This is a genomic window from Scytonema sp. NUACC21 (genome assembly GCF_054684315.1).
Window position 1 is genome coordinate 1 of record NZ_BAAFZH010000096.1, and the last position, 115,343, is coordinate 115,343.

At 41.9% G+C, this 115,343-nt stretch carries 74 protein-coding genes, 7 pseudogenes and 1 other annotated feature; of the genes and pseudogenes, 31 read left to right on the plus strand and 50 right to left on the minus strand.

Annotation, left to right across the window (positions count from 1 at the left end; all coding sequences use genetic code 11):
* Positions 1-1,106 precede the first annotated feature (1,106 nt).
* Positions 1,107-1,826, minus strand: a complete 720-nt coding sequence (locus ACYRY3_RS28200; RefSeq protein WP_460204991.1) for a response regulator transcription factor — start codon at positions 1,824-1,826, stop codon at positions 1,107-1,109.
* Positions 1,827-2,517: 691 nt separating this feature from the next.
* Between ACYRY3_RS28200 and ACYRY3_RS28205 the strand changes: the two genes are divergently transcribed.
* Complete coding sequence (locus ACYRY3_RS28205) at positions 2,518-3,147, plus strand: CPP1-like family protein (RefSeq protein WP_460204993.1); 630 nt, start codon at positions 2,518-2,520, stop codon at positions 3,145-3,147.
* A gap of 50 nt (positions 3,148-3,197) precedes the next feature.
* On the opposite strand, the gene ACYRY3_RS28210 is transcribed toward ACYRY3_RS28205, so the two are convergent.
* The 12 genes from ACYRY3_RS28210 to pstS form a co-directional block, all read right to left on the minus strand.
* A complete protein-coding gene (locus tag ACYRY3_RS28210; protein WP_460204995.1) occupies positions 3,198-3,896 on the minus strand; it encodes an HAD family hydrolase in 699 nt (232 codons plus the stop codon).
* Between the two features lie 122 nt (positions 3,897-4,018).
* Complete coding sequence (gene hppD, locus ACYRY3_RS28215; protein WP_460204996.1) at positions 4,019-5,137, minus strand: 4-hydroxyphenylpyruvate dioxygenase; 1,119 nt, start codon at positions 5,135-5,137, stop codon at positions 4,019-4,021.
* A 145-nt stretch (positions 5,138-5,282) separates the two neighbouring features.
* Positions 5,283-5,987 (minus strand): SDR family oxidoreductase, encoded by a 705-nt coding sequence (locus ACYRY3_RS28220; protein ID WP_460204997.1) that lies wholly within the window; start codon positions 5,985-5,987, stop codon positions 5,283-5,285.
* 273 nt (positions 5,988-6,260) lie between these two features.
* The gene (locus tag ACYRY3_RS28225; protein ID WP_460204998.1) at positions 6,261-7,670 is read right to left on the minus strand and encodes an NYN domain-containing protein; all 1,410 of its coding nucleotides are present in this window, start codon (positions 7,668-7,670) and stop codon (positions 6,261-6,263) included.
* A gap of 164 nt (positions 7,671-7,834) precedes the next feature.
* Positions 7,835-8,617, minus strand: a complete 783-nt coding sequence (locus ACYRY3_RS28230) for a peptidylprolyl isomerase (protein ID WP_460204999.1) — start codon at positions 8,615-8,617, stop codon at positions 7,835-7,837.
* A gap of 308 nt (positions 8,618-8,925) precedes the next feature.
* A complete protein-coding gene (locus tag ACYRY3_RS28235; protein WP_460205001.1) occupies positions 8,926-12,375 on the minus strand; it encodes a glycerophosphodiester phosphodiesterase family protein in 3,450 nt (1,149 codons plus the stop codon).
* Between the two features lie 544 nt (positions 12,376-12,919).
* Positions 12,920-13,297, minus strand: a complete 378-nt coding sequence (locus ACYRY3_RS28240; RefSeq protein WP_460205002.1) for a hypothetical protein — start codon at positions 13,295-13,297, stop codon at positions 12,920-12,922.
* Positions 13,269-13,856, minus strand: a complete 588-nt coding sequence (locus ACYRY3_RS28245) for a Panacea domain-containing protein (protein ID WP_460205003.1) — start codon at positions 13,854-13,856, stop codon at positions 13,269-13,271. The genes ACYRY3_RS28240 and ACYRY3_RS28245 overlap by 29 nt, the downstream gene beginning before the upstream one ends.
* 592 nt (positions 13,857-14,448) lie before the next feature.
* On the minus strand, positions 14,449-15,228 hold the full coding sequence (gene pstB, locus ACYRY3_RS28250; protein WP_460205004.1) for a phosphate ABC transporter ATP-binding protein PstB: 780 nt from the start codon (positions 15,226-15,228) through the stop codon (positions 14,449-14,451).
* A gap of 48 nt (positions 15,229-15,276) precedes the next feature.
* Positions 15,277-16,155 carry a phosphate ABC transporter permease PstA gene (gene pstA, locus ACYRY3_RS28255; protein WP_460205005.1) on the minus strand — a complete coding sequence of 293 codons (879 nt, stop codon included), beginning with the start codon at positions 16,153-16,155 and terminating at the stop codon, positions 15,277-15,279.
* A 109-nt stretch (positions 16,156-16,264) separates the two neighbouring features.
* On the minus strand, positions 16,265-17,257 hold the full coding sequence (pstC, locus tag ACYRY3_RS28260; protein WP_460205006.1) for a phosphate ABC transporter permease subunit PstC: 993 nt from the start codon (positions 17,255-17,257) through the stop codon (positions 16,265-16,267).
* A gap of 241 nt (positions 17,258-17,498) precedes the next feature.
* Positions 17,499-18,539 (minus strand): phosphate ABC transporter substrate-binding protein PstS, encoded by a 1,041-nt coding sequence (pstS, locus tag ACYRY3_RS28265; protein ID WP_460205007.1) that lies wholly within the window; start codon positions 18,537-18,539, stop codon positions 17,499-17,501.
* Between the two features lie 382 nt (positions 18,540-18,921).
* Here pstS and ACYRY3_RS28270 point away from each other — a divergent pair, with 382 nt between their 5' ends.
* From ACYRY3_RS28270 to ACYRY3_RS28280, 3 genes and pseudogenes are all read left to right on the plus strand, one after another.
* The gene (locus tag ACYRY3_RS28270; RefSeq protein WP_460205008.1) at positions 18,922-19,857 is read left to right on the plus strand and encodes a hypothetical protein; all 936 of its coding nucleotides are present in this window, start codon (positions 18,922-18,924) and stop codon (positions 19,855-19,857) included.
* 19 nt (positions 19,858-19,876) lie between these two features.
* Positions 19,877-19,960 (plus strand): annotated as a pseudogene (locus ACYRY3_RS28275) (RNA-guided endonuclease InsQ/TnpB family protein); the annotation flags it as partial.
* A pseudogene (locus ACYRY3_RS28280) lies at positions 19,957-20,028 on the plus strand (photosystem II protein D1); the annotation flags it as partial. The pseudogenes ACYRY3_RS28275 and ACYRY3_RS28280, both read left to right, overlap by 4 nt.
* Positions 20,029-20,173: 145 nt before the next feature.
* On the opposite strand, the gene ACYRY3_RS28285 reads toward ACYRY3_RS28280, so the two are convergent.
* Positions 20,174-22,174: a protein kinase domain-containing protein gene (locus ACYRY3_RS28285; RefSeq protein ID WP_460205009.1), complete on the minus strand. Its 2,001-nt coding sequence runs from the start codon at positions 22,172-22,174 to the stop codon at positions 20,174-20,176.
* A gap of 155 nt (positions 22,175-22,329) precedes the next feature.
* Between ACYRY3_RS28285 and ACYRY3_RS28290 the strand changes: the two genes are divergently transcribed.
* From ACYRY3_RS28290 to ACYRY3_RS28310, 5 genes and pseudogenes are all read left to right on the plus strand, one after another.
* Positions 22,330-23,418, plus strand: a complete 1,089-nt coding sequence (locus ACYRY3_RS28290; protein WP_460205011.1) for an ABC transporter substrate-binding protein — start codon at positions 22,330-22,332, stop codon at positions 23,416-23,418.
* Between the two features lie 5 nt (positions 23,419-23,423).
* Positions 23,424-24,176 carry an ABC transporter ATP-binding protein gene (locus ACYRY3_RS28295; protein WP_460205012.1) on the plus strand — a complete coding sequence of 251 codons (753 nt, stop codon included), beginning with the start codon at positions 23,424-23,426 and terminating at the stop codon, positions 24,174-24,176.
* A 191-nt stretch (positions 24,177-24,367) separates the two neighbouring features.
* Positions 24,368-25,198, plus strand: a complete 831-nt coding sequence (locus ACYRY3_RS28300; RefSeq protein WP_460205013.1) for an ABC transporter permease — start codon at positions 24,368-24,370, stop codon at positions 25,196-25,198.
* 577 nt (positions 25,199-25,775) lie between these two features.
* Positions 25,776-26,519 (plus strand): hypothetical protein, encoded by a 744-nt coding sequence (locus tag ACYRY3_RS28305; RefSeq protein WP_460205014.1) that lies wholly within the window; start codon positions 25,776-25,778, stop codon positions 26,517-26,519.
* A 1,111-nt stretch (positions 26,520-27,630) separates the two neighbouring features.
* Positions 27,631-35,025, plus strand: a pseudogene (locus tag ACYRY3_RS28310) (CARDB domain-containing protein); the annotation flags it as partial.
* A 4,982-nt stretch (positions 35,026-40,007) separates the two neighbouring features.
* On the opposite strand, the pseudogene ACYRY3_RS28315 reads toward ACYRY3_RS28310, so the two are convergent.
* Positions 40,008-41,393, minus strand: a pseudogene (locus ACYRY3_RS28315) (Clp protease N-terminal domain-containing protein); the annotation flags it as partial.
* Positions 41,394-41,593: 200 nt separating this feature from the next.
* On the opposite strand from ACYRY3_RS28315, the gene ACYRY3_RS28320 reads away from it, so the two are divergent.
* The 3 genes from ACYRY3_RS28320 (at position 41,594) to ACYRY3_RS28330 (ending at position 44,450) form a co-directional block, all read left to right on the plus strand.
* The gene (locus ACYRY3_RS28320; RefSeq protein ID WP_460205015.1) at positions 41,594-42,322 is read left to right on the plus strand and encodes a Crp/Fnr family transcriptional regulator; all 729 of its coding nucleotides are present in this window, start codon (positions 41,594-41,596) and stop codon (positions 42,320-42,322) included.
* 254 nt (positions 42,323-42,576) lie between these two features.
* Positions 42,577-42,996, plus strand: coding sequence for a response regulator (locus ACYRY3_RS28325; protein WP_460205016.1), 420 nt, complete (start codon positions 42,577-42,579; stop codon positions 42,994-42,996).
* Positions 42,997-43,274: 278 nt separating this feature from the next.
* A complete protein-coding gene (locus ACYRY3_RS28330) occupies positions 43,275-44,450 on the plus strand; it encodes a helix-turn-helix domain-containing protein (protein ID WP_460205017.1) in 1,176 nt (391 codons plus the stop codon).
* Positions 44,451-45,609: 1,159 nt separating this feature from the next.
* Here ACYRY3_RS28330 and cas2 read toward each other — a convergent pair.
* The 4 genes from cas2 to ACYRY3_RS28350 form a co-directional block, all read right to left on the minus strand.
* Entirely contained in the window at positions 45,610-45,903 is a 294-nt protein-coding gene (gene cas2, locus ACYRY3_RS28335) for a CRISPR-associated endonuclease Cas2 (protein ID WP_460205018.1), read from the minus strand.
* Positions 45,904-45,910: 7 nt separating this feature from the next.
* The gene (gene cas1, locus ACYRY3_RS28340; protein ID WP_460205019.1) at positions 45,911-46,633 is read right to left on the minus strand and encodes a CRISPR-associated endonuclease Cas1; all 723 of its coding nucleotides are present in this window, start codon (positions 46,631-46,633) and stop codon (positions 45,911-45,913) included.
* A 110-nt stretch (positions 46,634-46,743) separates the two neighbouring features.
* Positions 46,744-47,148: a hypothetical protein gene (locus ACYRY3_RS28345; RefSeq protein ID WP_460205020.1), complete on the minus strand. Its 405-nt coding sequence runs from the start codon at positions 47,146-47,148 to the stop codon at positions 46,744-46,746.
* A 313-nt stretch (positions 47,149-47,461) separates the two neighbouring features.
* On the minus strand, positions 47,462-48,721 hold the full coding sequence (locus ACYRY3_RS28350; RefSeq protein ID WP_460205021.1) for a gamma-glutamyltransferase family protein: 1,260 nt from the start codon (positions 48,719-48,721) through the stop codon (positions 47,462-47,464).
* A gap of 393 nt (positions 48,722-49,114) precedes the next feature.
* On the opposite strand from ACYRY3_RS28350, the gene ACYRY3_RS28355 reads away from it, so the two are divergent.
* The 4 genes from ACYRY3_RS28355 to ACYRY3_RS28370 all read left to right on the plus strand — a co-directional run bounded on the left by ACYRY3_RS28355 (position 49,115) and on the right by ACYRY3_RS28370 (position 54,147).
* On the plus strand, positions 49,115-49,396 hold the full coding sequence (locus ACYRY3_RS28355; protein WP_460205022.1) for a hypothetical protein: 282 nt from the start codon (positions 49,115-49,117) through the stop codon (positions 49,394-49,396).
* Positions 49,397-49,982: 586 nt separating this feature from the next.
* On the plus strand, positions 49,983-52,406 hold the full coding sequence (locus ACYRY3_RS28360) for a two-partner secretion domain-containing protein (protein ID WP_460205023.1): 2,424 nt from the start codon (positions 49,983-49,985) through the stop codon (positions 52,404-52,406).
* A gap of 159 nt (positions 52,407-52,565) precedes the next feature.
* A complete protein-coding gene (locus tag ACYRY3_RS28365) occupies positions 52,566-52,736 on the plus strand; it encodes a hypothetical protein (RefSeq protein WP_460205024.1) in 171 nt (56 codons plus the stop codon).
* A gap of 412 nt (positions 52,737-53,148) precedes the next feature.
* Positions 53,149-54,147 (plus strand): tetratricopeptide repeat protein, encoded by a 999-nt coding sequence (locus tag ACYRY3_RS28370; RefSeq protein ID WP_460205025.1) that lies wholly within the window; start codon positions 53,149-53,151, stop codon positions 54,145-54,147.
* A gap of 19 nt (positions 54,148-54,166) precedes the next feature.
* Here the strand turns inward: ACYRY3_RS28370 and ACYRY3_RS28375 are convergent, their stop codons facing one another.
* Together ACYRY3_RS28375 and ACYRY3_RS28380 are read right to left on the minus strand one after the other, a co-directional pair.
* Positions 54,167-54,958 (minus strand): PhnD/SsuA/transferrin family substrate-binding protein, encoded by a 792-nt coding sequence (locus ACYRY3_RS28375; protein ID WP_460205026.1) that lies wholly within the window; start codon positions 54,956-54,958, stop codon positions 54,167-54,169.
* An 11-nt stretch (positions 54,959-54,969) separates the two neighbouring features.
* Entirely contained in the window at positions 54,970-55,251 is a 282-nt protein-coding gene (locus tag ACYRY3_RS28380; RefSeq protein ID WP_460205027.1) for a hypothetical protein, read from the minus strand.
* A 966-nt stretch (positions 55,252-56,217) separates the two neighbouring features.
* Here ACYRY3_RS28380 and ACYRY3_RS28385 point away from each other — a divergent pair.
* Positions 56,218-56,388 carry a hypothetical protein gene (locus tag ACYRY3_RS28385; RefSeq protein WP_460205028.1) on the plus strand — a complete coding sequence of 57 codons (171 nt, stop codon included), beginning with the start codon at positions 56,218-56,220 and terminating at the stop codon, positions 56,386-56,388.
* Here ACYRY3_RS28385 and ACYRY3_RS28390 read toward each other — a convergent pair.
* A complete protein-coding gene (locus ACYRY3_RS28390) occupies positions 56,374-57,486 on the minus strand; it encodes an ABC transporter ATP-binding protein (protein ID WP_460205129.1) in 1,113 nt (370 codons plus the stop codon). The genes ACYRY3_RS28385 and ACYRY3_RS28390 overlap by 15 nt on opposite strands.
* A gap of 84 nt (positions 57,487-57,570) precedes the next feature.
* Entirely contained in the window at positions 57,571-58,284 is a 714-nt protein-coding gene (locus tag ACYRY3_RS28395; RefSeq protein ID WP_460205029.1) for a GUN4 N-terminal ARM-like repeat domain-containing protein, read from the minus strand.
* Between the two features lie 419 nt (positions 58,285-58,703).
* Here ACYRY3_RS28395 and ACYRY3_RS28400 point away from each other — a divergent pair, with 419 nt between their 5' ends.
* From ACYRY3_RS28400 to ACYRY3_RS28410, 3 genes are all read left to right on the plus strand, one after another.
* A complete protein-coding gene (locus ACYRY3_RS28400; RefSeq protein ID WP_460205030.1) occupies positions 58,704-60,125 on the plus strand; it encodes an NADP-dependent isocitrate dehydrogenase in 1,422 nt (473 codons plus the stop codon).
* A 626-nt stretch (positions 60,126-60,751) separates the two neighbouring features.
* A complete protein-coding gene (locus ACYRY3_RS28405) occupies positions 60,752-64,501 on the plus strand; it encodes a WD40 domain-containing protein (protein WP_460205031.1) in 3,750 nt (1,249 codons plus the stop codon).
* A 107-nt stretch (positions 64,502-64,608) separates the two neighbouring features.
* Positions 64,609-65,118, plus strand: a complete 510-nt coding sequence (locus ACYRY3_RS28410) for a DUF6174 domain-containing protein (RefSeq protein WP_460205032.1) — start codon at positions 64,609-64,611, stop codon at positions 65,116-65,118.
* Positions 65,119-65,415: 297 nt separating this feature from the next.
* Here ACYRY3_RS28410 and ACYRY3_RS28415 read toward each other — a convergent pair whose 3' ends face one another.
* The 4 genes from ACYRY3_RS28415 to ACYRY3_RS28430 form a co-directional block, all read right to left on the minus strand.
* The gene (locus tag ACYRY3_RS28415) at positions 65,416-66,627 is read right to left on the minus strand and encodes an MFS transporter (RefSeq protein ID WP_460205033.1); all 1,212 of its coding nucleotides are present in this window, start codon (positions 66,625-66,627) and stop codon (positions 65,416-65,418) included.
* 658 nt (positions 66,628-67,285) lie between these two features.
* Positions 67,286-68,008, minus strand: coding sequence for a dienelactone hydrolase family protein (locus tag ACYRY3_RS28420; RefSeq protein ID WP_460205034.1), 723 nt, complete (start codon positions 68,006-68,008; stop codon positions 67,286-67,288).
* 66 nt (positions 68,009-68,074) lie between these two features.
* Positions 68,075-68,695, minus strand: a complete 621-nt coding sequence (locus tag ACYRY3_RS28425) for a TVP38/TMEM64 family protein (protein WP_460205035.1) — start codon at positions 68,693-68,695, stop codon at positions 68,075-68,077.
* 153 nt (positions 68,696-68,848) lie between these two features.
* Complete coding sequence (locus ACYRY3_RS28430; protein WP_460205036.1) at positions 68,849-71,113, minus strand: pyridoxal phosphate-dependent decarboxylase family protein; 2,265 nt, start codon at positions 71,111-71,113, stop codon at positions 68,849-68,851.
* Between the two features lie 268 nt (positions 71,114-71,381).
* Between ACYRY3_RS28430 and ACYRY3_RS28435 the strand changes: the two genes are divergently transcribed.
* Positions 71,382-71,747, plus strand: a complete 366-nt coding sequence (locus tag ACYRY3_RS28435; protein WP_460205130.1) for a DUF2237 family protein — start codon at positions 71,382-71,384, stop codon at positions 71,745-71,747.
* 77 nt (positions 71,748-71,824) lie between these two features.
* On the opposite strand, the gene ACYRY3_RS28440 is transcribed toward ACYRY3_RS28435, so the two are convergent.
* From ACYRY3_RS28440 to ACYRY3_RS28455, 4 genes are all read right to left on the minus strand, one after another.
* Entirely contained in the window at positions 71,825-72,481 is a 657-nt protein-coding gene (locus tag ACYRY3_RS28440; RefSeq protein WP_460205037.1) for a response regulator, read from the minus strand.
* A 79-nt stretch (positions 72,482-72,560) separates the two neighbouring features.
* On the minus strand, positions 72,561-72,920 hold the full coding sequence (locus ACYRY3_RS28445; protein WP_460205038.1) for a histidine kinase: 360 nt from the start codon (positions 72,918-72,920) through the stop codon (positions 72,561-72,563).
* A gap of 178 nt (positions 72,921-73,098) precedes the next feature.
* The gene (locus tag ACYRY3_RS28450; protein ID WP_460205039.1) at positions 73,099-74,106 is read right to left on the minus strand and encodes a sensor histidine kinase; all 1,008 of its coding nucleotides are present in this window, start codon (positions 74,104-74,106) and stop codon (positions 73,099-73,101) included.
* 83 nt (positions 74,107-74,189) lie between these two features.
* The gene (locus ACYRY3_RS28455) at positions 74,190-75,518 is read right to left on the minus strand and encodes a pentapeptide repeat-containing protein (RefSeq protein WP_460205040.1); all 1,329 of its coding nucleotides are present in this window, start codon (positions 75,516-75,518) and stop codon (positions 74,190-74,192) included.
* Between the two features lie 585 nt (positions 75,519-76,103).
* Between ACYRY3_RS28455 and ACYRY3_RS28460 the strand changes: the two genes are divergently transcribed.
* Positions 76,104-76,244 carry a GMC oxidoreductase gene (locus tag ACYRY3_RS28460; protein ID WP_460205041.1) on the plus strand — a complete coding sequence of 47 codons (141 nt, stop codon included), beginning with the start codon at positions 76,104-76,106 and terminating at the stop codon, positions 76,242-76,244.
* 190 nt (positions 76,245-76,434) lie between these two features.
* On the opposite strand, the gene ACYRY3_RS28465 is transcribed toward ACYRY3_RS28460, so the two are convergent.
* From ACYRY3_RS28465 to ACYRY3_RS28495, 7 genes and pseudogenes are all read right to left on the minus strand, one after another.
* The gene (locus ACYRY3_RS28465; protein ID WP_460205042.1) at positions 76,435-79,092 is read right to left on the minus strand and encodes a CHAT domain-containing protein; all 2,658 of its coding nucleotides are present in this window, start codon (positions 79,090-79,092) and stop codon (positions 76,435-76,437) included.
* 180 nt (positions 79,093-79,272) lie between these two features.
* Positions 79,273-80,385 (minus strand): annotated as a pseudogene (locus ACYRY3_RS28470) (hypothetical protein); the annotation flags it as partial.
* Positions 80,382-80,711 (minus strand): annotated as a pseudogene (locus ACYRY3_RS28475) (ATP-dependent metallopeptidase FtsH/Yme1/Tma family protein); the annotation flags it as partial. The pseudogenes ACYRY3_RS28470 and ACYRY3_RS28475, both read right to left, overlap by 4 nt.
* Before the next feature lie 116 nt (positions 80,712-80,827).
* Positions 80,828-81,646: an aminotransferase class IV gene (locus ACYRY3_RS28480; protein ID WP_460205131.1), complete on the minus strand. Its 819-nt coding sequence runs from the start codon at positions 81,644-81,646 to the stop codon at positions 80,828-80,830.
* A 41-nt stretch (positions 81,647-81,687) separates the two neighbouring features.
* On the minus strand, positions 81,688-82,476 hold the full coding sequence (locus ACYRY3_RS28485) for a hypothetical protein (protein WP_460205043.1): 789 nt from the start codon (positions 82,474-82,476) through the stop codon (positions 81,688-81,690).
* A 414-nt stretch (positions 82,477-82,890) separates the two neighbouring features.
* Positions 82,891-83,553 (minus strand): Uma2 family endonuclease, encoded by a 663-nt coding sequence (locus ACYRY3_RS28490; RefSeq protein WP_460205044.1) that lies wholly within the window; start codon positions 83,551-83,553, stop codon positions 82,891-82,893.
* 157 nt (positions 83,554-83,710) lie between these two features.
* Complete coding sequence (locus tag ACYRY3_RS28495; RefSeq protein ID WP_460205045.1) at positions 83,711-84,430, minus strand: hypothetical protein; 720 nt, start codon at positions 84,428-84,430, stop codon at positions 83,711-83,713.
* Positions 84,431-84,465: 35 nt separating this feature from the next.
* On the opposite strand from ACYRY3_RS28495, the gene ACYRY3_RS28500 reads away from it, so the two are divergent.
* From ACYRY3_RS28500 to ACYRY3_RS28515, 4 genes are all read left to right on the plus strand, one after another.
* On the plus strand, positions 84,466-86,667 hold the full coding sequence (locus ACYRY3_RS28500; protein ID WP_460205046.1) for a dynamin family protein: 2,202 nt from the start codon (positions 84,466-84,468) through the stop codon (positions 86,665-86,667).
* Between the two features lie 57 nt (positions 86,668-86,724).
* Positions 86,725-87,729, plus strand: coding sequence for a diguanylate cyclase regulator RdcB family protein (locus ACYRY3_RS28505; protein ID WP_460205047.1), 1,005 nt, complete (start codon positions 86,725-86,727; stop codon positions 87,727-87,729).
* A 139-nt stretch (positions 87,730-87,868) separates the two neighbouring features.
* Positions 87,869-88,876: a patatin-like phospholipase family protein gene (locus tag ACYRY3_RS28510; protein WP_460205048.1), complete on the plus strand. Its 1,008-nt coding sequence runs from the start codon at positions 87,869-87,871 to the stop codon at positions 88,874-88,876.
* Between the two features lie 143 nt (positions 88,877-89,019).
* Positions 89,020-89,391, plus strand: coding sequence for a helix-turn-helix transcriptional regulator (locus ACYRY3_RS28515; protein ID WP_460205049.1), 372 nt, complete (start codon positions 89,020-89,022; stop codon positions 89,389-89,391).
* A gap of 382 nt (positions 89,392-89,773) precedes the next feature.
* On the opposite strand, the gene ACYRY3_RS28520 is transcribed toward ACYRY3_RS28515, so the two are convergent.
* The 7 genes and pseudogenes from ACYRY3_RS28520 to ACYRY3_RS28550 form a co-directional block, all read right to left on the minus strand.
* Entirely contained in the window at positions 89,774-90,991 is a 1,218-nt protein-coding gene (locus tag ACYRY3_RS28520) for an acetate kinase (protein WP_460205050.1), read from the minus strand.
* Between the two features lie 161 nt (positions 90,992-91,152).
* Positions 91,153-93,759: a diguanylate cyclase gene (locus ACYRY3_RS28525; protein WP_460205051.1), complete on the minus strand. Its 2,607-nt coding sequence runs from the start codon at positions 93,757-93,759 to the stop codon at positions 91,153-91,155.
* Between the two features lie 14 nt (positions 93,760-93,773).
* Positions 93,774-94,772, minus strand: a complete 999-nt coding sequence (locus tag ACYRY3_RS28530) for an ABC transporter substrate-binding protein (protein WP_460205052.1) — start codon at positions 94,770-94,772, stop codon at positions 93,774-93,776.
* Between the two features lie 484 nt (positions 94,773-95,256).
* On the minus strand, positions 95,257-96,246 hold the full coding sequence (locus ACYRY3_RS28535) for a transaldolase (protein WP_460205053.1): 990 nt from the start codon (positions 96,244-96,246) through the stop codon (positions 95,257-95,259).
* 362 nt (positions 96,247-96,608) lie between these two features.
* A complete protein-coding gene (gene pyk / locus ACYRY3_RS28540) occupies positions 96,609-98,042 on the minus strand; it encodes a pyruvate kinase (protein WP_460205054.1) in 1,434 nt (477 codons plus the stop codon).
* Positions 98,043-98,430: 388 nt separating this feature from the next.
* Complete coding sequence (gap, locus tag ACYRY3_RS28545; protein ID WP_460205132.1) at positions 98,431-99,477, minus strand: type I glyceraldehyde-3-phosphate dehydrogenase; 1,047 nt, start codon at positions 99,475-99,477, stop codon at positions 98,431-98,433.
* Positions 99,478-99,712: 235 nt separating this feature from the next.
* A pseudogene (locus ACYRY3_RS28550) lies at positions 99,713-100,597 on the minus strand (phosphoketolase family protein); the annotation flags it as partial.
* On the opposite strand from ACYRY3_RS28550, the gene ACYRY3_RS28555 reads away from it, so the two are divergent.
* On the plus strand, positions 100,487-100,747 hold the full coding sequence (locus ACYRY3_RS28555) for a hypothetical protein (RefSeq protein ID WP_460205055.1): 261 nt from the start codon (positions 100,487-100,489) through the stop codon (positions 100,745-100,747). The pseudogene ACYRY3_RS28550 and the gene ACYRY3_RS28555 overlap by 111 nt on opposite strands.
* A gap of 214 nt (positions 100,748-100,961) precedes the next feature.
* Here ACYRY3_RS28555 and ACYRY3_RS28560 read toward each other — a convergent pair whose 3' ends face one another.
* The 4 genes from ACYRY3_RS28560 to ACYRY3_RS28575 form a co-directional block, all read right to left on the minus strand.
* Positions 100,962-101,555, minus strand: coding sequence for a PIN domain-containing protein (locus ACYRY3_RS28560; RefSeq protein ID WP_460205056.1), 594 nt, complete (start codon positions 101,553-101,555; stop codon positions 100,962-100,964).
* Between the two features lie 200 nt (positions 101,556-101,755).
* On the minus strand, positions 101,756-102,220 hold the full coding sequence (locus ACYRY3_RS28565; RefSeq protein WP_460205057.1) for a helix-turn-helix domain-containing protein: 465 nt from the start codon (positions 102,218-102,220) through the stop codon (positions 101,756-101,758).
* A 362-nt stretch (positions 102,221-102,582) separates the two neighbouring features.
* The gene (locus ACYRY3_RS28570; RefSeq protein ID WP_460205058.1) at positions 102,583-104,586 is read right to left on the minus strand and encodes a protein kinase domain-containing protein; all 2,004 of its coding nucleotides are present in this window, start codon (positions 104,584-104,586) and stop codon (positions 102,583-102,585) included.
* A gap of 52 nt (positions 104,587-104,638) precedes the next feature.
* Positions 104,639-106,678: a protein kinase domain-containing protein gene (locus ACYRY3_RS28575; RefSeq protein WP_460205059.1), complete on the minus strand. Its 2,040-nt coding sequence runs from the start codon at positions 106,676-106,678 to the stop codon at positions 104,639-104,641.
* 640 nt (positions 106,679-107,318) lie between these two features.
* Between ACYRY3_RS28575 and ACYRY3_RS28580 the strand changes: the two genes are divergently transcribed.
* Entirely contained in the window at positions 107,319-108,896 is a 1,578-nt protein-coding gene (locus tag ACYRY3_RS28580; RefSeq protein ID WP_460205060.1) for a PPC domain-containing protein, read from the plus strand.
* A gap of 17 nt (positions 108,897-108,913) precedes the next feature.
* Here the strand turns inward: ACYRY3_RS28580 and ACYRY3_RS28585 are convergent, their stop codons facing one another.
* Positions 108,914-109,930, minus strand: coding sequence for a tetratricopeptide repeat protein (locus tag ACYRY3_RS28585; RefSeq protein ID WP_460205061.1), 1,017 nt, complete (start codon positions 109,928-109,930; stop codon positions 108,914-108,916).
* A gap of 844 nt (positions 109,931-110,774) precedes the next feature.
* Between ACYRY3_RS28585 and ACYRY3_RS28590 the strand changes: the two genes are divergently transcribed.
* From ACYRY3_RS28590 to ACYRY3_RS28600, 3 genes are all read left to right on the plus strand, one after another.
* Complete coding sequence (locus tag ACYRY3_RS28590; RefSeq protein ID WP_460205062.1) at positions 110,775-110,984, plus strand: hypothetical protein; 210 nt, start codon at positions 110,775-110,777, stop codon at positions 110,982-110,984.
* Positions 110,985-111,154: 170 nt separating this feature from the next.
* Positions 111,155-111,455 (plus strand) — a binding site (T-box leader).
* Positions 111,456-111,549: 94 nt separating this feature from the next.
* A complete protein-coding gene (gene ileS / locus ACYRY3_RS28595; RefSeq protein ID WP_460205063.1) occupies positions 111,550-114,864 on the plus strand; it encodes an isoleucine--tRNA ligase in 3,315 nt (1,104 codons plus the stop codon).
* Positions 114,865-115,065: 201 nt separating this feature from the next.
* Positions 115,066-115,257 carry a hypothetical protein gene (locus ACYRY3_RS28600; RefSeq protein WP_460205064.1) on the plus strand — a complete coding sequence of 64 codons (192 nt, stop codon included), beginning with the start codon at positions 115,066-115,068 and terminating at the stop codon, positions 115,255-115,257.
* Positions 115,258-115,343: the final 86 nt, after the last annotated feature.

Genomic DNA, 115,343 nt, shown 5'->3' on the forward strand with positions numbered 1-115,343 from the left:
GCGATCGCCGTGCTGCTCGTGTTTACTTAGAAACTTTGTTTCACCACTGCTAACAAAAATGCTCTGCACAAGTTACCAGAAACAGTTCATTGACCAGAGATTTTGGCTAATGCCTTAAGTGCGGGCAAGATCGTCCATGTTTATTAACTAAACTGTAGTAACAGAAAGCGACCAGTAGATTAGGGAAAATGTCCAGGTTATCGAATTTATGCAGGAAGGCAAAGAAAGGGTGTTTGTCAAGAGTGTAAGAAGTACCTGTGATGCTTTGTCTTTGTCTTTAAATTTCAACAAAGTTAAACTTGTAGTTCCTTCGGCAAAAGCTGCAGCTATATTTTAGATAAATTGGGGTCATTTTTCTTAGCGCTCTTGAGTAAAAAAGGTAGAACGCTAGCTAAGTTCTAAAACGGCAACCTGTTTCTAAAAACAACCTCAAATCGAAGGAAGATAAAAACATCGAGTGGAGTATGTTACCACTCGATGTTTTTATAGGACTATAGCAATCCTATTTAATATTACTATCTTTGAAAGATTGGCGATTAGGGATTGGGAAAGTTCCCTAGTCACCAGTCCTGAGTTTTTCTGGGGATATTTCGCGTTTAATACGCCACCTGCGCTACTTCCTGCTTCTTTTAGGGTGGGAGATGGCTCCTACATATTTACAGGAACAATTTTAGCAGGCAAGGTGTTGCTGTAGTTTTTGCCCATGATAAGGACTGCATAGCTAGCAAATCTCAAGTACCCCCCAGTTCAATGAGAGCCAAATGTTTGACTAGAAGTCAAGCAACTCAATCCGCCTGGAACTAAACGTACCCCACTTTAAGGAAGCAAGGTATTGTCGCTGTCCTTGGCATTGTTTTTCATAAATGACTATTATTTGAGACTATCCAAGATGACGCCTCATGATTCAACAATCAAGAATTATCGCAAAAACTGACTCTATTGACACACAAAACAGTCATATTCTAGCTACTTAAGAAAGTCTTGATTGCTTTCTATAGGCGCAATAACTGCAACTTAAAGCATATATCAGGCTAAGTTTGCTATTTTTCCCAACATAAGGAGTTGATATTCACTTATTTTTGCTGCAGCTAACAGTTGCCCTGTTCCTATTGAGCTTTCTCAGCTGGCTGTGGCTGAGTAGGGCATTCAAACTTATATCCAACGCCACGCACTGTTTGAATGAGTGCTGGTTGGCTGGCGTCAGCTTCGATTTTTTTACGAATTTGACCTATGTGTACATCTACAACCCTTTGGTCGCCGACATACTCATAATCCCAAACCTCTTGAATCAGTTCGGCACGCCGCCAAACGCGTCCTGGATGGCTAGCTAAAAAATGCAACAAATCAAATTCTAGAGCAGTTAGGGGCACCGGTAGACTGTTAAGGGTAACCTCCCGCCTGACGGGGTCGATCATTAACTTTTCAAATACCAAGCGCTTTTGTTCTGCCGTAGTTACAACACGCTGTCGCCTTAAAATAGCCGCTACTCTGACTTCTAACTCACCCAAGCCAAAAGGTTTGGTGAGGTAGTCATCAGCACCTTTTGAAAAGCCACGAATTTTATCAGCTTCATCTGCGCGGCTCGTTAGCATTAGCACAAAAACTCCATTCCGGCTTTGCATCTCTTGGCAGAGGTTAAACCCGATTACGTCTGGTAAATTGACATCCAATATTACCAAATCGGGGTTAAATTGCTCAAAGAGCGCCAAGGCGGTTTTACCATCTTCGGCAGCCTCTACCTGATAGTTCTGCTTAATTAGAAAGCGTTGGATTAAATTCCGAACCGCAGGGTCGTCATCAACAACAAGAATCTTGGCAGGAGCCATGACCATCACTTTGCAAAAACAAAAATTTATAGGATTAACAGACGGATTCCGTATATGCTACGGTTTCCATTTTGGCAGTCATATGAATTTACAGGGCTAAGGCATTAGTACCCCGATCATTCAAATACTAGTGTAGTAATCAGGATCTTCAACAATTAAAGCGCGGATATTTCAGTAATGCCACCCTTGCTTAAAATTTAGGCTTCTGTAGTCAACCTTGTGTCCGGTAGGCAGATGCTTGCTCACCTTAGCCACGGCAATCGAGTAGTTTAGGACACACTACTACCCGGAATTGCACGAAAATTTAAAACGCTTCAATTTTAAATCGATATGTGGCTCTATGACACAAGGGATTTGGAGGCTACTTATTTAAAAGTGAATTATGGTATAGATAATTTACCAAATATAAAACAAAAAAGATTGTTTTTCATAAAAAAAGCCTTTTAGGTACTTTTTGCTCAAATTCTAGATTAAAGCTCCAGTGAAGGAACGGCATGAGGGGATACACGGAGTTCTTCCTATATGTTAAAGTGACTATAGTTAGAACCATTAGGTTAAGAAAACTTGCCCGTGTTAATATCCGGGTAGGTCAGACGAATTAATCAAAGCATTCGTTTCGACCAGAAAAACAGAAAGCCGTTTTTCATTAACACAAGATTGCTGCCAATTGAGGCTAAAGTTATAAACTTCCATGAGCGAGCAAAATCCCTACGAAAAACTTGGGGTATCTGAGGATGCTAGCTTCGACGAAATTCAAGATGTTCGCAATCGCCTATTGGAACAGTACAGTGGGGATGCAAAGCGTCTAGAAGTCATAGAAGCAGCATATGATGCGGTTTTAATGGATCGCTTAAAAATGCGTCAGGAAGGCAAAATTAAAGTGCCAGAACGCATTCGTTATCCGGAGAGGCTTGTACAAGCACCTCCCAAAGAAAGTCCAAGCTTGAAGGAACAGTCGCCAGTGTGGCTGCAAACGATGTTGGACAAGCCAACTTCGCAAGATGTGGTGATACCAGGCATTTGGTATGTGGGCTTGAGCGCTATCGGCACGTTCTATCCGGCAGGAGGCGATCAAGTTTTGCAGATAGTACTGATACTAGGTATTGGTATATCTATTTACTTTCTTAACCGCAAGGAAGGTAAATTTGGTCGATCTGTTTTATTGACCCTTCTCGGTTTGATTGTAGGCTTGATTGTTGGAGGATTTATTGCAGCGGGGATCGTACCACACATACAACAATTTATTAATTTAAACTCAAATCAGTTCTCTACCGTTGTCACGTTTGTATTGTTATGGCTTATTAGTAGCTTTCTAAAATAGCTTATGGCTAATAGCTAATGGGTATACAATTAGCCATTAGCTATGAGCTTTTATCTCATGACCTGCAGTTCTTGCTCTAAGACTAAATCCACAGCAGAACTGAAATTGCTCACAATGACATCTGGTTGGTGAAGTTCTAGTTGAGTGCGATCGCGGATACCGCATTCTACAGCTATCACCTTAATGCCGTGTTTTTTAGCGGAAATAATATCAGCTTCCGTGTCTCCCACCATCCAAGTGTTTGTCGCCTTGGGAAGTTCCTCTATTGCTCTTGCCATTAATAAAGGTTTATCATCCGTGTCTCGGGTTTTGACGTAATCGTTGCTGAGACAGTAACAACGGTTCTCTGGGAAAAATCTCCTCAAATCGTGTTGATTAAAAGCATAATTTAGTTCCCGAACCCGACGCATTGTCATAACAACTAAATCAACTCCCGCCTTCTGCACTTTTAGCAATGCATCAACAGCACCAGGCGCTAAGGTATCGTACTGGAAATAAGGATCGCTGTGTACTGTTCGCTTGCGTAGCTGGGCAAATTCTTGTGCTTGGGTCTCATCTAAACCTGATATAATACCAATTTGCTTCTCAGGAACACGGGCTCGCTTCAACTGCCAAAATTCCGCTTTAGACAATTGCCGCACTTGTTGAGAGGAGTGTAGGGTCTTCTCCAAGCAGTATTGATAAACACGGTAGTAACGTTCGGAAACATCAATAATGGGACCGTCAAAATCTGTAATAAGTCTTAACATTTCTTTTTAGAGTGTATATTTTATCTATAGATTATCCCAATTGATACGATAGTATCCTTTTGAATATTTGATGAATCGATTTCAGATTCTTTATCAATGCTCACTTTCGGCTCCTTTCTAATTTACACTTCATCCTTCAAATGACCGCGTTTGATTTGTTCCCTCTCTATTGCTTCAAACAAAGCGCGGAAGTTACCTTCACCAAAACCTTTGGCTTGGTAACGACGTTCAATAAATTCAAAGAAAAAAGTTGGCTGTCCAAAAATGGGCTGAGTAAAAATTTGTAGTAGTACGGGTGTCACTTGGGGTAATCTAAAAAACTCATCTTCTTGCCAATCCACTAAAATTTCCTGTTGGGCTAACACATTGAGTTCTTTTATAGAGAGTGGAAGCCCTCGTCGCTGTTGAATTTGGGAATAGTAGTCTTTGGTAACAGAAAGAAAGGATAGACCATTAGCACGAAATTGGGAGATGGCATTGACAATATTGCGAGTCCGCAGGGCAATATGCTGAATTCCAGAACCTTGATTCACATCCAAAAACTCCTGAATTTGAGAATTCGCCGAAGCTGGTTCATTAATTGGCAGTTGTATATTGCCGTTTTGAGAAATCATCACTTGGCTGTATAAAGCAGAATGAGCCGTTTCAATGTTAAAAGTCTGCTGTGGTCGGAAATTAAGGATTTTTGCATACCAAGTTACCGCACGACCTAAATCACCCGCAGCTACATTAAGCACAATATGGTCTATTGCCGTGAAAGACGGAACGGATTCTGTATGTGCCACAGATAACCTATCCGTTGCCAACGAACCTCTTTCAATTAATGTATGAGACAAGGAACCCCAAGCTGCAATTTTGCCCCATTTTATCTTGCACCAATTTTGTTGGTATTGTTGGACGGGTTGTAAAACCTCTCCACCGTGAGCTTGAGCAAGTGAAATTACCTCTTCTACGTTTTCAACACTTAATGCCACATCCGCTACACCAGGTGGATGCCGTCGTAAAAACTCCGCTACAGGGCTTGTTGGTAACAGGGGTGACGACAGTAAAAAGCATACAGCGCCACTTTTGACAATTTCCGTACAGGTATCAAAGGCGCGATCGCTCAAATCCGCTTTGAAGAAATAGGTTGTATTCTTCTCCCCATCATAGGCGACCGATCGAAAATTTAATTTGTGTACAAACCAATCGCGCCACACTCTGGCATCTTCTACATAGAAGTGAACATATTCAACCCGCATAACAGATGAAAATCCAGCGCAACAGCTTCTCTGATTCTAAATTTTGCCTTTTTTACTGGATTTTCTAGTCTTTCCCAGGCAAGAATCTTTGTTTGTGAAGAGTTAGTGGTTGGTAATCTACTAACCACTAACCACCAACCACTAACTAAAAAAACAAATGGCTCTCAGGCTGGATATTAATTTCTAGAGGTACAGCTTGGGGGTCAGCAGACAGAGCAAAGAAAATCGCATTAGCGGCGGTTTCAGGGCTGAGCATTTTTTTCCGATCTACCTTTAAACTCACATTTTCCCAGAAAGGCGAATCTACTCCACCAAAATAAAATAACGTAAACTTGACGCCAAAACGTTTCAATTCTTCTGCCATGCACTTACTGAAACCAACCACACCAAACTTAGATGCAGAGTAAGCAGCTGCCATTGCCATTGAATGCTTGCCTAAAATTCCCACCACATTACAAATGTGACCGGATTTACGCTTTTGCATTTCCTGGGCTGCTTTTTGACAAGTGTAGAAACTACCTTTAAGGTTGACTTCCAGCATTTTGTCCAAGTCCGCAGGTTCTACACTGTTGTAAGACTTGAGTATACCAGCACCGGCTGCATTCACCAAAACGTCTATTTGGCCAAAATGAGCAACTGTCTTGGATATGAGGGTATCTACCTGTTGAACATCGGTAATATCTGTAGGAACAGTCAAAACCTCCCCTGATAACTCACCAGCAAGTGCCGTTAGATGAGCACTATTTCTTGCTGCCAGTACCAATTTTGCTCCTGTAGCTGATAGTTGGCGAGTTAGGGCTGAACCAATACCGCCAGTTGCACCAACAATAACGATGACTTTATCCTGCATCCTTTATTTACATTTCTTAATAACTTTTTACATCATACCTTGACAGGAGGTGACTTCAAGACGTAGGGTGGGCACTACCCACCGTTCTTCAAAACCTAGTTCTTCAAAATGTAGACGTAGGGTGGGCACTGCCCACCATTTTTCAAAACCTAGTTTTTCAAAACGTAGACGTAGGCACTACCCACCGTTCTTCAAAACCTAGTTCTTCAAAACGTAGACGTAGGGTGGGCACTGCCCACCATTTTTCAAAACCTAGTTCCACTTTTATAGTATTTACAATAGAGAAACTCGATAATTTTTTTCACTTTTGTCCACTTGAAAGGTATTAGAAGATTCCAGAAATTTTGTAAAGGTACCAGCAATTTGTAAACGATTCAGTGTCTTTGTTATACCTTCACCATATTGCTTACAAAATTCAGCGGCCAGAACTCCATGAGCAATGTAGCATTCTTTAGATTGACTTATTAAAGTCTTCAAAAGAAGTATTAAAGCTTTTTCCAAATCGGAAATAGAATTAATACTTGATGGAAATTGCTCATTGGAATTCCTTGGAACAAGAAAATTATTAACATCCGTATTTGATTGTTTTGTTATTTCAAATAAAGTGATATATAATTCCTTTTCATCAAATAGGTGATGTACGCAGAAATCATTGGGATACTCAATAAAAATATCCTTAGCTTTTTTACCGGAAACATGAGTAGATACAACTTCAGATATAGATATTTTATATTTATTTTGAAAGCTTTGGCAAATAGCATTGAATTTTACCCAATATAACCCTGATTTTTTTTGCTCTTCTTTGATTAACTCTTTCAGTGTATTAATAAATTTTTCCAATGAAGAAATTTTGGAATGAAATTTTGGAGAATAAACTACTTGATGTCCATTATTACTGTTTAAAATAACTATATTATCTCCATTTTTACTAACTCTATATACTGTTAAACCATTTTGCTGAAGAATGTTACACAGATTGGTCATTACCTTATCAGATGAGCAAACAAAAACTTCTTTCGTATTTGGAAATCGCTCGTGAATTGTCGAACCAAAAGTTATCATTTTACCATCTGCATTGTCTTTACCTACAGGAACATGGATCAAGTCATAGCTACGTTCATGTAGTTCAATATCCAACTTGCCCATACTACACCAATTAGCAAAGGCTATTTTGATTTGAATAGGATAATTGCACACTGTTGTTAAAAACTTCTCTGTTTCAGCGCTAATTTGTAGATTCTCTGCATCTAGAAGTAAAACAGCTATTGCTTTCTGTGGCGGGGAAGTTATACTTGCAGATATAAATGATATAGAGGGTTCGACAAGTTTTGCACTTACTGAATCATCTAAATCTAATTGTATAAAATTTCCTTGACGAATTTTTTCTACTAATTCTAGAAATATTTTTGAATGAAAAGCCTCAGGAAATAATAAAACTTTTAAGAATTTTTGTACTTGCTCAATTAATGTATTGCTGTCTTGAGTTTGGCTCAGGACTTCTGATAATTTTGCTATTAAATTAGATTGAGTACGATCGCTACGCCATGAGATATTTCTATACTTTTCGAGCAATAATTCTGGTTGCCTATCTTGAATAGTAACAATTGTTTGATAGATATAAGTACTAATTTCTTTTAAGACGTGAGGATGACGGTCAGTCAGTGAAACACTAGCATTTGGCATATATGTCTCTCTCAATATAGTAGGGCGTTCTGACCCAGCTCCTAGCTAGGGACGGCAAGTTACCTTTTTTATACCTATGAGAAAGATTTTCTGAGAACCGTAAAACTGCTGATAGTATATGCAAATTGTATAAAAAATTAATAAAATTTTACGAAAAATAGAACTTACCCGATTGCTTGAGATGCCTGAGGGGATATTTCGTTTTGATTTTCTGGAAAATCCTCTTTAATATTTTGCATATACTCTTTTAACTGAGTTTGCAGCCAATTATCAAATAGTTCATTCAGTAAACGTTGCTTCGTAGCGTCATCCAATTGTGCTGGAAGAAACTTTTCGAGTCGGACTATAACAATCCAATCACCTAGAGGTGTGGGTGGTAAAAGCTGACCGGGCTGAACTGATGACAGCATTTTCGCAAGGGATGGATGGGGAACTCCTAACTCCACTGGACCCAGTATGCCACCTGTTTGAGCTTCAGGACCATCTGAATACTCACGCGCCAGCTCGCTAAACGACTGTTCGCCCTCTTGAATGCGGAAGTAGAGCTCTTGGGCAATACAAATATCTTTAACTCTGATCAGAGAATATACTACCCTATCTAACTTTCCTTTGCGCTGGATAAAGTAGGATTGCAATTTATCTCCCCAAGTACTTTTCTTGAAGGTTTCGAGTTTGATGTTACGCGTCACTTGATAATCAAGTTGCTGCCGATCTAAATTGCGGGCTTGCAACCATGCTTGGAGGTCGGCATCAGAGTTCAGCTGTTGCTGTTGGTAGAACTGCTTGTAAAGTTGGACAGTTTCTTCCTGTGTCAGGGTAATGTTAGAAATCGCCGAGTCGATGATAATTTCTTGTACTAGTTGTGGTAGTATCCCGTACTGCTTGAGTAAAGGGACTATTTCACTTTTTGCGATCGTGCGCGAACCTACTTGTAAAATTGGGGTCATAAATATAAAACTCAATAAGAAGAAACTCTAGGATGGTGAGTACTGTTCCACACCCTAAATACTAACTGTATAGAGATCCAATTTTAACAAAATCGGCGTAAGTCCCCAGCCATAATATGAAGTTTTTAGGTGGGTGTTGTAAATAGAACCATCACCACTTGTATGGAACGGGCGGGGACGTCCGTACCACAATCCCACACCACATTCTGGGGAAATTTATTACTAGGAAATCCTTAAAATTGAGTTGGGTTTCGCGCTTTGCTCAACCCAACCCACGCAACCGTTTTGCTACTGCTGTTAAAGCAATATTAAGCACCAATGCTTGGTAGAGTGCCGCTAGCAGGATTGTCGCTAAAACCAGCGTCGTTAGCCAAGCCATAGTTAAACCCAGCAAGACCTACACGCGGATCGACATTGAGTGTTGTGCCCAACTCAAGAACGATAATTTCGTTGTTGTCGATCGCAGGTGGTCGTCCAATGGAGAAAGGATAGTTGTTATCGTTGGCAACTAGAATGGTGTTGTTATCAACCACCAGCACATTTTCAATGGTGGTAAAGGGGAAAGTGAAGTTTGTACTGCCGTCTTGATTCAAATCCTGGGGATCTTGAATATTCAGTAGGTCGGCAATTTCCTCTTTGGCAACAAAGCCATTGGCATCTTTTTGGGAAAGGTCAACTTTGAAAATCTTTTTGAACCGGGCGTTAGCAGCTTCACCACCATCACGTTCGATAACAAGATATTCATTCTCATTAACGACGGTGAAATCACCAATAGCGTGGCTTGGGCTCTCCATCTGATAGTAACCAGCCAGACCATCAAATTTGTGGGATTGCAGGTCGTACTTGTAAATTCGCAATGAACCAACCGGATCGCCAATCACAGTTCCTTCAAGTAATGGATACAGGGTCGTTTTACTGGGGTTAATTGCCATACCCTCAAACCCTCGGGAACCAGCAAGGTTAGAAACCACACGTTCTCCTACGTACAGGTCGCGCACGGTATCTCCAGTTCCGGGGAAGTCCGTAAAGAAACCATCAACTCCCAACTCTATAAACTGCTTGTACTCCTGTAGTGGGTCGCCGTTATAATCTTGTGCCAAGTAAAAGTTCTCGTTGCGGAAGGTGTAAGGATGGACTAACAAACCTGCGGTATGGGCATCTTGAACTAAAGTCGTTGGCGTCCTCAAGACTCTGTCAGCATCGCTAATTGTCCCATCGCCATTGAGGTCATCCGGTTGACCATCACCATTGCGATCGACTGTTTGAGCGGGAACAATCAAGCGTTTATCAGGACCAATACCGGTAGCGTAGTCATTCACAAACTCCAGCCCTGCTGGGGTTGCTAAGTCGCCGTAGGTACGCGAGTCCCCGCCAACGACAAAGTCATAGGGTCTTCCTGTTGCACCACCATATAGCTGGACGAGTGGCACGTCAATTCCCGCTTGGGGCATCAACACATTATTGAGTTCTTGCAAATTGCCAACTTCAAAAGATTGGATGAATATCCGTTGTGGGTCAGTAAAGCCCTTGGCAACTAAAGTATCAACCAATTCTTTCCCCAAATTAACATTGATTGGAGTGCCGTCTATGCGGGTACCTTCAGTAGCAAAATAGGTAGGGTGCTTGGTTTCAGGATAAATGCCAATCTTACGTCCCGTTTCTTGCTCAACCTGCTTCACCAAGTCGATAACTTCTGCCAGGGTAGGCACTTTTAAACCATCATTGTTGTATTCGGTTCCTCGCAGGTTGGGTAAGCGCTCAATGGCGTTTAGAGTTTTAATTTCTTCCAGAGTAAAGTCTTCTGAAAACCAACCTCGAACAGTGCGCCCATCGATCGCTTTGGTAGTCAAGCGCTCCGCGAATTCGGGACGCAGGTAAACGTCTGTACTGGTATCAGTGTTGTTAAGTGTACCGTCTGGATTGAGAACGGCTAGAGCATTTTCATGACGGGCTATCAGTATACCATCTTTAGTAGCAACGAGGTCGGGTTCGATAAAATCCGCGCCCAATGCGATCGCCAGTTTGTAAGCTTCCAGAGTGTGTTCCGGACGAGAACCACTTGCTCCTCGGTGACCGATGACAATCGGAGCATTACCAGTGAGTGTATCAAACTGAGCCCTTTGCTGAACGCTAGGGTTGTCAGGAGAACGAACAAAGGGTGCGGTGATTTGGTCGCGAACGAGGTCAGCGGTTCCCGGGAAATCAGAGAAGAGGGCATCAACGCCTAGTTGATAGAATTGTCTGTACTCTAGTTCCGGATTGCCGTTGTAATCTGATGCCAAAAAGCGCCCTTCGTTGCGGAACGTGTAAGGATGTACTTGTAAGCCTGCTGCATGGGCATCTTGCACAAGTGTTGTAGGCTCGGTAGTCACCTTATCAGCATCATTGATGACACCATCATTGTTCAGGTCATCTGGTCTGCCATCGCCATCTTTATCGACAGCCTTCACAGACACAATCATCCGTTTCCACGGACCAATACCATCAGCATAGGTAGCAATTTCTTGTAAGCCTTCCGGAGTTCTTAGGTCTGCGTAAGTGCGGGGGTCACCACTGACTACAAAATCGTAGGGTTGTACCTCAATAAGGGAGCCATCATCTCTAACATCAAAAGCGTCTAACAACTGAACCAAGGGTATGTCTGTTTTTTGATTCAGTTCTTTAAGGTTGCTGGTTTCAAAGGATTGGATGAAAACTCGGCTGGGGTCAGTAAATCCCGTTGCCTCCAGAGTTGCCAGCAGGGGTTCTTCTAATGACAACCCGATGGAATCATGGTAGGTAGGATGTTTAGTTTCAGGATAAATACCAATTTTTTTGCCTGTTTGTGCTTCTACCTCTTTTACTAAATTGATGACTTCTTCAAGGGTGGGAATTTGAAAGACTCCATTGAAGACTTGAGGGCGGTAGCTTTGTGGCATAACTGCCCGTAAAGTCTTGATTTCTGCTAGGGTGAAATCTTCAGCCCAGAAACCTTCTTCCCTAATCCCATCAATAACTTTTTCCTTTTTGCGATCGGCAAATTCAGGGCGGGTGGCAACATCAGTTGTAGCAATTAGGTTGGGTTCGTGTCGGGCAATCAAGACTCCATCCTTAGTGGAAACCAAGTCTGGTTCGATGAAGTCAGCGCCACGCTCAATTGCTAGCTTGTACGCCTCTAGTGTGTGTTCTGGTAATTCGCCGCTTGCTCCTCGGTGTCCAACAACAAGAGGTGCTTGACCGTTTAGGGTATTGAGCTTGACGACACTGCTATTAGGTACGGAGATGGGTTCTTGAAGCAGCTTACCGCTACTATCAAACTGCAACAGATAAGGACCAAACTCGTCACCCACCCAAATTGTGCCGTCCTTTGCTAAAACAAAAGATTCAACATCAAAGTCTGCACCTGTCAATAGGCGATCGCTTGTATTTTGATTAACAATCTTGAAAGGAACTTTGCGATCGGGGTCAGATAGCTGTATAAAGTTCAACACATTGACACTACCATCACCCCCATCTATACCTTGAAAGCTGGGGTTAAGGCGATAGATCCGTAACAGGTAATCGGCGCTGTTACTTTTTGCCCCAAAACCGTTGTCTGAGAGGAACCAAAAGGTGTTGGGGTCGGCAAACTGTACACCACTAAAGCCCTGAACGGGTTGACTTGGAAACGGAATTGTCCGTCCGTTGGTATTACCTGTGATGAATTTGCCGGATTGAGGACCCTCGGCAAATGTATCTGCTGGTAGAACTGCAAATCCTTTGAGTGTTACGTCTGCCATAATTTTTTCCTATGTTGTTAGACACACAGTGTCCTGTGCTGTGGATATTCTGCTTACCCATAACAAAGGACAATGGCTTTTCTGAAGGATAAAGTGTGAAGTTTGAACGGAAGTAAGAGGTATTTCAGCCTGATACAATGCACCCTTGTTTTCATCCTTTGTCCTTCAGAAGGTATGAGCCATGTGATTTCTCTATTGGAACCAAAATTGGATCTTGAGGAGCGAGTCAGCTTTTTTCTACAGAAGGTCTTATAAAATACACTTCTTGCACTGACCTAAGAAAATGCACGAAAGCTTGAGCTCAGCTTTCTACACACTTCCATACAACCCCTTATAGGTTAAGAACAATAAATGTTTTGATTAAGATTCAGTATTTTTTCTAAAGTACGATGCATTTAAGAGGAGTGCCTTCTCCGTTTAAACACGTAAAAATTTATTAATGTTTCATTAAACATAATTATTATCATTCTATTCTTAAATCTACCTGCAGGTACTTTGTACCCTCTTTCTGCTGAATCCCTAATTTTATAAAATAATACGGTTCTTAACAATCTAATATTTCTCTAATAAGACTCTTTATATCCTTATCAGCAGGACGTTTTACAAACTGTTCATGGCTGTAAATCCACACGAGTTTAATTATGCAGTCAGTTGTGTTTACTAAATACATTAATCTGATTTGTCCAGAAGCACCTTTGGAAACCTTTAGATCTAGCTTATGAAATGTCCATCCTTCAGGAAGCTGCATCTTTTTGGGTAAAGGTTCGTTGCGGGAATTTATACGAAACGCGTCTTCAATTAAATCTTCCAAAGCATTCGCCGCAATTTCAATAAAATCACTGCCATGAATTTTGGCAAGTCTTTTAAATGAACGTTTAAAATTTTCAGATTCTTCAATCGAGAAGGGAGTTGAGCCAGCCACGCACTTCTCCTTTGTTAATACGAGTCGAAGCTTCCGAATTACAAGCATCCTCTAAAATATTGGACATCACCTCTTCATACGCAGGATGTTCGCGTTCTATGATATCAAGCTTCCGCTCGCCTAATGCCTTCATATCCTCAAGAAGAATTGGCTCAGTTGAACTTGCTTCGGGTGATAAACCTTTACGCGCTTTTCTCCAAGGAAATTCCAAATGGGTCATACCACTTAATCGATAGGCGTTGTATCCTCCAAAATATTCCCAAACTTCCTCTAACAGATGTTTCTTATCATTAGGAATCTCTAACAAAAATTCTTTGCTAGGAATAGGTAATTGATTGGCTTCAAAGTCACTGTAAAACTTGTACACTGGAGGACACACTGGACCATAGCGCCACGCTTGAATAACTTCATTAAAAAGCGGCTCATTGTATAGCGCTAAATGCAAGCATTGAGCATAGTATAGAAGCTTTTGAACTTTCATATTAGTCATTTCCGCTTCTATACCTTCCTCATAAGCTCTAACTATAAAATAGCGAGCGATATTAATGCAATCTACCATAGTTAGACCAGCAAAGCAAAACAAACATTCTATAATAGCAAGTTTCAATGGAAACTTACAAATACTATTATAATCTAAATTATTTAGATTATAGTACATAATTACCATATTAAAGGAAAATGTAATGAATACGCTAGCTCATGCAAATCCTATATGAAGTTGCAAATAAAAATATACTTATTACCTTTGGTACTTACGTAGATGGAAATAAGAGTACTATGGGTTTCAAAATGTAAAAATGGGTCAAACCCTCAGACTTAACTGTTGACCTAATGGGAGACATCCTCCCACAGCTAAAAGCACGTGGGATTCCCAGAATCACTTCTGAGAGTTCCTCTTTCTACGATTCGGCTTATTGTAAAAAACTCAGTTTCTCTGCCAAAAAACTAGGTTTTCATCAACCAAACTCAAAGAAACCGAGATTTATACAATTTTTACCATCCTCTTATCGCAAATAGGACTAAATTTTCCAGTTGCTTTAGATTAGTGCTAAGCCTGAATTCAGCACTAGGTTACAATTGAAACTGGATGACCTTAAGCAGTTAACTGCCTGTAATGCATTACTCTGAATTGTTTAATGTGTCTACACCCCTTAACCAAAACGCCCGGATGTGTAATCACGAGTACGAGGATCGAGAGCATTACTAAAGATTTTAGTCGTTTCTCCAAATTCCACCATTTGACCGATTCGACTTTCATCAGTGCTGAAAAAAGCCGTAAAATCAGAAACACGAGCAGCTTGCTGCATATTATGAGTCACAATTGCAATTGTCAGTTCATCGCGCAAACTGTGAATGAGTTCTTCAATTTTCATTGTTGCAATGGGATCGAGTGCGGAACAAGGTTCATCCATTAACAGAACTTTTGGTTTTACCGCCAAAGCACGAGCAATGCACAATCGCTGTTGTTGACCTCCTGAAAGCCCCAAAGCTGACTTATGTAGCTTATCTTTTACCTCATCCCAGATAGCTGCACCTCTAAGGGCAGACTCGACAATTTCATCTAATTCCGATCGCGAACGCCATCCAGCTATTCTAATACCATAAACCACGTTATCGTAAATACTCATAGGGAAAAGGTTTGGCTTTTGGAACACCATACCTATTTGGCGGCGGAGACGGTTTAAATTAACACGAGGATTGTAAATATTTTGACCGTAAAATTCTACGCTACCCTCAACTTTCACGGGTCCCTCTAACTCGCTAATGCGATTTAGGCATTTGATGAAAGTGGATTTACCACAACCACTAGGACCAATAATTGCGGTCACTTTGTTCTCGTAGATGTCCATCAAGACACCCTGCAGCGCTTTCGAGGTGCCATAGTAGAAGCTGAGATTCCTGACTTTAATGGCTGGGCTTAATTTACTCATACTGTGCTCGTTACCACAACAAAAAAATACCGTTTGTAGAAGTGTTTGTTAAGCATTTTTTCTTCTCGTAAATATACGAGAGACAATGCTAATAAACATAACTATCCCAACTAAAACAAGAGAAGCCGTCCAGACTAGTGCTGTTTTTTCTGGTGTTGGGTCGTTATACAAATTAAAAATTAACACTGACAGTGACGCTGTTGGACCAATAAGTTCCCTTGACCAATCCAAACTAAACAAGGCAGTAAAAATCAAGGGTGCTGTTTCACCAGAGGCACGAGCAACAGCCAATAAAACTCCTGTAGTGATGGCAGGGAGTGCAGCAGTCACAACGACACGAAAAGTCGTCTGGAAGCGAGTACCCCCCAGGGCAGCAGAACCAAGACGCATGGAGGTGGGAACAAGTTTTAAGGCTTCTTCTGTGGTCAGCACAACAATGGGCAGCATGAGAACCGCCAAAGCAAAGCCACCTGCGATCGTGCTAAATTGTTTGGTAATTAAGACAATAACACCGAAGGCGAAGATCCCTACGACAATGGAGGGCACTCCAGTGAGAATAGAGGCGATAAAGCGGACAGCTTGACCAATCCGAGTTCCTTTACCTATCTCGGACAGAAAAATGCCTGTCATAATTCCGGTTGGAACACTAAAAACAGAAGCGATTGCCACCATAATCAGGGTACCAACAATGGCATTCCCAAAACCATCGTAAATCACTGGTGTCACAAACATAGACGGTTTTAAATTTTTTATTCCCCGCCCAATGATTTCCCACAATAGTGACAGTAAAGGAATCAGAGCTATGGCTGAAAGCAAAAATGCTACCACAGTCATTCCATAGTTAAATAGCAGCCTGGTTAGTGGTAAAGGACTATATATTTCTGCTACCACGGATTTATCTATTTCAGACTCTTGATGACTGGTCATAATAATAACTTTTGCTTGTCCCATTTTAAGTATACTCGCGAGGAAATGACTTGATTGGCAAAGATTTCACTACAAAGTGTGTCATTAACCTCTGACGGCGGTTGGGTTCTTACTTATTCTTTCTACCCACCAGCTGTACAACTGCGATGGCGCAAATATTAACAGCTAAAGTCACAGCAAACAAAATTAAGCCCAGGTATGTTAAAGCACCAATATGTAAAGGATCTTGAGCTTCAGCAAATTCATTGGCTAACACGGAGGGAATTGTATAGCCCGGATCGAGAAGTGAAGCACTGATTTGAGCTGCGTTCCCAATCACCATTGTGACAGCCATTGTTTCTCCCAAAGCCCTTCCCAAAGCAAGCATAGCTGCGCCCACAATTCCAGAGAATCCAGCAGGGAGGATGACTCGAAAAATAGTTTCCCAACGAGTAGAACCCAAAGCCATCGAACCACTGCGTAACTCTTTTGGCACAACTAGCAAAACATCACGACTGATTGCTGCCATCGTGGGCAAAATCATAATCGCAAGGATAATGCCAGCGGTCAGCATATTGAAACCCCCTGGGTCTTGTGTGCTGAAGAGCGGTATCCATTTGAAGGTAGTGGACAACCAAGTTTGTAAGGGTATGAGTGCTGGGATAAATATATAAACGCCCCACAAACCGATAATGACGCTAGGAATAGCGGCAATGAGTTCCACAATAAAAGCGATCGCCGTTCGCGCTGACAGAGGGATAAAATTTTCACTCGTGACTAGGGCTACTGCTAACCCTACAGGTACGGCTAATAACATGGCGATCGCACTACTGACCAAGGTTCCATAAATGTAAGGCAATGCACCAAAAAGCAAATTGCCTGCATCCCATTCTTGACTCGACAAAAACCCCAACCCAAACTTTTGAATTGCTGGTAAGGCTTGTTGAAAAACAATCCAACTCATCCAAAAGAGTACAGCAACTGTTAGAGCAGCAAATACATAAACTAACCATGTAAATGCCCGATCGATTAAAAAATTTTGCCCACTACTTGCTGTGATGTCTATACTTTCATCGCTCGAGTTTCTTTGATTTGTATCAGATGGTTCTGAGAAATTAGCCATTACTAATTACATCATTATATGATTGTCATGACAGATGGGTGAGCTGTTTGCCCACCCAGGAAAGAAAATTGCTAAGAAAAATGTTAGTAGTTAGTGGATAAGGGTTGAATCGAGAGTGCTTTTTGTATAGCACTCATTACCTATGAGAGTCAACCCACCCTTACCAAGTGAATAGTTAAATTGCCTATAAAGTTAGGGCTTTACCACTAACCAAACTTTCAAAAACGACTAACAGTTCATGCTATTTAATAGTGCTGTTTACTGTCTGTATCACTTTTTGTACTGTAGCTGCTGGAATCCGGGTGTAGTTGAGGTCATCGTTAATTTGTTGACCATCAGTGAGCGCCCAGTTGACAAAGTTTTTGACAGCAGTTCCTTTGTTGGTATCGGGATAATTCCTATAAACCAACAGCCAGGTTAGACCAACAATAGGATAACCTTGTGCTGGATCGCCAACAAAAACTCGGAAGTTATCAGGGAAGTTGACAGTTGACAAAGCTTGGTTTGCAGATTGTAAAGAAGGAGCTACATATTCCCCTTTTCTATTCTGTATCTGTGCTGTGTTGATTTTGTTTGCCTGAGCAAAAGCATACTCAACATATCCAACAGACCCTGCAGTGCGAGAAACCAAATTTGCAACACCGGGGTTACCTTTGCCTCTAAGAACATTAGCAATTGTCCATTTTGGAGCGGTACCAGCGCTCACTCTACCCTTAAAATAGGGGCTAATGCTACTCAAGTGATTTGTGAAAATAAAAGTTGTACCGCTACTATCAGCACGAACAACAGGTCTGATTGCCTGATTTGGTAGATTTACACCAGGGTTATCGGCTTTAATTTGAGGATCGTTCCAGTTGGTAATTTGACCAGAGAAAATAGCTGGAAGTGTCTTTCGAGATAACCTGAGATTATTGACACCAGGAAGATTATAAGCAACAGCAACAGCACCACCAGCGGTAGGCACTAAGATGGCTCCTCTGGTTACTTTAGCTATCTCTGCATCAGTCATTGCTGCATCACTAGCACCAAAGTCAACAGTTCCAGCAATGAACTGACGAATACCAGCACCACTACCAACACCTTGATAATTAATGCTTAGATTGGGATACTTCTTCTTGATTTCACGAGCGTATCGTTCGTACAAAGGTGCAGGAAAAGTTGCTCCTGCGCCATTAACAGTTTGTGCTTGTGCAACTGGTGTAAATGTCGATCCAAAAGAAACAACAGCTGAAATAGCTGAAGCTGCAACTACACTATTCAAAACGGTAGCTGATAATTTCATATCGCTAATTTATGAAGGAATAACTATTTGGTTTGTCGAGGATACAGCAAATAAGCTACAATAGGAAGAGTTAACAAAAGTTTAAGAAAAACCAAATAATAAATTAAATATTTTTAAATTTATGATTAATAACCATTTGAAAAAGTCTAAAACACCCATAGCCGATCGCAATAAGCAAATTGCAGATTGTTGTCTATGTGAAAATGCTTGGAAATAACCCCTCTGTCTGCGGCACCTTCCTAACGCTCGCGGAGGTTGGGAGGGCTAAAAATAATGTTCAGCTTCATAGAAATTGGTATTGGAGCGATTGAGTGTGGGGATACGGTAAGAGTTTCCCGACCGATGTATTTCGTTTTCCTAAAAAATGCTGTAATTTTAATTTATGTTCCAGTTATTTTTTCTGAAGAATTTGCTAACATCTCTTCGAGAACTTTCACCAACCATGCTGTTAATCTCAGTAGCATTGCATGGTATATTACTTGCATTACCAATTTCTTCATCTTTGCTAGAAAAGTCACAAATTCCTAAAATGGCAGCAAAACGTGAAGAAAAAATTTTATGGTTCCCATTACCTACTGGGAAAGAACTTTTTAGTACAGGGGATATGCTGGTCTCTCCCAAACCCCCTGAATTAATGTCTCCTACACCGACAACATCGGAAATTGTGTTGGATTTACCGCCCCTTCCAAATCTTACTATGGATCTGGAACAACAGGAAAAACTTCCACAGAAGAAGTTACAAATAGAGGAAGAGACCGCAACAGAAAAAAAAGTCAGTACCGCACAAGTTCTGCCTCCTATCTCGCCTTCTCCTTCTCCCCCTGAATCTCGTTCTTCTATTCTTAATGAAAATTCTCCAATCCCTGAGATATCTATTTCTGACACTGTTGATAAGACTCATTCTTCGCTAGAATCGGTCAATTCCCTACCAACGTCCCCAGCACAACCCAGCGTGGAAATTGCCCCACCATTACAAAATTCTGAGAAAGAGTTATTTAACGCTATCATCTCTAGTCTTGAGCAAGAAATTCCCTGGACACCCAATTTGACTTTTGCGGAACCCGATAAATTTTCTACGTCTAAATTTGGATTGGAAAATATCTTTGGTGCAGCTATAGATAAAACTCCAGATGAATTGGCAGCAATTGTTGGAAGTAAGTTAGAGGTACAGGGTTTCCAGGTTTCTTTGATAGGTTTTTATGGGGGTGGACCGCTATATGAAGTGAGAAAGGGTGAGTTTATTGAGTATGTATCTTTCGCACCAACTACTGAACGAACAGGAGCCATTATAGTCACTTGGAAAACTGCTCCTGTTTAACTATGTTCTTGACGATCTTGTCAAATTTCCAGGAAATATTGGAGAGGTTAAAGCTAAAATTCATCGTCCAATCGAAGGGAAGATAAAGACTGTCACTGCAACTTCCCCCTCGACTTGGCTGCGGCTGAAGTTGCTCCTGTTGCTATCAGTGCTCCTGCAATCAACGGTTAATCATTGCTTAACGCGACTGGAAAGCATCAAGACTAGATAAGAAGCGCTCTCCAAATAGGAGAGTGCTTTGTGCGTTTGGAGTAACAAGTCTTACACTGAGGAAATAAAGTGCAAAATCATAAAGAATTAGTCATAAAGACGTTAACTAGCGCCAAACCTTGATTGTAGAGTCTGCACTGCCACTGACAAGCGTCTTTCCATCCTGGCTAATAGCAAGGGAGACAACTTGCTTTGTATGCCCGGAAATTCTGTGGAGTAGTGTTCCAGTCTCCAAATTCCACAACCGTATTTCCCCATCTAAACTACCACTGGCGAGAATCTTACCGTCAGGGCTAATAGCAACGGCTAATACTGAGTATAAATGCCCAGATAGAGTCTTGAGTAGTTTGCCAGTGTTAACATCCCAAATTTTGATTGTCTTGTCAAGACTGCCGCTGACTAGGGTTTGATTATCGGGGCTAATGACAAGGCAACTTATCCAACCTCTGTGCCCAAAGAGAGTTTGTAATTGTTCGCCACTTTGGAAATTCCACAACCGGATGGTTCTGTCTGTACTGCCACTAGCTAAAGTTTGTCCATTGGGGCTAATGGCAAGCGATAAAACTGGAAGTGAATGCCCGTAAAGGGTACGTATTGGTTGACCTCTGATAAGGTTCCACAAGCGGATTGTCTTGTCTGTACTGCCGATAGCAAGGGTTTGTCCATCTCTGCTGATGGCGATCGCATGGCTCCAAGCCACATACCCATTCGCCTTGATGTTGCGAATCTGTTGACCGGTGCTACTATTCCACTGCTTGATTGTCTCATCAAGGCTACCACTGACAAAGTTCTGCCCGTCTGGGCTGATAGCAATTGATAAAACTGGGAGTGAATGTCCGTAAAGGGTGCGGATAAGTTTGCCAGTTTTGGGATTCCATAACTTGATGGTTTTGTCATGACTGGTGCTGACGATCGCTCGCTCCTCAGGGGCGATAGCAACAGACGACACAGAGTCGGAATGACTCGTCAATGTATAAACCAAAGAAAGATTTTTTGCCCATACTTCTGCTGAGTTGAAATTGATGAAAGACAACCAGTCATACTGAATAAAAAAAGGAGTCATTACCAAAGCGATGGTAGTGGCAGCAACAGACCCCGCACTCACCACGAAAGGAAATGTTTTGAGGCAACTCAAATCAAAACGATAACGTCTTTGTATATCTGTTTTTAATCTTGATAACTTGCTTCTAAAACCTAAGCTTGTTTGCTGTTCCCACCCACTTTCAATTTTTGCCAGTCGTTGCAAAACTACATCGCTAGTTTGCGGACGCTGACTGGGCGATCGCTTCATCAAATCATCAATTAAATCTGCTAGCAAGGGCGAAATATCAGGAGCAAATTTGCGCCATTCTATCTCATCAGTATTCTGGTTGTAAATATCCTGAGAATTTGGAGCTTTGCCAGTGAGTAAATAGACGAATGTACGACCTACAGCAAAGAAATCTGATGTCAAGACAGCTTGACCGTTAAATTGCTCTGGCGGTGTGTACCCAGGGGAATGAATGCCTGTTAACTGCCCAGCAGCTTGTTTTGCAATGTAAGTTTGCGTAACTTCCCTTGCTGCTCCAAAGTCAATTAATACCAGTTGCCCATCTGCCTTTAGCATAATATTGGATGGTTTAATGTCCCGATGCAAAAAGTTACGGCTGTGTACTTGACGCAGGATATGAAACAATTGGTTGAGCCATTCAACTGCTAACTCTTGATTAATTGGGCGATTACCCCGCTGTTGCATATATTGTCTGAGATCTAGCCCCTCAATTTTTTCCATAACCAAGCAGTGCAAAGACTTTTGACTGTTGTTGGGCAAAAAAGTGAAGTAACCGTATCCCTTAGGAATTCCCGGACAATCGAGCTGAGACAACAGTTGGGCTTCTTGCTGAAACAGCAATACTGCCTTGGGGAAACTTTGCAAAAGAACTTTTAGAACTTTCGCTGTACTATTACGCTCAATCACCTTGTAGGTCTTACCAAAGCCTCCATCTCCCAAAAGGCTCACTACTCGATAGCGCCCTTCCAACAGCAATTCAGAACCACATCCCTGACAAAATAACATATTATCAGGGTTATTGGCTCGTTGACAGTGAGGATTGATACAGAGACTCATGATTAACCAGAGTAGCAGTTATCTTTTTGAGAAATTTCTCTCGTATTATGTAACTCAGAAACCTAACTTATAGCAAGTTATACCAAGTTGCGTTTATACATCTTACTCTCTCTCGTTTTTTCTCTTTGTCTCTCTTTTATATTACTTAAGGTCAGATGAAGAACCTGTATAAATCATTTCACAGACTTTCTGGTATCAAGCGTCGTAACTTTATTAAGTACGCCTCAATGGCAATGGGTGCGGGATTTTTTACTGCTTGCAACAATGGTAACCATAGCCCATCGGGCAGGTCTTCGTCTACCCTGATACAAACAAAGGAAAAACTGGATAAAATCACCTTTACCATCAACTGGGTTGCAGAGGCAGAGTACGGGGGTTTCTACCAAGCTGTTGCGACTGGTATTTATCGGGATTATGGCTTAGATGTGACAATCAAACCGGGGGGACCTCGGAGTAATTTCACCTTATTGTTAATAGGGGGCGCTGTTGATTTAGCTATGGGGCATACTGTAAATGTCATTAGCTCTGTAAGGGACGGAGTCCCCAAAGTTACAGTTGCTTCTATCTTCCAAAAAGACCCCCAAGTTTTAATTGCTCATCCAGGTACAGGTAATGATTCGCTGGAAAAACTAAGAGATAAGCCAATTTATGTTGCAGCCGCCGCAGATGCCACCTACTGGCCTATTTTAAAAGCGAAGTACGGTTTTACAGATGCACAAAAGCGCCCCTACAACTTTGATATCAAACCTTTCCTTGCCGATAAAACCATGATTCAGCAGGGGATTATTACTGCTGAGCCTTTTGAGATTAAAAAAAGGGGAGGGTTCGATCCCGTCGTTATGTTTGTAGCAGATTATGGATACAATGTATATAATTTTACAATTGAAACGACAACGAAATTGGTAGAGACCAACCCCGATTTGGTACAAAGATTCATTGATGCCTCCATTAAAGGTTGGTACAGTTATTTGGAGGAACCAAGCCCTGGTAATAATTTGATTAAAAAAGATAATCCAGACATGACTGATGAGCAGATTGCCTATAGTATCGAGAAAATTCAAGAATACCGTCTCATCACGGGAGGAGATGCAGAAAGCTTGGGTATTGGTGCGATGACAGATAAACGCTGGCAAATCGCCTTTGAGGAGTTGGTGAAGGCAGGTGTTTTTGATGCCAACGTCAACTATAGAGACGCTTACACCTTACAATTTGTTAATAAAGGAACAGCCTACTACAAGTCGTGAGGTTAATGAGTAACCGCACCGCAATTACACTTAGTCATGTCAGCAAGGTCTACCCCAATGGCACTGTTGCCTTACAAGACATTAATCTGGTCATTCCAGAGTCACGGTTTCTCAGTATAGTTGGTCCATCTGGATGTGGTAAAAGCACGGTGCTGCGACTCATTGCCGGATTGGGGCGCTTGACTTCCGGTAGCATTAATTGGGGAATACCCCAACAAGCGCGGAAACTTGCATTTGTCTTTCAAGAAGCCGCACTTCTGCCTTGGATCGATGCGAGAGAGAATGTACGCTTACCCTTAAAATTGACGGGTATGCCAAACAAAGATGCAATGATGCTGGTAAAACAAGCACTGGCACTGGTGGGCTTGGAGGGGTTTGAAACGAGTTACCCCCGAGAATTATCAGGTGGAATGAAAATGCGGGTATCTATCGCTAGGGCGTTAGTGACTCAGCCAAATATTTTATTAATGGATGAACCATTTGGGGCGTTGGATGAAATTACCCGTAGCAAACTCAATGCCGACTTACTTAGTTTATGGGAACAACATCGGTGGACTGTCGTTTTTGTAACGCATAACATCTATGAAGCAGTGTATCTGTCAAATCGAGTGCTGGTCATGGGAAAAAACCCTGGGCATATAGTGGCAGACGTTAACATTGATGCACCCTATCCTCGTACTGAGGAATTTCGATTATCGGTATCATATAACGAGTATTGCCGTCAAGTCGCCGAACATTTGTCAGCCGCAATGGTCTAGCCTTCTTGTATGGACGGGCGAGACGCCCATCCCACAAAGTAAACAACCAACAATTAAGTAAGTGAGTGGGAATAAATAGAACTACGTTACAAAATGTAAATGTATCTGAAACCTTTACCAATGACAAATGACAAATGACAAATGACTAAGGACGACCCTTACCAGTTACGTTGTTTCTTACCGACCTACTTATGCTCTTTATTCGCCGTCTTCAAACACAAAAGCTATTGACAAAATTCATTTCTACTGATGTTTTGGCACCAACAGCAGTTGGTGTTTTAGTGTTGGTTCTATGGGATGTATTTGTACGAGCTACGAATTTGCCTCCTTATATTCTTCCCGGTCCCATCTTAGTATTTCAAACTTTAATAAGTGACTGGAATGAGCTTTTTCCTTCACTACTCATTACATTACAAATTACTGTTGCTGCCTTTATTGCTGCTACAATTTCTGGATTGCTCATTGCTATTTTGTTTGCCCAAAACAAGTGGATTGAAAGGAGTTTGTTTCCTTATGCTGTTATCTTACAAACAACTCCAATTGTTGCGATCGCACCCCTAATTATTCTCTGGTTGAAAAATAATACCTTTGCTGCCCTCGTTGTTTGTGCCTGGATAGTTGCCTTTTTCCCCATCGTTTCCAATACCACATTGGGGCTGAACAGCGTAGACCGGAACTTGCTTGACCTGTTCAAATTGTACAAAGCCTCCCGTTGGCAAACACTGATATATCTCCGCATACCCAGCGCTATGCCCTATTTCCTGGGTGGTTTGAAAATCAGCGGTGGCTTGGCATTAATTGGTGCGGTTGTGGCAGAGTTTGTTGCCGGTACTGGAGGAGAAAGATCGGGAATAGCCTATCGAATTCTTATCTCTAGCTACAACTTACAAATCCCCCGTATGTTTGCCGCATTATTTCTCACCACAGGTTTGGGAGTTCTCATTTTTGTTGGGTTGAGTGCTTTATCTGACTTTATATTAGGTAGATGGCACGAAAGCGCTATCAAACAAGAAAGTGAATGAAAAACTTATCCGGTTGCAATTCTGCGGACACCGCCCACCATTTGCGTGTAGGGTGGGCACCGCCCACCGCTTGCTACCTCTTTAAGTAATATTCCTGAGGAAAGAAAGTAGCGCAGAAAACCATAACATTCACCTTGATAAATGTGTATTATTTAATTTACTAATTCAAGTAGTATCACGTAAAACCTATATGATAGAACTTTAGGACACGACAGCGAAAACGATTGCTATACAGAGCTTATCTTGTAATTTCTGGTTAAATGTGAAGCAAGTATATTTCAAATGTTTTACGCAAAAAACGGTGAATACGGAGAAACCCAAAAAGGTGGAAGAAAAATAAAATACGGGTTTTAACTTATTTTCTAAGAACGATTTTCCAGTGTATAACTATTTTAGTTGTGCAATCGGCGGGCAACTAGTTCTTTAATAACCATACCGCTAAACATAATTGGGTAAAAGATTCGGGGCAACTTGAAAGCAGCAGAGAAATTGAATTTCTTGCTGTTCTATATTGTCATGTGTTAATTATCCGCACGGCTTATACCAAATTCTATCAAATTGATATCAGGGAACAACGATGAATAACGAAGTGAAAGTGCAAGAGTTTGGAATTATTGTAGCGATTGATGAAAACAAACCTTCTATTCTCAATGCTGATTTCTTGAAGTATTCAGGTATAGTACCACAGTCGTGGGAACTGGCACGGCAACCAATCTTTACTCAAACCCTAGCGCAAGTCGTGTATACAAATGGTGTGAGTATTATTGCCGAACCTAACCGCGTAATTTTTGTTGAGTCACTTGAAGGTAAGAAAGCAGAAGATATCACAGTTGCAGCAATTGCAGAGCGCTACGTTAAAATGCTACCCAACGCTAAATACAGAGGTTTGGGTGTAAACCCACGCGGTTATGTGGGTTTTGAAGGAGCAGAAGCTGATGCTGCACGCAAGTTTATTTCAGAAGGTTTGTTTGCTCCAGGTGCATGGCAAGAAGTTGGTACTGAACCAATGCGTTCTACTGTTAACCTTGTATACACATTCAAACGTGCGCCTTTATATCTGACGATTAATGAAGCAGCTTTACGCAACCCAGATGAATCGGTGACACCTATTGTATTGTTCTCTGGAAGCTTTAGCTATGAAGTATTAGGAGAAAGCAGCGAACATAAGCTCAACAATTTGCTTGAGGTCATGAGCAATTGGCAAACTGATTTAGATTCTTTCAGTGACATTATCAACAACAAATTCTTGGGTGTCAAAGATCAAACAGTAAGCAGTGTACCCAATATATTCACTATCAACACTGTTGCTACTGCTATATAAAACTCAACCTATCATTCAATAAAAAAGGGAACTGGAAACAGGGGAAACGGAAAAATAACCTGTTGCCCGCTCCCTTTTAGAGTCAATTTATTTTCTTAAATATCTCATATCGTGTCCAGTTGATTAGTTACGATACCCTGATTTAACTCCTCCCCTTACTAGAGGGCTACCGTGGTAGTGTACAAGTTGAATTTAGGAGGGCTAGGGTGGGGTATCTTTTGTAAATGTTTACCCGGACATGATATCAAACTGCCTGAATTGGTTTTTAACAATCACTTCTCCTGAAAACAAAACACTTTCAGATAACAGAGGATAATAGGTTATCATGGTGCCTAATAACAATTTTGGATTACCCGACAACAATACATTCTTGAATGATGGGTTATCTGTCCCCTCACCGTTTACAGACCCGTTAATTGGTAATCAAAATTACAACCAAGATAATAAAAATACACTAACTGGGGCACCTAGTACCGATATTGTACAACCCGATAGTAGTAATGGGGCAGTTAGCGATCGCGAACTGCTCACAGATGATGCTACAAATAATCCTCTGCTGATAGAAAAAACAAGCACAATAAATACTTATGTAGACCCGCTCACGGGTAACCATCTAAATGAACCCTTAGTCAACACACTTAAGAGTGGTGACGCCCTTTTGAGTCATGTTGAATCATTACAAGGTTCTGGTGTTGGTGAATCTCAAGAGCAGGTATTTTCAAAGGGTGCAAACCAACTCTCGTTAGAAATTTTAGAACGCTTCCGAGTTGAAGCGCACGCACGTTGGTCTAAATTGGGAGTTAATGAATTTGATACAGGTATTCTGAATAATATAGAGCTTGCCATAGAAGATTTACCTGGTTACAAGCTAGGTTTGGTTGATGCTTATAAAGTCATTATTGATACTGACGCTGCTGGACAAGGATGGTTTATCGATTCAACTCCGGAGGATGATGTTGAATTTAGTCGTGTAGTTTCTGCGAGGGAATTAGAAGCAACAGAGGGCGATTTAGCTTATGGTAAGGTCGATTTACTGACGATACTTACCCATGAATTTGGACACGTACTGGGATTGGAACACGTAGAAAGTTCGGTACAGCCAAATGATGTGATGAGTCCGACTTTGCCCTTGGGGATAAGAAGGACACCAGTGTTGGAGAATTTAAACTTTTCTTATGGAGTAGAACCTGTTAGAGATGCAGCTACCCTGAGCTTACCCACAATTTCACCAACTAACAATACAATTGGTGGGAACTTAAGTACAACAGATGCTCTAAACCCGACTCGTAATAATAGAAGAAAAGATGATTATTTACTAACTGATTTTACAGTCGGGAAACTGGTAACCCTAAATTTATCTTCCTCCAACTTTGATGCCTATCTACAACTTGTGAATGCAGATACTCAAGTCGTGATTACTGAAGATGATGATTCAGGAGGATATAGAAACTCGAGAATTAGATTTACTCCGGTTGCAGGTGTCAATTATATAGTCAGGGTGACTAGTGATGGCAGCAATGCTACAGGGGACTATAATTTAACAGCAACTTTTGGTGCGCCAGAGCTAATTGTTACAAGCGCGATCGCACCAACAACAGGGGCAGAACGTAGTAGCATTTCCCTAACTTGGACAGTTAGCAATATTGGAGAAGTTACTACGAACGGTAGTTGGTATGATTACGTTTATTTATCAGACAATACGATTTTCGATAACTCTGACCGCTACGTGGGGAATGTATATACTAGTAATAAAACACCACTAGCTCCAGGCACGAGTTACACAATAACGACAAATATGTCACTACCGCAACAGGTAGGGGCAGGGAAACAGTACCTACTATTTGTTGCAGACCGTGACAATTATGAAATTGAAGTCAGCGAAGTCAATAATGTTAAATGGGTGCCGATTGAAATAACGGTACCGGATTTAGCAGTCACTAATGCCACTGCACCGCTGGCAATTACAGTAGGTAGCAGTGCAGATATTTCATGGACAGTAGAAAACCAGGGAAGTGTACAGGCAACTCACTCTTGGTATGACCGTATTTATATTTCTGATGACCAGATCGTAGATTCATCAGATACCTATGTTAGCAACTTTAATTCTGGTGCCAGTGGTACAGCAGTAGAAGCTTCGGGAAGCTACACCCTCACAAAAACTGTTACGATTCCCCAAACAGCATTAGGGAACCGCTACTTGCTATTTGTTGCAGACTACAACAACAGTCAGTATGAAACCAATGAAAACAATAATGTTAAAGCAATTCGTGTTGAAGTCAATGCTCCAGACCTAATTGTTTCTGACGCTTATGCACCAAGTACTGCTGCACAAGGTGAGAGAATTAACGTTACTTGGCAAGTGACCAATCAATCTGCCGTTATTGCGGGTAGCGATTGGTATGATTATTTCTACCTCTCGGATGACCAGATACTAGATGGTTCAGATGACTATATTACAAACACCTGGACAGGTGACAAAACCCCGATAGCTGGTAATGGAGGTTACAACGCAACAAATAATATTACTATACCCACTCATGTCAAAGGTGGTAATCGTTATTTGTTGTTCGTGACAGACGGCAATAACTACCAAGGTGAAACCAACGAAAATAATAACACCAAGGCAGTTCCCATTTATATCAAGGTACCAGATCTGATAGTATCTGATGCTACTACTTCTTCCACGACTGTAGCTCCTAGTTCCACCCTCAACCTCTCTTATACAGTCAAAAACCAAGGGGAAAGTATAGCTTCTCAAGATTGGTCTGACAGGATTTATTTATCTTATGATGCAGTATTAGACTACTCTGATTACCAGCTTTATTACCGTTGGACATCAAGCGAAACACCATTAGCTGTAGATGGTAGTTATACAGTCAATAATATCAGTGTCACCTTACCTACTGACACAGTTGGTCAACCTGGCGAGCGCTACTTAATATTTGTCACGGATAGAGACAACTATCAACGTGAAACAAACGAAAATAATAACGTTAGGGTTATACCCATTACGATCGCAGGCGATAATGCAGACCTAGAGGTGATAGGGGCAACAGCACCGGGCACAGTATCAACCCAAGAAACCGTATCGGTATCGTGGACGGTGAAGAATACAGGTGCAGTCAATGCACCTTCATACTGGTATGATGCTGTTTACATTTCTAGCGATCGCACTTTCGATGCCAATGATACGGTAGTGAGTAGCTGGAACTCAAATTGGTCTTCATTGAATGCTGATGAAGAGTATACTTTAACTAGCAACATAACAATTCCCCAAGGAGAAAATGGCAACCAGTATTTGCTGTTTGTTGCAGATGCTTATAATTATCGAGGTGAGTTAAACGAGACTAACAACGTTTATTCTCTCCCAATTGAAATAAAAACGCCAGATTTAGTAGTAACAAACGTTACTGCACCTACCGTTGCTTATGCTCTTGCCCGAATGGAAGTCGTTTGGACTGTAAGCAATGAAGGGAATGGTGCTACTCATGCCCAATGGAATGATTCGGTGTATCTGTCCGATGATAATACGTTCTCGACAAATGATATTCTGCTTAAAGACGCTGCGATTGGAAACCTCGCACCATTAGCATCTGGCACTAGTTATACAGTTTCTCAATTACTTTCTTTACCATCAAATATTACCAAAGGCAATAAATATTTACTCATTGTCACAGACAATTATAGAAATCAAGGTGAATTAGACGAAGCTAATAATGTCAAAGCAGTTGCAATAACAATAGGTGACCCAGACCCCAATTTACCTTTACTGAGTGTAAACCCTCCAGTTCAGAACCAGAACGGTACAAGTGCCACCAAGGCAGATTTGATGGTCACAGGAGCAAGTGTACCCGTTCGGGCACCTGAAGCGTCTGACATTACAGTGAATTGGACTGTCTTAAACAATGGAAGTGTAGCAACGAATGGTAATGCTTGGTACGATTCGGTTTATTTGTCGGACAACACGATTTTTGATGGTAATGACAGATACATGGGTGATATCTGGATGTATCAAAATCTGGAAGCGGGACAAAGCTATGACTGGAGTGAAAGTTTTAAACTACCGGAAAGAACCGGAATCGGGAAATGGTACGTGCTGGTTGTCACAGATAGGTACAATTATCGACCTGAAGATAGCGAAACCAATAACGTCTATGCAATTCCCATTGACATTACTATTCCCGATTTAACCATTATTGATGGAACGGCACCATCAACTGCAGCAGTTGGAGAAACTGTATCAGTATCGATGACGGTGCAAAATAACGGTACTGTGTCAGCTGATGCTTATCGATATGAATCGGTTTATATTTCTGATGATGCGGTCTTTGACAGTTCAGACCAATATGTTGGTAGCTTAAGTAGCTCACAAAACGAGCCTTTGGAAGCAGGTGCGAATGTTCTCATTTCCGGAAATATTACCATTCCCAAAACGACTTTAGGAAATCGTTACCTGCTATTCGTCACCGATGGAGGTCAAAACCAGAGCGAAACCAATGAGAGTAATAACGTTTATTCTACCTCCATCACGATTACTGCCCCAGATTTAGAAGTAACAAGCGTTACAAGTCCCCTAGCATTAGGGCTTGGTGAAACTGCTTCAGTTTCTTGGACAGTCACCAATACCGGAAATGTTGTTGCTGGCAGTAACTGGTATGACTACATTTATCTTTCAGATGATACAGTTTATGATTATTCCGACCAGTATGTTAGTGCTAGTTGGATTGGATTCGCGCCACTCTTGGGAGGAAGTAGCTACTCTTTAAGCGCAGATATCACTATTCCTTCATATGTAAGAGCAGGCGAGCGTTACTTACTATTTGTTGCAGACCGCGATAACTACCAAGGGGAAACAAACGAGAATAATAATGTTTTGGCAGTTGCTGTCAAAATTAAGGCACCGGATCTTGTAGTGAGCGATGCGACCACGGATGCCACGACTGTAGCTCCTGGTTCTACTCTCAACCTCTCCTACACAGTTAAAAACCAAGGAGAAAGTACGGCAACTCAAGATTGGTATGACTACATTTTCCTATCCAATGATACAGTTTACGATGGTTCAGATTCTCAACTTTACTATCGTTGGACCTCAGGAGAAACACCGTTAGCAGTTGATAGTACTTATACAGTAAATAACATTAACGTTACGCTACCCAATAATGGTGTCGGTCAACCTGGTAATCGTTACTTGTTATTTGTGACAGATGCATATCGCTACCAAAGCGAAACGAACGAAAATAATAACGTTAGAGTCATACCTATAACAATTACGGGTAATAATGCTGACTTAGAGGTAACAGCAGCAACAGCACCCAGCACAGTCTCAACGCAAGAAAACGTATCGGTATCTTGGACGGTGAAGAATACAGGTACATTGACTGCACCTTCATACTGGTATGATGCTGTTTACATTTCTAGCGATAACACTTTAGATGCCAATGATACGGTAGTTAGTAGCTGGAACTCAAATTCGTCTTCATTGGCTGTCAATCAAGAGTATACTCTAACTCGCGACATAACAATTCCTACCCAAAGAACTGGCGACCAATATTTGCTGTTTGTTGCAGATGCTTACAATTATCAAGGTGAGTTAAACAAGACTAACAACGTCCGTGCGCTTCCCATCACAGTCACTGCTCCCGACTTGGTAATAACTAATGCTACGGTGCCAGTTAAAAGCTACCCCAACTCCCGTATTGAAGTCAGTTGGACTGTCAAAAACCAAGGAAATATAAGTGCCCTTCGTGATTGGTACGACAGTATTTATTTATCAAATGACGAAACTTTAAACACTAATGAAGATACCCAATTAAAACAAGTATACACAAGTCATTTAACACCGCTTGCCGCAGGAGAAGAATATAATATCAGCCAGTTGCTAACTTTGCCTAGCAACACACCTATTGGTAGTCGCTATTTGATATTTGTAACGGATAGCTATAATTACCAAGGTGAAACGAATGAAACCAATAATAACCTTGTAATCCCCATTACTATTGGTGATACCGACCCCGATCTGATAATCAATGCTGCCAATGCTCCCAGTAATGCTGTTTTGGGAGAAAATATTAACGTTAATTGGACAGTACAAAACATTGGTACTAGGGAAGGAACGGGTAACTGGTACGACACTATTTACCTGTCTGATGACCAAATTTTGGATGAATCCGATGTGGCAATTTCTGACGCTAGCGTAGCAGATAAAACACCGCTTGCTGTCAATGGCACTTACACTATTAGTCGCAGCATCACCATTCCTAACACCACAATTGGCAACCGCTATTTGTTGTTCGTAGCAGATGCTCTTAAGCGAATTAGCGAAATCGACAAAACTAATAACGTTAAAGCATTAGCTATTACCCTCACCGCACCAGATTTAATTGTTGATACTGCTAGTGCCAATGTTAATAGTGCAACTTTGGGTGAAGTGGTACAAGTTTCTTGGACGGTTAAAAATACTGAAACTGCCACTGCAAGTAAAACTTGGGGAGACCAAATTTATATTTCGGATGATACCGTTTTAGATGGTAGCGATAAGTTTGTTGCTACCTTTAGTTCGGCAACATATTTACCATTGACAGGTAATAGTAGCTACACACAAACTCAAAATGTTACTATACCTAACAGCTTGGGAATCGGTGACAAGTACTTGCTATTTGTCACAGATGCCAATGATGCTCAAGGTGAAACCAACAATAACAATAATATCAAGGCAATACCTTTTAAGATTCAGGCACCTAATTTGGTTGTGACTGACATCACTACCAAAACAACAGCGACTTGGGGTGAAAGTATCAATGTATCTTGGACGGTTAACAATATTGGTACGGGTACTGCTCTTGCAGACTGGTTCGATTATATTTACCTTTCTCAGAATCCGACCCTAGATAGCGGTGATATTTATTTGGGCAACTCATCAGCAGCAAGCCAAAGTCCACTAGATGCTGGTACTAGCTATACATTAAACCGTAATATCTCTATCCCCGACGTTGCTCCTGGTACTTGGTATTTACTCATTGCTGCTGACAATAACGGCAACCAACAAGCAGAAACCAACGAGAATGATAACAGAAGTGCGGTTACCTTGGAGGTACAAGCACCAGATTTAGTGGTCACTGATGTCACCGCACCATCTAGTAGTATCAATGGGTCAATTGTTTCAGTCAGTTGGACTGTCACTAACTCTGGGAATGGTGCAGCGCTCTCTGATTGGTGGGATGATATTTATCTATCAGCAGACGAAACTTTCAATTCTGAGGACTTTTATCTCGGTAATCTCTGGACAGGCGATCGCACACCTTTGGCACCTGGCTCGACTTACACGGTGAGCCGTAATATTACTATACCAGCGGTAGCATCGGGAACTTGGTATTTGTTATTGAGGGGAGACGCATATAACTACCAAGCTGAAACCAACAACAACAATAATATTAAAGCGGTTGCCATCGATATAGGAGCACCAGATATTGAATTGACTAGTGCGACTGCTCCAGCACAAGCAAGTGTGGGTGAGACAATTGAGGTAGGTTGGACTGTTACCAATGTCGGTAATTTGAATGCTCCTGCTGATTGGTATGACTATATTTACCTGTCAGATAATAATACTCTTGATAGTGCTGATATCCGAATTGATTACCTGTCTGCTGCTGCACAAACACCTTTAATTAAGGGAACTAGCTACAGCAAAACTATGAATGTTACCCTTCCAGGGGCTGCGAGGGGGAATAAATATCTGTTGTTTGTCGCTGATGGCGATCGGGTGCAGGGTGAAGAAAATGAGAACAATAATATACAAGCACAACCAATCTCAATATTAACTCCTGATTTAACTATCTCTACAGCAACTTCCCCTACGAGTGCTATTCTAGGTGAGAATATTGATGTTTCTTGGACGGTACTGAATCTTGATACTGGTTCGGCTGTTGCAGATTGGTACGATAGCGTTTATATTTCTAACGATGAAGTTTTTGATAGTTCGGATACTTTTGTCGCTGACATAGATACTAGAGATAAATCTCCTTTGGTGTCTGGAGCAACTTATACTATTAACAGAAGAATAACCATTCCCAATACGACTACTGGTAATCGTTATCTGTTGTTTATCGCCGATCGCACCAATTTACAAGGGGAAACAAACGAGACTAATAACGTTAAAGCTGTACCAATTGCTTTAGGTTTGGTAGATTTACAACCAACTATCATCACCGAGTTGCCAAATAACCTGTTATCAGGTAGCAAAGTCTCTTTAAAATGGTCTGTCACCAACACAGGTTCCGCCAGCACCACCAACAATTGGGTAGACCGGATATATCTTTCCAGCGATCGCACACTTGATAGCACTGATTCGTTACTACAGGAACGCAACCATACAGGTGGACTTGTAGCAGGAGCTAGTTACACTAAAGAAGTGGATATTGATATCCCCATAGAAGTGAGTGGCGATCGCTATCTATTACTAATGACTGACGGTGGTAACGCAGTTATCGAACTGGGAGGAGAACACAACAATGCTGCGTCTAAACTCATTAATATTACTCTTGCTCCCTACGCAGATTTAGCAGTATCTAATGTCACCTTTAATCCTGGTGGAACAATCATTGGTAATCCAGCAAGCGCTACAATTAGCTGGGCTGTAACTAACATTGGCACAGGTGCTGGCATCACATCCAAGTGGTACGATAGGGTGATTGCTAGCGTTGATGGTATTGTTGGGAACTCAGATGATGTCATCCTTGGAGAATTTGAATACAGCGGTGGCTTAGTTAAAGACGCATTTTACAATCAATCCAAGACAATTCAACTTCCCGCGAACTTTGAAGGGAAATATAAATTATTTGTAGCTACGGATGCGCCAGTTCGCGATAGTAATGGCAAAATCATCTACTCGGTATTTGAAAACGGACTGGAGACTAACAACATTGCTTCATCAGTGAATGACTTATTAGTCGCACGCAAACCGTATGCAGATTTAACAGTCACCAAAGTTGATACAGAAACCACGACAGCTTTAACAGGTAGATTCTTCAAGATAAATTGGGAAGTAGCAAATAACGGGATTGCTGCAACTGATAGTGCCTCTTGGTATGATACCGTGCAGCTAGCACGCCAAAATTCAGATGGCACACTTCAATTAATTCGCTCTCCTTACTATTTTGACCGCACGGGTATACTTTCAAACCAAAAAGATAAAAACACTTACACCCGCAGTCGTGATGTTTTCATCCCATATGATTTAGACGCAGGTACTTATTACTTTGTTGTCACCACAGGTAATAGCAATAATCCCTACGAATTTATCTACACTGACAACAATACTAAAGTTTCGGCACCTATTACTATCTCTAAGGGTAGTACACCTGATTTATATGTGAGTCGTGTGAGCACGGTACCAAATGCGCTGTCTGGTAGCCAGATTGATGTCACGTGGCAAGTCTTTAACTCGAATGTACTTGGTACTGGAGATGCAGGTGGTGCATGGTACGATTACCTTTACTTACGAAATATAACCACTGGAAGCACAATTGGTTTAGGAACATTTAAACAAGACAACGGGCTTCAGCCAGGAAAATTTTATACCCGCACCGAACAAGTAACCTTGGCAGACCGTCTCGAAGGAACCTATGAAGTCGTTGTTGAAACCAATATTGTTGTTGATAGAAACGGTAATCGAGGTGTTTACGAAGAAGCAAGTGCGCTAAATAACAACACCCTCAAATCAACTTCTAATATCACAGTTAGTCTCCCCACCCGTCCCGATCTGCGTGTCGAAACATTAAATGTCCCAACAACTGCGGTTGCTGCTGGTGGAACAGCTTCAGTAAGTTTTGAAATCAAAAACCTCTCACCAGTTGAAGCAAAAGGTAAATGGACTGATAATGTTTACCTATCCTTGGATGGTACGATTGATGGCAGTGATATTTTAATTGGTAGTTTCAACAACGATAGCGCCTTACCAGAACAAGGAAAATACAGCCATAACGTCACCAACTTCGTTATTCCCAAAGATTTTAGGGAAAAAGCGTATATTATTGTCCAAACTGATGCTGGTAACACCATCAATGAATATCCTCAAGATGGCAATAATATTAAAGTTGCCGAAATCAAAATAACATCGCTTCCTCCTGCTGACTTAGTAACAAGTAACGTCATTGCACCATTACAAGCATTTGCCGGTTCCACAATCAAAGTTAAATATAAAGTCAGTAACGAAGGAATAGGAGAAACCACACGCAGCCGTTGGACTGATTCGGTTTGGTTAACCCGTGGTTTAACTCGTCCTTCTCCTGTAAATATTAATGGTGGTTCCCAAGATATTCAACTTGCTAGCTTTACCCATACCGGAACACTACAAACTGTAAACGACTATAACGGTACAAAATTCTATGAGAATGAAGTAGAAGTTACCCTACCAACTATTTTGGAAGCCGGACAGTGGTACGTTACAGTTTGGGCGGATGCGTTGGATGATGTTTTTGAAGACACACAAGATATCAACGCCAATCCGAACGATCCTTATGAACTTGATAGCAACAACTATTCAAGTAGTAATCGCCTTGATGTCTTATTACCTTCCGCACCAGATTTACAAGTCACTCATGTAAATCCAACCTTGATAGCAACAGGCGGTCAACCATTTAAAGTCACTTGGAAAGTTGAAAATAAGGGTAATGTAGCTATAACTTCGGGGGCTTGGTACGATACAGTGTACATCACTGACGCCCCAACTTTAGAAACATCAAAAGTTATATGGAATTTGGGAAGTGTTGAACGCCGGACACAGCTACAAGCATTTGGAGGAAGTTACACGGGAGAATTAGAAACTTCACTTGCTCCTGGTGTAAGTGGTAAGTATGTCATCGTTAAAACCAACTCCTATGGACAAGTATGGGAAGGTTCTTATGGTAATAACAATACTTTTAACGCAGCGACAAATGTAACTTCCACACCCGCTGATTTTGTCATCAGTAATATCCAGACATTCACCCCAAATTATTCTGGCGACCCCACAACTATAGAGTGGACAGTGAGAAATGATGGTGCCGGTGTTTGGTCGGATACTAGATACTGGTACGATGAAGTCTGGATTTCTCAGAGCAGTACCTTTGATAACAGTGCAAGAAGGTTGGGATTATTTGCACAAAACTTACCAAATGGTGGTTTAGCTAGCGGTCAATCCTACACTCAAAGGCAAACTGTAGTATTGCCTGCAGGAATTAAAGACAATTACTATATCCACGTCTTTACTAACCAAAGCATTGCAGAACCTCAGTACAGTGGTGGTGTACCAACTAGTGGAGGTGACAACTATTGGACGCGTGTACGTTATACTACCAGTGCTTACGAAGACACAAGGAACAACTACAATAAAGCTGTCATCCCAGTCATTTTCCGCGAAGCTGATTTAGATATTAGCAACATTACAGTTGAACCACCCCAACCAGGTGTTAATCCCAAATCTGGTGAAACAATTAAGGTCACTTGGCAAGTTTCTAATATCGGAGACCGCGACACTCGCGAGAGGGAATGGTTCGATCGCGTTTATCTCTCACTCGGGGATAATAGCTTAGATAGCAAAGATCTTTTCCTTGGTGAATACAAACGTACCACTGGCTTACAGAAAGGTGATTCTTACACCCAAACTCAACAATTTGTCTTGCCAGATAATATCTCTGGTAATTACAAAGTTATAGTCTTCACCGACTCTAACTATACATATGCACCCTATCGCGATGATAACCTGAATTTTGAATGGTATCTAAATCGGGAATTTGCACGCGTACCCGAATTCGATAAGGAAGATAATAACCAAGACTTTGTTGACTTAATTATTGACTCGACAATATCACCGGATCTACAAGTTACTGCACTTAAAACCCAAGAAACTGGAATTGCAGGGCAAAAACTCAACGTTGAATACACTGTCACCAACGTTAGTGTTGGAACAACACCACCACGCCAAGGCAATTGGACAGATTTAGTATACCTGTCTCGCGACCAAAAACTTGATTTAGTTGCAGACCGCTATCTTGGTTATATATCCCATACAGGTGGGTTGGATGCTAATGGAAGCTATACCAAGACCCAAACCTTTGACTTACCTATTGACCTAGATGGTTCGTATTACGTCTTTGTTGTCACCGACCCACAAACAAATAGTGCCCGTGGAGTAGTGTATGAGGGTAGTAACGAAGGTAATAACAGTCTCTACAGCGATAAACCTTTAATTATCCGTCGTCCAGACCCAGTAGATTTAGAAGTAGATACCTTAACTAATACTATTACCGTTCCAAGTAATAGCAAGGTTGGAGAAACACTCAATAATATCAAGTGGACGGTTAAAAATAACAGTGCTTACAGCATTACTGGCGAATGGAGTGATGCAGTATATCTCAGCAAAGATGGGACATGGGATATTGGTGACCGCTTAGTTGGACGTAAAATCTTTAGGGGAACACTTGCGGGTAATAATGTTACCGATGGCAGTAATAGTTATTCACTCGAATTAAATCTATCTGACAATATTCTGCTACCAGGTGTAACACCAGGTGACTACCGCATTATTGTTCGCACCGATGTTTACAATGAAGTCTATGAAGGTGTCAACGGTGGGGAAACCAACAACCTGAAAGCAAGTGCAGACACTTTCAAAGTCAATGCAGAAGAAATAAAACTTAATATTGCCAAATCTACAACTTTACGCAAACAGCAAGAAAGGTTGTTTGAACTGGATATCACCGAAGTCGGTCAAACGATTCGCATCACAACCGATGGTACCGAAGGAACAGGAAACGAAATTTATATAGGTTTTGGAGAAGCACCGACCAGCACCAAATACACAAGCGTCTCTACAGGAGCAATTGGTTCTGAGCAAAGTGCGATTATTTCCAATACCAGACCGGGTAAATACTATATATTAGTGCGTGGAATTGAAGGTAGTGATGCACCAGTCACTGTCAATGCAGTTGTACTACCATTTAGTGTCACCGACATTGCAACAGACAGAGGTGGTGATAGCCGTTACGTTACCACTACAATTACAGGTGCCCAATTTGACGATAAAACTTTTGTCAAATTGGTTCGTCCCGGTATTGGTGAATTCCTGGCATCTAATATCAAAGTAATTGATAGCACCACAATTAAAGCTGTCTTCGACCTGACAAATGCACCACATGGATTATATGATGTCAAGGTTAGCAAAACCAGCGTCGGTCAAACGCAAGAAGCGACTTTACCTTACCGTTATTTAGTTGAGCGTGCAATAGAAACCGATGTTACGGTAGGGTTGGGTGGACCTAATATACTGGCACCAGGAGAAACTGGTACGTATAGAGTATCGGTACAAAGTCTAACTAATATAGATACTCCTTACGTTCACTTTAGTTTTGGTATTCCCGAACTTGGTGACAATCCATTGTTAGAAATACCCTACGTTAAATTCACTTCCAACTTACGGGGAGAACCCGATCGCAATCCTGATGGTAAACTTGATGATGTACCTTGGGCAGAAATCGTATCAGATGTCAACTTAAATTTTTCCAATCTGTCCAAACGTTCTCTGGAAGCGACATCACTTTCTTTTTGCAGTGACAGCTTTTCCATTTCTAATTGCAGAATCTTGCGGTCGATTTCGTCAAGTTCTTCGGGTTTGGAGGTAATCTCCATCTTCAGTCTCGCTGCTGCTTCATCTACTAAGTCAATGGCTTTGTCTGGTAAGAAGCGATCGCTAATGTAACGGTTTGATAGGGTTGCTGCTGCTACTAAAGAACTATCGGAAATTTTCACCCCGTGGTGAACTTCATACCGTTCTTTCAAACCGCGCAAAATAGAAATGGTATCTTCCACGCTAGGCTGGTCTACATAAACCTGTTGGAAGCGTCTTTCTAAAGCCGCGTCTTTTTCAATATACTTGCGGTATTCGTCTAGGGTTGTTGCACCAATACACCGGAGTTCGCCTCGTGCCAACATAGGCTTTAACAAGTTACCCGCGTCCATCGCGCCTTGGGTTGCACCAGCGCCGACAACCGTATGAATTTCATCTATAAATAGAACTATATTGCCGTTAGACTCGGTAACTTCTTTTAATACTGCTTTTAGACGTTCTTCAAATTCACCCCGGAACTTTGCTCCCGCAATCAAAGCACCCATATCTAAAGCTATGAGTTGGCGGTCTTTGAGGGACTGGGGGACATCACCAGCAATAATACGCTGTGCCAATCCTTCTGCGATCGCTGTTTTACCAACCCCCGGTTCTCCAATCAAGACGGGGTTATTTTTGGTGCGGCGTGACAAAATTTGAATGGTGCGGCGAATTTCATCGTCACGTCCAATCACTGGATCGAGTTTACCTTGACGGGCTGCTTGTGTGAGGTCGCGCCCGTATTTTTCCAGTGCTTGGTATTTACCTTCTGGATTTTGGTCGGTCACTTTCTGATTCCCACGAATTTGTTTAACAATATTTTTTAGCTTTCCTTCGTCCAGTCCAAATTCTTGGAGTAAACCTTTACCAAAGCGGTCATCTTTAGCATAAGCCAGTAATAGGTGCTCGATTGAGATATACTCGTCTTGGAACTCCTTGCGATACCCATCTGCTCGGTCAAGAAGTGTATCTAAGCTGCGTCCCAGGTAGACTGAACTGCTGCTGCCAGACACCTTGGGCTGGCGTTGGATGAATTGTTCGGTGCGATCGCGCAGTTTTTGCTGGTTAACACCGGCTTTTGTGAAAACACCGTTGGCTAGTCCTTCCTGATCCAACAGTGCTTTCATCAGGTGTTCGCTTTCTATCTGCTGTTGTTGATACTGTTTGGCAATATCTGGAGTATGCGCGATTGCTTCCCAAGCTTTTTCTGTAAATTGGTTTGGATTAGTAGGTTGCATAGGCTTTTTTCCAGGAAAGAACTACTCTAAGCTTGCATTTAATTTGCAAGAAGTGCAGATAGAACAAACAATATTAACTATATTTTTGTTCTTATACAGCCATTTTAAAAACAGGGGGGTCAGTCGCTGGATCGGACTTCACGTCTTTCCAAAGTGGTATTACCGCCCTGCAAACACTCCAACCTTCGCGCCTTGCTCTTATGCCCCCAGCCAAGAACCCCAGTCAGCCAAAACAAAATTACCTACTTGCCGCCCTGCCTCCTTCTGAATATCAACGCCTTGCCCCTCACCTAGAACTTATTGAACTGCTGTCTCATCAAATCTTGTATGAGGCACACGAACCCATCAAACATATCTATTTTCCCAACTCCGGAGTCATTTCATTAGTCAATACTATGGAAAATGGCTCAACAATTGAAGTTGGCGTGGTGAGTTCTGAAGGGATAGTTGGTCTTGCCGGGATTTTAGGTCGTAATATTGCGATATATCAAGCGCAAGTACAGATTCCCGGTGATGCTATGCGGATAGATGCAAAGATACTGAAAACCGAATTTCATCAGCCAGGAGTGCTGCAAACACTCCTGCTGCGCTACTGTCAAATGTTCCTCACCCAAGTTTCACAATCAGCAGCTTGCAATCGCTTCCATACCGTAGAAGAACGGCTTGCCCGGTGGCTATTGTTAATTCAGGATTTAGTAGGCTCAGAAGAGCTACCCCTGACTCACGAATTTCTCGCCAATATGCTAGGTAGCCGACGTTCCGGCGTAACGGTAGCTGCAGGCACTCTTCAAAAGGCAGGGATGCTCCGCTATAGCCGTGGCAAAATTACTATTGTGAATCGAGAAGCTTTAGAAGCAACCACCTGCGAGTGCTATGGGGTTATCTCTCAAGAAATTGCCTGGTTACTGGGTAATAAATCGCCAGCTTAATTTAGGATCGATCTGTTGTAAGTTGTTACTTCTGTCTGAAGCCGTACAGACACCAATGTTAAGTTTCCTTATACTGAATAAGATTCTCAGTTGCCAACCGCTACCCACTGCTTTTCACAGTGAAAACCCATATGTTAAAACTCATCTTGACCAATAGCAGGCATTGGTGTACTGCCCTATGCCTTCTATTACAGACTCACCAGGGGTTTGTCACCTAGAACATCGATTGTAAAAAGCTATTTTTTCCCCAACTCATGACCAGTATTGTTAAGCGTATATTAATTTGTGATGATATTGCCGAGCACTCTTATCTTCTCCAAGCATTTTTACAAACAGATAATTGGGAGATTGAGGTTGCTGGTTCTGGTCCTGCAGTACTCGCCAAGATTGAAACCGACTCTAACCCCCCAGATTTGTTGATTTTAGACGTGATGATGCCAGAAATGGATGGGTACGAAGTTGTGCGGCATATCAGACGCTTAGATAAATTTCAATCTCTTCCTATTTTGCTAGTGACAGGGCTCGATGAAAACTATCTCAAGAAAAGTTGCAATGTGAAAGTTGATGGATTTATCCAAAAACCTATTGATGCTAATGCAGTCATTGCCCGAGTGCAGGCAATTTTAAATCAAGGTGAGGATAATGAGATAGGTGAAAGCTTTAACAGAAATTAAACTAATAAATAGAAAAATAGTGTGCGATCGCATCACAAATAAATTTTTTTCAGCGATAAAAATTACAAAATATTGAGCAAATTAATATAAATTTGCATCAATACTGCCAATTCTTTATAAGCAAAGAAAATATTGTAGGGTGGGCACTGCCCACCGGCATCAAATTAGGCACTGCCCACTACCATCACATTTGCAAAACCTATCCTAACCAACCCCCAATTACACAAATCAAATAGTCGTGCCATTGTGTCAAGAATCTATTAATTAAGGGAATTAAAATGGACTTAAACAGAATAAATATAGACGAATTTGCTCAGCAGGCAAAGGCAATGCACAACCGATTAAGAGATTTGTATGAAATTGTCAGTGCCACGGCGATACAAAATACAGTGCCGCAAACTTTCATGGAACTCAGTTATGCCTCAGAAATCATCAAGATAGCTGCAGAAGAACTATCCCAGCAAAATGAGGAACTGATACAAACAAGAAATTTAATTGAAGCGCAACGTCAACGTTACCAGGATTTATTTGACGGCGCACCCAATGCTTATTTGGTAACTGATACTATTGGCATAATTCAAGAAGCTAACCGTGCTGCTGCTAAATTGTTCAATGTTTCACAGAAGTATTTAGTAGGGAAGCCAATAATTAATTACGTGGCACTAGAGAACCGTCCAAGCTTTCGCAACTACCTTCTCCAGATTAACCGAGGAAACAGGGTAACAGAGTTAAAAATAAGCTTGCAAAAAAGTAATAGAGAGTTGTTTGAGGCTACTACAAAAATCGGATTTATTTGCAATCAACACGGCAAGCCAATAGGAATACGCTGGTTAATACGTGAGATTGTTGAGAGTAAGCAAGCAGAATTATTGCCTTTTGACAATGGTGAAAATTTCTACCAGAATCGCTCTTTGTATAAATATACTAGAGGAGAGGGTATACCCCTCAATTCCTTATCAATTTGGTATGTTCACCAAGGTGTAGTGAAGCTTACTACAACATCTGAAACAGGTGAAGAAATGTTAGTAGGGTTAGCAAAAGAGGAAATGGTTTTTGGTTCTAGTATGACTTCCCTAAATACTTATCAAGCAATAGCTCTTACAAATGTTGAATTAGTCTCAATTAACCTAGCAGAAATCAAAGCTTCACCTCAATTGAGCCTTGCTCTTTTACCAAAAATTACTCAGCGGTTACGACAAACAGAATTTTTCTTAGTTAATTCTAGTAGAAGACAGGTACAAGACCGTTTTTATCACCTGTTACAACTGTTAAAACAAGAAATTGGTCAACCCGTAGCCGAGGGAACTCGCTTAAGTGTTCGCCTCACTCATGAAGAGCTTGCCAGTGCCTGCTGTACAACCAGAGTCACAATTACACGATTGATAAGCAAATTACAACAACAAGGTAAAATTAGTTATGACTCAAAAAATCACATCATTTTAAATGATAAGTAAGTCGGTAAGAAAAAACGTAACTGGTGAGGTTGTCCTTAGTTATTTGTCATTGGGAACCACTGCGTTGCAGGGATTTCCCCGTTGTAGCAAGTGGCGTTCATTAGTAAGGTTTCCGATGCATTTACATTTTGTAACATATTTGTGTTTATTTACGCCGACTTACTTATATATAAAGGTTGTCATCTGTTATTTGTCTTGAGTAAGGTGTAATATGAAGCCTGATTGAACAGTTACTTCTTGTAGATTGACAGTAGCTTGACTAAAACGGAATACAACCCAACACAATCCGTTAGGCTTAGTTGGATTTTACTTCGTGAACCTGACCTACAGATAATAAGTGTTCAACCGAGCTTGATATTTGCTACAACCCTAATTATTAAAAATTTAGGGTTCAAAGGTATATGCTAGCTAGCGGTTTTTATCGGTGTATTTATCTAAATGAAAATTTAATATAATCTTCAACTTCCGTTCTACTTTCTCTAGAAAGAAAACAGTTCTGCAAAAATCCCGCCCAAGGCTGATATACAAAAAGTATTCGTTTAACGTGGGCTTTTGCCCATCTCTTGACACTCCCCGCCCTAAAGGATAACGCTCGCGAATAGGGAGTTTACACCTCTGATTGCACGACAAACCTTATATAGAGACGCACCATGATGTAGAGACACGCTGTTTGAAGCGTCTCTACAATGAAATAATTTGTTCGTAGTTGCGCTTCAGCGCATGCATCGTAACGACAAACCTAGTGTAAGCCTTTGACTTTGTGTCCCTTAAAACAGTCGATGTGCTCAACGCCTTACGGCATCTTAGGTGAGGACACATATCTAGGCTTTATATTCCTGGGTACAGCGTTTGGTAGTGCTCAACGCCTTACGGCATCTTAGGTGAGGACACTGCATTTAATTCTGACTTCATCCCAATGCAAAGACAGTGCTCAACGCCTTACGGCATCTTAGGTGAGGACACGGCGACCGTTGAAAGCCTTATCAGAACTTGGCTCTCAACCAATATTACAAGCACCTGTTGAAAAATCCCACTATTGCTCAAAAATTGACGGTTTGCAAGCACCTAACAAAGTTCTAAAAATCCTCAAAGTCTTTAATTGTCAAGGTTCTGAGCTATAATCGCCTTTTATTGTACTTCACACTCACAGGTGCTTGCATCAGACGATGAGATACGGTTCCTGCACGTGAGACCATGCACCAGGTCGATTGTATTTATGGATCTCTTCAAGGCAGCGATTACTAAGTCGCAGAAAGAGAATAGCGTCTTCAGTTGCGAGTATCTTTTCCAGTTCCCAACGTAATTTTTCGCGGCTGCGCTGATTGAGCCAACAGCGAAATATTGAGTACTGTATCCTCTCGCCGTAACCTTCTAACAATTTGTAGGCTTTACGCCAGCGTTTTGGACACCGAATATCGTAGCAAATCAAGTAACAGTTTTTCAATTCAGCCATTGTCACCTCACCGCAATATTAATTGAGCAAACAAACCGCCTTCGCCAGACCACTCCTTTTCCAGAAGCCGAACTTCTAGTTCCATCAAACGGCGGTAGGTTAGGGAATAACCTGTAATTGGATGTTTCCAAGTTTCTTGTTTTCTTCGTTCATACAACTCAACAAACTTGCGCTTACCAGTTTCGCTTAACCATACCTGTTCTCCTCGGACTTCAAAATCTGCTTGTACATCCCATTGACCGCGATTGATTGATGCCATAATCGCCATATCAACTAAGGGGACTCGAAAAATTTCTATCAAATCTAGTGCTAGTGGTGCAGCTTGAGAACGAGGTTGGTGGTAAAAACCGAATGCGGGTTCTAATCCTACAGTTAAAATAGCGTTCATTACGTCTTTCATTAGCAAGGCATAACCAAAACCCAAAAGGGAATTAAACCTATCTTTTGGTGGGCGACGATTGCGATCGCTAAATCGCAGTTCTTGGGGAATGTCTTGTGAATAGCTTTGTTCAAAGTGTCTGAAACTGACGCAAAGCCATAAGTGGATAATGAAACTGCTTTTTGTTCTTGCCAAACTACACAGCAACGAGGGTTGGTTATCGGGTTCGTCCTCAAGTTTTTGGCGACTAATTGTACCAGTTGCCTTTTCTTTCAGTTCTTCTCTGTGTTCACCGACTGTTCCTACAATCGTATTGATTTCGTAAGCTTTCAGGAATATATTTAGACACAACAATTTAAGAGGATGTTTGTAAGTCTATTTGATGACTTGCCTGAACGACTGGAAGTCAGGATTACACAGACGAAACCCGCCCGTGCAAGATGAAAAATTTGAAACATCCTCTAAGGAGTCGGCACATGATGTCCTCGCCAACGAAGTAACACAGCAGCTTGGGCTTTACAAAGCATAAAAAGGTCAGCTTCGTGACGTAGTGTTATGAGTTCCAATTTTTCTGCGTCTGTAATATTACCACTAGAATTACGCAAGAGCAGAAAGTTGTATCGCTCCATTTCGTCTGCTGTTTTACAACTGCGAACCATTTGCCATAGACTATTGTCATCTAGTTTATCTAAAGCTGCCAGATCCGCTTGGAATTCCTCTGGTACATCATCCCATTCTGGAGGACTACCTACAGACAAAGCATGAATGATAACTTCTTCAATTGGGCGACGTTGCGCGTGGGCAGTATTGACTAAACGCTGATAGAGTATTTCTGGAATTTGAAGAGTAATTGTTTCTGTTGCCATTATTCAATTCCCTACCCATGCCTTGATAAAACCGTTTCAATTTTAGCGTAGGTTAGTTCCCAAAATCGCATATGACTTATTGGTGCAACATGACTACTAATGTGACCCTAAGTACAACGTAATAATACCTCTTTCCAAGTGTAGTTTACACTGCAAATAGAATTTGGACAGATTTTTTAGAAAACTGATTTTTTGGCAAATATTATAAGTACAGAACAAATCATTGAGGAAGAGCAATCGTCATGACCATTATTACTGCCAAATGGACGGTTGACGAGTATCACCGCATGATTGAGGCTGGTATAAACTTTTGTTACCAAGCAACAGCCAAACCATCAGTGCGAGGTTCACTAGCAGCAATCAGCACTTGATTGTGCTTGCTGATAATTTGACCGCGACCAAAAAACTCTGGTGGGCTTGGTACGATCTCGTGACCCCGCTGTTGCAGTTCTTCTACTATCTTGGACGCTACAGTTTGCTCTACAAGAACTGTGGAACCCTTGACAAATTGCCACCTAGGGGCATCCAAAGCGGATTGGGGATTCAGACCATAATCAACCATGTTAACCACAACTTGCAAATGTCCCTGCGGTTGCATCTCTCCGCCCATCACTCCAAATGGGCCAATTGGTTGGTTATCTTGAGTGAGAAAGCCGGGAATAATTGTGTGTAGGGAGCGTTTTCCTGGTGCTATTTGATTGGGATGTCCCTGCTCTAAGGTAAAACTACACCCCCGATTTTGCAGCGCAATCCCAGTACCAGCCGGAAGAACCCCACTACCAAAGCCCAGGTAATTGGATTGGATAAAGGAAACCATCAATTCACTATCAGCCGCAGCTAGATAGACAGTTCCTCCTTTTGGCAATCCGAAATTTGCGATCGCAATTGCTTTGTCTCCAATCAAAGAGCGGCGGGATGCTGCATAATCCAAAGAGAGAAGTTGCGACACGGGCACTTCTAGAAAACGCTCATCAGCAATATATCTATATAAATCGGCAAAGGCAAGTTTCATTGCCTCAATCTGTAAATGGTAGCTTTGAGATGATTCCCGTTTGATTTTGGATAAATCAAAGCCTGAGAGGATGTTCAAAGCCATTAATGTGGCAATACCTTGGGTGTTGGGTGGCAGTTCCCAAACTGTAAACCCTCTATAGTTGGCTGAAATTGGTGTCACCCAATCGGCTTGATGCTGAGCTAAGTCACTTGCTGTTATTGCTTTCAGCCCTGCGAACTGTTCTAATTTTAAACTTTGCGGGCTTTTCCCAGAAGCATTTAAGCCATGCAGTTTCCCATCCCACACTATGGCAAATGCATCTGAACCAATACCGTTGGAAGTAGGTTCGACTACTGTCAGAGCAATAGCACTTGCAACAGCCGCATCCACAGCGTTACCCCCTGCCCATAACATCTCCATTCCAGCCAAGGCAGCTAAGGGTTGACTTGTTGCAACCGCACCGCGAGTCCCCATAATGACTCGTCGGGTACTTGAGTAGGGGTAGTTGTTCAGGTTTGCCGATCGCAAGGACAATTTGACCTTTTCTTTTCTTTTTAAATTCTTATTGTAAATTCCCATACTGATTTTTGGCGGTACTGTAGCTAATATTTTTTACAATTTGTTACCACCATTTTTATTTTCCCTAAATTCAAGCAAATCCTTGTCTCAGGAATAAATGTCACTGGCTGCTGTGTCTTTCTATTACGTGGTTGTGTTTGTAATTTCCTATACGCTATTTTCCGGGTTAACAAAATAGCGATCGCTTTTGAGGCGAAACCCGAACAAAAAAAAGTGCATAAGTTCACTTCATTTGCACCGATAAATATATGGAAGAAAAAAAGTAAGCCTAAAGTACAGATGTATTTCTGGTTAACTTACTTCCCATTCATTATTAGTTAACACATACTTTCATGCACTTAATTAAGTGCAATAACAGGTTACACATTTACCACTGGCAGGAGAAAAAAGATTATGGCATCTCAGAATCTACAGCTGTTACAAGAAGAACTGCAGCAAGAATTTTTGGAGAGTATAAAAAACTCTAAGTTATCCGAGGTTCTTGTCAAATATGGTATAGAAGGGCATCATGTTCTTCAAGTTAAGTGTATGCTCGATCTTGATAAAGTTAACTTTACAGATTCTACTAAAGATAAAGAATTCAAGGAATTTATCCAATCAACTCGCAGCGAGTCAATCATACCAGTGGCAGAAAGAGGAATATGTACAACTTGTGATTGGATGCATTGCGATTAAAAGGCAACAGGGAACTCTGAACTCCGAACAGACTGTAACATATGGGGATTTAAACCCCAACCTACACGGCGAACTTATAGAAGATGGGGTTTTAGACTCCTCTAAAACAGGGAACACCGAACAGTCTCACATGAATGCTTTTACTTCGTAAAAGCATCCCTGTTAAGAGTTCCCTTCTTCAATAACCTTTCTCAATCTACCTACTTAATTATCCTAATAAGCAATAGGAAGTATTCCACTAAGCCATTGTTTGATTAGGATAAGCAAATTCTGTAATTCTTTATAGCTGAGGCTAGTGGGCTGGTTTATTCCTTAATCTAGCCTACTAAATATTTCGTTACATCAGTTATGATAAGTAAGTCGGCGTAAATAATCATAACTGATTTGTAGTTGGGACATATGTGAAGACAGCACTACTACGAGCCACATCCAAAGATTTTACTTTTCGCTACATAGTTTGGTTTTTTCTCGCCGAATTACTTAATATATTTCATCAAAGCGGTTATAAATTTTTCACAAATGATTTAGGATTACTATAGGTACAACGTTACCTTGTTTAATAGCTGCTACTTTATAGTGGGGTGAAATGTCCGGGACGAATTATTGTTGGGGAGCGTTTAAAGCGCTAGGAGTTGCAATAGGTGGTTTAGTAGCTTGCTCTGCCGATTTTGCTATTGCCCAAATTACTCCGGATGCTACTCTACCTAATAACTCTCGTGTTACAACACAAGATAATCTAAAGATTATAGAAGGTGGAACCCGATCTGGAAACAATTTGTTCCACAGTTTTGAACAATTTTCTGTTCCTAATGGAACTACAGCTTACTTTAACAATTCTGCAGATATTCAGAATATTATTAGCCGGATCACAGGTAACTCTATTTCTAACATTGATGGTACTATTAGTGCTAACTCTACAGCCAACCTATTTCTGATTAATCCCAATGGAATTATTTTTGGTTCTCGTGCTTCGTTAAAAATCGGTGGTTCATTCGTTGCAAGTACGGCAAACAGTCTTAACTTTGCCGATGGGACAAAGTTTAGTGCCACAATTCCCCAAAGCACGTCTCTGCTGACAGTCAGTGTTCCTACTGGGTTGCAATTTGGAGCAACCGCAGCGGCCATCCGCAATCAATCCCAAGCCAGTTCAAATAACGCAATCAGTAACTCTGCAACCCCCGTTGGTCTGCAGGTACAACCAGGTAAAACCTTGGCACTTGTGGGCGGTGATGTAACATTAGAGGGCGGAAATTTAACAGCAAGGTCAGGGCGAATAGAGCTAGGAAGTGTTGCTGCTAATAATCTGGTTAGCTTAAATCAAACAAATCAAGGTTGGGTCTTAGGATATGAAGGTGTTCAAAATTTCCAAAACATTCAATTAAGTGAACGAACTGTTGATGGCTCTAAGATTTACTCTACTGTAAATACCAGTGGCGAAGGAGATGGCAGCATTCAGATACAAGGCAACCAAATAGTACTTCGTGAATCTTCAAGGATTTTAGCTAGAACCATGGGTTCCATGCCTGGAGGCAACGTGGCAGTGAATGCCTCAGAATCCTTGGAAATGATAGGTCCTGGAACTTTATTGCAAACCGCAACTGGTAATACTGGACAGAGCGGAAACATAATTATTGTCACGAGGAAGTTCATTGTTCGCAATGGAGCGCAAGTATCAACTTCGACTCGAGGCGCGGGTACCGGAGGGCAATTGCTCGTGACAGCTTCAGAGTCTGTGGAGTTGAGTGGTAGTTATACCGCTCCAAATATGACTCAGAGAAGTGGATTGTTTAGCGAAACTATTTCTGCCGCGAAGGCAGGTGACATAACGATCAATACTAGGAGGTTGTATGTTCAAGACGGGGCAATTGTCTCAACAGCATCTAGTGGAGAAATAAATACGCAATTTACTCCACGGCTTTTTACACCAGGGACAGGAAAAGGAGGGAATTTGACTGTAAACGCCTCCGAGTCTGTAGAGTTAGCTGGAATGACACCAACAGGTCTTCCCAGTCGCTTATCAGCCTCTACTCAAGGTTCGGGGGATGCTGGAAACTTAACCTTGACTGCAAACCAACTTATTGTACGTGATGGGGCTGCAATAACTGTCAGTAGTGAAGTCCCAAACAATGTTAATTACCTAGGGGATAGAAGCAATCTTGGGAGAGCCGGTGAACTCAATATAACCGCTCGCTCTATACTTCTAGACAATCAGGGAAAACTATCATCTGAAACTGACACGGGTCAAGGCGGGAATATTTCGCTACAATTGCAAGACTTATTACTAATGCTCCGCAACAGTCAAATCTCCACTAACGCTGGTAAGGTACAGTCTATTGGCAATGGCGGTAATATTTTCATCAATGTTCCCAATGGTTTCATCGTCGCCAAACCCACGGAAAACAGTGATATCACTGCCAATGCTTTTACCGGTTCTGGTGGCAAAGTCCAAATCAATGCCACTGGGATTTTTGGTCTTGTACCGCGCAGTCGAGATGAATTGGCAAGGCTATTGAAAGTTAACGACCCTTCTGAGTTAGACCCCCAACGCCTACGAACAAGTGACATCACGGCAATTTCTCAAACTAACCCCAATTTAAGTGGTGTAGTCAGTATCAATACACCCGATCTCGATCCCACTTCGGGATTTATTAATTTACCAGTAGAACCAAATGAACCAAAATTAGCTTCTGCTTGCTCTCCTCGTGGCGCTCAAAATGAAAGCGAATTCATTATTACCGGACGTGGTGGTTTGCCACCTAACCCTAGAGAAAGTCTCAGAAATCATTCTGTGAGAGTAGGGTGGGTATCGCTTCCAGAGAAAATGGGGACGCTAGGACTTGAAGACACGGGGAATGGAGAAAAATTCTCTGCATCTGCTGCTACCGCATCCTCAATTGTAGAGGCACAGGGATGGGTTGTGGATGGCAATGGCGACATTACCTTGGTTGCTTCTGCACCAACAACTACGCCTCACAGTTCCTGGTTCAATGCTGCATCTTGCAATTTTTAGGTCGTCCTTTGTCATTTGTGATTCGTCATTTGCAAGGTTTATGGCGGTACTGAGAGTTAGCCGTTATAACTTGTTCATTTTTTTATAAATTTCTGGAATTGGTTTTCTCGCAAAGTTCCTTATAAATTCATTGATATAGACCCTACGGGAATGGCGCAAATGGGATTTAATCCCCGCTGGACAATTGAAGCCCCGATTTGTGGTATGGATGAGCAATTTATGGCACACATACGCCAAGATTTATTGGCAAACGGAGTTAGCAGGGCTTCATCTCACCGCTATATTGCTGAGTTGGGGAGAGTGGTGAAAGCTTCCAATCAGTCTGAGTAAGCTCAAAGATGGTTCTTGCTTTTTGGCGATCGCTTGTGACATACTCAAATATAATACGGTTAGTCGGTAGACTTACAGACGTATTAAAATCAACTCGAAAATTGGGTGCGTTGATAAGCTTTTAACCTTAACAGATGGCTGTAAACTAGGAATTCACAATGCTAAAAGACGCTCAAGGACTTGAAGTTACAACAGACTCCAAAAAACGATCGCAGCCATTAACGGTTTCATAGAACAAGCCCTAAGTTATGGTAAGGATGCTGAAGCTTGCCTCTTACAAGGAGTTGCAGCAGATCCAACCTGTGCGCTTGTTCGTGCTTACGCAGCTGCTCATTACCTCTCTCAGGAAAACGCAACCGCAACCAAGCAAGCCATACACCATTTGCGCTTAGCCCAACAGCATATAGCAAAAGTGACTGAGCGAGAGCAGTTATACATTCAAGCAATTGCAGCTTGGGCAGCAGGAGCAATTGACATATCGATCGCACTACACGAGGAAATTACCCAAGAGTTTCCTCGGGATTTGATTTCAGTTCAACAAGGGCAGTATCACTGTTTCTACTTAGGAGACAAAGAGAGATTTCTCAAAATTGCTCAAAAAGTTCTTAAAGAGAATCGAGACAATCATTACCTGTATGGAATGGTGGCATTTGGTTTTGAACAATGTCATAAGCTTGCGGAAGCAGAAGCATTGGCTCGGCTAGCAACTACCATAAATCGTCATGACCCTTGGGCACATCACGCCATTGCCCATGTGATGGAAACTCAAGGACGAGTGAATCAGGGTATCGCTTGGATGGAAAGTCATGCAGACACCTGGGAAAACTGCAACTCCATGCTCTACACCCACAATTGGTGGCATATAGCGCTTTACTACCTGGAACAACGTGACAAAGAAAAAGTATTGAACCTCTATGATACTCATGTTTGGGGTCGCGCCCAAAAAAACTCTCCTAAAGACCAAGTCGGAGCGATCGCACTCCTATTAAGGTTGGAGTTATGCGGATTTCAAGTGGGGGAACGGTGGAAAGAATTAAGCGGTTATCTTTTCCCCCGCCTCTACGAACACGCATTACCCTTTCAAGACTTACATTACGTTTACGCACTTGCAAAAGCAGGACGTAGTGAATGGTTAATCCAAATGCAGCAGAGTATGGAGAAACAGGTTGCCACCGCAAACTCATACTTGCGTCAGCACTGGTTTGAAGTTGCCATTCCAGCTGCTAGAGGTATGGTTGCCCACGCTACTGGTGATTGGTCAACAGCTTCCACTATACTAAAACCGCTTCTACCACAACTCTATAAGATTGGTGGTAGCCATGCTCAACGGGTTATGTTTGAAAGGGTTTATCGGGATGCTCTTTTGCAAACGGAAAACAGAAGTGTAACTCATTACACGGTTGCCCGCTAGGTTGGAAACGGATACAGCGTCATTTCAGTGGCAGCTCTTGCCAAACACTATTGTAAATTTCCGCTAGTTCCCTATATTCTTCCAACGCCAAAACAGCAAAACGCTGAACTCCCACTCGTTCCATAGCGGCTTGTAGTTCTGCATCTGGGTGAAGTAAAGCCAGTTGAAGTTGCTGGATTGGGGATTCACCGAGATGCTGAGCCACGACTAAAGGCGGCATGGGGGAGGGTCCGAGCACTTCTACAACTCGCAAACGATGGGATAATTCTGGGAATTCCCGCAGTTCTTGCTCTAACACAACACTATCAATTGCAGCGCAGTCACAACGTCCGTTCACTACCCATTCAATCGAACGCTGGTGAGAACCAGATTGGATTGCCTGACTAAAAAAGTTTTTGGCATAACCGCACCGGATTAAGCGATCGCACAGCAAATTATACCCACTGTTTGAGCCTGGGTCATTGTAACAAAAACGTTTGAGCCGCAAATCTTCAAACTTTTCTAGAGGACTGGTAGCATTCACAATGACGTCTGAAAAGTAAATAGGACGGTTTTGATAGCGTGGTGCTTTCATAACGGGAGCAACCAACACCTGCAACTGGTTTGGTACAACCTGGCAATACCTAATCAACGGTAATCCACAGATGAATGCCAGGTCTAATCGGTCTTCCATCAGCAGGGGATCGTGCAGTGGGTCGCATTCTCCCTGGAAAAGTTGGGTTTCAACTCCCAAGATACGACCCGTATAATCGACAACTGCTTTATAGAAATGGAACCAATTAGGAGCTAGATATGAGACAGCTCTTAGCATAATTCATTCAATCACTTGCGGCTGAAGGTCGTCCACTCACCTTCTTCAACACTAGAGTGTACTACAACTTGTAGCAAGCGACGGCAAGACCAATAAATTTGCAAAAAAATCAGACTTATCAAAGTTAGCAGGGCAATTATCAAAACTGTCCCGTATGCCTTGGTATGCCACCAAAGTTTCATAACCAATGCTGCACCAAGCTGTATGGGCTGCCAAAAGCGGTGAGTTAGCCTTTCTGAATTTTGACTGCTTACAACTAAGGACGTTGCTCTACGGTGCTGTGCTACTGTCATTTTGACGACTCCTTTAACCCTCACACTGGGCTCTTCTCAAAAATACGGTATTCCGATGATGTTACTGTTATTTATAGGCAATATTGCATAGCTTACTAAAAAAAGCAAGGCATGAAAGCAAATTGTCCTGTTATACTCATAATTGTTCTTGTCTAGAAATCGAACACTTCCCTTCTCTCTCCTTTCTGTTGTTAGAGAAAAAGTGGGAGATAGGGTATCAAACTGTAACGCAATACACAGAGAGCCGCCATAGGTAAAAGTTACCTTTACAAGAAAGGCAGAGGGCAGAGGGCAGAAGGAGGCAAAAGTAAAAAAGGTAACAAGGGTATTGACCTCCGCGCTCTGCCAAACGGCTTTATTGCCCCTGCTTTTAAGTAGGTCGGAAAAAATGACCGCCCTGCATAAAGCCGGAGTTAACTTTTATTCCACGGGAAATAAAACTGTTCGCCCATCTTGGCGGATTTTATAAGCCAAAAGGAAGAAGTAGAAAGTTGTAGTCTTCGTGACAATGAGACAGCGACTAAACTTTTGGTCTATACAGTCTGTGTCAAAGGTTTAGCCACAACGTCAACAAAGATATATGGAGAAATATAGACTTTTAGAAAGTAAAGGAGCTAATTGACACTATTACAACTCGGATTGAGGATAGTGGTGTATATTTATAACGCTGAAACCGAGTTTGCTACTAAGGTCAGAGCCACGAATAGGGAGTTGACTCAACGCAGCGACATTTGCAATTTTCGCGCCCAATCCGAGAAATATTAAAACATTATTAATGTCTTGATTTATCTATCCAAAGTATGAGTTGAGATTTGTTAAGACTTGTGAAGCTTTAATTGTAAATATCTCAAGAAGGAGTTGTTTTGTTCCGTGATTTCGCCTTGGCAATGTCCGCTTCTGGGCGCGGAGAACACAACGAGTAAAGTCGCCGTCTACTTTTACAAAAACGACAAATGGGTTCCCATTATGTTTTATGGATTAGAAGATGCGATCGCACTTTACCATCAGTCCCTAACCTATGGAATGCAAATACACTTATTCCCAGCTAAATTGAACCCAAATGATTTTTATCTCTCTTTTTTCCACCCAATTCAGCAACAAAACACGATCCCATTAGAGCAGTTATTGAGGAAATAGCTTATCACCAGTGGCAGAATCAAACACAAACAATCGTTGTAGGTCTAATTCCAAAGAAAGGGACTCGCCGGGATGGGGACGTACATCAGCACCCATTTGAACGTTGACTACCACTCCCGAACCTGGTAAACCTCCACGAATCAAGGTCTCTCTCCCCAGAGGTTCCACAACCTTTACCTCGACTCTAAATTCCCCAAACTCTTGTTGTGTTTGGGCTGTCCGCCTTTGCGATTCAACAATATAAATATGCTCGGGACGAATTCCTAAATCTAAACTTTGCCCCGCCACAGGACGCAATTTTTCCCTAATAAAATTAGGACAAGGTAACATCTGACCACCTATATCAAAGCCGTTGCCATTAAACTTTGCGGGTAGGATATTCATTGGGGGACTTCCCAAAAAAGTTGCTACCATACGGTTGGCAGGTTGGGAATAGATAGTTTGTGGTTCGCCAATTTGTTGAATCCGTCCCCGATTCAGTACCACGATCCTATCAGCCAAAGTCATTGCTTCAACTTGGTCGTGGGTGACGTAGATAGTGGTAATGCCCAGTTCTTGATGAAGTTGTTTTAACTCTGCCCGTGTATCGTCGCGCAATTGTGCATCTAAATTAGACAGAGGTTCATCAAGTAAAAAAACCTGTGGTTCGCGGGCAATTGCTCTCCCCAAGGCAACACGTTGTTGCTGTCCGCCTGAAAGCTGTTTGGGTTTGCGTTCTAAGAGATGCTCTAGAGAAAGCGATCGCGCCACTGCCATCACTCTTTCTTGAATGATTTTAGGGTCAACTTTTCGCATTTGCAAGCCAAAAGCAATGTTTTCTGCCACCGTCATATGGGGATAAAGGGCATAGTTTTGAAACACCATCGCTACATCTCGCTGTCTTGCTGGAATATTGTTCACCTGCCTCTCCCCAATATAGAGTTTGCCAGAGGTGGCAGTTTCCAAACCAGCTATAGTTCGCAAAATGGTAGATTTTCCACAACCTGATGGTCCCACCAAGACCCAAAATTCACCATCGGCGATATCAAAAGTAATGTCCTCAATAGCAGTGACATTATTAAATTTACGCTTAATGTTTTCTAGACGAACGCTTGCCATTGTAGATTTTGTCCTTTGTCGTATGTCAAAAGTCATTTGTCAATAGCCCTTTGTAACTCAGGACTAAGGACTAATGACTTTTGACTAATTCCATGCAGGATGAGAGAGTAAAGAAGCAATAACTCTGACGCCACGTAATTGATTGGATAAAGGGAGGTGACCTCTTGGGGCGCTGAGATTCCAGGTAAACTCGTTGGGATACCGCGTCCAGTTATTGCCTTTTTTCCAACCAATTTTTTCCCAGAGTTTATCCCAGTTTTTCCCCAAGCCCAACCATATTTCTCTCTGTACGGAAAAGCCAAATTTTCCTTCTGAGTGAACTATCCATAAGGCGTTGATTGTTTGTAGGTCGGTTGCTGGAAAATTGTCTACTTCAGTAAAGTACAACCATTTTCTTTGCACTGCTGTTGAACCTGCCAATTCACACATTTTTTGTATGGTCATGCGATCGGCGGCTTGAAAGTCTTGGTTTGCCAAAAGCTGCTGCAAAGAACTGTAATCAATATTACAATCTGATTTTAAAGGAACTATTCCATTGGGAAAATATTTTTGTAAAAATTCCTTAGCTTTGGGTGAATCAGATGTGTAGAGAACTTGGTAAGCTTTGCCGTCTACCCAAGTTGCCGGATTTTCCCGACGTTCAAATAAAAATTCCATCAGGACATCCAATCCTCCCTCTCCTAAGTTAGCAAGCTGTGGAATAACCTGCTGTTGGACACCCGTAGACCCAGCAACTAATGGTTGGCGGAGGGATTCGATGTCATTAGCAGTGCCTGATACAATCGTTGGGTCTGTCATGCAATTACTCGTAAAATGCGATGGGTACACAAGCTATGAGCTATCAATTTTTTTAGACTGCGTACTACTAATAGCGAAAAGTAGTTTACAGGAAATCGCAAAGAATGCCCACCCTTATTTTTCAGGGTAGCCTTACTGTGAGTGGTATGGATTGTTTCTGGTGTTGAGCATCCTTGAAGGAACTTTACTCAAACAGTAGACTAAAAAAGTGTATAGGCGATAAAATAGCAACGGTTTGGTGAATCCCAAGTAAGGGACGCTAGACATTTTACAACTCGGGGAAAAGAAAACTCTGCGCCTCATAAATCTATCAGAAAAGACACACGAAAATCTGCTAGCCTTCCAATCATAAGTTTCTCACTTTTGGGCTTAAAATCCCAAGATTATACAAGTTGCAGCACAGCCATCAGGAGTGTGAAATGTACGATAAAATCACAAATCCCACAACGGGAGCAAAAATCACCTTCAAAAACGGTGAGCCCATTGTTCCTGACAATCCAATTATCCCCTTTATTCGGGGTGACGGTACGGGAATAGATATTTGGCCTGCTGCTCAAAAGGTTCTTGATGCTGCAGTGGAAACGGCATACAAGGGCAAGCGGAAAATCAGCTGGTTCAAGGTTTTTGCAGGGGATGAAGCATGCGAAGTATACGGGACTTATCAGTATTTACCCCAGGACACCCTGACGGCAATTAAGGAATATGGGGTTGCTATTAAAGGACCTCTCACAACTCCTGTCGGTGGTGGCATTCGTTCTCTCAACGTTGCTTTACGTCAAATTTTTGACTTATATGCCTGCGTGCGTCCTTGCCGTTACTATGCAGGTACGCCCTCTCCCCATAAAAACCCAGAAAAACTGGATGTGATTATTTACCGGGAAAATACGGAAGATATTTATTTGGGCATTGAGTGGCGGCAAGGCAGTGAAATTGGCGATCGCTTAATCTCTATCCTGAACAAAGAACTCATTCCTGCTACCCCAGAACACGGTAAAAAGCAAATTCCTTTAGATTCTGGTATAGGCATTAAACCTATCAGCAAAACGGGTTCCCAACGCCTTGTACGGCGTGCTATTAAACACGCTTTGCAACTTCCCAAAAACAAGCAAATGGTGACTCTGGTGCATAAAGGCAACATCATGAAGTACACCGAAGGCGCTTTCCGGGATTGGGGTTACGAACTGGCAACAAGCGAGTTTCGTAAGGAGTGCATTACCGAACGCGAATCTTGGATTTTGAGTAACAAAGAAAATAATCCCAATCTTTCTTTGGAAGACAACGCTAGGGCGATTGAACCTGGTTTTGATGCCTTAACCGGTGACAAGCAAGCCCAAGTTGTTGAAGAAGTGAAAACAGTTCTTGACTCAATTTGGGAAACCCACGGCAATGGCAAGTGGAAAGATAAGGTGATGGTTAATGACCGCATTGCCGATAGTATCTTCCAACAAATCCAAACAAGACCTGATGAGTATTCTATTTTGGCGACAATGAACCTGAACGGGGATTACTTGTCGGATGCCGCCGCCGCTATCGTCGGCGGGCTGGGTATGGGACCGGGGGCAAATATTGGCGATGAATGTGCCATTTTTGAAGCAACCCACGGAACTGCACCCAAACACGCTGGTTTGGACAGAATCAATCCCGGTTCGGTGATTTTGTCTGGTGTTATGATGCTGGAATATTTGGGTTGGCAAGAAGCAGCAGATTTGATTAAGAAGGGCTTGGGGGAAGCGATCGCAAACCGTCAAGTAACCTACGATTTGGCACGTTTGTTAGAACCGCCAGTGGAACCTTTGAAGTGTTCTGAATTTGCTGACGCAATTATCAAGCATTTTAGTTAGCTTAATCGGTCATTCATCCCACATCTGACCGAAGGCAGTGTGGGATGAATGACCAGTTCTGCGTTAGGGAGACTAACGGCACCCTCCCCTTAATAAGGTCTGGGTTAGGGAGGGGTATTTTTATTACAAGTGTTTAACCGAACATGATATTACAACATATCTCTAACTTGACTGCAATAGTATCTGGAGCAATTTTGTAGCTTGATTCGTTAAGTTGATGCTTAACTCATCTAATTTAGGTAGCAAAAAATCTTTGTAATTGGAAAACTATAAGAAGACAAAACATCATTCGCAAAATAAAAAATTAATTTTTTATACCAATTTAATATGAAGCTGCACACAATTTTTACCCCTCCTAATCTCCCCGAAGTTCGGAGAGGAGCCGTAGGCGGTGGGGTTCTTTCTATGCATCTTTATATAGAAATGGTATTACAGTATTAAAAATACTGCTATTCAAAATTATATAAATGATTTTTTGCTTGGGGGAAATGGTTCCTTAAGTGAGAAAGTTATCAATACTAATGCTAACCCTATAGTTCGGACTAATATAGAATGCAAGTTGGTCAACTGAAAGATTTAGTAGGGCGGATAAACTAAGGTAGTTAAAATTGATAAGGATCTAAGTCATGGAATTTGAAGAAGCATTTAGAGTAGCAGATGCCGCTGTTTTTGCCAAAACGAATAGACACCTGAAAGATGTTGAAACAGTAATGCTTCGGGCAGCTTGGCAGCGTAAAAAGTATGATGAAATTGCAGAAACTTATGGATATGCTGCTGAATATCTCAAACATGATGTTGGTCCTAAGTTATGGAAATTGCTTTCAGATGCCTTAGGAGAAAAAGTTAGTAAAATTAATTTTAAAGTGGCATTAGAACGTCGAAGTCTTTCTCTTGCAAACCCTGACCAAATACATCTGGGACAAGCTGTACAAATTACAAAATCTATAACCTCTGATTCAGGGTTAGAAGAAGCTGTTAGCTATCAGTGTCAGGACTGGGGAGAAGCAATTGACGTATCAAGTTTTTATGGTCGCACGGCAGAACTTGCCACGTTAGAGCAATGGATTGTACAAGATGGTTGTCGGTTAGTAGGGGTGCTAGGTATTGGGGGAATAGGTAAAACTGCTTTATCTGTAACCAGCGCACAACAAATTCAGGATAAGTTTGAATATCTCATTTGGCGTTCCTTACGTCACGCTCCACCTCTTAAAGAAGTTTTGACCAAGCTGTTACGATTTCTGAACAAGCAGCATAAAAATGAAATACCGGACACTTTGGATGGTAAATTATTACAGTTAATTGAGTGTTTGCGCCAACACCGATGTTTGTTAGTATTAGACAATTTTGAGTCAATTTTGCACCCTAGCGATCGCACCGAACATTACTCAGAGGCTTGTGAAGAATATGGTGAACTACTTCGACGAATAGGAGAAACATCACATCAAAGTTGTTTGGTAATTACGAGTCGGCAAAAACCTAAAGAATTGGCTTCCTTAGAAGGAGAAACACTACCAATTCGCTCATTACAGTTAAAAGGATTGAAGGAGGCTGAAGGACAAAAAATCTTTATGGATAAAGGTTTATTTTTTGGGTCCGAGGCAGAATGGAAAGTATTAATTTCCCATTACTCTGGCAATCCATTAGCACTAAAGATAGTTGCCAACACTATTCAAGAATTATTTAATGGTAAAATCTCAGAATTTTTAAAACAAAACATTATTGTTGTTGGTGCAATTCGCGGTCTTTTAGATCGGCAGTTTGCTAAATTATCAGATTTAGAAAAGGAAGTAATGTATTGGCTAGCCATCCATCGCGAGCCAATAACATTTACAGAATTGCAAGATAATTTTTTATCAGCGGTAGTAACTTCAAAATTACTGGAAGCTTTGGTAACTTTGCAGCAAAGTGCTTTGATAGAGCAGAGTTCTGCGAGGTTTACCCAACTACCAATTATTATGGAGTATGTAACAGAACAATTTATTGAGTTGATATGTGATGAAATATCAATTGGAACACCAGTGTTGTTAAATAAGTTTTTTCTTCTCAAAGCCGATGCAAATGATTGTTTGAAAAAAATTCATATTCGTGTTTTTTTAAAGCCAATTATAGCTAAGATGGAAACTATAATTGGTTCTCAAAAAGCTGTTTTAGGTAAGTTGAATCAAATTCTTTTAAATTGGCAAGAAAAGTTTCCAAATTCTCCTGGTTATTTAGCTGGAAATATTATAAATTTATTAATTCAAATGAAAATTGATTTAAAAAAATATGATTTCTCTCAATTAAATCTTTGTCAAGCTTACTTACAAAATGTTAATTTGCATTATGTCAATTTTAGACAATCTAATCTATCTAAATCTGTCTTTGCTGAGCACCTAGGCGGTGTTTTGTCCATAGCATTTAGTTCAAATGGTCAAATTTTAGCCACAAGTGATACCAACGGTGAAATTCACTTATGGGAACTGGCGACAAGTAAAAAAATTTTTATTTGTAAGGGACATACTAATTGGACATTTTCAGTTGCTTTTAGTCCTAAAGGTAACATCTTAGCTAGTGGCAGTTATGACCAAACAATAAAATTGTGGGATGTTAGTACCGGGCAATGCCTAAAGACTTTATCGGGACACACTGGTTATGTACAATCGATCGCTTTTAGTCCTCAAGGTAGTACTTTAGTCAGTAGCAGTTACGACCAAACAATGAAATTGTGGGATGTCGGTAATGGTAAGTGCTTAAAAACTTTATCAGAAGATACCAGTTATATACAAGCGATCGCTTTTCTAAATAGTCATACTTTAGCCACTGGCAGTCAAGACCAGACGATAAAGTTGTGGAATATTGATACGGGTCAATGCTTAAAAATTTTGCAAGGACACAACAGTTGGGTTTCATCAATAGCCTTTAGCCCTGAAAGTAATATCCTAGCTAGCAGTAGTCACGACCATACAATAAAGTTGTGGGACGTTGATACGGGTCAATGCTTAGAAACTTTGCAAGGGCACACCAGTTGGGTTTCAGCCGTTGCATTTAGTCCAGATGGTCATACTTTAGCTAGTGGTAGTGACGATCGCACAGTAAAATTGTGGGATGTTGATACGGGTCAATGCCTAAAAACTTTGCGAGGGCACAACAGTTGGGTCTCATCAGTAGCATTCAACCCTGAAAATACTCTAGCTAGCGGCAGTCACGATCAAACTATCAAGTTATGGGACATCCATACAAGCCAATGTCTGAAAACCGTGCAAGGACATACAAATCGGGTTTGGTCAGCCGTTTTTAGTCAAGACAGCCAAATTTTAGTAAGTGGCAATGAAGACTGTACCGTGAAGTTGTGGGATGCCTATACAGGTCAAAGTTTGAAAATATTGCAAGGACACACAGATAGAGTCTTGTCAGTCGCCGTCAATCCTTTGGGGTTAACCTTGGCTAGTGGCAGTGAAGATGGTACTGTAAGGCTATGGGATATCGATACAGGTCAATGTTTAGAAATTTTGCGGGGACATACAAATCGAGTCTTGTCAGTTGCCTTTGCACCGCAACGTAACGCAGATATAGAACCCTTGGCAGAAAACAGTCCTTTAAGTTGGCTCTTAGCCAGCGGTGGTGATGACCATACTGTGAAGTTATGGGATGCCAACACTGGTAAATGTCTCAACACTTTTTACGGACATACGAGTTGGGTAACATCTGTCATGTTCAATCCTCAAGGTAACATTTTGGCTAGTAGCAGTGATGACAACACCGTAAAGTTGTGGAATGTCATTACTGGTGAATGTCTGAACACCTTCCACGGACACACCAGTTGTGTATCATCCGTTGCTTTCACTCCTCTAGGTGATACCTTGGCTAGCAGCAGTCACGATCGAACAGTGAAGTTGTGGGATGCGAATACCGGTCAATGTTTGAAAACTTTGGCAGGACACACGAGTTGGGTATCTTCAGTAGCCTTTGCACCGCAACGCAGCAGTAACATTGGGGATAGCAAAATTTTAGCCACTGGCAGCCACGACCAAACAGTAAAGTTATGGGATATCAGTACTGGTCAGTGTTTGAAAACTTTGCAAGGACACACAAGCTGGATATCTTCAATTGCTTTTGCTCCCCGAATATACAGTGTTGCAGAGCTTTTTACAGAAGACAGCCCTCAAAGCGGTAGCCTGATTAGTACTAGCCTAGACGAAACAATTAAGGTGTGGAATATCAATACAGGCGAGTGCTTAAAAACTGTAAAATCTGATAAACTATACGAGGGAATGAACATCACAGATACTACAGGTTTAACGGAATTAACTATTGCAACTTTAAAGGCTCTCGGAGCAGTACAGGGTGCTGCACAATCTGTAGACAATATGATACCAAGTTCAATGAGTTATTATTAGAGCACCCGTGCAAAAACCTGAAAGCTTACTATCTCCCCTAGTTCTCCCCGATTTATGCTTATCACTATAAACATCAATACTAAACGAGGATACACAGTAGGAACAGTATGCGCTTATCACTAAGTATTAGTATCGGATTAGCTCTATTTCTGGGATGGAATGCATCTGTTGTAGCTCTTCCCCTGACATTCCCACAAGCAAAACTTGTACAAATGGCGGACAATTCCAACTACGTTAACTCAAACGAGTTAGGGGAACTCAAAAGAAATCTAAAATTATGGAACAAACAAGGAATTCTCAACTATCGTTACACACTTACCAATAATTGCTTCTGTGTAAGCGAATTCAGAGGACCAGTTATTATTGAAGTGCGTAACGGAATCACGACTTCTATCACGAGTGCCGCTACTGGTCAACCAGTTAACCCAGAACTATTCCAAAAATATGATACAGTTCCCGATCTCTTTGATTTAATTGAGGATGCGATTACCAATAGAGAATCGGATCTGAGTGTGGAATACAACCCTACACTAGGCTACCCGACTCAGATTAATATCGGTAATCTAGCCGCCGATGCAGGAATAGTGACTACAATTGAGAATCTAGAAAAGATTTAATTTCTAGTTTATTCCAATTTCAAGTTCTTAATCATAACGATCTTATTTTAGAGGAACAAAAGGTCAGCACTCCTTTGCTTTGACCTTTTTACCTCTTATTTTATTATCATTACACAGATTGTTTTTATTTTCATATTAAGTCCGGTTAATTAGTTATTATTAAACAATCTGTGCAAAAACCGGAAAACCCTCTCCCCCTCCCCCCATTGCCTTCATGATAAGTCTTTACCCGGACATGATATGACCCACTTATTGAGTATCAAAGCAGCCCGTAGGAAAGAGCACAATCAACTATCTTCAGCCATTGACCTTTACTGTGCTAAATGCTACTCCTGCCAAGCGCAGACTCAGTGCAACAGCAATCAGCATGGCAACGGTGCCGCTCAAAAATGGTGCAGAACTGCCAAAGGTGCTAAAGCATACTCCAGCCCAAGTAGGTCCAACTATTCTTGCAAGAGCAGAAGCTGACTGTGTAACTCCCATAGTTTCTCCCTGCGATGAGGCGGCGGCAAACTTTGAGATTAGACTGTTGGTTGAAGGAATACTAGTACCCGGTCCTATTCCCAAAAGTATCCCACCCAATATCACTAACGGTAAAGTATTGGCACTGGCTATGAGTAAAAAACCCATTGCTGTTGCGCTCAATCCAAATATTAACATCTTGCTTTCGTCAAAGCGCCTTGTCAGAATTCCTATGAGTCCACCTTGCATAATGGCGGTAAAGATACCCATAAGAGCAAACAAATAACCAATTTCCCCAGGTCCCCAGTTAAACTGCTTTTTAGCCCACAGCCCTAATGTGGTGTCAAGGGCGGAGATAGCAAAGGCTACCAAAAACGACATTCCTACAAGTAAAGCAATTTGTTGAGAACGCAAAACTTTTAACAAATTGAAAAGGCGTCGATGCTGTTTGAGTTCTGGAGTTTGAAACTCTTTTCTCTCAGAACTGAGTGATTCAGGTAGAAATGTGAAAGCAAGTGCCAGCGCCAATAGTGATAAAAAAGCTGCGAAGAATGACGGTAATTGGAAATTTGAGCCTTGCGTTCCCCAGGTAGCCAATACACCTCCAATCGCGGGGCCCAAAATGAACCCCAATCCAAACGACATTCCTAGCAAACCCATACCCTTTGCGCGATTTTCTGGTGTTGTAATATCTGCAATGTACGCCTGTGCGGTTGCAATATTACCTGCCATTGCTCCAGCCAAAGCACGAGCTACAAATAAAATCCACAGGAATTTCGCCAAACCCAGTATCGTGTATGCAATAACTGAACCTGTCAATGTCAGCAGAAAAACAGGACGCCTCCCATAGCGATCGCTGAGACTACCCCATAGGGGTGCAAAGAAAAACTGCATCAACGAATAGATGGCGACGAGAATTGCAGCGAAGAATGGGGTCGCGCCGAAGCTTGATGCATACAAAGGAATCAGTGGAATTATAATTCCAAAACCAATCAGATCGATGAAAACAATTAAGAATAAAGTAAATAAAGCTTTGTTATTATTCATAACTGCATGAGTTCTCCGTACTGTTTACCAGGTCATCGGTTATCAGGACTGAATACTTTTCTTAAATTGGTAGTGATAGACAAACAAAGAAAATCCAGAGTTAAAGATTTAATGTTCATTATTACACTACTTAAGTATTTATTTCTTTAGAATCTCAAATATATATCTTTAGATAGATTTATTTTTAAATTATTTCTTATACTTTTAAGCCCGAAATATATATATAGGTTTTCTTTTGTATAAGTTATGCACTTTAGGTGCCGTTATCAAATATAACTTTTTAGAGTATATATTTATACTTAAAATGACAACTTACCGACAGTAGGTTTGGGAATTGCTCAACAGCTTTTCTTCTGCGGTGCAAATTTTGGGTTAGAGAATGGTGCAATCTTAATGGGAGGGGAAATGATATATTTACAATTCTTTAAAACAATCAGCCTTAGCTAAATCTTTCAGTTCGCCTGCTACAGGCGAAAAACAATGTAGAGACGCTTCATATCATGTCCGGGTAAAGACTTATCATTAAGGCAGATGGGGAGATGGGGAGAGGGTTTTCCGGTTTTTGCGATTATTGTTTAATCATAACTAATTAACCGGGCTTAATATAATTTCTAGATACGTCTAAAGGATGGAATATCGATCGCATCCAGCTCAGTGGCTAAGCAGACTCTTGCAGATATTTGTGAAAGAATTGTGTTAGCTCGCGCCAAGAGTCTTCAGCCGCCAAGGGATTGTAGGAAGAACGCTCGTGGCAAAAAAACCCATGATCCGCATCATCGTAAACCTTCAATCTGTAGTCTTTGCCGAGTTCCTTGAGCCGAGACTCCATTTGTCCAACCCGTTCAAGAGGAATGAATGGATCGGTACTGCCAAAGAACAAGTATAAAGGCACGGTGATGTTTTTCGCTTCTTCGATCCATTCATCCAGAACCACACCGTAGAAAGGGGCGGCAGCTGCAATCTCGTTTGATAACCTGCAGGCGGTGAGAAAGGTGAGTCCACCACCCAGGCAGAAACCTGTCACTCCTACCCTTGATGGGTTTACGTCCGCTCTTGACTTAACATAAGCTAAAGCTGTCGCAATATCATCCTCCACAGACTTGCCAAAATCAAGGCGGTACATCATGGCCTTCGCTTTCTCAACTTCGTCGTACCCAAATTTGTTGTTTGGCAACCAAGGGTAATACAAATCCGGCGCGAGAACTACGTAACCTTCGTTGGCAATCCGGGCTGCCACGTCTCGGATGTGCGGTGTTAAGCCGAAGGCTTCCATCAGGAGGATGACCGGTGGCTTGGGTTCGCCCTCAGCAGGTGTACATAAGAAGGCGGGCATCTGTCCTGAGGGGGTGGGAATCATCACCTCTGTCTGTTCGATTTGCACCTTACTCCTCCTATGTATAGGTTAAATATAAACTTTATCAAGATAAGTCTTAAACTTAATTAATTATTAATTTGGCTGCCGTTGTAGCACAGCTGTGATAATTCCAATGCCAAATGCTCCAAGTAATGCTAAGCCCAAAAGTAGCTGACTGCCCTCAAATATTCCGGCTCCAGCTGCTACCCAAAGCGGTTTGGCAATGATAATGCTGGCTACTAGCGCTATTAAATAGCTTTGCCACGAGGTTCGCGTCAGTCCTATGGCATAAGCGACAAAATCAAACAGCCCTGTCATTAAAAAGCCTATCATGATAAAAAAGTTACGTTCCAGATGCCGTTGAGCAAGGCGATCGACCTTCTCAATAAATGTCTGACCCACAAAGCGTTCCACTAAACTGCGTCCATAGCGACGAGCAATATAGAAATTGAATAGACAAGATGCTAAATCTGCTAAAGCAATCACCACCAGTCCCTGAACAAACCCAAAGAGCCCTCCTGCTAAAATCGCGTAAGCTGTCCCCGGCAAAACTGGCACGATGATACTTGTAAAGCGCAGCCCGAACAGGATTACAGGTGCCCATATACCAAATTGAGCAACCTGTTCTCGAACTTGCTCAATACCAATTTTGTTGAGCAGCCAGATTGCCAAAGCAATAAAAACCCCAATCAAAACCCATCGAAGAATTTTCATCACTCAACATCTATGCAATGATATCGATTATAGCGGTTTACCATTCGCATCAACTAAATCTGATGTGGGGCGCTGTTGTTTTGCGCCCTAAAAGATGATTCTTTGGCTGCTCTGCTGTCAGTGCAAACAGAACTGTTTCACATTAACTTTCTCTCACAACCAGACTCCAAGACGATCTTTAAGGTCGTGAAGAATGCTCTCAATGGTCTTCCGAAATTCTACTTCCAAGATATCGAGGAACGAACCTTTAGGCGTTTCAGTTACCCAGGGGTCCATGATTACAGAGCGTATGACAGTAATAGAGTCACCTGCTGAACCTGATACTCCCAAACGCTTTTTGTAGTATTCAATAAAATCAGACCCATATGCTTCAACTTTGAAGTCAGTCGTGCTGACAATCAGGTTATAACTATAAATATCTTCGCCCTGATTGATACTTAAGCGATCGTAAATCTCTTTGTTGAGGATGTTTGCTAACTCTAAATTATTGTTAACTTGATTTTCAGCAGTCTTAAAGTTGAAAGCGTATACCAAGATGTTTTGGTCAGGTCCCATTTCTTTGAGGATTTCCATTGCCTGTGCATCTTGAACGATCGCCTCATTAGTTTTGCCATCAATGTTATCGCGAATGTATTGAATCTTTTCTTCCTCATTAGAACCGGGTACTAAATCCGGCACGGGAGGGAGGGGAACAACGATGAAAGGATCGTTCGATTTTACCATACTCAGCAAGCGGGCATGAAGTTTATCGCAACTGTACATAGATTGACCTATGATTTTGCCATAGCCATTTTTTGTTGGTCGAATCACCCGGTGACTGAGGAATACGGCAGCAGGAGCAGCCCCTGGTTTTGAACCTTCAATGCCATAAATACCTACCGTTGGCTCTGTGGCTTCATGAAGTATGTACGGGGCTTGAAAAGTCACTAGATCGCGCATTGCTCCATTTCGATAGCAAAGCGCCCCAGATGGGTATGGTATATAACCTGATTTATGAGGGTCAACAGTTATAGAATCAGCCCTGCCAAGGTTCTCAAATTGCAGTTTCACGTAGTCGCTCAAGGGGGAAACTGGAACAGAAGAACTTTGCAAGCCCGATGGTTCTGGCAGTTCATACTCATCCTCTCGCAATAGAGAGGCATGATACCCGCCCCAAGCAGCGTCGGCATGAATGGTAAATTCTAACCCTTGGTTGCGAAATTCTTCTCGAAGCGCAAGAACTTCCGCAAGCGGGTCCACAGCACTTTCTTCAGTGCTTCCGATAACAGCTACTACTGTGTATACTGGTATTTTTTCATCTAAGCATCGCTGAATCTCTTCTCTCAGACTGTAGCCTCTAATAGTTGTCTCAGGTTTTTCTACAGGCGGGTGTATTCTCATTCTTGCAAACTCATCCACCATAATATCAATCATATTGGAGGCTCCCATTCCCAGCAGCGCGGCTGCCTTGGGAAATGAGTAATGTTTTGTTCCCGGTACAAAAAACACAGGCGAAGGAATCCCATCCAAATACCGCTTTGCAAACTCTTGCATTCCTAAATCTTGCAACGAATAACTCGACAAGGCTTCTGTGACGTCATTACTCGAAACACCGTATTTTTCTTGAATAATACCAGGTAAGCTGAGAACGTCATCCATTTGAAGGTTGAGCAGTTGCCAAGTGCTTAATTCCCTCAAAGTCTGCTCAGTCCATGCCAGAGCATTCGAGTCAAACGCACGAACCTTAATATCTCTTGCGCTTGTCAATCGTGGGTCCTTCTCCAAAGCTTCTTTCAGGGCAATCGGATAAAACTTGAGATTTCTAGCAGACCAGAGAGCTTCAATGTTGGCAATTGTTCCACCACAAGTGATGTGTCCCCAAGGAGGAATTGCACCATCTTGGATTTGTTCTGGCGTTGGGACGGTGTATCCCAGCATTCGGCAAAGATCGTCTCCTACAATTTGCTCTAGAAGTGTTGTTGCTGTTGACCCTTCAAAAGCGACGTTATTGGGGTTGTACAGCATCGCCGCAAAGTAGCCGACAATGCTAGGAATTGTCAGATCCCAGTTCATGTGCCCTTGATAGCGCGTACTGAAGAAAGGCACTGACTTTTTAAGAAATGCTAGCAAGATATTATAACTTTCTTTGAGAGAATCTATTGTCTGTAAATATTCTTGCGATCGCTTGATTTCCTCTGTAATGTGGCTCGGGTCACTCGGATGATAGTTTCTTCTCCAGTACGCTTGATCCCGAATAGCCTCTACAATTAGACTCTCAAGTACATCAACATTTTCTGCTTTTGGGCCTAAAAACCATGCTTCAACGGCTCGCGACCCTGGAGTGTCCAAGTCGGGAATTTCTCCCAATTGAAAAAGGTCGCTTATGCCACGACTAGCTTTTGAAAAAGCTTGGGTTTGGACGTCTCTTGGAGTTGTCATAAAAAACCTATCCTTAAGTAGAGCAAAAACGTTACTTGGATAAGTTACAACATCTCATAGGATAGCAATCTGCTAGCTGATAGCGAAATTAAACTTAAGACTCGTTATCACATTTTCAATTATTTTATTGAATTATAAAAAATTGAGAAAAGTATTGACGAAAAAGACCTCATATGAAATTGTAGCGATCGCTAGGTTCAAAACATCTTGCGGTAAAGGTGCTGATATCGCTAATCTAGTGGAAAAGTCAGATAAATCAGTTGCCATCATGACAGAAGCTAAAAATGTCCTTGGAGAACCACTAGAAATATGCTGCACTTCCCCAATGACCGGTTACTACCGGGATGGAAAATGCAATACAGGGGGAGGAGATTTTGGTGTACACGTTGTCTGTGCACAAGTGACAGAAGAATTCTTAGCATATACAAAGTCAAGGGGTAACGATTTGAGCACACCCGTTCCTGCGTTTAATTTCCCTGGGTTAAAACCAGGAGATAGATGGTGTTTGTGTGCGTCTCGCTGGCAAGAGGCGTTAGAGGCTGGGGTTGCACCACCTGTGGTTTTATCGGCAACCCACGCATCAGCTTTGGAACACGTTTCCTTGGATGACTTGAAGCAGCACGCTGTTCAGTAGTTAATTAAGGTTGTCATTTGTCATTTGTCTTTGGTCATTTGTCATTTGTCTTTGGTCATTTGTAAGGTTTGGGTAGTTCACGCAGGCGTGCCATGACCAAAGACGGAATTGGTATAAATTGCCAGTTGTGCCCGATTCTTTAGGTTGAGACGGTTAAAAATGCTATTAATATGAGTCTTAACAGTACTTTCTGAAATAAAAAGCTTCCGAGCAATTTCTTGGTTGGTTGCTCCAATTGCCACTAAACGCGCTACGTCTAATTCCCTTGGGGTCAATTCTGTCAGTGCCGGTGGAACAGACTCGGATGGATTGGGCTGGCTTTGTTTTTGGTTCACAATCCGTTCTAAAAGACCGGGGGCAAGTTGGGCGTATCCACGATAAACGCAGCGAATTGCATTTACCAGTTCTTCTGAGGGCATATCTTTGAGGAGATAACCTTTTGCTCCCCCTCGAATCGCTTCATTTACATCCCGGTCATTATCGTAGGTGCTCAAAACCAAAACTTTCGTATTTGGAAATCGTTCGCAAATGATACGAGTAGCGGTACTACCATTCATGACTGGCATTCGCACATCCATCAATACAACATCCGGTTGTAGTGTTTCAACTTGTGCGATCGCAGCTTCTCCGTTGTCTGCCATACCCACAATCTCTAGATCTGGTTCTAGACTCAACATAGCTTTCAGACCTTGGCGAACTATACTTTGATCGTCTACAAGTAATAAGCGAATCATAGCTACACCTTTACAATAAAAATTTGGAATGTAAAATCTTTATCTATTCAGCCATTAAACCACTAACAACTAACCATGTTCACGTATCTTGATTTAATTTTTTAACAGCTTGACGAAGTTCTTGCATCAGGGTTGAACTCAGTTGGTAGGCTTCTGAGAGGGAGTGCTGAGCTTGATTGGGATCGATATACCAAAGTTTATGAGCAACTTGCAATTGGATATTTAAAGCGACGATTGACTGCCCTAACGTATCATAGAAATTGTGTGCAATACGATTCTGCTCCTGCATCTGTGATAAGTCTCCTATTTGCATTGCGTACTGTTGCAGTTGTTTTTGAGCTATTTTGAATTCCCGATACTTTTGGCAATTTGTGTATGCAATCTTCACCAGTTGCCAACCGACGATGAAAGAAAGTGTCACTAACAAAAGGATATCCATGATGACAATTTTTAATTTAATGACAATTGAATAACCAAAACCTGGTGAAGAGCCAACACATTTCAAATTGATAACTCCACCTCCTTTATTGATACATCTAATTTTGTTTCTAAGCTACCATTTGAAATCTTTTCCCAACCAAAGTTGGAGTTTTGTATGAAAGTATCAAACAAAAGTTTTAGTCCAAATCAAGAGGTTGCCATTCACCAATTTCCACAAGCTTTTGTTGATTCAACAACATAGACTCTTGAGAGATTGACGCCACAGGTTTCATTTGAGATTTGGTTGATATTTTACTATTCCCTCGGAATCCTACCTCGTTGCCACTGCGTTTTGATGAAACAACCTTTTCCTTATCTCTGGCTGGGCTTGCATCTGGAGTGGGAAGGGCGTATGGTGTGGAGTCTTCGTATCTTGGTTCATAAAACGAACTTGTTGTTGAAGGTGGATATAAAGAAGGTTCTTTAGGAAGGGGTGAAGAAGGTTTTAAAGGTATGGAGAATTGTAAAGGAACCTTGACACCAATGCGACAACCCGACCCTGGTTGAGAATCTAAATTGAAATGACCTTGCAAAACGGCAACCCGTTCTTGCATTCCCACCAATCCATAACCTGTAGCGACTTCCTCACGATTAAATCCGCGACCGTTATCTTCAATCATCAGATATACATCTGTTGGCGTTGTGCTGATATGAATTTGCACCTCTGTCGCCATCGCATATTTACGAATATTGTTAAGCGCTTCTTGAATAATTCGATACAGGGGTGTCACAAGTTGTGAAGGTAATGCGATCGCAAAATCAATTTCAACTGTTGGTACAATACCAGTAGTGAGCTGAAAATCATTGACCAAAAAGTCGATGAGCATTTGCAGAGATTGAGTTTGGGAAGCATCGCTGCGTAATGCCCCTACCGACTGACGAACTTCTTGAGTAGCGATCTTAACCAAACGATGTGCTTCTGTCAAAAACTCCTCTGCCTGATTTGGGTCGGGTTTGCAGAGTTTCATCGCCGTCTGTAATTGAAAGTTCAGTGCTGTGAGTGCATGTCCCAGGGAATCATGCAAGTCCCGCGCTATGCGATTGCGTTCTTGCACCGCTGAGAGATTGGCGAATTCTAAAACACACTGCCATAACTGTTGGTGCATCTGAGCGACTTGTTCTGGCGTGTAAAGTTCTTCGACCACTATCCTCTCCTCATAACGTCTAGCTGAATATCAAGTAGTTCTACGTGAAAACAGCTTATGCAAAAAATTTGCTTGCTCTTAACTTAATCCTTACAGTTTTGGTTGGAAATTGAACCATTAGGCATAGTCGCACGGCACAAATCTGTTTTTTTCAGATTGGTGTTGGTCAGGTTCGCGTCTTTCAAGTTAGCACCCTTGAGGTTAGCACTTTTTAGATCGGCACCACTTAAGTTAGCGCCACTAAGATCGGCACCAGCTAGGAAAGCTTTATCTAGCTCAGCACCTTTTAGATTGACCGCTTTCAAATTGGCATCCCTTAAGCTAGTGTAAATCTCGGTTTTCATTCCCGTCCAGGAATTTCGGATAACAGCCGTGCTAAGGTCTGCGTCCTCTAAGTTAGCACCCTCCAAAACAGCATTTCCCAAATTGGCTCCTTTTAATTCAGCAATGCGAAGATCTGCCCTAGAAAGATTTGCATGACGCAGATTCGTCCGGGTTTTGCCCTTTGTCGTTAGGTTAGCTCCCCGTAGAATAGCTCCCTCTAAGTTAACACCTTTGAGATTGCAACCTTCTAGATTAGCTTTTTCCAAGTTAGCACCTTTAAGGTTAGCTCCTCTTAAATTGGAGCCTTTAAGATTAGCTTGCCTCAGGTTAGCTCCTTCTAATTGAGCCCCACTGAGATCGCAATTGTGACATTTTTTAGTTGTCATAAGTTGCTGAACGTGTTGGGGATTACCGACTCTAATTCCCCTGCTTTTCATCTCGTCCAAAAGTTGGGCTTCAGTGAGATTTTGGGTAGGAACTTTTAACTTATCCGCTAGAGCAAGCCCAGATTTGCGTCCTATCGTGACTGTCATGTAGTTAAGGCTGTCTTGACCGCTTGTAGATGGAACTGTATAGCCGATTTCTATTTCAGATAAATCCTTATACTCTAAAAAAGGTGCTGCAATCAAAAGACCAAGAAGCCCAAAGCCACTAGAGACTTCAAAATTATCTTTATGAAATTCTAAATAGTCCATAGAAACAATCTGACCGTAGGAAATTGTAACTTCTTGGGTATCTCGTTTATTTCCTAAAACTTCTAGTTCTTTCCCTTTTTCTAAGTACGCCACCAGGCGAGCGCTGGTAATTGCAACTTTGCAGCTGCTGCTAGTTCGTTCAATGTCATCAGACAAAACAGAACACTCGCCGCGATCGCCTGGACGGTTTTCGAGAGGTACGGGAACGTCATAGCCTTGGCAGCGAGAATTGTGAGGAAACTTAGAACACAAGTTATAAAACTCTTGTTCCCGGTTTTCAGCTTGGCTGGGAACGGCAAAGAAAACAGCAGCAAATTGCAATCCAACAATTCCAAGGACTCCTGCTAAGCTTAAGAGTCCTGGATAATTGTTGTTGCCAAGATAAGATTTCATAGTCTGACTCAGTCTTTTTAAAGTTGTTGTAGAAACAGAGCGTTTAAATGTTTAACTAAAGCCACAAAAATAGCTCTACCTATACTTCGGGCTCAAGTTGGAACTTTTATGATGAAGTCCAGGTCAGTATGCAAAATCTTCAAGAAAGTATGCAAACTTTTGCCAGAATGGGGAGAATGCCAATGCAAAAGTGCATAAGTTGATTTTATCCAGCACCTGCTAACCTGGTACAGGTGGAGACAGCAGCCACCCACGTACCAGGTAAAACAGAATCTATTGCTGGGAAAGAAAATACAGAGTATTGGGTTAACGGTGCGTGGCGTAACAACATATCGAAGTAAATCGGAGTAAACCCCAAGATATACGATTGTTCGTTTGTTTCGCGGTCTGATTGACGGTAGTAACTGAATCACTGGTCAAGTAAATCAATACTTCTGAGGACACCGTTTCTAGACCTTACCGCCTACGCCGTGGCGGTTTACCTTGTTTGATATGCTTTTCATCTAACCATCCCATTGAGACAGCAGACTCCAAACTATGACCATTATCTGCAAGGAATAATGCAGTACGTTGTAACAAGATTTGATGAATCTGTTTGGCAAGCTAAATACTGAAGGTGGTGTTCGAGATCCATTGGGAACGACTTATCATGAATGCGGGACTCTATGGATGGGAGATGACCCCAACTCATCCGTCACCGACTCCACCGGACGATTTCACTACTAGCCCCAGGTATCAGACAATTGTACAACCCACAGCAATATAGCAATTTTCCCAAGCGTGAAGTACACCCAATTGTAAGGGCGCTCTTACCACCGCGTCCCTACCAATGTACTTCACTGATTTGGCAAGCGCTATATTTCTTGGAAAGCCCCAATTGCACGAACAGTTTTTGGAAAATCGGCAGGTCAAAAATTTAAATCCAGTTGCCAATTAGCACATATGCTGCCCAGAAATAGGGTTCTTGTCGATACTTGGGATTGGCTAAAATAGCAAGTTGGGCGCGGCGGAGGGCTTCTGCCTTCGAGATACCTGTTTTATTAATCTGGGCGAGCTGGTTGTAAAATTCACCCATAAGCGTTGCCGATGCCTCATCATTGACGCGCCATAGGGTTGCCAAGGTACTGCGAGCACCGGAACGCACCGCTACCCCCGCCAATCCCAACGCCGAACGATTATCTCCAGCTGCTGTCTCGCACGCACTTAGGACGAGGAGTTCGAGGGCTTTATCGCGGGATATTTCCCCTGTTTGCAAAACCTGGCTGAGGTCGTTGACTTTTATTTTGCCATCCCAAGTCAGAATGAAAGTCTCATCTGCTTCTGAACTAAATTGACTGTGGGTTGCCAGGTGAACAATGGGTAACGACACAGCAGCAACTTTAGTTTCAAATGCGGAACTGGTGAATTTTTGGTTAAAGAGGATTTGGCTGGGAATTTTAGATTTAATTTGGTTGACTTCTTCGGCAACATGAGGTAAAGCAGAAAACCCTTGATGGCGTTCCGCTTCGAGCCCAGCGACCAACGCACCTAGTTGTTCTTGCTTGAGCGATCGCGGCGACAAAAGTTGCAAACCGGGTGTTAGGGCAATACTATACTTTTCCACGAGAAACTTTTGACCATCGTGCAGCGCTGCCATTGGAATATTTCGCAAAGCCCCGTCCAAAACAAATACCAAAGTTTCTACTTTGCTTGCAGCCAGTTCTGAGGCTGCTGGGCGAATTAACCAATTGTATAGCTGTTGCAGTTCCCGGAGTGTCAGTTGTAGAGTAGTAGGTTGGTCAAGTTCTTCCCGCAGATTGGATACAAAACGCTCAACTTCTGTGCTGGTAATAGATGTTTTATAGTAGCGGAACTCCCGAGATGCCTTTGTTTGCTTTTGGTTTTCAGATGGCGGTAAGCTTGCGATGATAGCAAGTTCGTCCTCTAAAAGGATGGGATAAATCACAGCTGCGCGTTGGTCTACCCGATCCACCTGGGCTATGTTCCCATTTATACAGGCTTCTCTAAAAAAGTTATCAAGTTCAACTAATTGCAAATTTTCAATGACATCTCGCGCTTCCTTGAGGTTATCTGGTTGATTTGATTTCACAAGCAGTCCAACAAGTTGGCGGTGAATCGGCTCAACGGCAGAACGGAAGGAAAACTGTACATCTGGATTTGCCACTGCTAAATCTGCGCGGAGTGATTTGATGGTAGCAACTGCTCCTTTATAAGCTGCGATCGCTCCCGTTGTTTTGCCCTGTGCTTTTAAAACCCTTCCCAACTGCCACTGCCAGCGATAAGCTATCTCTGCCGCGTTGGTTTGTTGTGCCAACTGGAGTGCCTGCTGGGTCAATTTTTCAGCTTCTGACCACTGCTCTGTTTTTTCGTAAATGTTGCCCAAGCTACCCAATGCATAGGCGAGGGTATGGGAATCTCCTAACTCTTTGGCTTGTTGTATGGCAGTTGCCAGAATTTGAGCGCTCCTACGAAGAGAAGCCTCTGCTGGTTTGCTTTCCATCTCCATTATCGACTGAGCGAGATTGACTCGCGCCTCAATTGACACACGATTTGGAGGTAATGCTTCGATTTGTTGTTGAACCTGTGGCAAAAGGGTTTGAGCCGCAGACGGCTGCTTGGTATCGATGAGTAAACTCAGTTGATTGACTTGGGCTTGTACCTGCAAAGTGGGGGACGCAGTAGAAGCAGCTTGTTGATAGTACTTTAAGGCAGCTTGGGGATCGCCTTGAGCGCGGGCGGTGTTACCAAGGCTGAGTTGAGCCAGTGCCACTGCCTCAGGTAATTGCAAGCTATTCGCAATAGCTAAACTATGCTCTAGAACGATACGGGCTTGGGTGAAATTGCCAGTTACCCGCAGGGAATCTCCCAATGTCCGAAGTGCGGTGACCGTTTCGGGAGAAGGAGGAAGATTCTTTATAAGAGTTTGCAACTGCTCTTCGTTGGTGTTGGAACGCTGCTGCAATTTTAAAGCAGTATCGAGCAATGCGATCGCCCGCCGATACAATCCTAAGTTTTGCAAAGCTTGCGCTTGGTTAATTTGGCTTGTGAGTGCCCGCTCCTGTTTGCCCTGTTGAGTATACAATACCGTTGCACGTTCCCAGGATTTGAGGGCAGCATCAGCTTTTCCCCGTGCCAGAAGCAATCCACCTTGGATGTCTAAGACTTGTGCTAGCGCCAGTGATTTCTCTGGGCTTGCAGCTTTAGCCCCTTCTAGGAGTGCAAGACTATCTGCGATCGCACTAGTTGCATCGTTCCACTGTCCGAGTTGTTGATAGCAAAGGGATAAATTGCTCAGACTGAGGGCTTGGCGAATTGGTTCTCCTGACGCTTGATAAGCTTGGGCAGCCTGTTGAAACAACTTTGCCGCTTCAGAGAATTGACGCTTGCTGTAGAGCGATCTAGCCTGCTGTTCGACAGACCCCACCCCGCTTGCAGCAGCTTTCTCTGTAGATGTGGGGGTGGGGTTCGGAGAAACACGAGCTAAGACAGGTGATGTGATACACAACAATGCAGACAACACCATTGGTATAACAAAGCGAGTCAATCTTTTATGGCGTTGTTTAATAGGTTTCATAAAAGTATTTCTCATAGATGTGTTTATAGAAGCCCCTCCCATGACTATTTCTGGCGATGCTCTACATATGCAAGTCATCTTACCATCAGTACACAAAGGATGAAATATGAAGGCTAAAGGATGAACTGCTAGCTCCGATTCGAGGTCGTGGTAGTGTATCAGAATAACTTGAAAAGTAAATTATGGCAAATTGCTCAAACTTTGAGAATATCCACAGTCTTTACAGTACGGTAAATATTTATAAGTAAAATTGTGGCAGTTTGGGCATTCAATATATTGAGCCGAAGCACAATGCGGACAATAGACATCATGATGGCGGATTTTCTTAGCACACTTAATACAACGAGATTTTTGTACTCTGTTAGCTGCTTGAACTTTGGAGTTAAAGACAATTTTTTGGAGAAATTTGATAATTCCAAAACCAATTAGTGGAATTAGCAAAATATAAACATAGCTGATAAGGAACAGCAAGCCACCAAAAATAGCGCTAATGATATCAAAGATAAATTGAAATATTAACCCAAATCTTAGAAATTCAAATATTTTTAGAATGAGTGGAATCAAAAAAATCACTAGCAAATGCCAGCTAATGAGAGAAATGAGCCCATATCCTCTTACCCCTGCAAATCTATGAACTGATAATGCAACGACAATCAGAGGTAGAAGAAAGATAGATTGAAAAGCAAGTTGGATACTAGGATACCAAAAGGATGCTTGCTGATGACCTTTTTCAACTGCCTTAAAATTCCCCTCATCTTTAAGCAAGGTTATAAAATTAGTACTTTCTGCCTTGGCTATCAATTGAGTTTTTAAATCAGAAACTTCCCGGTTCAAGGTAGAAATACTGCGTGTATTTTTGTCTAATTCCTGCTTGGCTTTTTCAGCACCAACTCGATTAATTGATTGCTCCCGAGGTTGACCTGCAATTTTTTCTAAGAGAGTGGAGTCATATTGAGCGCGAATGTTGCGATTAGCTTGTTCCAGCTGACTTATGTTTGCTTGTTTCTGGTTAATAGTTTTTATAATTTGCCGATTTTCAGAATTGTAGATTTTATCTTTATACTCGGCAAACTTCAAACATATTTCTGAAACCTTTCCTAAATGTGCTTCTCTGATGTGCTGATAATTGCGTTGCAATGATGGTGGACTGTTTATGTCGTAGGGCAATGACAGCGCGATCGCTTCATAGTCTTTATCTTTCGTGGTTTGTTTTCGGTAATTGTTCCATTCAGAATAACATGGATAAGCTTGCGAAGGACTGATATGCCATCTGCTAATATCATCCAGTCCAGTGCCTTAAACCAAAATCCTTCATCGGTTTGGGGCAAAACAGTGATATCTACGTTGTATTGAGTAAGAGTGTTGATCAGGTCAGGGTCATTAACCAGGGTCACCAGCTTCTTGTTTGTGTCATTCTTAGGCATGACAAGAGCTGTAGACCTATCTGCACTCAAACTGACTTTTTCTACATTGCCATTTTGAACTTCTTGAATAAACTGGCTGTACCGCCATGTTTCTCTACTTTGTGGTTGTTTGTCAAAAAACGCTGTCCCAAGCGCTATGACAACAATAAAAAGTAGTGCGTACAGCCCCGCATTTCTCCATCTTTTATTATTCACCGAGGTTAATCCTCCTAATTGTCTTCTTGTGCCATATGCGAAGCTTAACGGCTAAAGCCGTATCGCGAGAGTGTCTCTGTAAAGAGAGGGTATTTTAAGAAATATGTTAACTTATCTTAACGTATACCAAATTTTGCTCCTGTAGTGCTATAAAAAAATATCCGTAATTGCCGAAAACAAGGATGGTGGGGATTATATTCTAACTTTCCTACAAGCGAGCTAACGGTATGAATGGGGACGGTTTCCACTACACTGTTACTGTAGGCGATCGCCTCAAATTTCCTGACTCTCTCTGGCGTCCAAGGTTCCTCTCGAACAACCCACTGCTCTTGACGAAGCCAGTTAACTAGTTGCGCTCTCATAATTCCCGGTAAGATTTTCCCAGTTTCCGGTGGAGTCCACCAACTGTCATCCCGCCAACCCCAGAGGTTTCCCGTACTACTTTCCAACCAATTTCCTTCACTATCTACCAGAATCGCTTCCTGGGCACCTAAATCTTGAGCACTAGCCTTAGCTAACCACGGGCTCAAATAGTTTCCCGTTTTGTGACCGGGCATCGATCTGTAGAGTTCCGGTGTAGCAAGCGTTGCTACAATACCATGTTTCTGTTTTTCTATCAACCCCTCTGGTAATGACTTACCAATTATCCATTCCCGCCCATTGGGAAAGATAGTAATTCTTAAAACGGGAAAGTGTGCTGCTATCGCTTCTGCACCTTGGCGCAATCTCTCTTCACCCGGAAAACACCAGCCAAATGTTTGTAAGCTAGATTTTAGGCGATCGCAATGTGCTTGCCAGTGAGTTAACCGACTATCAAGAGAATTCTCATAAACTCTTAAAGTTGTAAAAACCGTTGCTCCATAAAGTAACCCTGGGTCATCAATGGCTAACTCTAGAGTTTGAGACTCGATTAACTTTCCGTTGTACCAGTAAATAGTTTTTTCTCCTAGTAATTACTAACTACCAACAATATTCTTTAATCGTCTTTAGGCAATTTGATTTTATGACTGCCGTCAGGATTAGGTACGACCTCACCCCCTAAAGCTTGAATTTCCCGAATTGCCCGTTGACGAGTTCTTTCATCTACTTGATTATTTAATACCATAGCCCAAGTTGCAATTCTGGCAAATTTGCTATTAGGATTGCGACTTATAAAGTCTGCAGTTCTCTGAGAAATTGATGTAACTTGTTTGCTTTCCTCGTCTGAATGCTGACCAGCCCATTTTGCCGCTTTTTCAAACGATCGCTTGGCTTTTGAAGACTGTCCTAAAAATAGTAACTCATCAATACCTTTATAACGCCAAACATAATAAGACCGTTCGGGAGCCACAGGAGTTAGAGATTCTAAACCTTTCTCCATCAATTTAATAGCACGTTCCGGCATAGCAGCGTACATAGATGTGCTGCTAGAAAGCCCTAAATAAGCCATTATAAATCGCGGATCGCGTTCTAAAATAACTTCAAAGTATTCTGGGCTCAATTCATAACCTGTTTTTGCGCGAACCTCATCATCACCAAAATATTGCAGAAAACAGAGGTATATCCAATTGGCAACCATATTATCATAACCAAAACTTGGTATTTTTGCAATCAAATTAAGACGAATCTTTTCTAAATTAATTTCTTTTTGTAAAGTTTCTATTGAAGCCGTCTTGTTGCTATAAAGCTGTTTTTGCATCCGGGGAAATTGGAGCGAACTCACGCCCAACATACACAAACAAGCTGCAAAAGATACAATGGCATTTTGACAAGATAAAGGGAACATCCTGGTAAATGGATATATAGGGTTGGACTATAGGTAAATAGTTCCCCCAATTTCTGCCAAAATAACAGTTAGTAAAATAATAGGTTTGATATTTGGCTGGAATCAAGCCAGAAACGAATTCTGTTGGTTGATTTTGACATGACAATCTGCCAAACACGGAGAAGGCATGGAAAAATTTAATATCCGTGCTGGCATATAAGGCAATACGGTTTAGATAACACCAAAATCCGGATCGATAACACAACGTAGAGACGCGCCATGGCGCGTCTCTAACGTGATTTTTTACACATTAACCTTAACTGAACCGTATTGGCATATAAGGGGCTTGCATCGTCTTACAAAATTGAGAGTCAAAGAATTTCATCATTAATGCTGTTATTTGTCCTTTGTCATTGGTCATTTGTCCTTACTACCTTATTGTTCTGGTAGTTCGCCAAATAAATTGCGATATTGAGCCAGCAATTCTTCGGCTGTCTGATACCGATTTCCTTGGCGATCGTACCAGTACAGTGCCTCTAACTCTACTTCTCCATCTCTGTAGTGGGATCTACCAATACCTAAATCCACTTCTGGCATCCAGAAAGGCTCTCCTATTTGGAGTTGATACTCTCCATTAACTAAGCAATAAACTTCAAAGGGCTGGTGTTGGTCTCGACGCCAATATTCAGGGTTATAAACGACATAATACAACACACCTAACTTGGCATAAATTGCCATCTTGGTATCATATTCGCCGTTATAAGTTAGAGAAACAATTTCTAGCACAAAGATTGGTACAACGTTATTTTCTTCCCATACAACATAACTTTTACGTAAGGCATTGCCCTTAAATCTCTCAACTCCCAAACTTAAAAAGCCATCTGGTACAACTGGCACTTGAGGGCTAATACCTGTTGTATGGTAAATTGCCATATCAACTCCAAAAAACCAATTAATACGTTTTCCCCAAATGAATTTGAGCAGGAACAGTAATAAGTTGGGAATAAAATTTTGATTTTCGTTGTCTACAGGAGTATCATCTGAGCAAGGTAGTTCAGCGCTTGTTGGTAAACCGGTTGAGGGATTAAACTGTACCATTGGTAGCGCTTGATAATGTTTTGATTTATTATAGGCGATCGCAATATATCAAGTACTCAGGAAATCGCAGGCGAACGCAAATAAAAACATTTTGATTCTAAAGAGCCAGTTTGTGTTTGGCGCGAGCGCTTGCTTGTGATACTAGATTTTCAATTTCTTATGACCTCTCAAGTCGTTGAAGAAAATCCTTTACCACCTCATCTGGATAGTTATAACAACGTGTTGCGTCATAGAATTCGATACAAGTGAGACCATAATCTTTAAAAAGTCGTGCTCGATCGTGATCTTTCATCGCTGTGTTCGGAGTATGATACCGATCGCCCATTACCTCGAGAATTCCCCATTTTCCGTTCTTACAGACTAGGAAGTCAGGCTCCCTTTTTACATTTTTCCCACCAAGAATTGCTGTTGCGTTGGGAAAAAAGAGCACGTAAGCACATTTCAGAGCCTCATAAATTTTAGTTTCCGTTTTTGAGCGAAATCGAAGACCGTCGTGTTCAACGTTGCCAAGACTTCCGAGTGACGCGCTGCTTACAATAGGAGTTTGCTCGTCTGGCGGTGCTTCAATAAAGGGAACTACTGTTATTCCCTGAAGTAGATATCCCGAATTGGGGGGCAACAGAGATTTAGTGCTTTCTTCCAATATCTTTTGTACCTCCTTCGTAAACGTCGGAAATTCATCAATAGAAACTTGAAAGTGAACCGATACCCAAAACGTATTCCATATTACCTGCGTGTAGCTACCACTCGTTGAAAATTCACATTGCGATCTACTGAGAGCGTTGCTTATCTCCATGTGTCCTTGGTTTGCAAGATAACGGCACAAGGTATGCATGAATGCTGCTTCGTTTGGTAGCTCATACGTATATTCACTCATAAAAATTTAAGGGTATTTACTCATAAGCCAATAAAGTGCAAAATCTTGAGTTGAGAATGGCGATTGTCGCACCAATGAAGGCTGGTAAGTCTACAATCACAAATGCAATTATTGGACAGGAGATTTTGCCAAGTCGTAACTCTGCCATGACAACGCTTCCTACAGAGATTATTTTTAATGCTGAATTGACTGAACCAGTCTTAGAGCTAAGCCCGCAAATTTTGTCAGTTTTTCAAGAAACACTGTTAACTTTAAGAAATAAGATTGAGGAGTTAGGGATAGAGCTAGTAAAAGAAAAAGTTTCCCATTACCCACATTTAGCAAAGATGCCAAAGCAAATTCAACGATGGGTAGGATTAGCAATTCCTGCTAAAAGTGAAGGTCGGGATAACATTATTCACACTTTAACAAGCTTAAACGATATTGTTCGGCTATGCAGCATTATAGCCCCCCTTGCAGACCCGATACAATCCTTAATAGATGTTCCTAGAATCTACACTCCATTTTGCCGTTCATCAGAAAATCTGGAATCGGAAAATTTAGGTAATTTAGTTATTGTAGACACCCCTGGTCCAAACGAAGCTGGAGATAACTTGCAGCTTCAGTATGTCGTTGAAAAACAACTTATAAAAAGTTCAATAGTTTTGATAGTTCTAGATTTTACACAACTTAAAACAGAAGCTTCAGAAAAGGTTAAAAAAGAAGTTCAAAAAATCATTAAATTACGTGGTAAAGAAACTTTATATGTGTTGATTAATAAAGTTGACCAGCGGCGTGAAGGTGATATGACTACACAGCAAGTACAGCAATTTGTCGCTGCTGAATTTGGTATTGGTCAAGCCAGCAATCAAAATCGGGTATTTGAAACTTCCGCCAGACGTGCTTTTACCTCAGCTAACTTTTTAATGGAATTACAGCAAAATCCTAGTGTGACTATTACCCACATGAAGACAGTAAATGCTCTTGCTCAAGAAGTTTTTGGTATGGACTGGGAAGAGGAATTAGAAGAAGCAACTACAGAAGAATTACAACGTAAGGCAGAGAGATTGTGGCAAAAATCAGGATTTGATCTCTTTTTAAATGGAGCAATTTCAGCACTGATGGAGACAGCCGCACCTCGTTGTATCAAATCTGCGCTCAGAATGGCTCATAGTTATCTTATAGAACTAAGTAATGATGTTCAACTCCGTAACAGTGCCATAAACGAAAATGAAACAAAACTCAGGCAAGAAGTTGGCGCACTTGAAAAAGATTTACAATCTCTAGAAGAATGTCGTAAATGTTTACAAGAAGTAGATAGAATCAAGGCAAACCTTTACCAACAACTTAATAAAATACTTGAGACTATTAAAAAAGAAGCTGAAGAGAATCTTGAAAGTTATTTTACTGAAGAGGAATACCAACGTGCAGATTCCCTTAAAAAGGGAGGTATGGTAACCCAAAATTTTTTTAATTGGGTTTCTAAAAAATTCTACTTTGTTGAACGCAAATCTATTAGTAGTGGTGTTATTGAATTTACAAGCTTAAGCGTAGCAGAAAACTTTGCAGAGCAAGCAATTGCTGCTGCCAAACAAAATGTTGTGGAACCTTTACTAGAAAATGTTCGCAATCAAGTCAGAAAATATGTTGAACAAGCGCGTCAAAACTTAAGTAACTCTTTGCAACGCGATACTCAGCCAATTATTGAACGTGCGCGTCAGCGATTAAACGAAAATTTTAATGTCAATCTATCTTTACCAACACCAAACATAAATTATGTTGAGCTAGATAATACCAAAGCCCATATCAATCATAATACTCGATTGATAGACCAGGGATATGAAACAAAAGTGGTGAAAAAGAGAGAGTTTTGGCATTGGTTATGGCTGGTTCCAAAACAAGAAATTATAAGAGTGAAACGACCTGATAAACAAGAAAGGTATTATACTGTATCCCTTCAAGAAATAGTGGAAAAATCAAATAAATTAATCGATCGAAGTATTAAGAATATTCGTGAGGAAATTAACCAGTACCTAGATAAAGATTTTAAAGAGCGAGTAGGTAGCTTCTTTAATGAACTTGATATTTACCTGGGAAATTATCGTAACACTCTTATCCAAGCGCAGCAAGACCAGAAGAAACAGGCTGAAGAGAAAGATAAATTAGTTAAGGAACTCAGGAATTTTATTATAGAATCTAATGACAAAATTGGTAAAACAAATATTTATCTGAAATATACCGATAATTTAATGAGATAGAAATTATGAGCCATATTTATCCTTGTGATGAATTGACAAATCAACTACAAACTTTGATTGACTATTCCTACCCCTTCTAATCTTTGTCTTAAAGAAATCCAACGTAGAGTACCTGTAGTTGGAGACAAAGCCTTAGTTGACCTTATCAATGGTATTCAAGTCAGCAAGGATATCATCCGCTATCGCAAAAATCGCGGTTGGTTTGGTCAATTATTTGATAAGCTTGATGGTAGCGATAAAAAACGCAGATTATTGTTAGATGGTAATTTAATAGCAGGTCAAGAAGCGCTATATAACTGGGTATTAGAACTGACTGATTCACTTCGCATTAGTCAAGTTGCTATGGAAGTGACTCAGAACTCTCTGTTAGAAGCTCGTGATGCTATCCGCAATCAAAAACAGAGGTTACAAAAGCAAGAGGAAGCACTATTTGAACTCAGCAACCAATTAAATCAATTAGCTCAGCAAGTCAGCACAAGACTTAGTAACTTGGAAGTGCGAATGCGTCAGCTAGAAGTGCGAGTTGCAGCTAATGAAGATTTAGACCAAATTGTTACCGCTTGGGCTGCTGGACAAACTTATACAAAGTTACCTTGGGCTGTGCAAGTTGCTTTGTTAGCACGGGAAGTTTTTAGTAGTTCCGTAGTGATGTATGAAATCGAAACTGGGGATACACAACGTTACCGTCAGCTTTTGGTGAATAAAATTCTTGCTACAGGTAAACAATTTTCCGATCGTTTCTTTGGTCTTGCTGATTTGTTAGATCGATCCTCGGTGGAAATGACAAAAGATGACCGGGAACTAACAGCTGCTTTGCTGGAAATCCGTTCCATTCCGCAGCAACGCTTAGGACGTACACCGCATTTGTTTGTTCTTGGTACCACCTTAGAACTGGCGACGCTACCACAAGAAGCTAGACCTCCTAAACCAGCACAAAGCGCTTTAGCACTGTGTCGCGCTCAAATTGAGACTATCTCCCGCACCACCGATGCACGGGAATTTATTACTGCGGTGGTAGAAGAAACTGCTAGCGATTGTATGGCTATGATTGCTCATCGTTAAAGCATAGGCAAGTAAGGAAATATATTTCTACAGCTTTGACGGAGTTAGACAAGATTTAGTAAATATTTATACTGAATTTGGATTTGTGATATATGCGCTAAAGCGCAACTACGAACGGGAGATTTTACATTTTGTTGCTATGAAATCAGCTAACTCTCAACTTGGACTTGTACTTACAGGTGGTGGTGCTAAAGGAGCATACCAAGTAGGTGCTCTTCAGTATATTGCCGAATTAGGGCTAGAACCGCAAATTATTGCCGGAACTAGCATTGGCGCTCTCAATGGTGCTGTTCTCTCAGCCTATCGCCCTTTCCCTAATGCTGTCCAACATCTCAACCAACTTTGGGATAGACTCAGCCATGCAGAAATTTTACGCCCAAATACTGGCGCGGTTCTCCAGACTCTCAGCTATGCTACTCAAGCATTTACACCAACATTGCGGATATGGCTGCATGATTTTCTTGTAGCAGAAGGTTTCATGCAAGATTCAAATGCCATTTTTGACCCTACTCCCATTGAAAAACTTTTACGAGCAACTGTTAAACCTTACGAACTGCAACGAGGGATTGAGTTATGGGTTACAGTCTTTCCTTCTTTGAAGATACCTGGTTTGGGTTACGATTGGTTGGTAGATTTTATACGTGCTCGTACTGGCACCGATGCTCACTGGCTCTGTATTCAAGAATGTACTGATGATGAAACAGTGTACAAATTACTGCTAGCTAGTGCTGCCCTTCCCCTAGTATTTCCCAGTCAAGAAGTTAATGGACAATCTTATGTAGATGGTGGTTTAGCTGATAATGTACCTTTGAGAGCTTTGGCAAAACGCGGGTGCAAAAACGTTATTGTCATTCACTTACAAAATGGTGCGGTTTGGAACCGCTATAATTTTCCCGAACAAACTGTCATTGAAATTAGACCGCAAGAGAAACTTGAAAAGTTTGATACTCCGCTTATTAGCAAAATTGTTAGCTACCTAGATTTTAGTTCTGAACGCATTACCAAACTTAAAAACCGTGGTTATGAAGACGCTAAACGCTGTTTAATTCCAATTATCAAAACTCTTAAAACTGTTGAAGACCAGCGCCAATCTCATAATTCGTTGGTTAATTCTACACAACGCCTCCTGAATGACCCACCGCTTTAAAAAAATGTCACTTCTCGCTTCATCGGGCTGAGGAAGCTGCATTAATCATCTCTTTAAGTATGAGGGCAGATGCGATCGCGTGCTAGGTTCTTTTAATAAATATGCTAGCAATGGAATAGGCTTTAAAAAACCTACCCTACACAATGACCAATTCTGAAAAACTGATGGAAGATGGAAGCATTGATTGGTTAGAAGTGACTACAGTTTATATTATTTTATTGGGGATTACCATGATTGAGACAACCCGTTGCTTTACTCCAGATTGGGTATCTCCCCCTGGTGATACTATTGCTGACTTATTAGAAGAACGTGATTGGACACAAGCACTGTTAGCACAGCTCTTAGGCTACACCACGAAGTACATCAGCTTGCTCATCAACGGTAAAGAACCTATCAATGAAGAAGCTGCCCTGAAACTAGAGCGGGTTTTGGGGAGTACAGCAGTTTTCTGGCTCAATCGTGAAGCTCAATATCGCGCCTATTTGGTTGGTTTGGAAGAAGAAAATCCCTTATAGGGCGATCGCATTTAATCAAGGGTGTGCTGATGAGTTAGAAATAATAATTATTGTAGGTTGGGTTGAGCGAAGCGAAACCCAACATTGTATCATGTCCGCATAAAGACTTATCATTAAAGCAGATGAGGAGATGGGGGAAGAAATTTTGGGAGATTTTTTTATTTGAAATTCCCTTAAGCGTTAGCGTTATTCAACATCAACATGATTTTTATGTGTTGGGTTTCGTGCCTCAACCCAACCTACGTTCATCCTTTATCCTTCATACTTGAAATGTTGGGTTTCGTGCCTCAACCCAACCTACGCCTTCCTCAATGAATTAATTATTAATTAATTCGTAATTCATGAATTTTTAATTACGAATTACGAGTTACGAATTATTCGGTCACGTTTTCACCAACCGCCAACATTCCCGAGCAATTTCCCAATCTTCTTCGGTATGAATTACCAGTACTCTGACTGCTGAATCGGGGGTTGAAATATCCATATTAACAGGCTTGTGGTTGTTCTTTTCTTTGTCTATTTTTAAGCCTAAAAATTCAAAAGCTTCACAGGTGGCTTCCCTGAGTGCGGCATCATTTTCACCAACACCCGCAGTAAATATCAGTGCATCCAATCCCCCCAAACTAGCAAGCATTGCACCAATGTACGATCGCAGCCGATGGACATAGATATCAAAAGCAAGTTGAGCGCGAGGGTTACCTTGAGAAATTTCCTGACGAATCTGTCGCATATCACCCGAAACTCCAGAAATTCCACGCAAACCAGAAGCTTTATTCAAAACATGGTCTAGCTTATCGACAGAGTAGTTACCTTGCCGCAAAAGATGAACGATCGTGCCCGGATCGACAGCACCAGAACGGCTTCCCATCATCAATCCATCTAAGGGAGTGAAGCCCATTGTCGTATCTATACTGTGACCATTTTTAACTGCTGCTAAGGAGCAACCGTTGCCTAAATGACAGGTAATTAACCGCAATGATGCTAAATCCCGACCGAGGATGCGAGCAGCACGTTGAGCGCAGTACTGGTGGCTAATGCCATGAAAGCCATAGCGGCGAATACCTTGCTCTACCCATTCATAAGGACCGGGATAAATTGCAGCAGCATCAGGTATTTGAGCGTGAAATGCAGTATCAAAAACTGCCACTTGGGTTATGTCTCCCAAATATTTCTCAATCGCCTCTATGCCTTCTAAATTGGCTGGGTTGTGTGCGGGGGCAAGAGCGGCAAGACGAGCGATCGCTTGTTTGACATCCTCAGTAACAACCACACTTTCACGGTAATCTTGACCACCATGTACCACGCGGTGACCCACCACATCAATTTCTGAAGGTTGACCAATGACTTGGGTAGAACCGGTGTGTAGCATCTCAAGCATATGGGCAACGACTTCAAGACGAGAATCTGAGGCGATTTCTTCTTCTAATTTTGCTCCCGTTGCTGTCTTAACCTCAATCTCTGCAACGCCTTGATGGTGAGTCCAATCTACCTTTGCTTCCCATAGGGGTTTAAGCGGTTCACTGGGGAAAGTATCACCCGAAAGTTCGTATAGGCAACTCTTTTGGCTACTAGATCCGGCATTGAGTACCAGTATTTTCATAGTCAGCAGGTATAAATTATTAAGTAGTTGTTGGGATAATCATTAAATTTTTGGAATTAACTTTTAACTTTTAGCATACTTAAGTAAGGTTGGCACAAATTAAAGATAACGAGTTAATGCTGTCCTTTGTCATCTGTCATTAGTCATTTGTATGAGTTTGACTAAGCAACAACAACACGGTCTCGCCCCTCCCGTTTTGCGCGGTACAAAGCTGTATCAGCAGCTTGAACTACGGCGTCTCCTGTTAAACCGTGCTCTGGGAAACAAGCGACTCCTATAGACAGGGAAATTGCGCCGAGAAGCTGACGGCGATGTTGCACATTTAGATACTTAACTCCTTTTCGGATAGCTTCTGCTCGTTCCCGAGTTGTTTGTATGTTTGCTTCTGGTAACACCAAAGTCATCTCCTCGCCCCCGTAACGGCAGGCAATATCTGAACCCCTCACCTGTTTTTGCAAGAATAAACCCAATTCCCGCAGTACGGCATCTCCTGCATCGTGACCAAAAGTATCATTGAAGCGTTTGAAGTGGTCAACATCAAGCATAATGATGCCTAAGGGTTGCTCGGAGCGTTCGGCACGATGGATTTCTCGCTGTAAGGATTCTTCCAGATAACGTCGATTGAACAATCCCGTTAGTGGATCGCGGATACTTTGCTGCTGAAGGGAGGAACGGAGTTTTAAATTTGCCAGGGTCAAGGCAAGGTTTTCAGCAATTGTCACAGCTAATTGTTGTTTGGCAGGTGATAATTCTCCTGGCTCAAAAGCGCTCAAATGAAGCACTCCCAATGTTTCTCCTTGGGCAATCATCGGTATACATATGAATTCAGCAACACGATTGGAGAGTATGTGTTTACACATTAAACTGCTCTGGCTGTTGTTAACCACGTGCATCCTACCGCGTCGCAGTGCCCAACATTCATTTGGTACAAACAATTTTTGGCTGGGAAATACTGATGGGTCTCCCCAAATTGCGATCGCCTCTGCCAAATGCTGGGAATCGCTGAGCATAAACACTCCACCAGACATCGTGGGAAATAGGGGCTGTATCAACTCCGAAAGGGCACTGTAGGCTTCCTGAACTGTAACGCAAGCTTGCAAGATTTCACTTATTTCATTCAGCATAGTAATTTCACGGGTACGCTGTTCTAGCTCCCGCACCCAGTTCCGCAACTGCCCGTTAGCCTCTTGCAATGCTTGTTCTGCGTGTTTTCTTTCTGTAATATCTCTTGAGGTAATTGCAATTCCATCGCTCAGTGGAACAACTTGATGGTGCAGCCATTTTGCCGTCAGTTCCGGTGTCGAAATCGGAAACTCCTGCTCCAGGACTACTCTAGTTTCCACAACCCGAACATACTTTTCAAAGAGTTCTGTTATGTAATTGACAGGAAGAATTTCACACATTTTCTTACCGATGACTTCTTTTTTAGACATAGAAATCATCTTTTCTGCGTTGGAGTTCATATCGGTAAATGTGAAATCTACGAGCCGTCCATTTTTGTCGCGCAAGCTTTTAAACACAAAAAAGGCATCTAAACTTCCTTCAATGGCAGCTCGGAAACGTGCTTCACTCTGGCGCAGTGCATCTTCCATCTGTTTGCGTTCGGTAATGTCATGGAAAACGGCACAAAAAACTTCTCTATTATCATAATAAATCAGGCTGATACTAGCTGAAACATCAACTAAGTGACCGTTTTTAGTTACACATTGTAATTCGTTAAGGCTCAAAGATTTGTCAGTCAGAAGTTCCTGAATTTTCTTCTGAAAAACTTCTGGCTTCAGAAAAATAATATTTTCCAGCTTTAATTCTAAAATGTCTTCTTTGGTGTATTCAAGAAGATGCAAACAAGTAGAATTAGCTTCTATGATATTTCCAGTTATCGCATCAAATAAGCAAATTCCCTCTACTGTTTGCTCAACGACAGCTCGATAACGCTCCTCACTTGCCTGTAAAGCAGCAAGTGTGAATTGCAGTTCTTGAGTTCGCTCTTGCACCCGATTTTCTAAGTCTTGATTGAGTGAATAAAGCTCGGATTCTTGGTGTTTCAACGTATCTAGCATATTGTTAAACGCCGTACCCAAGCTCTGTATTTCTGGAATAATTCCCAAATCCTGAATGCGTATGCTCAAATTTCCCAAATTAACCTTTTGTGTCAGTTGCACGAGAGCATTCACAGGAGCTAAAACGATCGCACCTGTTAGTATATCCGCTAAGAGAAACAGGACAACGGCAAGAAGCAAACTTTGCCAAAATGTCACTTGTGCTTGTCGCTGGATTTGTTGGTACTCTTTTTCCCAAGTCCTCTGAATCAGGAGCACTGCAGATGTTTCACCAGAACTGTTGACCAGTGGTAAACCGTAGTAATAAAGGTATACAAATCGGCTATTTAAGCTTTCCAATTGCTGAGATTGAAAAACACGTTGTGATAGAACAGCAGTTAAATGGCGATCGAATGTCAAACTACCGGGGCTGCGAGCTAAAACTGTATTTTTGGAATCAACAATTGTGACCTCTACCTGTCCCGCAAGCACTCCCAAACGGGTTACAGCATTTTGAACAAGGGCTTGGTCTTTGCTCTTAAAAGGTCGGTCTAAAATCTGTTGCAATAGCAAAGCTTCATATTGCCCATCCTTTTGCCAAGCTGCAGTTAGTATTTCCGTTTGCTGTTCCGTATTCAGCATCTGCATGCGAAGCCAGCCGCAAGTTAGCAGACCGTAAAATAAGAGAATGATAACTCGCAAACTTAACAGACGCTGACCCAATTTCATTTGTGTGCTCCAAGCTATTCCCGAGCAGCTAAAACAATGGCAGGTTCGTAGAGGAATGTTGGGTCAAATTTTGGTAACTTTGGCTGATTCGCTTGCAAAAAAGAGTAGGTGGCTTGCAGTTGTTCTTTCACTGTGCCAGAACCACCTTCTGCTGTAAAGAGCAAGCGGTTATCCTTTAAGTTTAGAAAGTGAATTCCTTTGGCTTCAGCTATCAGGTCATTAACCGGACGGTTCTGGTCTGATGAGAGCAATTTCCAACAACGTGTTGGGTCAGCAGTACAAAGTTGACGCATAGCATTCCAAGCTTCTATGAGATGAACATATGTTTCTGGGTGCGCCTGCAATGCTGCCTGTCTGACAATCAGCACGTTCAAAATCAGGTTGGGATAATCTTTGGAAGTGGTGAGAAGACGCATTCCCGGTAAAGCCAAAGCTTTTGTGAGGTTAGGTTCCCAAGTGACAACGGCATCAACCTGTTTAGCAGTGAGTGCTCGCTCTACTTCGTCAGTTTGTACATCGACAAAGGTAATGTCATTTGCTGTCAATCCGGCTTTTTTTAGAATTGCTAGCAGTAAATAATGGCTAGTTGCCCCTGTTTCTGCACCTACCCGACGCCCCCGTAAATCCTGAATGCTTTTTATGTCAGCACGAGCTACCATTCCGTCTGCTCCTGCTGATTCGTTGTAAGCATAAATCACTCGCAGGTCTTTTTCTGTTGCTGCCAAATTCACAGCTACATCTAGTGTAAAATTCAGTACGTCGGTAACACCATTCCGAAATGCCCTAATCATGTCATCAGAAGTTGCCAGACGCGGCAACTCCAAGTCTATTCCGTGGGTTTTATCTAGTCCTAAGCGATGAATCAGCACAAATCCTAAATCCCCCGGCCAGTCAAATGGCATCATTACCAGTCTTTGTGGTGGCGATCGCATCAAATGGGGTAATGAGATCGTTATAACTAGCAATAAACCAACTATAAACCCAGTTAACAAACGGAAGGGTTTGTGAGGCATAAAAGACTCCTTCATGACAACAAAAAATGTGTCATTGGGTCAGATTATTAATATAGTGCGATAGCTCCGCTACTGCCTACGGCAGATCGCAGTGTTTTCGCTGCCCAATGGTTTGTGGAAAGCAAAGTTTTTATAAAAACTTAAAACACGACTTTTATTTTGTGATTGAATTATATTATACCCACTTCTATCAAAAGATAGATGTTTTATCCAGCAATACACAGGCGTAGAGACTCTCTGTTTGAAATGTCTCTACATAATTCTTAGTCATTTACGTGATTTTAATGAGAATAGCTGAATTTAAATTTTAAACAAATTCCCAATCAACTTTGCGGATTAATTCTTATATCGATTCAAATGTTTGCACAAATAGTAAATAGGTCTATGCCGGACGTTTGATGGTGTGCTGTATAGGTCCACCAACAAAAAAGGAGCAGCCACTGCTGTGATTTGAGCGGCTTCTCCTTCTCCTAATAGGTCTGACTTATGCTACTTTCAAACCAGCGAGTTTTTCTGCAAGCAGTGTTTCCAGAGTTTCTAGTGCTTTGGTAAAACCTTTGATACCTTCATCTAGTTTTTCATTTGCCATGCGGTCTTCAACGTGCATCTTGTCAAAGGTAGCTTTATCCATCGGGATTTTTGCGATGTCCAATGCTGCTGCTTGACTGGGCTCAAGTTTGCGAGGTAATTCTCCTATGGTTACTTTTAATTCAGCTAGGAGTGCTGGAGAAATGGTCAGTAAGTCACAGCCAGCGAGTTCTGTAATTTCACCAATATTGCGGAAACTAGCTCCCATGACTTCGGTTTTATAACCGAATTTTTTGTAGTAGTTGTAGATTGTGGTTACAGATAAGACTCCTGGATCTTCTGCAGCAGGGTAACTATCGCGCCCGGTCTCTTTTTTGTACCAGTCAAGAATTCGTCCAACGAAGGGTGAAATCAGAGTCACACCTGCTTCTGCACACGCGATCGCCTGATGGAGACCGAACAACAAGGTCAGGTTGCAGTGAATACCCTCTTTTTCCAGGATTTCCGCAGCACGAATTCCTTCCCAGGTAGCGGCTATCTTAATCAGAACGCGATCGCGAGAAATTCCAGCTGCTGCGTACTGAGCAATCAACTCTCGTGCTTTAGCAACAGTAGCTTCTGTATCGTATGACAACCGTGCATCGACTTCTGTAGACACCCGACCCGGAATGATTTGTAGAATTTTTAACCCAAAGGACACCGCTAAGCGATCGAAAGCTAAAGCCACCACTTGCTTGTCGCTTGCACCAGATCCTGCATCTTTTTTTGCTTGGGCTAAAGTCTGGTTAACAATTTCCTGATATTCTGGCATTTGTGCTGCTGCGGTAATCAGGGAAGGGTTAGTGGTAGCATCTCGTGGGGTGAACTTCTCAATTGCTTGAATATCCCCTGTATCCGCAACCACAACGGTCATTTCACGTAATTGTTCCAGTAAACTTTTAGACATATATCCTCCTAGTATGTTTGCGATTGTCCTTGGCGCAAGCCGTACACGGCTTATTGCACAAAAACAGCGTTGTTCGTCCTAACAGTACCTATCAACCTCTTACCATCGTAGATTGCACAGAAAACAGGTGCCATTGTTCTCAATCTGTGTCAAACTTGTCGGCAATTGGAACTTCATCTCAAATCTATAAATTTCTGCGATAGCTTGAATTGACTTAAGATACAAACCTCAAAAATTAGATAGTTCTTAGTCAATGGTCAATAATATTGTCTGGAAATCCCTATTTTGTTTGTTTTTTTTAAGATTTTGTTGTTTTAGTGATGGGCTTGAGTACTCTGTCAAACTTTAATTAATGTTGGATTTTAAACAGAAATAGCCTGTCCGATAGTATGCACTTTAACCAAACTTGTGGTTCCCGATTTACCGATGGGAACGCCAGAGGTAATCACGACTCTATCGCCTTTTTCAATCAGACCCGTCTCTAGAAGGCTTTTCTCGACATTGAGCAGCATATCTTCTGCAGTATAAACAGCGTTGATTAATAAAGGTTCCACACCCCAAGAAATAGCTAGTTGGCGGTAAGGAGTTTCGCAAGGAGTCAGAGCTAGGATCTGAGTTGTTGGACGGTATTTGGAAATTAGCCTTGCTGTACTTCCACTCGAAGAGTGACAAACAATAGCTTTTGCACCTGTTTCATAAGCAATGCGACATACTGCCTCAGCTAAAGACTCGGTGACACTCAGACTACCAGCATCATAAGTCCACAGGGATTGACGGGCACCTTCTTTTAAGGCGTTTTCTGTTCGCACGGCAACACTGTGCATCATCTTGACTGCGGCTACGGGGTATTGTCCAACAGCAGTTTCTCCAGAAAGCATGACAGCATCGGTACCATCAAAAATTGAGTTGGCAACATCTGTGACTTCCGCACGGGTGGGGTCGGGGGCGCTAATCATGGACTCCAACATTTGCGTGGCAGTAATTACGGGTTTACCAGCACGATTGCAACGGAGGATGATATCTTTTTGAATCAGGGGAACTTGGTCAATGGGCATTTCTACCCCTAAATCGCCACGAGCAACCATGATGCCGTCAGCAGTTTCAATAATTCCATCGATATTCTCAACGGCTTCTCTTCTTTCAATTTTGGCGATGATGCGAATATTTGCGTTTGCTCCTTCAATCATCCGCTGCGCTGGTTCTAAGTCTTGGGGCGATCGCACAAACGATACTGCTACCCAATCTACTCCTGACTGTATCCCAAAGCGCAAATCATTGAGGTCTTTTTCGGTAATGGAAGTTACGGGTAAACGAGTTTCTGGAAGATTGACACCTTTGTTACTGGAGATTAAACCACCAATAACTACCTGCGCCCGAATTTTATCGGCATCGCGATCGCTAACAATTAATTTAATGCGACCATCATTAATCAAAATTGGTTCGCCGCGCCGCACCATTGCAAACAGAGTTGGCAATGGCAGAGGTATTTCCTCAGCACTACTACCTTCTTTTTGCAGGACAAAAGTCACTTCTTGTCCTGGTTCCACTGTTATCCCTTCTTGTGGCACAATTCCCAAACGAATTTTAGGTCCACAGAGGTCTTGCATCAGAGCGAGGGGTTTTTGTGCCTTACTACTGATTTCCCTGAGATATTTAATTGTTTGACCGTGAAATTCATGCTCTCCATGAGAGAAATTCAACCGCGCCACGTTCATGCCTGCATCTACTAAGGCTTGTAAGCGTTCGGGTGTAGATGTGGCGGGTCCAACAGTACAAATGATTTTGGTTCTACGCATGATGGAATACTTTAAAATAGCGATCGAGATTGGGTAGTAACCTGCAAAAAGCAATGATTGCCCAATGCAGATTTCTCATGGTCTATCTTTTTAACTACTAAATTTAGTAATAATACTCTTGCAGAAAATTAATTTATATGAATCTTTTTTTAACAGACGACTATATTGTAGGCAAAATTTCAGAATAATGAGTGTGTTTCTTACAATCAAATTGGTAAAGATTTGTAAAGCTTATCAAATTGCTACATCAAAATTTTCAGTTGATTGAAACCACCGTCGCAGGGGCGCAAAGCAAGAGCGCCCTTACAAACGGTGTGGTTCACGTATGTGAAAACGGCTGTAAACACCGGGCGAACAGTGACAACCGATCCCCGGTCACTGTTAATCGTTAAGCTGCCACTGCTACACGCTCTAACAAACCTTCTTTTTGTGCCATAGCCAACATAAGGTCAATGACACGATTGGAGTAACCCCACTCGTTGTCATACCAGGCAACAATTTTAAAGAAGTTAGAGTTGAGTTCGATACCAGCACCAGCATCAAAAATACTAGAGTGCTCATCGCCTTGAAAATCTGTGGAAACGACTTCATCTTCGGTGTAACCTAAAATACCTTTAAGCTCACCAACAGATGCCTCCTTCATGGCAGCACAGATTTCTTTATAAGAGGTAGCTTTGGCAGTTTTGAAGGTTAAATCAACTACCGAAACATCAGGGGTGGGTACCCGGAATGCCATACCGGTCAATTTACCCTTCAACTCTGGTAAAACCAGTGCCACTGCTTTTGCTGCCCCAGTGGAAGAAGGAATGATGTTTTGTGCTGCACCACGACCGCCCCGCCAGTCTTTTTTACTGGGACCGTCTACCGTTGGCTGGGTAGCGGTCATGGCGTGAACTGTGGTCATCAACCCTTCAGTTAATCCAAATTTGTCATTGATAACTTTAGCTACGGGAGCCAGACAATTGGTGGTACAGCTGGCATTGGAGACGATGGTATCTTTTGCAGGGTCAAACAAGTGATGATTAACACCCATTAGCAAGGTAGGAACCCTATCTGGGTCTTTTGTAGGAGCGCTAATGATAACTCGCTTTGCCCCTGCCTGTAAGTGGTTGGCTGCTCCATCATAATTGGTGAACAGACCAGTAGATTCAACTACATAATCTGCACCCCATTTACCCCAAGGCAATTCTGCTGGATTCCTAATGGAGACGCAAGGAATGAAACGTCCATTAACAACAATGCCATCTTCCTTTGCCTCAACCTGACCCTTATAGCTACCGTGGGTTGAATCGTACTTCAACAGGTAAGCAAGGTTATCCGGCGGCACTAGGTCGTTAATGCCAACAAACTCAATGTTGGGGTTATCAATACCAGCGCGAAATACAAGCCGCCCAATACGACCAAATCCGTTAATGCCAACTTTCAGCTTACTCAAGATCGAACCTCCTGTTTCGGGATTGGGATTGGGGAACCAGCCGCGTGCAGGAATTATTGCCGATGAGCGGGCTGGCGTGATTGGAGATTGGGAATTTATCCAATTCTCAATCCCTTCTTGAACCAATCCTGCCAATGTATGTTAGCGAAAGCCAATTTAATTGGCATCTTTTAAGATTTGTTAGGAAGGGTTAGTGGTTAGTGGTTCTTTTAACTACTAACTACTAACAAATTCCCTAATACGGCCACTTCCAGTCACGAATTTCCGGCATATCTTCGCCGTGCTTGTGGATGTAATGCTTGTGTTCGATGAGTTTGTCTTGCAGCATTTGCTTGACATAAGCTGCTTTGTAGCCCAGCTGTGGTACGCGGTCAATGACATCCATAGCCAGGTGGAAGCGATCCACATCGTTAACTACTGTCATATCAAAAGGCGTGGTGGTTGTTCCCTCTTCCTTGTAACCCCGCACGTGGAGGTTACCATGATTCTTGCGACGATAGCTCAAACGGTGAATCAGCCAAGGATAGCCGTGGAAAGCAAAGATAATTGGCTTATCAGTTGTGAAAATGCTATCAAAGTCTGGATCGCTAAGCCCGTGGGGATGTTCCCTCTCTGGCTGGAGTTTCATCAAGTCCACTACGTTTACCACCCGCACTTTCAGGTCGGGAAAGTTTTGCCGCAAAATGTCTACAGCAGCTAAAGTTTCCAATGTAGGAATGTCTCCCGCCGAAGCCATTACCACATCAGGCTCGCTACCTTGATCGTTGCTTGCCCAATCCCAAATACTAATACCTTTAGTACAGTGCTTGATTGCGGCCTCTACATTCAGGAACTGCAAAGCTGGCTGTTTTCCAGCAACAATCACGTTGACATAGTCGCGGCTTCTGAGACAGTGGTCTGTTACCGATAGTAAGCAGTTAGCATCGGGGGGAAGATACACCCGAATGACTTTTGCTTTCTTGTTAACAACTAGGTCAAGAAAACCGGGGTCTTGGTGGGAGAAACCGTTATGGTCTTGACGCCAAACGTGGGAGGTCAGGAGGTAGTTCAGAGAAGCAATTGGTCTGCGCCAGGAAATGTCATGACAAGTATCGAGCCACTTGGCATGCTGGTTGAAGAGGTGGGGGGTTTTCGCCCGTGCTTTGCCCTGCCAAAAAATTTGTCAGACTGCCCTAATATCATAATATTATTGTCTGTTGCTGTCGAGGTGACTTTGAACCGCAGCCAAATCCCAGTGCAAAAGGATTCCACCGTCGATGCAGCAAGTTAAACACCAATTTGGATTGGGGACAAGCCCAAACGCTTTGATTTTGCTTAATTACAGTTCTTTGCCACTAAGGATTTAAAAAGATGCGCGATAAGGCTACCTAATTTTTGTATGAATTTGGGGAAGGGATGGTGAAGGTTGGGGGAATGAAAGAGAATAGGTAAAAGTTAGCAAAGGTTAGCGGTAGATAAGGATTTAATGGTTTCCGACTCTTGCATTAAATGTCATGACAAAGACTTTGTAAAGTAGTAACTGATTGTGAAAGTCCTTGTCTTAAAAGTGTTTCTAAATATTCTTCTTGTGTCTTGGCAGGATTTTTAAGAGCCTTTCTGTGCTTTTTTGCGACTTCACAAATTTCTACTGGACTAAGGTCAATTAGATGTAAAATGAAATCGTCTGGATGTTGGGATTCAATGCCATACGGTGCAAGGTATCGAGACGGGAAGTCTCTGCCGTTAAAAGTAACGATAACACTAGCATGACAACGAATCGCTGCTGCCAAAACGTGACGATCGTCTGGATCTGGAAGCTCTAAACCTGTAATTAGATTTTCATAACCTGTCACTAGGCAATCTCTAACATTTTTATTCATTAAATCTTTAATTTTTATGAGAGATTCTATTGTTAAGTCAGGACGGTTTTTTAAGACATTTCTAATCCACTCCGAATGGATTTGCTCTGTCCATTTAGCTCTAAATAAATCAGTGACAGCAAGCCGCATAAGAAAATCTCTTAGCGGTGCTGGATATAAAACACAAGCGTCATAAACCGCTGTGAAGTTGGAGACTATGAATGCTTTTTTAGAACTCATTGTGCTTACAATACTAAAATATTTTTAAACTGCTTCTACCACAGAGTTCTTTTAAGTTCCACCTAGTAATTTACTGACACAAAATTGTAAGCACTCAATAGTCTGGGGTAAATCGCTTAGCAATTAGCCTCAAATGGAGTAAAGTCTTTTCCGTTCCCAATTATTGAGCGGATACATAAAATTCATGTACTTTGTGATTTTTATTCGTACCCCATATTTAGTTCTTGGGCTTGAGCAGTAAGTTCATCAAGAGTTTCCATTCTTAAAGCATCAATTCGATTTTTGTAGGCAATCAAATCTTGGTAACGAACTCTTCGCCGTGTTCCTACTTTGCGGTATGGTATTTCTCCAGACTCTAATAACTGTACTAAATAAGGACGTGAGACATTTAGAATGTCTGCTGCTTGTTGTGTTGTAAGTTCTGCATTTACTGGAATAAGAGTAACAGCATTACCTTTAGCCATTTGTGCCAAAATATCGACAAACAATTGAAAAGCTTCTGCTGGTACAGTTACGGTCTCGCTGACAACGTTATTTTCCACAATATTGATAGTGGGATAAGCACCTTTTCTTACATAAGAAGCTAGTGCTTGGCTACTAACTCTAGCCAAAGTAGTATCTTCTTCTGTAGGTATCTCGCTAATTCGGGATTTACTGAGTGTCATAGATATCAGATTCTCCTAGGCTAATATCAAATTGCACTCCACTTATCTACATAAGAATTACTAAAATCGAGGTTTTACAATGGATTGCAATTTCTGTACTTTTTATAGTACCTCTCATTTGAAATGAACGCAATGTACGAAACGAACGAAATCAATCGGATTTGCTCGTATGATTAAAGCTTTGTCTTCAAAAGCCTTGAGGCAGCTTATCTACAGATTATTCAATTATAAATTTTAATAATTAATATTTTCTTTATAAGCTTAGCTTTTAGCTTTCTTTTTTTAATCGAAGCGGCGTAAGTCCCCATCCCTCTACAGGGTGGGGATATAAGCCGGACGGTGACGATTGCATCTGTCAAAAGTCAGTGTGAGACTTGCCAAATGTTGATACTTCCATCAGCACTGCCGCTTGCAAGAGTTTTGTTGTCGGGGCTGAAGGCGACAGAAGTTACTTCTTTAGAATGCCCCCTAAGAGTGCGAATTTCTCTTTTAGTTTCCATATTCCACAGTTTGATGGTGTGGTCACTGCTACCACTAGCGAGAATCTTGCCGTCGGAGGTGAAGGCGATGGAATTTACCGAGTAAGAATGCCCTTTAAAGGTGTGGATTTCCTCTCCAGTAGCTAAATCCCAAAGCTTGATTGTGTCATCAGCACTGCTACTAGCAAGAATTCCTCCCGGTCCTTCTCCATCGCTTGAGAACTCAGAGGAGATTGGACTGATGGCAACAGAACGAATCGGTTCAGTATGCCCTACGAGAATTCTGGTTACCTGCTTGTTTTTTATATCCCATAGTTTTACTGTGCCATCCTCACTACCACTTGCAAGAGTTTGTCCATCGGGACTGAAGGCAACAGATCTCACCGTACTGGAATGTTCTCTGAGTGTCGTAATTTCTTTTCCGGTTGACAATTCCCATAGTTTAATTATGCCGTCAAAACTTCCGGTGGCAAGTATCTTGCTATCTGGGCTGATGGCGATAGACTCAACAGAACTCGAATGACCGTAGAGTGTGCGGATTTCCTTTTTAGTTAGGGGGTTCCACAGCTTAATCGTGTTGTCACCATTGCCACTTGCTACCGTCCGACCATCTGGGCTGATAGCGACGGAATGAACTGAACCAGCATACCCTTCTAATGTGCCAATCTCCTTTCTAGCCGCTAAATCCCACAGTTTCACTGTTGTATCAAAGCTGCTGCTGACCAGGATAACACCATTGGAATTTGCACTGATGGCAACAGATGTGACTAAGTTGGAATGCCCATTGAGGGTTTTGATTGGGGAAGTTTTACTTTCTGTTAGAGGGTTGAGAAGTGGGGACTTTTTTATGTACAAGCCGGCAAATCCCAGTAATAGAATGGCAGAACCTACCAAAATACCTTTTCTCAGTTTAGCTCGTTGAGGGGATGATGGTCGAACCGATACCTGAGACGATAGGTCTTGGATAACTTCGTTGGCTGATTGATAACGTTCTCTTATCTCCTTTTTCAAAAGCTTATCAAGAACCTTACCCAAATCATCACTGATTGGATTTTTCAAATATTCTCGCCATGAACTTACCCAGCTATAGCCATTTTCTGCCCACAGCCCTGCTGGTGAAACACCAGTCATTAAGTGAAAACACGTAGCTCCCAAGCTAAATAAATCGCTTGCAGGACGAGCTTCTCCATCTTGCATTTGTTCTAGAGGGCTATATCCACGCGTGCCGATGGTCGTTCCCGGTTTTGTTCGTACAGTTTCACTCAACTGCTTTGAAGCGCCAAAATCAATCAGTACCAGTTCCCCTTCTTCCACTTGTTTGAGGGGGGAAAAATTTCTTTCCCTTTGTCGGTTTCGTTGCAGCGATCGCCTCATAATATTTTGAGGCTTGATATCTCGATGGATCACTCCCTTTTCGTGGATAAACTGAAGAACGGGCAGCAAATTGAGCAAAACTTTCCGAATTTCTGTTTCGTTATAAATTAAGCGTTGTTGCAATTCCCTCAGCAAATTCTGCCCATCAACAAACTCTTGCACCAAATACAGGTAGTTCTCCTCCTCAAAGTAAGCCAGCAAGGTAGGAATCTGCGGATGTCTGCCCAGTTTTTGGAGTCGCTGTGCTTCTTGTTGGAATGACTCAACTGCTTTCTTAATAGCCCAAGTTCCCTGGACTTTCGGTGCCAATTGCTTGACCACACAGCGTTCATTCAGTTTGTCTAAATCTTCCGCCAGATAAGTTCTACCAAATCCTCCTTCATCAGAAAGGACATTTGTAACGCGATAATGACCGCGCAAAAGCGATACCAAGGGCGTGCCGCAACTCTGGCAATAAGTTATTCCATCTCGATTGAGAGGATTGGGGCAATCAGGGTTTAGGCAACAGAGCATCGTCTAGCAAGCGTGACTGTGCTGCCATCTATGATATTACATGAGCAAAGAACTATTGAGAGACCTGCCAAATCTTGAGAATGTTCTCAGCGGTACCACCACTAGCTATAGTTTGTCCATCTGGGCTGAAAGCAACAGAATAAATATTTCCAAAATCCTTCTTCAAGACACGGATTTCCTCACCAGTGTCAAGATCCCAGAGCCTGATTGTGTTATCATGGCTACCACTTACCAACTTCTTGCCATCAGGACTAAAAGCTACGGAATTAACCCTATCGGTATGCCCTAGAAAGGTTCGTATTCTCTGTTGAGTTGCTAGATCCCATAGTTGAATTGTGCGATCTTCTCCACTACTAGCAAGCATCAAACTATCAGGGCTCAGGGCAATAGAAAAAACCGAATTTTTATGTCCTTTTAGTGTAATAATTTTTTGTTTGCTTACGACATCCCAAAGTACGATGCTACTGTCATAACTACTGCTAATTAGTGTGTAACTATCCAAAGTAAAGGCGATGGAACTCACGGGTTGGTTGTGCCCCTTGAGAGGAGTGGCGATTTGTTGTTGGCTTACCGTGTTCCACAGTCTAACAGTCCCATCCAAACTACCACTAGCAAGCGTCTTACCGTCAGGAGCAAAGGCTATAGAAGTCACAGAACCTTCATGTCCTTTAAGAGTGGCAATTTGCTTTTTGCGTTCTACATCCCAAAGTATGATGGTTTTATCAGAACCACCACTCGCAAGCATCTTACCATCAGGAGCAAAGGCTATGGAATAAATATATCCCGTATGCCCGGTGAGAGTACCGATGCTCAGTTTGCTTTGTAAATCCCAAAGTATGATACTTTTATCATCACTGCCACTAGCGATGGTCAATCCTGTAGGGTTAAAGGCAATAGTATTAACATCACTGGAATGCCCTCTCAGGTTTTCTGATGAGCCATCATTTGCCACAGGTGTGTTTGTGGTATGATCATTACTTGAAGTTTCATCAGTGAGTTTGCGATCGCCCGAAGTGCTATTGGCTGGCTCATTGACTGGTGCTATTACTGTTTTCTCTAGGGATGAGCGGTACTGCAAATACCAAACTCCCCCCAATCCAATCAACAAAACGGCAATACTGATAAACATCCGTTGATTATTCAGCCTAATACTTAATTTTGATGAAATTAAGGTCGGCGGTAGTAATGGAGGTGGCGAAAGCTGCTGTACTATACTTTTGTAAACTTCATCAGCTGATTGATATCTCTCTTGATAGTTTACTGTCAACAACTTATTAATAACTTGAGCTAGTTCAGCACTAATAGGGCTGGCTAAATATTCTTGCCAGCCAGTTACCCAGCTATATCCCTTTTGCATCCAGACATCCGATGGCGACATTCCTGTCAACAGAAAAAAGCAAGTCGCGCCTAGACTGAATAAATCGCTAGCCGCGTAAGCTTGTCCATACTGCATCTGTTCGATGGGGGTATAGCCATGTGAGCCAATGGTTGTACCCGTTTTAGTCTGCACTGTTGTTGAGAGCTGTTTCGAGGCTCCAAAATCAATTAGCACCAATCGCCCATCACTCCGACGGCGGATGATATTTTGTGGCTTAATATCTCGGTGAATCACCCCTCGTTCGTGAATAAACTTGAGAACAGGAAGCAGATCTAGTAAAAATCGTCTAGTTTCCTTTTCACCATATTGTCCTGTTCGTTCCACTTCTTTCCTTAAATTCTCCCCATCTATATACTGCTGTACCAAAAACAGATACATATTTTGCTCAAAATAGGCAAAAAGCGTAGGAATTTGGGAATTTTCTCCCAATTGTTGCAGTCGTTTTGCTTCTTCTTGAAATAGCTCAATTGCCTTTTGCAATACTGTAGATTCTGGAAATTTTGGTGCAAATTGCTTAACTACACACAGTTCGTTCAGCTTGTCTATATCTTCTGCTAAATAAGTTTTGCTAAATCCACCTTCATTAGAGAGAACTTTAATTATACGATAACGGTTTCTTAACAGCGGGATCAATGAAGCTCTGCAAGTTTGGCAATTTAAGCGATAATCGTCATTTTCCGGATTTTGGCAATTGGGATTCAGGCAGTAAAGCATACTCAGCAGAATGCACTGGATTTTGTGTATATGTTACGTTATGCCGTATAGTTTTGCCATTCTCATTCAGGCTCTTAACTTTTTAGCAGCCAACATTTTTGGATAAGGGCTTTATTAACCGACACTACACAAGGGTAAGTCTCCACCATACCTAAAAAATCGGACTTCTGAACGAATAACTAAAAATTTCTTTCAGAATTTGCAAAAACCCTGTTTTTGAATTTGTTACAAAATATAAATTGACAAACATTTCAATTATAACTTTTTTTAAAGATTTAATTCTTGAATTCAGTAGGTAGGTGCAAATAAACCTACCCATGTAAAGAAATGTTGAGTTCCTCTCAAGCTTACTAACCACTAACTACTAACTACTATACAGTCCTAACGCCAAATTATGTTTATTCACACCAACTTACTTACTAAACAACTAACGGATATTTAATAATTAAAATATCCTTAACCTTGTTGAATGGTCGAAAATGAGTTATGTAAGATTTATACATTATACAGATTTTATATAGAGTCCCTCAGTCTTACTAAAACTTGTTTGGAAATTAAATCAATTCATTTAGAAAATTGATAGGAATACATTTGTTTGAGCTTGTCCAAGCAGAAACTTTATCTATTTGAGGGTAGGATAGTGGTAAGAAAAAGTGAAAAAAAGTATTTTAACCAAGTCAACTTCGTTTTTAGTTGTTTCATCAGTAGTGGTTTGTGGCTTGTTGGCTATGCTTTGCCTATAAAAGCTTTGAGAGTTACTCAGCAAGGCGGCTACACAATTGCCAAACTACCAGATGAAAGAGAACAAGAAGCAGTAAGTAAATTTATTGAGAAAATAGATACTTCCCAAGTGCCTGCAAGTCGCGCAAAGCCAAGGTCAGCTATTGAATCTCCTTTAGCGCCAAAGTCTTCGTCAGCTAGCAATCTGAGTACTGTAACTACTTCGATTACCACCCCAACTACAAAGCCCCAACACAGAAGTACTCCCAGTGCAGCTGCTGCTACCAACACCACCCCAACTCCAAAACCCCAACACAGAAGTACTCCCAGTGCAGCTGCTGCTACCAATACCACCCCAACTCCAAAACCCCAACACAGAAGTACTCCCAGTGCAGCTGCTGCTACCAACACCACCCCAACTACAAAGCCGCAACACAGAAGTACTCCCAGTGCAGCTGTTGCTACCAACACCACTCCAACTCCAAAGCCGCAACACAGAAGTACTCCCAGTGCAGCTGCTGCTACCAATACCACCCCAACTCCAAAGCCGCAACACAGAACCACTCCCAGTGCAGCTGCTGCTACCAATACCACCCCAACTCCAAAACCCCAACACAGAAGCACTCCCAGTGCAGCTGCTGCTACCAATACCACCCCAACTCCAAAACCCCAACACAGAAGTACTCCAAGTGCATCTGCTGCTACCAATACCACCCCAACTCCAAAGCCGCAAAGGAAACTTAATGCTGCTGTAAGTTCACAACAGCGCAATGGACAAACAATTGAAGGTTCACCTATCAATGCAAGTAAACAACCAACTTTCAAAGAAATTAACTTTGTAGACTTTGCACTTGGTATTCTGACTCCAAAGGACTATGGTTACAAAGGCAGATATTTCCATTTCTATCAGTTTGATGGGAGTGAGAAGCAACACATTCAAATTAGACTCACTGGCAGTGACGATAGACGCCGCACGAATAATTTAACGCTAGAGCCCTTTGTGCTTCTGCTCGATCCTGATAATAATGTTCTTGTAAGCAGAGGGACTACAGGAAGAAACAAAGATGCATTCATATTTGCACAACTTCCTGTAACAGGCAAATATACCATTGCAGTTACAAGCCGCGAGCCTGGAGATACAGGTCGCTATAGTCTGGCTATTAGGAACGATCCATCTAGTTATCTCTTTGATGAAATAGCCAAACTAGACGAAGGTTTAACTCTGAACAAAAATAAAAATTTTTACGATATTTCTAAATTCCAAGGGAGAAAATACCAGCGTGTTAGTATACGTGTAGATAGTGTTTATGAAGAGTTTGCCCCTTACGTAGTTTTAATGAATTCTAAAGGGCAAGTCATTGCTCAGGATATTGACAAAGAAGGTAAGTATACTGCATTAATTGACGCAGCACAGTTACCTGAAAATGATATTTACTATGTAGTGGTAATTTCAGCTATTCCACACGAGCATGGTAGGTATCGATTAAGTATTTTTTAATACGACATGGTATTTAGTCAAAGTGTTTGCTCAACTAAGCAGATACCAAGTTCTCGCTTAATTGTCAAACTCTGTTGTTTGTATTCCTCAGCGGTTTCTAAATCTCCCAGGTAAAGGTAAGCTTCCGCTAAAGATTGCAAACAACTGGCTTCTACGTGGAGATAACCTATCTGAGACGCCATGTCCAAACATTCTGCGTAAATATCCATTGCTTCCTCAATCAAGTTCTCACCCAGATAAAAGTCCCCCAGACCCTTGAGACATTGTACCTCTAACTGACTAGAGCCAATCTCTTGAGCCATTTCCCAGCACTTCCAGTAATACTCTCCGGCTGCCGATATGTTACCTGTAGTTTGGTAATACATCGCTAGGTCATAGAGAGTATGGGCTTCCATAGAATGCAACTGCAGTTCTCTGGCAAGTTCCAAACGCCGATGGGTCATGTCTATTGCTTGAGTATACTGGCTCGTGAAATAATAAGAAGATATCATTTGCTGAAGCACCATCGCTTCGCTATGCTTGGCACCTGTTGCTAGAAATATGTCTTGAGCTTGTTTGTAGTAGTCTAGTGCTTGTGTGAAAATGTCTTGCTGGTATAAGGTGTCTCCTATAAGTGCAAGTGCATTCGCTTCTCCTATGCGATCGCCTTCCGTTCTAAAAACTTTCAAGGCTTCATCGTAGGATTGTCTTGCCTGAGAAAACCTCCTGGTTTCTAAATAAACATTGCCAATAGCAAATTCTGCTGACATACCTTGTAAGGGACTATCGGCGTACACCCCTATCAACTGACGAACCAGCTTCATTAAATTATCAGCGCCTTCTCGATCTATCTCCACTGCCAAAACAGATGCACTCTGTCGTGTAGCCTGTACCAAATCTAAAACGATTTTTACCAAGTCAGCATCTATTAAATTTTGGTTGAGTTCTAACATCTCGGTTTTTGCGCCATTGGTATCGGTCAGCAGCGCTTTGATGAGTTTGAGATAGCTGTAGTAGCGTTCTTGGTTTACGGTGTGTATCAGTGAGTTACCCATATTGTTATCAGTAAGCTTTTGCTATCCGTAAATTTGTTATGTTTTAATTCATACTTATCTTCTTTAAAAGATACGTGGAAAAAATGAGTAACTTGTGAAGATGCGTTTGAAGAATTATTAAGAATGCAGCTTACTCCTTGGACGCTCTAAGATTACCGATTTTCATAGGGTAGGCAGTTACTGGAATGGTGCAAAATTGTTTACTGCTGTTTGAATTTTGATAAATTAAGGAACAAAGCTTTTCTTTGGAAGGAGCGGTAATTGAGGCTGAAAAGATAATCAAAGATTAATATTATAATCGTTGTGTTTTTTGTTGCGTTGCAGCTATTTTGTCAATCACTCCAAGGCAAGATATTGACTGTAACTCTAGTATTTCTATGGATAGTAGAACTTTCTTGAATATTTCTGTAAATAAATTATTGGCTAAAACCTTGAAAAATCTGCTAATTAGCACATTAGTTACTGCTAATTAGCAATTTTCTAGATTTGACAATCTTTGATTAAATTTGATTTTTATCGTTATTCTTCTCTAAACCAACCTCAGTCACCACAACAAAAATCGGCGTTGCTGAATTTGGTAATGAATTACGAGCGTAGTATGTTTTTTAATTTTCAGTAAATACCTGTATGGTTTTAAAAGTATATATATTTCTAACAACGCTTAACAGATCGTCTGTGTGCTCTCCAATAAAATGTATTTTTATATTTAAATCTATCTTTAGATAGATTTAAATTGTTCGTAACAACGAGATAAATAGAATGCTTTGTGAATCCCAAGGTAGAAGTACACAAAATTTGTAGCGATCGTCTACTTTTACACTGGCATATAATTAAGGTTGATTTAATGGTTAAAAAAGAGGATATTCTCAGGGCAGAAATTGATAGTTTAGCGGCTGAGATGACGTGGCTAAAAGCAGAAGTTGTTGAATTGAGAGCAGAAATTGTTTCCCTGAAGGCAGGATTAGATGACAGGATACAAAGTGCGATTTTACGCGCTCAAAGTAACATCATGAAGGCACAAGCACCGAAACCAGAATCTTCAGAATCCGACTAAGTAGGTCGGTAAGAAAAAACGTCACTGGTTAGGGTCGTCCTTAGTCATTTGTCATTGGTCATGAGTAAGGCTTGCTGACAGATTTACATTTTGTAACTCCTGTCTGTTTATTCACGCCGACTTACTTAACCTTTGGGATGTGTGTTATAGTTATGATAGAAAAGGCATAACTAAAAGCAATGAAGGGAACGAGTAATCTCTAAGTCGGTGACTAGCGAGTCAGGGACGGTGTAAGCCTGACCATACGGTAGAGACGAAAATCCTCCCCGAGCTGCTCTCCGAAAGAAGCGTTACAAAACGGAGACTGAGAACATATAGTTAGATCTCCTATCATGAATGCTTTCAGTAGACAGAGCCGTGTTCCGCACGTTACAGCGGGTCGCTCTTCCCGGTAGGGAGTAGTGATAGAGTCCAAAATTGTGAGATTTTGGTGAAATTGGGTGGTACCGCGCTCACCTCAGCGTCCCAATGCAGAGGAATGGGGTATTTGATTTGGTTTACCCCAAAACAGGGATATAAATGCCGAACATCTGGTTCGGCTAGTTTCTGGTGAGTGCGGTTAACTATGTTTAAAGAAGTTCAACAAGCAGTTTGCTTTCCAGATTTGGAGCGCGAAATCCTCGACTTTTGGAAAACCCACAATATATTCCGGAAGTCAGTGGATCGCGAGGCTGCCAAAGGTAATTTTGTCTTTTATGAAGGTCCTCCCACTGCTAATGGCAAGCCCGGAGTTCATCACGTCATCTCCCGTGCTTATAAGGATTTGTTCCCGCGCTATAAAACTATGCAAGGGTACCGAGTGCAACGGAAAGGCGGATGGGATACCCACGGATTGCCCGTCGAGCTTGGTGTTGAAAAGAAGTTAGGCTTTACCAAGAAGTCTGACATTGAAGCCTTTGGTATCGCTAAATTTAATGAGCTTTGCAAGCAATCGGTCTTTGAGTATATTCAGGATTGGAATACCATGACCGAACGCATTGGCTATTGGCTTGACTTGGAAAGTGCCTACATTACCTATGAAAACAGCTACATAGAGTCTTGCTGGTGGTTGATGAAGTCTCTGTGGGAGCGAGGTCTTCTATTTGAAGATTACCGCACGACTTGGCACTGCCCGCGCAATAATACCAGCCTCTCAGACCATGAGGTGGCGCAGGGATATCGAGAAAATGTGGAAGACCCTTCGGTGTATCCCAAGTTTCCAGCGCACCTGAGGCAACTTGTGGAACGTAATATTGTTGAATCTAAAGAACGTCCCGTCTATATCTTGGCTTGGACGACAACCCCCTGGACTTTGGCTGCAAATGTTGCTCTTGCAGTAAGAGGTGAAGCAACCTATGGTCTGTTTGCAGCAGCAGCTCGTGATGGAGATCGAGACCAAAAAGACCTCTATATTTTGGCTTGCGATCGCGCCAATGATGTCTTTGGTGAAAACAATTACCAGACACTGAAAACTTTTGCAGGTGAAGACCTCGTTGACCTGCGATACAGCCCTATCTTGCGCGGTCGTGTTCCAGATGGGGAAGACCTCTCTCAAGGTTTCCGTGTGGTTCTAGATGAACAAGTGACCATTGACGACGGAACAGGAGTTCTCCACGTTGCTACTGCCTATGGTGACCTTGAGCTTGGACGCAAGCACAACCTTCCCATGCTCTTCTCTGTGGATATGTTGGGTAAAGTTTACCCTGAGGTGAAGCCCATTGATGCACCTCCAGGTGACGGACCCTATACTGGAGTATTTTTCAAAGATGCAGATGAGCAAATTGCTTGGGATTTGTTAGAAAAGGGACTACTCTATCGCAAAACCAGCATCCGACACACTTATCCCTTTAACTATCGCGATGGAACACCGCTGATTAACTACGCCAAAAAAAGCTGGTATATCCGCACCACAGCAGTCAAGCACAAACTCATTGAGAACAATAACAAGATTGCATGGCATCCGGAATATATTCGGGATGGTCGATTTGGGGATTGGTTGAGAAACAACGTAGACTGGGCAGTTTCTCGCGAACGATATTGGGGTGCGCCCTTGCCTGTCTGGGTAAGTGAAGATGAAAGCGAGTCTCTCTGTATTGGAAGCCTTAAAGAGCTGGAAGAACTGACAGGGCAGGATTTGTCGGGGCTGGATTTGCATCGTCCTTACATCGATGAAATCACCTTTGAGAAAAATGGCAAGTGCTTCAAACGCGTTCCCTATACTGTCGATGTCTGGTTTGAGTCAGGTGCAATGCCCTATGCACAGTGGCACTACCCCTTTGAGAATCAAAACAGCTTGCACGAGAGTTTTCCTGCAGACTATATCTGCGAGGCAATTGACCAGACTCGCGGCTGGTTTTACAGCCTACACGCTCTTGCAACACTGCTAACAGACACTGGAAGCCCAGAACGACAAGCGGGTGTTTTGTCCGACATCAAACAGGACTGCCCTGCCTTTAAAAATGCGATTGTCTTGGGACACATTGTTGATGAGAAGGGCGAGAAAATGTCCAAGTCTAAGGGCAATGTGGTTGACCCTTGGACTGTATTAAATATTCAAGGAGCAGACGCGCTACGTTGGTACTTGTATAGCTCTAGTCCAAGCGACATGACCAAACGCTTTTCACAAGCCTTGGTTGAGGACACCTTGCGCGACTTCTTTATGACGCTTTGGAACACCTATAGTTTTTTAGTTCTCTATGCCAATCTCGACAAACCCGATTTGAAAAGCCAGATTCCGGTGACAGAACGTTCTGCTATCGATCGCTGGTTGGTAGCTAAAACCAATGCACTTGTGCGAGATGTTACGAACAAACTTGATGTCTACGATCCTACTAGTGCAAGTCGAATGCTCCGCGATTTTGTAGTGAACGACCTCTCAAATTGGTATGTCCGCCGCAACCGCCGCCGATTTTGGAAATCTACGAGCGATAAGCTGGGTACAGCTTGCGCTAAGAGCGATCGCGATAAACTTTCGGCGTATAAAACTCTTTATGACACCCTTGCGATCGTCACCAAGCTAATGGCTCCTATGGCACCCTTTATCAGCGAGCACATTTATCAAAACCTAGTGCTAAGTATTTTTCCAAACCAAGCAGAGTCCGTACATTTAGCTAGCTGGCCTGAGTGGGATGCAACCTTGATTGATGATTCCCTCATGGGTGACATGAATACGCTAATCAGAATTGTCGAGTTAGGACGGGCAGCCCGAGCCAAGGCAGGGGTCAAAACACGGCAACCCCTTTCTGAAGTTTTGGTACGGGTTCAAAGTGAGGCAGAGATTGCAGGGTTGAAGAATTTAGAGGACTTGTTAAAAGAAGAACTCAATGTCAAATCAGTGACATACTTAGACGTAACTGCAGATTTTGTAGATTATAGCGTCAAACCCAATTTGCCACTTTTGGGCAAACGGCTCGGTCATTTGCTACCTGCGTTTAGAAAAGCGCTGACAACCTTTGACAACCGCAAAATTGTCCGTAACATCCGTGAAGGTAAAGAAACTGTCATTGAACTGGATGGTAAAGATTATTCCTTTGAACCAGAGGCATTTCTCATTCAAGCTCAAAGTCCAGACAACTATGTGGCACTTGAAGAATATGGTTATTTAGCAGCAATCAACACTCAAGTGACACCAGAATTAATTCAAGAAGGGCTGATTCGAGATACCATCCGCCTGTTGCAAAACGCACGCAAACAGGCAAAACTTGAGGTGAGCGATCGCATTGACTTGGGAGTGACAACATCAGGAGCGCTCTTAGAGTCCCTCAAAGTCCATCTTGAATTAGTAAAAAACGAAGTACTTGCTCGGAACATTTTCTTTAAAGAGCTTGAGAATGCTGACTATCGAGAGCAGATAGACGTCAATGGTACACCATTAGTCATCAGCATGAACAAAATCAATTAAGACGCGCCATGGCGCGTCTCTACACCATAGCCAAATTTTTCGTAGGTTGGGTTGAGTCACGAAACCCAACACACAATCAAGTATGAAGGATGAAAAAATAAGTTAAGCGTAGGTTGGGTTGAGGAACGAAACCCAACACAAAATAAAGTATGAAGTATGAAAGATAAAGTATGAAAAAATAAGTTAAGCGTGGGTTGGGCAATGAAAACCGTTGAAGATTTAAGGACGCGTGCAAAAGAACTCAGTAGTCAAGCAGTTGAATTAATGCATAAAGCAACAGAATTATGTTTGACTGATAGAGAGCAAGCCAAACAGTATCGACAGCAAGCAAGAGAAGCTATGAAGCGCTGCCAAGTATTGATACAAGAGTTGAAACGTCAACAAGCAAGCTAAAAAACTTTTTGGTTTACTGATAAAATCCTTTTGAAATGGGTGAAAAGGAAAATCCGATAGAGATTAATTTCAGGCTATATAGTCTT

What these genes read in the sequence shown, in the direction of transcription:
- ACYRY3_RS28395 (WP_460205029.1), bottom strand. Translation starts at nt 58,284, where the DNA reads ATGACAGACCCAACGATTGTATCAGGCACTGCTAATGACATCGAATCC.
- ACYRY3_RS28520 (WP_460205050.1), bottom strand. Translation starts at nt 90,991, where the DNA reads ATGAAAATACTGGTACTCAATGCCGGATCTAGTAGCCAAAAGAGTTGC.
- ACYRY3_RS28465 (WP_460205042.1), bottom strand. Translation starts at nt 79,092, where the DNA reads ATGAAACCTATTAAACAACGCCATAAAAGATTGACTCGCTTTGTTATA.
- pstC (WP_460205006.1), bottom strand. Translation starts at nt 17,257, where the DNA reads ATGGCTAATTTCTCAGAACCATCTGATACAAATCAAAGAAACTCGAGC.
- ACYRY3_RS28345 (WP_460205020.1), bottom strand. Translation starts at nt 47,148, where the DNA reads ATGGCAACAGAAACAATTACTCTTCAAATTCCAGAAATACTCTATCAG.
- ACYRY3_RS28325 (WP_460205016.1), top strand. Translation starts at nt 42,577, where the DNA reads ATGACCAGTATTGTTAAGCGTATATTAATTTGTGATGATATTGCCGAG.
- ACYRY3_RS28270 (WP_460205008.1), top strand. Translation starts at nt 18,922, where the DNA reads ATGTTCCAGTTATTTTTTCTGAAGAATTTGCTAACATCTCTTCGAGAA.
- ACYRY3_RS28415 (WP_460205033.1), bottom strand. Translation starts at nt 66,627, where the DNA reads ATGAATAATAACAAAGCTTTATTTACTTTATTCTTAATTGTTTTCATC.
- pstA (WP_460205005.1), bottom strand. Translation starts at nt 16,155, where the DNA reads ATGACCAGTCATCAAGAGTCTGAAATAGATAAATCCGTGGTAGCAGAA.
- ACYRY3_RS28245 (WP_460205003.1), bottom strand. Translation starts at nt 13,856, where the DNA reads ATGGTAGATTGCATTAATATCGCTCGCTATTTTATAGTTAGAGCTTAT.
- ACYRY3_RS28210 (WP_460204995.1), bottom strand. Translation starts at nt 3,896, where the DNA reads ATGTTAAGACTTATTACAGATTTTGACGGTCCCATTATTGATGTTTCC.
- ACYRY3_RS28575 (WP_460205059.1), bottom strand. Translation starts at nt 106,678, where the DNA reads ATGCTTTACTGCCTGAATCCCAATTGCCAAAATCCGGAAAATGACGAT.
- ACYRY3_RS28525 (WP_460205051.1), bottom strand. Translation starts at nt 93,759, where the DNA reads ATGAAATTGGGTCAGCGTCTGTTAAGTTTGCGAGTTATCATTCTCTTA.
- ACYRY3_RS28295 (WP_460205012.1), top strand. Translation starts at nt 23,424, where the DNA reads ATGAGTAACCGCACCGCAATTACACTTAGTCATGTCAGCAAGGTCTAC.
- ACYRY3_RS28390 (WP_460205129.1), bottom strand. Translation starts at nt 57,486, where the DNA reads ATGGCAAGCGTTCGTCTAGAAAACATTAAGCGTAAATTTAATAATGTC.
- ACYRY3_RS28320 (WP_460205015.1), top strand. Translation starts at nt 41,594, where the DNA reads ATGCCCCCAGCCAAGAACCCCAGTCAGCCAAAACAAAATTACCTACTT.
- ACYRY3_RS28530 (WP_460205052.1), bottom strand. Translation starts at nt 94,772, where the DNA reads ATGCCTCACAAACCCTTCCGTTTGTTAACTGGGTTTATAGTTGGTTTA.
- pstS (WP_460205007.1), bottom strand. Translation starts at nt 18,539, where the DNA reads ATGAAATTATCAGCTACCGTTTTGAATAGTGTAGTTGCAGCTTCAGCT.
- ACYRY3_RS28290 (WP_460205011.1), top strand. Translation starts at nt 22,330, where the DNA reads ATGAAGAACCTGTATAAATCATTTCACAGACTTTCTGGTATCAAGCGT.
- ACYRY3_RS28460 (WP_460205041.1), top strand. Translation starts at nt 76,104, where the DNA reads ATGAATCTGTTTGGCAAGCTAAATACTGAAGGTGGTGTTCGAGATCCA.
- ACYRY3_RS28570 (WP_460205058.1), bottom strand. Translation starts at nt 104,586, where the DNA reads ATGCTCTGTTGCCTAAACCCTGATTGCCCCAATCCTCTCAATCGAGAT.
- ACYRY3_RS28360 (WP_460205023.1), top strand. Translation starts at nt 49,983, where the DNA reads ATGTCCGGGACGAATTATTGTTGGGGAGCGTTTAAAGCGCTAGGAGTT.
- ACYRY3_RS28535 (WP_460205053.1), bottom strand. Translation starts at nt 96,246, where the DNA reads ATGTCTAAAAGTTTACTGGAACAATTACGTGAAATGACCGTTGTGGTT.
- ACYRY3_RS28405 (WP_460205031.1), top strand. Translation starts at nt 60,752, where the DNA reads ATGGAATTTGAAGAAGCATTTAGAGTAGCAGATGCCGCTGTTTTTGCC.
- ACYRY3_RS28430 (WP_460205036.1), bottom strand. Translation starts at nt 71,113, where the DNA reads ATGACAACTCCAAGAGACGTCCAAACCCAAGCTTTTTCAAAAGCTAGT.
- ACYRY3_RS28355 (WP_460205022.1), top strand. Translation starts at nt 49,115, where the DNA reads ATGGCATCTCAGAATCTACAGCTGTTACAAGAAGAACTGCAGCAAGAA.
- ACYRY3_RS28300 (WP_460205013.1), top strand. Translation starts at nt 24,368, where the DNA reads ATGCTCTTTATTCGCCGTCTTCAAACACAAAAGCTATTGACAAAATTC.
- ACYRY3_RS28365 (WP_460205024.1), top strand. Translation starts at nt 52,566, where the DNA reads ATGGGATTTAATCCCCGCTGGACAATTGAAGCCCCGATTTGTGGTATG.
- ACYRY3_RS28350 (WP_460205021.1), bottom strand. Translation starts at nt 48,721, where the DNA reads ATGGGAATTTACAATAAGAATTTAAAAAGAAAAGAAAAGGTCAAATTG.
- pyk (WP_460205054.1), bottom strand. Translation starts at nt 98,042, where the DNA reads ATGCGTAGAACCAAAATCATTTGTACTGTTGGACCCGCCACATCTACA.
- ACYRY3_RS28600 (WP_460205064.1), top strand. Translation starts at nt 115,066, where the DNA reads ATGAAAACCGTTGAAGATTTAAGGACGCGTGCAAAAGAACTCAGTAGT.
- ACYRY3_RS28385 (WP_460205028.1), top strand. Translation starts at nt 56,218, where the DNA reads ATGTTTTATGGATTAGAAGATGCGATCGCACTTTACCATCAGTCCCTA.
- ACYRY3_RS28490 (WP_460205044.1), bottom strand. Translation starts at nt 83,553, where the DNA reads ATGGTACAGTTTAATCCCTCAACCGGTTTACCAACAAGCGCTGAACTA.
- ACYRY3_RS28285 (WP_460205009.1), bottom strand. Translation starts at nt 22,174, where the DNA reads ATGAGTCTCTGTATCAATCCTCACTGTCAACGAGCCAATAACCCTGAT.
- ACYRY3_RS28590 (WP_460205062.1), top strand. Translation starts at nt 110,775, where the DNA reads ATGGTTAAAAAAGAGGATATTCTCAGGGCAGAAATTGATAGTTTAGCG.
- ACYRY3_RS28495 (WP_460205045.1), bottom strand. Translation starts at nt 84,430, where the DNA reads ATGAGTGAATATACGTATGAGCTACCAAACGAAGCAGCATTCATGCAT.
- ACYRY3_RS28560 (WP_460205056.1), bottom strand. Translation starts at nt 101,555, where the DNA reads ATGAGTTCTAAAAAAGCATTCATAGTCTCCAACTTCACAGCGGTTTAT.
- ACYRY3_RS28375 (WP_460205026.1), bottom strand. Translation starts at nt 54,958, where the DNA reads ATGCTAAGAGCTGTCTCATATCTAGCTCCTAATTGGTTCCATTTCTAT.
- ACYRY3_RS28485 (WP_460205043.1), bottom strand. Translation starts at nt 82,476, where the DNA reads ATGTTCCCTTTATCTTGTCAAAATGCCATTGTATCTTTTGCAGCTTGT.
- ACYRY3_RS28445 (WP_460205038.1), bottom strand. Translation starts at nt 72,920, where the DNA reads ATGGATATCCTTTTGTTAGTGACACTTTCTTTCATCGTCGGTTGGCAA.
- ACYRY3_RS28455 (WP_460205040.1), bottom strand. Translation starts at nt 75,518, where the DNA reads ATGAAATCTTATCTTGGCAACAACAATTATCCAGGACTCTTAAGCTTA.
- hppD (WP_460204996.1), bottom strand. Translation starts at nt 5,137, where the DNA reads ATGCGGGTTGAATATGTTCACTTCTATGTAGAAGATGCCAGAGTGTGG.
- ACYRY3_RS28380 (WP_460205027.1), bottom strand. Translation starts at nt 55,251, where the DNA reads ATGACAGTAGCACAGCACCGTAGAGCAACGTCCTTAGTTGTAAGCAGT.
- ACYRY3_RS28440 (WP_460205037.1), bottom strand. Translation starts at nt 72,481, where the DNA reads ATGATTCGCTTATTACTTGTAGACGATCAAAGTATAGTTCGCCAAGGT.
- ACYRY3_RS28410 (WP_460205032.1), top strand. Translation starts at nt 64,609, where the DNA reads ATGCGCTTATCACTAAGTATTAGTATCGGATTAGCTCTATTTCTGGGA.
- ACYRY3_RS28510 (WP_460205048.1), top strand. Translation starts at nt 87,869, where the DNA reads ATGAAATCAGCTAACTCTCAACTTGGACTTGTACTTACAGGTGGTGGT.
- ACYRY3_RS28425 (WP_460205035.1), bottom strand. Translation starts at nt 68,695, where the DNA reads ATGAAAATTCTTCGATGGGTTTTGATTGGGGTTTTTATTGCTTTGGCA.
- cas2 (WP_460205018.1), bottom strand. Translation starts at nt 45,903, where the DNA reads ATGGCTGAATTGAAAAACTGTTACTTGATTTGCTACGATATTCGGTGT.
- ACYRY3_RS28585 (WP_460205061.1), bottom strand. Translation starts at nt 109,930, where the DNA reads ATGGGTAACTCACTGATACACACCGTAAACCAAGAACGCTACTACAGC.
- ACYRY3_RS28230 (WP_460204999.1), bottom strand. Translation starts at nt 8,617, where the DNA reads ATGACCCCAATTTTACAAGTAGGTTCGCGCACGATCGCAAAAAGTGAA.
- ACYRY3_RS28515 (WP_460205049.1), top strand. Translation starts at nt 89,020, where the DNA reads ATGACCAATTCTGAAAAACTGATGGAAGATGGAAGCATTGATTGGTTA.
- ileS (WP_460205063.1), top strand. Translation starts at nt 111,550, where the DNA reads ATGTTTAAAGAAGTTCAACAAGCAGTTTGCTTTCCAGATTTGGAGCGC.
- ACYRY3_RS28220 (WP_460204997.1), bottom strand. Translation starts at nt 5,987, where the DNA reads ATGCAGGATAAAGTCATCGTTATTGTTGGTGCAACTGGCGGTATTGGT.
- pstB (WP_460205004.1), bottom strand. Translation starts at nt 15,228, where the DNA reads ATGAGTAAATTAAGCCCAGCCATTAAAGTCAGGAATCTCAGCTTCTAC.
- ACYRY3_RS28435 (WP_460205130.1), top strand. Translation starts at nt 71,382, where the DNA reads ATGACAGAAGCTAAAAATGTCCTTGGAGAACCACTAGAAATATGCTGC.
- ACYRY3_RS28565 (WP_460205057.1), bottom strand. Translation starts at nt 102,220, where the DNA reads ATGACACTCAGTAAATCCCGAATTAGCGAGATACCTACAGAAGAAGAT.
- ACYRY3_RS28555 (WP_460205055.1), top strand. Translation starts at nt 100,487, where the DNA reads ATGGTCTTGACGCCAAACGTGGGAGGTCAGGAGGTAGTTCAGAGAAGC.
- ACYRY3_RS28400 (WP_460205030.1), top strand. Translation starts at nt 58,704, where the DNA reads ATGTACGATAAAATCACAAATCCCACAACGGGAGCAAAAATCACCTTC.
- ACYRY3_RS28225 (WP_460204998.1), bottom strand. Translation starts at nt 7,670, where the DNA reads ATGCCAAATGCTAGTGTTTCACTGACTGACCGTCATCCTCACGTCTTA.
- ACYRY3_RS28200 (WP_460204991.1), bottom strand. Translation starts at nt 1,826, where the DNA reads ATGGCTCCTGCCAAGATTCTTGTTGTTGATGACGACCCTGCGGTTCGG.
- ACYRY3_RS28235 (WP_460205001.1), bottom strand. Translation starts at nt 12,375, where the DNA reads ATGGCAGACGTAACACTCAAAGGATTTGCAGTTCTACCAGCAGATACA.
- ACYRY3_RS28330 (WP_460205017.1), top strand. Translation starts at nt 43,275, where the DNA reads ATGGACTTAAACAGAATAAATATAGACGAATTTGCTCAGCAGGCAAAG.
- ACYRY3_RS28205 (WP_460204993.1), top strand. Translation starts at nt 2,518, where the DNA reads ATGAGCGAGCAAAATCCCTACGAAAAACTTGGGGTATCTGAGGATGCT.
- ACYRY3_RS28305 (WP_460205014.1), top strand. Translation starts at nt 25,776, where the DNA reads ATGAATAACGAAGTGAAAGTGCAAGAGTTTGGAATTATTGTAGCGATT.